Source organism: Taibaiella soli (assembly GCF_003236175.1).
GTDB lineage: Bacteria > Bacteroidota > Bacteroidia > Chitinophagales > Chitinophagaceae > QKTW01.
The window spans coordinates 124,153-239,495 of sequence record NZ_QKTW01000016.1; the positions used below are offsets into that span (position 1 = coordinate 124,153).

87 protein-coding genes (1 of these 87 running past the window's edge) are annotated in these 115,343 nt (G+C 43.4%); 29 read left to right on the top strand and 58 right to left on the bottom strand.

Features of this window, described 5'->3' with window-relative positions; genetic code table 11:
• Nucleotides 1-57: 57 nt before the first annotated feature.
• On the top strand, nucleotides 58-915 hold the full coding sequence (locus DN068_RS10630) for a lysophospholipid acyltransferase family protein (protein WP_110998893.1): 858 nt from the start codon (nucleotides 58-60) through the stop codon (nucleotides 913-915).
• 477 nt (nucleotides 916-1,392) lie between these two features.
• Here DN068_RS10630 and DN068_RS10635 read toward each other — a convergent pair whose 3' ends face one another.
• The 8 genes from DN068_RS10635 to DN068_RS10670 all read right to left on the bottom strand — a co-directional run bounded on the left by DN068_RS10635 (nucleotide 1,393) and on the right by DN068_RS10670 (nucleotide 13,993).
• Nucleotides 1,393-3,795 (bottom strand): hypothetical protein, encoded by a 2,403-nt coding sequence (locus tag DN068_RS10635; protein WP_110998894.1) that lies wholly within the window; start codon nucleotides 3,793-3,795, stop codon nucleotides 1,393-1,395.
• Nucleotides 3,752-4,810 (bottom strand): hypothetical protein, encoded by a 1,059-nt coding sequence (locus DN068_RS10640; RefSeq protein WP_123985310.1) that lies wholly within the window; start codon nucleotides 4,808-4,810, stop codon nucleotides 3,752-3,754. The genes DN068_RS10635 and DN068_RS10640 overlap by 44 nt, the downstream gene beginning before the upstream one ends.
• Before the next feature lie 12 nt (nucleotides 4,811-4,822).
• A complete protein-coding gene (locus DN068_RS10645) occupies nucleotides 4,823-5,701 on the bottom strand; it encodes a diacylglycerol/lipid kinase family protein (RefSeq protein ID WP_110998896.1) in 879 nt (292 codons plus the stop codon).
• Nucleotides 5,698-6,537: a carboxylating nicotinate-nucleotide diphosphorylase gene (gene nadC / locus DN068_RS10650; RefSeq protein ID WP_110998897.1), complete on the bottom strand. Its 840-nt coding sequence runs from the start codon at nucleotides 6,535-6,537 to the stop codon at nucleotides 5,698-5,700. The genes DN068_RS10645 and nadC overlap by 4 nt, the downstream gene beginning before the upstream one ends.
• 82 nt (nucleotides 6,538-6,619) lie before the next feature.
• Entirely contained in the window at nucleotides 6,620-7,804 is a 1,185-nt protein-coding gene (locus DN068_RS10655) for an efflux RND transporter periplasmic adaptor subunit (protein ID WP_123985311.1), read from the bottom strand.
• Between the two features lie 10 nt (nucleotides 7,805-7,814).
• Complete coding sequence (locus DN068_RS10660; protein ID WP_110999067.1) at nucleotides 7,815-12,194, bottom strand: CusA/CzcA family heavy metal efflux RND transporter; 4,380 nt, start codon at nucleotides 12,192-12,194, stop codon at nucleotides 7,815-7,817.
• 145 nt (nucleotides 12,195-12,339) lie between these two features.
• Nucleotides 12,340-12,699 carry a hypothetical protein gene (locus DN068_RS10665; RefSeq protein WP_123985312.1) on the bottom strand — a complete coding sequence of 120 codons (360 nt, stop codon included), beginning with the start codon at nucleotides 12,697-12,699 and terminating at the stop codon, nucleotides 12,340-12,342.
• Between the two features lie 67 nt (nucleotides 12,700-12,766).
• Nucleotides 12,767-13,993: an S-adenosylmethionine:tRNA ribosyltransferase-isomerase gene (locus DN068_RS10670; protein WP_110998900.1), complete on the bottom strand. Its 1,227-nt coding sequence runs from the start codon at nucleotides 13,991-13,993 to the stop codon at nucleotides 12,767-12,769.
• Between the two features lie 323 nt (nucleotides 13,994-14,316).
• On the opposite strand from DN068_RS10670, the gene DN068_RS10675 reads away from it, so the two are divergent.
• Nucleotides 14,317-15,915 (top strand): T9SS type A sorting domain-containing protein, encoded by a 1,599-nt coding sequence (locus DN068_RS10675; protein ID WP_110998901.1) that lies wholly within the window; start codon nucleotides 14,317-14,319, stop codon nucleotides 15,913-15,915.
• A gap of 86 nt (nucleotides 15,916-16,001) precedes the next feature.
• On the opposite strand, the gene dgt is transcribed toward DN068_RS10675, so the two are convergent.
• The 6 genes from dgt to DN068_RS10705 all read right to left on the bottom strand — a co-directional run bounded on the left by dgt (nucleotide 16,002) and on the right by DN068_RS10705 (nucleotide 21,988).
• The gene (dgt, locus tag DN068_RS10680; RefSeq protein WP_110998902.1) at nucleotides 16,002-17,387 is read right to left on the bottom strand and encodes a dGTP triphosphohydrolase; all 1,386 of its coding nucleotides are present in this window, start codon (nucleotides 17,385-17,387) and stop codon (nucleotides 16,002-16,004) included.
• A gap of 86 nt (nucleotides 17,388-17,473) precedes the next feature.
• Nucleotides 17,474-17,935, bottom strand: a complete 462-nt coding sequence (locus DN068_RS10685) for a hypothetical protein (protein WP_110998903.1) — start codon at nucleotides 17,933-17,935, stop codon at nucleotides 17,474-17,476.
• Between the two features lies 1 nt (nucleotide 17,936).
• Complete coding sequence (locus DN068_RS10690) at nucleotides 17,937-18,527, bottom strand: Panacea domain-containing protein (protein ID WP_165836357.1); 591 nt, start codon at nucleotides 18,525-18,527, stop codon at nucleotides 17,937-17,939.
• Between the two features lie 156 nt (nucleotides 18,528-18,683).
• Nucleotides 18,684-19,337, bottom strand: coding sequence for a hypothetical protein (locus tag DN068_RS10695; protein WP_110998905.1), 654 nt, complete (start codon nucleotides 19,335-19,337; stop codon nucleotides 18,684-18,686).
• A 41-nt stretch (nucleotides 19,338-19,378) separates the two neighbouring features.
• Entirely contained in the window at nucleotides 19,379-21,580 is a 2,202-nt protein-coding gene (locus DN068_RS10700) for a TonB-dependent receptor (protein ID WP_110998906.1), read from the bottom strand.
• A gap of 210 nt (nucleotides 21,581-21,790) precedes the next feature.
• Nucleotides 21,791-21,988: a hypothetical protein gene (locus tag DN068_RS10705; RefSeq protein ID WP_110998907.1), complete on the bottom strand. Its 198-nt coding sequence runs from the start codon at nucleotides 21,986-21,988 to the stop codon at nucleotides 21,791-21,793.
• 281 nt (nucleotides 21,989-22,269) lie between these two features.
• Here DN068_RS10705 and DN068_RS21965 point away from each other — a divergent pair, with 281 nt between their 5' ends.
• A complete protein-coding gene (locus tag DN068_RS21965; RefSeq protein ID WP_123985313.1) occupies nucleotides 22,270-22,458 on the top strand; it encodes a hypothetical protein in 189 nt (62 codons plus the stop codon).
• A 71-nt stretch (nucleotides 22,459-22,529) separates the two neighbouring features.
• Here the strand turns inward: DN068_RS21965 and DN068_RS10715 are convergent, their stop codons facing one another.
• Entirely contained in the window at nucleotides 22,530-25,598 is a 3,069-nt protein-coding gene (locus DN068_RS10715) for a glycosyltransferase family 117 protein (RefSeq protein ID WP_110998909.1), read from the bottom strand.
• A gap of 146 nt (nucleotides 25,599-25,744) precedes the next feature.
• Here DN068_RS10715 and DN068_RS10720 point away from each other — a divergent pair, with 146 nt between their 5' ends.
• Together DN068_RS10720 and DN068_RS10725 are read left to right on the top strand one after the other, a co-directional pair.
• Complete coding sequence (locus DN068_RS10720) at nucleotides 25,745-27,064, top strand: sensor histidine kinase (protein ID WP_110998910.1); 1,320 nt, start codon at nucleotides 25,745-25,747, stop codon at nucleotides 27,062-27,064.
• Between the two features lie 9 nt (nucleotides 27,065-27,073).
• Nucleotides 27,074-27,766, top strand: coding sequence for a response regulator transcription factor (locus DN068_RS10725; protein ID WP_110998911.1), 693 nt, complete (start codon nucleotides 27,074-27,076; stop codon nucleotides 27,764-27,766).
• Nucleotides 27,767-28,002: 236 nt separating this feature from the next.
• Here the strand turns inward: DN068_RS10725 and tamL are convergent, their stop codons facing one another.
• The 9 genes from tamL to DN068_RS10770 all read right to left on the bottom strand — a co-directional run bounded on the left by tamL (nucleotide 28,003) and on the right by DN068_RS10770 (nucleotide 40,701).
• A complete protein-coding gene (gene tamL, locus DN068_RS10730) occupies nucleotides 28,003-30,321 on the bottom strand; it encodes a translocation and assembly module lipoprotein TamL (protein WP_110998912.1) in 2,319 nt (772 codons plus the stop codon).
• Nucleotides 30,302-35,377, bottom strand: coding sequence for a translocation/assembly module TamB domain-containing protein (locus DN068_RS10735; protein ID WP_110998913.1), 5,076 nt, complete (start codon nucleotides 35,375-35,377; stop codon nucleotides 30,302-30,304). Before DN068_RS10735 ends, tamL begins: the two co-directional genes overlap by 20 nt.
• Before the next feature lie 391 nt (nucleotides 35,378-35,768).
• Nucleotides 35,769-36,818: a cytochrome-c peroxidase gene (locus DN068_RS10740; protein WP_110998914.1), complete on the bottom strand. Its 1,050-nt coding sequence runs from the start codon at nucleotides 36,816-36,818 to the stop codon at nucleotides 35,769-35,771.
• A gap of 13 nt (nucleotides 36,819-36,831) precedes the next feature.
• A complete protein-coding gene (locus DN068_RS10745; RefSeq protein ID WP_110998915.1) occupies nucleotides 36,832-37,590 on the bottom strand; it encodes an MbnP family protein in 759 nt (252 codons plus the stop codon).
• A gap of 37 nt (nucleotides 37,591-37,627) precedes the next feature.
• Nucleotides 37,628-38,008 carry a hypothetical protein gene (locus DN068_RS10750; protein ID WP_110998916.1) on the bottom strand — a complete coding sequence of 127 codons (381 nt, stop codon included), beginning with the start codon at nucleotides 38,006-38,008 and terminating at the stop codon, nucleotides 37,628-37,630.
• Nucleotides 38,009-38,030: 22 nt separating this feature from the next.
• Nucleotides 38,031-38,822, bottom strand: coding sequence for an MbnP family protein (locus tag DN068_RS10755; protein WP_110998917.1), 792 nt, complete (start codon nucleotides 38,820-38,822; stop codon nucleotides 38,031-38,033).
• 20 nt (nucleotides 38,823-38,842) lie between these two features.
• On the bottom strand, nucleotides 38,843-39,247 hold the full coding sequence (locus DN068_RS10760; RefSeq protein ID WP_110998918.1) for a hypothetical protein: 405 nt from the start codon (nucleotides 39,245-39,247) through the stop codon (nucleotides 38,843-38,845).
• Between the two features lie 27 nt (nucleotides 39,248-39,274).
• Entirely contained in the window at nucleotides 39,275-40,198 is a 924-nt protein-coding gene (locus DN068_RS10765; RefSeq protein ID WP_110998919.1) for a transporter family protein, read from the bottom strand.
• 113 nt (nucleotides 40,199-40,311) lie between these two features.
• On the bottom strand, nucleotides 40,312-40,701 hold the full coding sequence (locus tag DN068_RS10770) for a hypothetical protein (protein ID WP_110998920.1): 390 nt from the start codon (nucleotides 40,699-40,701) through the stop codon (nucleotides 40,312-40,314).
• Between the two features lie 134 nt (nucleotides 40,702-40,835).
• Between DN068_RS10770 and DN068_RS10775 the strand changes: the two genes are divergently transcribed.
• Nucleotides 40,836-41,744, top strand: coding sequence for a polyphosphate kinase 2 family protein (locus DN068_RS10775; protein WP_110998921.1), 909 nt, complete (start codon nucleotides 40,836-40,838; stop codon nucleotides 41,742-41,744).
• A gap of 123 nt (nucleotides 41,745-41,867) precedes the next feature.
• Here DN068_RS10775 and DN068_RS10780 read toward each other — a convergent pair whose 3' ends face one another.
• Complete coding sequence (locus DN068_RS10780; protein ID WP_110998922.1) at nucleotides 41,868-45,149, bottom strand: ATP-dependent helicase; 3,282 nt, start codon at nucleotides 45,147-45,149, stop codon at nucleotides 41,868-41,870.
• Between the two features lie 44 nt (nucleotides 45,150-45,193).
• Here DN068_RS10780 and DN068_RS10785 point away from each other — a divergent pair, with 44 nt between their 5' ends.
• Together DN068_RS10785 and DN068_RS10790 are read left to right on the top strand one after the other, a co-directional pair.
• Nucleotides 45,194-45,970 carry a class I SAM-dependent methyltransferase gene (locus DN068_RS10785; protein ID WP_110998923.1) on the top strand — a complete coding sequence of 259 codons (777 nt, stop codon included), beginning with the start codon at nucleotides 45,194-45,196 and terminating at the stop codon, nucleotides 45,968-45,970.
• Nucleotides 45,971-46,002: 32 nt separating this feature from the next.
• Nucleotides 46,003-46,551: a TlpA family protein disulfide reductase gene (locus DN068_RS10790; RefSeq protein WP_110998924.1), complete on the top strand. Its 549-nt coding sequence runs from the start codon at nucleotides 46,003-46,005 to the stop codon at nucleotides 46,549-46,551.
• 466 nt (nucleotides 46,552-47,017) lie between these two features.
• Here DN068_RS10790 and DN068_RS10795 read toward each other — a convergent pair whose 3' ends face one another.
• From DN068_RS10795 to DN068_RS10825, 7 genes are all read right to left on the bottom strand, one after another.
• Complete coding sequence (locus DN068_RS10795; RefSeq protein ID WP_110998925.1) at nucleotides 47,018-48,703, bottom strand: DUF349 domain-containing protein; 1,686 nt, start codon at nucleotides 48,701-48,703, stop codon at nucleotides 47,018-47,020.
• Between the two features lie 39 nt (nucleotides 48,704-48,742).
• Entirely contained in the window at nucleotides 48,743-49,534 is a 792-nt protein-coding gene (locus tag DN068_RS10800) for a DUF4197 domain-containing protein (protein WP_110998926.1), read from the bottom strand.
• A gap of 41 nt (nucleotides 49,535-49,575) precedes the next feature.
• A complete protein-coding gene (locus tag DN068_RS10805) occupies nucleotides 49,576-52,083 on the bottom strand; it encodes a TonB-dependent receptor (protein WP_110998927.1) in 2,508 nt (835 codons plus the stop codon).
• Nucleotides 52,084-52,280: 197 nt separating this feature from the next.
• Nucleotides 52,281-53,252, bottom strand: a complete 972-nt coding sequence (locus DN068_RS10810; RefSeq protein WP_110998928.1) for a glycosyltransferase family 2 protein — start codon at nucleotides 53,250-53,252, stop codon at nucleotides 52,281-52,283.
• 27 nt (nucleotides 53,253-53,279) lie between these two features.
• Nucleotides 53,280-53,792, bottom strand: a complete 513-nt coding sequence (locus tag DN068_RS10815) for a DUF4199 domain-containing protein (RefSeq protein ID WP_110998929.1) — start codon at nucleotides 53,790-53,792, stop codon at nucleotides 53,280-53,282.
• Nucleotides 53,779-55,056 carry a dihydroorotase gene (locus tag DN068_RS10820; protein WP_110998930.1) on the bottom strand — a complete coding sequence of 426 codons (1,278 nt, stop codon included), beginning with the start codon at nucleotides 55,054-55,056 and terminating at the stop codon, nucleotides 53,779-53,781. Before DN068_RS10820 ends, DN068_RS10815 begins: the two co-directional genes overlap by 14 nt.
• Nucleotides 55,057-55,065: 9 nt before the next feature.
• Nucleotides 55,066-57,108, bottom strand: coding sequence for a BatA domain-containing protein (locus DN068_RS10825; RefSeq protein ID WP_110998931.1), 2,043 nt, complete (start codon nucleotides 57,106-57,108; stop codon nucleotides 55,066-55,068).
• Between the two features lie 148 nt (nucleotides 57,109-57,256).
• On the opposite strand from DN068_RS10825, the gene DN068_RS22370 reads away from it, so the two are divergent.
• Nucleotides 57,257-58,120 carry a helix-turn-helix transcriptional regulator gene (locus DN068_RS22370; protein WP_243630213.1) on the top strand — a complete coding sequence of 288 codons (864 nt, stop codon included), beginning with the start codon at nucleotides 57,257-57,259 and terminating at the stop codon, nucleotides 58,118-58,120.
• A gap of 189 nt (nucleotides 58,121-58,309) precedes the next feature.
• Here DN068_RS22370 and DN068_RS10835 read toward each other — a convergent pair whose 3' ends face one another.
• The 3 genes from DN068_RS10835 to DN068_RS10845 form a co-directional block, all read right to left on the bottom strand.
• On the bottom strand, nucleotides 58,310-58,732 hold the full coding sequence (locus DN068_RS10835) for an SRPBCC family protein (protein WP_110998932.1): 423 nt from the start codon (nucleotides 58,730-58,732) through the stop codon (nucleotides 58,310-58,312).
• Nucleotides 58,733-58,768: 36 nt separating this feature from the next.
• A complete protein-coding gene (locus tag DN068_RS10840) occupies nucleotides 58,769-60,277 on the bottom strand; it encodes a lipopolysaccharide biosynthesis protein (RefSeq protein ID WP_243630214.1) in 1,509 nt (502 codons plus the stop codon).
• A gap of 107 nt (nucleotides 60,278-60,384) precedes the next feature.
• Nucleotides 60,385-61,422, bottom strand: coding sequence for a 2-oxoacid:ferredoxin oxidoreductase subunit beta (locus DN068_RS10845; protein WP_110998933.1), 1,038 nt, complete (start codon nucleotides 61,420-61,422; stop codon nucleotides 60,385-60,387).
• A 205-nt stretch (nucleotides 61,423-61,627) separates the two neighbouring features.
• Between DN068_RS10845 and murI the strand changes: the two genes are divergently transcribed.
• From murI to DN068_RS10870, 5 genes are all read left to right on the top strand, one after another.
• Nucleotides 61,628-62,452, top strand: a complete 825-nt coding sequence (gene murI, locus DN068_RS10850; RefSeq protein ID WP_110998934.1) for a glutamate racemase — start codon at nucleotides 61,628-61,630, stop codon at nucleotides 62,450-62,452.
• Nucleotides 62,453-62,603: 151 nt separating this feature from the next.
• Nucleotides 62,604-63,044: a carboxymuconolactone decarboxylase family protein gene (locus tag DN068_RS10855; protein ID WP_110998935.1), complete on the top strand. Its 441-nt coding sequence runs from the start codon at nucleotides 62,604-62,606 to the stop codon at nucleotides 63,042-63,044.
• A gap of 78 nt (nucleotides 63,045-63,122) precedes the next feature.
• A complete protein-coding gene (locus DN068_RS10860; RefSeq protein WP_110998936.1) occupies nucleotides 63,123-64,667 on the top strand; it encodes a YifB family Mg chelatase-like AAA ATPase in 1,545 nt (514 codons plus the stop codon).
• Nucleotides 64,668-64,791: 124 nt separating this feature from the next.
• Nucleotides 64,792-65,757 (top strand): glycosyltransferase family 2 protein, encoded by a 966-nt coding sequence (locus tag DN068_RS10865; protein ID WP_110998937.1) that lies wholly within the window; start codon nucleotides 64,792-64,794, stop codon nucleotides 65,755-65,757.
• A 3-nt stretch (nucleotides 65,758-65,760) separates the two neighbouring features.
• Nucleotides 65,761-67,248 carry an ArnT family glycosyltransferase gene (locus DN068_RS10870; protein WP_110998938.1) on the top strand — a complete coding sequence of 496 codons (1,488 nt, stop codon included), beginning with the start codon at nucleotides 65,761-65,763 and terminating at the stop codon, nucleotides 67,246-67,248.
• Nucleotides 67,249-67,436: 188 nt separating this feature from the next.
• Here the strand turns inward: DN068_RS10870 and DN068_RS10875 are convergent, their stop codons facing one another.
• Nucleotides 67,437-69,281 (bottom strand): 2-oxoacid:acceptor oxidoreductase subunit alpha, encoded by a 1,845-nt coding sequence (locus DN068_RS10875; RefSeq protein WP_110998939.1) that lies wholly within the window; start codon nucleotides 69,279-69,281, stop codon nucleotides 67,437-67,439.
• A 286-nt stretch (nucleotides 69,282-69,567) separates the two neighbouring features.
• Here DN068_RS10875 and DN068_RS22260 point away from each other — a divergent pair, with 286 nt between their 5' ends.
• Genes DN068_RS22260 through DN068_RS10890 form a run of 3 tightly spaced genes read left to right on the top strand, consistent with a single transcriptional unit; the run spans nucleotide 69,568 to nucleotide 73,088 of the window.
• On the top strand, nucleotides 69,568-71,490 hold the full coding sequence (locus DN068_RS22260; RefSeq protein WP_110998940.1) for a vWA domain-containing protein: 1,923 nt from the start codon (nucleotides 69,568-69,570) through the stop codon (nucleotides 71,488-71,490).
• The gene (locus tag DN068_RS10885; protein ID WP_110998941.1) at nucleotides 71,490-71,924 is read left to right on the top strand and encodes a GNAT family N-acetyltransferase; all 435 of its coding nucleotides are present in this window, start codon (nucleotides 71,490-71,492) and stop codon (nucleotides 71,922-71,924) included. The genes DN068_RS22260 and DN068_RS10885 overlap by 1 nt, the downstream gene beginning before the upstream one ends.
• Before the next feature lie 3 nt (nucleotides 71,925-71,927).
• On the top strand, nucleotides 71,928-73,088 hold the full coding sequence (locus DN068_RS10890) for a hypothetical protein (protein ID WP_123985314.1): 1,161 nt from the start codon (nucleotides 71,928-71,930) through the stop codon (nucleotides 73,086-73,088).
• Nucleotides 73,089-73,456: 368 nt separating this feature from the next.
• On the opposite strand, the gene polA is transcribed toward DN068_RS10890, so the two are convergent.
• The gene (gene polA, locus DN068_RS10895; RefSeq protein WP_110998943.1) at nucleotides 73,457-76,297 is read right to left on the bottom strand and encodes a DNA polymerase I; all 2,841 of its coding nucleotides are present in this window, start codon (nucleotides 76,295-76,297) and stop codon (nucleotides 73,457-73,459) included.
• Between the two features lie 127 nt (nucleotides 76,298-76,424).
• The gene (locus tag DN068_RS10900) at nucleotides 76,425-76,901 is read right to left on the bottom strand and encodes a YkgJ family cysteine cluster protein (RefSeq protein ID WP_165836358.1); all 477 of its coding nucleotides are present in this window, start codon (nucleotides 76,899-76,901) and stop codon (nucleotides 76,425-76,427) included.
• Nucleotides 76,902-77,115: 214 nt separating this feature from the next.
• Between DN068_RS10900 and DN068_RS10905 the strand changes: the two genes are divergently transcribed.
• Nucleotides 77,116-79,788, top strand: coding sequence for a DUF5686 and carboxypeptidase-like regulatory domain-containing protein (locus tag DN068_RS10905; RefSeq protein ID WP_110998945.1), 2,673 nt, complete (start codon nucleotides 77,116-77,118; stop codon nucleotides 79,786-79,788).
• Nucleotides 79,789-80,231: 443 nt separating this feature from the next.
• On the opposite strand, the gene DN068_RS10910 is transcribed toward DN068_RS10905, so the two are convergent.
• The gene (locus DN068_RS10910; protein ID WP_110998946.1) at nucleotides 80,232-81,161 is read right to left on the bottom strand and encodes a CPBP family intramembrane glutamic endopeptidase; all 930 of its coding nucleotides are present in this window, start codon (nucleotides 81,159-81,161) and stop codon (nucleotides 80,232-80,234) included.
• A gap of 396 nt (nucleotides 81,162-81,557) precedes the next feature.
• On the opposite strand from DN068_RS10910, the gene DN068_RS10920 reads away from it, so the two are divergent.
• Nucleotides 81,558-82,547, top strand: coding sequence for a tetratricopeptide repeat protein (locus DN068_RS10920; protein WP_110998948.1), 990 nt, complete (start codon nucleotides 81,558-81,560; stop codon nucleotides 82,545-82,547).
• Nucleotides 82,548-82,661: 114 nt separating this feature from the next.
• On the opposite strand, the gene bcp is transcribed toward DN068_RS10920, so the two are convergent.
• The 7 genes from bcp to priA form a co-directional block, all read right to left on the bottom strand.
• A complete protein-coding gene (gene bcp / locus DN068_RS10925) occupies nucleotides 82,662-83,126 on the bottom strand; it encodes a thioredoxin-dependent thiol peroxidase (protein ID WP_110998949.1) in 465 nt (154 codons plus the stop codon).
• Between the two features lie 33 nt (nucleotides 83,127-83,159).
• Nucleotides 83,160-84,857 (bottom strand): M23 family metallopeptidase, encoded by a 1,698-nt coding sequence (locus DN068_RS10930; RefSeq protein ID WP_110998950.1) that lies wholly within the window; start codon nucleotides 84,855-84,857, stop codon nucleotides 83,160-83,162.
• 252 nt (nucleotides 84,858-85,109) lie between these two features.
• Nucleotides 85,110-85,844 carry a DNA repair protein RecO gene (recO, locus tag DN068_RS10935; protein ID WP_110998951.1) on the bottom strand — a complete coding sequence of 245 codons (735 nt, stop codon included), beginning with the start codon at nucleotides 85,842-85,844 and terminating at the stop codon, nucleotides 85,110-85,112.
• Nucleotides 85,845-85,850: 6 nt separating this feature from the next.
• Nucleotides 85,851-88,127 carry a type IX secretion system anionic LPS delivery protein PorZ gene (porZ, locus tag DN068_RS10940; protein ID WP_165836359.1) on the bottom strand — a complete coding sequence of 759 codons (2,277 nt, stop codon included), beginning with the start codon at nucleotides 88,125-88,127 and terminating at the stop codon, nucleotides 85,851-85,853.
• 230 nt (nucleotides 88,128-88,357) lie between these two features.
• Entirely contained in the window at nucleotides 88,358-88,900 is a 543-nt protein-coding gene (locus tag DN068_RS10945) for a Dps family protein (protein ID WP_110999070.1), read from the bottom strand.
• A 10-nt stretch (nucleotides 88,901-88,910) separates the two neighbouring features.
• Nucleotides 88,911-89,486 carry a phosphoribosylglycinamide formyltransferase gene (gene purN / locus DN068_RS10950; protein WP_110998953.1) on the bottom strand — a complete coding sequence of 192 codons (576 nt, stop codon included), beginning with the start codon at nucleotides 89,484-89,486 and terminating at the stop codon, nucleotides 88,911-88,913.
• Nucleotides 89,487-89,597: 111 nt separating this feature from the next.
• Entirely contained in the window at nucleotides 89,598-92,084 is a 2,487-nt protein-coding gene (gene priA, locus DN068_RS10955; protein WP_110998954.1) for a replication restart helicase PriA, read from the bottom strand.
• A gap of 218 nt (nucleotides 92,085-92,302) precedes the next feature.
• Between priA and clpX the strand changes: the two genes are divergently transcribed.
• Together clpX and DN068_RS22125 are read left to right on the top strand one after the other, a co-directional pair.
• Nucleotides 92,303-93,556, top strand: a complete 1,254-nt coding sequence (clpX, locus tag DN068_RS10960; RefSeq protein WP_110998955.1) for an ATP-dependent Clp protease ATP-binding subunit ClpX — start codon at nucleotides 92,303-92,305, stop codon at nucleotides 93,554-93,556.
• Nucleotides 93,557-93,585: 29 nt separating this feature from the next.
• Nucleotides 93,586-93,744, top strand: a complete 159-nt coding sequence (locus DN068_RS22125; protein WP_165836360.1) for an HU family DNA-binding protein — start codon at nucleotides 93,586-93,588, stop codon at nucleotides 93,742-93,744.
• A gap of 163 nt (nucleotides 93,745-93,907) precedes the next feature.
• On the opposite strand, the gene DN068_RS10965 is transcribed toward DN068_RS22125, so the two are convergent.
• From DN068_RS10965 to DN068_RS10980, 4 genes are all read right to left on the bottom strand, one after another.
• Nucleotides 93,908-94,735: an outer membrane beta-barrel protein gene (locus tag DN068_RS10965; protein ID WP_110998956.1), complete on the bottom strand. Its 828-nt coding sequence runs from the start codon at nucleotides 94,733-94,735 to the stop codon at nucleotides 93,908-93,910.
• A gap of 350 nt (nucleotides 94,736-95,085) precedes the next feature.
• Complete coding sequence (locus DN068_RS10970; protein WP_110998957.1) at nucleotides 95,086-95,481, bottom strand: hypothetical protein; 396 nt, start codon at nucleotides 95,479-95,481, stop codon at nucleotides 95,086-95,088.
• Nucleotides 95,478-95,975, bottom strand: a complete 498-nt coding sequence (locus tag DN068_RS10975) for a dihydrofolate reductase (RefSeq protein ID WP_110998958.1) — start codon at nucleotides 95,973-95,975, stop codon at nucleotides 95,478-95,480. The genes DN068_RS10970 and DN068_RS10975 overlap by 4 nt, the downstream gene beginning before the upstream one ends.
• Nucleotides 95,976-96,150: 175 nt before the next feature.
• On the bottom strand, nucleotides 96,151-96,945 hold the full coding sequence (locus DN068_RS10980) for a thymidylate synthase (RefSeq protein ID WP_110998959.1): 795 nt from the start codon (nucleotides 96,943-96,945) through the stop codon (nucleotides 96,151-96,153).
• A 125-nt stretch (nucleotides 96,946-97,070) separates the two neighbouring features.
• Between DN068_RS10980 and DN068_RS10985 the strand changes: the two genes are divergently transcribed.
• The 5 genes from DN068_RS10985 to DN068_RS11005 all read left to right on the top strand — a co-directional run bounded on the left by DN068_RS10985 (nucleotide 97,071) and on the right by DN068_RS11005 (nucleotide 104,559).
• Nucleotides 97,071-98,540, top strand: coding sequence for a hypothetical protein (locus DN068_RS10985; protein ID WP_110998960.1), 1,470 nt, complete (start codon nucleotides 97,071-97,073; stop codon nucleotides 98,538-98,540).
• 34 nt (nucleotides 98,541-98,574) lie between these two features.
• Entirely contained in the window at nucleotides 98,575-99,297 is a 723-nt protein-coding gene (locus tag DN068_RS10990) for a glycosyltransferase family 2 protein (RefSeq protein WP_110998961.1), read from the top strand.
• A gap of 33 nt (nucleotides 99,298-99,330) precedes the next feature.
• On the top strand, nucleotides 99,331-99,843 hold the full coding sequence (locus tag DN068_RS10995) for a gamma carbonic anhydrase family protein (protein WP_110998962.1): 513 nt from the start codon (nucleotides 99,331-99,333) through the stop codon (nucleotides 99,841-99,843).
• Between the two features lie 175 nt (nucleotides 99,844-100,018).
• The gene (locus DN068_RS11000) at nucleotides 100,019-100,711 is read left to right on the top strand and encodes an outer membrane beta-barrel protein (RefSeq protein ID WP_110998963.1); all 693 of its coding nucleotides are present in this window, start codon (nucleotides 100,019-100,021) and stop codon (nucleotides 100,709-100,711) included.
• A 425-nt stretch (nucleotides 100,712-101,136) separates the two neighbouring features.
• Complete coding sequence (locus tag DN068_RS11005; RefSeq protein WP_110998964.1) at nucleotides 101,137-104,559, top strand: methylmalonyl-CoA mutase family protein; 3,423 nt, start codon at nucleotides 101,137-101,139, stop codon at nucleotides 104,557-104,559.
• Nucleotides 104,560-104,773: 214 nt separating this feature from the next.
• On the opposite strand, the gene DN068_RS11010 is transcribed toward DN068_RS11005, so the two are convergent.
• Nucleotides 104,774-105,913, bottom strand: a complete 1,140-nt coding sequence (locus DN068_RS11010; protein WP_123985315.1) for a glycosyltransferase family 4 protein — start codon at nucleotides 105,911-105,913, stop codon at nucleotides 104,774-104,776.
• A gap of 113 nt (nucleotides 105,914-106,026) precedes the next feature.
• On the opposite strand from DN068_RS11010, the gene DN068_RS11015 reads away from it, so the two are divergent.
• Nucleotides 106,027-107,469: an oligosaccharide flippase family protein gene (locus DN068_RS11015; protein WP_110998966.1), complete on the top strand. Its 1,443-nt coding sequence runs from the start codon at nucleotides 106,027-106,029 to the stop codon at nucleotides 107,467-107,469.
• Here the strand turns inward: DN068_RS11015 and DN068_RS11020 are convergent.
• Entirely contained in the window at nucleotides 107,466-108,389 is a 924-nt protein-coding gene (locus DN068_RS11020; protein WP_110998967.1) for a YihY/virulence factor BrkB family protein, read from the bottom strand. The genes DN068_RS11015 and DN068_RS11020 overlap by 4 nt on opposite strands.
• 109 nt (nucleotides 108,390-108,498) lie before the next feature.
• Between DN068_RS11020 and DN068_RS11025 the strand changes: the two genes are divergently transcribed.
• Nucleotides 108,499-108,828 (top strand): DUF6496 domain-containing protein, encoded by a 330-nt coding sequence (locus tag DN068_RS11025; RefSeq protein ID WP_110998968.1) that lies wholly within the window; start codon nucleotides 108,499-108,501, stop codon nucleotides 108,826-108,828.
• Nucleotides 108,829-108,960: 132 nt separating this feature from the next.
• Here the strand turns inward: DN068_RS11025 and DN068_RS11030 are convergent, their stop codons facing one another.
• The 6 genes from DN068_RS11030 to DN068_RS11055 all read right to left on the bottom strand — a co-directional run bounded on the left by DN068_RS11030 (nucleotide 108,961) and on the right by DN068_RS11055 (nucleotide 114,325).
• Nucleotides 108,961-109,929 (bottom strand): potassium channel beta subunit family protein, encoded by a 969-nt coding sequence (locus tag DN068_RS11030; RefSeq protein WP_243630218.1) that lies wholly within the window; start codon nucleotides 109,927-109,929, stop codon nucleotides 108,961-108,963.
• Between the two features lie 29 nt (nucleotides 109,930-109,958).
• Nucleotides 109,959-110,339, bottom strand: a complete 381-nt coding sequence (locus DN068_RS11035) for an endonuclease domain-containing protein (protein ID WP_110998970.1) — start codon at nucleotides 110,337-110,339, stop codon at nucleotides 109,959-109,961.
• A 106-nt stretch (nucleotides 110,340-110,445) separates the two neighbouring features.
• The gene (locus DN068_RS11040; RefSeq protein WP_110998971.1) at nucleotides 110,446-111,690 is read right to left on the bottom strand and encodes a DUF1015 domain-containing protein; all 1,245 of its coding nucleotides are present in this window, start codon (nucleotides 111,688-111,690) and stop codon (nucleotides 110,446-110,448) included.
• A 106-nt stretch (nucleotides 111,691-111,796) separates the two neighbouring features.
• Nucleotides 111,797-112,861, bottom strand: coding sequence for a 3-phosphoserine/phosphohydroxythreonine transaminase (serC, locus tag DN068_RS11045; RefSeq protein WP_110998972.1), 1,065 nt, complete (start codon nucleotides 112,859-112,861; stop codon nucleotides 111,797-111,799).
• A complete protein-coding gene (locus DN068_RS11050) occupies nucleotides 112,858-113,445 on the bottom strand; it encodes a DUF502 domain-containing protein (RefSeq protein WP_110998973.1) in 588 nt (195 codons plus the stop codon). Before DN068_RS11050 ends, serC begins: the two co-directional genes overlap by 4 nt.
• Nucleotides 113,446-113,575: 130 nt before the next feature.
• Nucleotides 113,576-114,325, bottom strand: a complete 750-nt coding sequence (locus DN068_RS11055) for a TIGR02117 family protein (protein WP_243630221.1) — start codon at nucleotides 114,323-114,325, stop codon at nucleotides 113,576-113,578.
• Nucleotides 114,326-114,431: 106 nt separating this feature from the next.
• On the opposite strand from DN068_RS11055, the gene DN068_RS11060 reads away from it, so the two are divergent.
• On the top strand, nucleotides 114,432-115,343 hold the 5' portion of the coding sequence (locus DN068_RS11060; RefSeq protein ID WP_165836361.1) for an acyloxyacyl hydrolase. It continues 174 nt past the right edge of the window; the window shows 912 of its 1,086 coding nt (coding positions 1-912); it begins with the start codon at nucleotides 114,432-114,434; its stop codon lies beyond the right edge, outside the window.

Sequence of the window (115,343 nt, forward strand, 5' to 3'; positions counted from 1 at the left end):
TCGAAAGTTGCCCGTCAGCTTTCGACTGTTTGCTAACTGGACTTTAATTTTGCGTTGATGTATTACCTGTTACTCATCTTTTTGTTTCCACTTTCACTGCTGCCACTCAGTGTACTGTATCTATTGTCAGATGCATTGTATTGGCTGTTGTTCCACGTAATTGGCTACCGAAGAGAAATTGTAAAGGACAATCTGAAACATGCATTTGCCGATAAAACAGACGAGGAACGGGAAGTAATAATGAAACGGTTTTACAAAAGCTTCTGCGACCAATGGATTGAAACGCTTAAGCTACTTTCCATTTCCAAGTCTGCGCTAAATAAACGCGTAAAAGGCAACTGGGATGTGTTTAAAATGCTTGACCAAGAAGGAAAAAATACTTACGCGTTATTGGGGCATACGTTCAACTGGGAATGGGCGAATGTAATTTGTCAGCTGAATAGTCCGCAGCAATTTGCCGGCGTTTATCTCCCGCTTGAAAATAAAGCGTTTGACCGCCTGATGCGTTACGTGCGCACTCGCAGCGGTGGCGTACTGATTTCTATGAAGGCCTTAAAAAGTGGCCTGCAGCAGATCGCAGCCAAACGTCATATCATAGGCATGATTGCAGATCAAAATCCTTCTGTTACCGAAGTAGCATTATGGCTACCATTCATGCACCGTGAAGCACCGTTTTTTCGCGGGCCGGAACAAATGGCGCGACGAGCAAGAGGCGCTGTTGTTTTTGCGGGTATTAAAAAAGTGAGGCGCGGTTATTACGAAGTAAAACTGGAACTGATGTGCCGCGATGCTTCAGAAACAAATTCAGAAGATATCACAAGACAATATGTAGCCTTTATGGAACGCCAGCTCCGCGACCAGCCGGAGAACTGGCTTTGGAGTCATAGGAGATGGAAGCACATACGGAAAGTGTGAGTGGTGAGTGGTCAGTTGTGAGTCACGCACTACGTCCTTCCACCACGAGTTTATCCTTTTGTGGTTAATGCGGGAGAAACTCGCGCTGGAAAGTTCTCTTCCTTCGGATCTAACGTTTATACACATCTTTTGTTCATGGCTCGATGGTATGGGGCTTTACTTCAGTTTAAACAAGAGTTTACGTAGCACCTCCGGCCTAAGGAAACGCAGGCGTTAAGAAATGAAATGCAGACAGCGTAAAGCAATTATGATGGCGAATGATGGAAATTCTGGCGGGTTATAGATTTGCCGGGAATAGGGCCATAGCCAAATAGTAAGCTTTAATAATTGTAGCTGTATGCCTTTTCATTTTAGCCGGCGCTTCCTTAGGCCTTGAATTTTTGGTTACTTTTTGTTCAAGCAAAAAGTGACAGACAACGGTATGGTAATATCAAGAGTTGTGTATAAACGGTAGCCTTCGGAGGAGTTAGAGTAGGCTTAATGTTTAATATAATCCTTCAGATAATTACAGGTACTTGCGGCTTCTTTATAAAATTTCGTTTTGCTGTAACTATCCTTCAGCCGTTTGAAATATGGGCTGGATAAGGAGTAGACATAGTATGGATCAGGCGCATTGGAGCCATAATCTTTTGCACCAGGATCCGGACAACGTTTTTGCCAGCATTTTGCAGCCATCCACAAGCACTTCGCTTTAAACTCTGCATTTTCAGAATTGGCATATGCTTCCATAAAATATTGCTCCGCGGTGTACACTCCGTAAAACTCACGTTCTGCACCAGTAAAGGCTTTACGCTCCTTAGTTTCATAATAGGCATTCCCATCAGAAGTACCGCGATAATAAACGTAGAGATTATGTGCCTTTCCGTAGTACGACATATTGTACAACCCTGATGCGTATTCGAATGCTGCTTTCGCGTCTTTTGGATTTGTTTTTAGCTGCTGCTGCAATGCGGCCATTTTTGTAGCGAAAGAAAACTTATTATACAATTTCGAAGAATCGTTTGCTTCCGTCTCCAGCTGATCTGTAATGTATGCCACGAAGGTATTTGGGACATCAAACAATTTTGACGAAGGCACTTTCTTCAAAACACTCGCAGCCTGATCAAACTGATACCGACGAATATATTTTGTTCCTTCCAGCTCTTGAAAAACACCCATATTATACGGCGTGTTTTTCACCAGCCATGCTTCGTAAGGAGTCTTGTCTTTCTTCTGATAAAAGGCTTCAATTTGTTGCAAACCTTCTACCGACATATTATCCATCACGGTGCCAGGCATGTCTAAATAAAATTCATCCGAGCTATTATCCTTAGCAGGCCGTGAACGACGAGACAAACAGAAAACAGCTTTAGCGGTGTCTTTCTGTTTGAGATAAGGCGTTACCAAAACATTGGTGAGCAGATTCTGGTAAGGCCCTTCGAATGCCCGGTTATTTGCAGCGCGGTCACTCAGCCATTGTAGCTCCGGCAATAGTTTTGCTTCTGTTTTAGCATTGATTACCGGACTATTTTTAATCACAAACAGAATGTGCAAAATATCGTGCAGGTCGTGTTCACGAGTGTTCATACCAACTTTCTTTGCGCTCGTCAGATTTTTTTCACAGCCTTTTACATCATCTTTCATAAAACAGATATAGGCCGAAGAAAGATACCAGAACGCACGGCTTTTCACTTTCTTATCTTTTGCCAGTTGTTGTGAAAAATCACTGAGCTGATCTAAATACAAACGCGCACGCTGCCGCTTTTCCTGAAAGTCTTTAGCGTGCGTATCTTCATAATAATAAAAGTCCGTTGTCCACCAATAAGAGTCGCGAAGATTCCTTTCTCTAAGTAAACGATCCATCTGATAACGCTGTTCCATTTTATTGATCTCACGCGTCATAATTACATCTAGGCCGCGTACTTGCGGATCTTCGGCGTAAGCCGATTTCATATAATTTATTCCATCGTCGTAAGCGTTTAAGCCTTCCATTACATGAATCACCGCACGTTCGTGGCTATTTTTGCAAAGCGCCAGCACATCACCATTTGAACTATCAACGCTCCATTCATAACTGATGTAAGAAGTTTTCTTTACATCGTCGTTCATATCAAAAGTGCGGGAGAAAAGATAAGCGGCTTCCGTTCGTCTACCCAGTTTATAGAGCGCGCCCGCCTTTAGCGACAGCAATTTCGCAAACATCAGATTGTCTGCTTTTTTATCACCGACCAACTGATCGAACAATCTCAGTGTGTTATTAAAATCATCATTGTAAAACGTCAGACGAACTATCTGAAAGGCGTATCGCCATTTTATAAAATCATTTTTTGCTGCGGCATACAACTGAATCCCGTTTCTGATCAGGCTTTCAGCACCTTTAAGGTCTTTACGTGGCGTATCCCACGACGACGCAAGATTGGTCACATGCGGTTCACACCGTTTCGCATACATCAGATAACCCAATGCTTCCAGATCCTTACTATTCTGAAACCATTTTGTAAAACTGTTGTTCTGCACTGCAACAGGAATGGTAAGCGGTTTTGCCTTATCTATGTTGTAGTAAATATTGCTTAATTGATCGTAGGAATAGCGGTATACAAAGCTATCTATATCTTGCAATGCCGGCGCGTTATTCGCGTAAACCTTCCACTCCTGAATGTTGCCATCAGGGAGGCTTCCTGTGGTATCCACATCATACCATTCATCATAGTACTTAAGATATTCTGTGTAGAAAAACGGCTTGTATGCAGGTTCATTTACGACTGTGTTGGCAAAGAATGAAGGATAATAATCGTATGGATCGATGTCTCCCCCACAAGCCTGCACCAATTCCCTGATTAAAAAAATTGAAAGGCCGCTAATCAAAAGCAGCGTATATGTTTTCCAGTTCCTGAGTTTCATATTTTGATATAGTTGCGCTATCTAAGTGAAAAAGACAAACATTATCCGGCGTGTGTTTCAGATTAGATGCAAGGTACTCCGCCATTTTTAGCAGCTCATTGTAGGCTACCGTTTCAACACGGACTTCATCACCTGCCTGAAACAAATAATCATGCCATTTTTGTTCTCTATCACATCGATAAAAATTTTCCGATATGCTGATAAATCCTGATTTTTTCTGAAGATCGTCCGGTTCCACTCCGCGAAGAATCCCCGCAAATTGCCGGTTATGAAACAATACACTCCAATGAAACAAAGGTAATGCAACATCAAGTTTTAAAGGATAACCGGAGAGGTGTTTCAAATAATCTTTCGCGAGATCTACATCCAGAATAGAATTTTGCTTGCCATATTTTCGTAGATCTCCGAGGTTATAACACATCAGCAAACCCTTGTCCACAGGTGGTATGCCGCTTTTCAAAAAATATTTTATCTGATGCAATCGTATCGTGCAGGAGACATCTTTATGTTTGAAAACAGATTGTTCTTTCAATTTTTTCAGCAACGAAAAATAAATGTCTTTAGTACCGGCCGTCCAGTCGCAGTCCACCTGAATTTCTTTTGGCGTCCATTTTGATTCTGCACATAAAGAGGTCAGCAGCTTATTGATATTCTGCGCCAGCGAATCTGCATTATTTTCTGTGAGGTGCTGTAAAACAGGTTGCGTAATAAAGAACACCGGCACATATTCCATTGATGTATCCAGTTGCGCGGGAAGCCGTACAATGCTTACTGGCAAGGGCTTCTGCTGTTCGTCATTCCAATCTACATCAAAGCAACGCACATACATTCGTTTACAGTGCAATTGCTGTATTGTCGTTTTTTCCTTTGCCGAAAGATTATAAATGGTTTTCCAGTAGTAGAATCCCCTGACTGGTGGCTGATGCCGCTTGTGGCAGGCGGAAAGCAACATTACCAGCAGACAGCAAAGCCAGACGCAATACTGCCTGCGTGATATGTAAGGAAGAATATTCATGTTTTTGCGAAGCTAGGGTACAATCACCTTTTGCGCCGCAGCTTGTATTTTAAATTCCAGGCGATTGGTGCAAGGATGCGCATCTCCATCTGTTTGCATCAATTTCAAATCAGGATGCACGATCGTTATTTCTTTTCCTCTATAATGCTCTACAAATGGACTTTTGGTCAATGTGCCATTCATTGCGCGAATAACCAATGAAGAACCCAATATTTTTGGAAATTTCTTGATCACAATTACATCAAGCAAACCATCCTGCCAATCGGCATCAGGCGCAATCTGAAAATTGTAGCCAAACTGCCTTCCGTTAGCAATATTGATAAGGAATGCCCGCGTTTTTATTTCTTTTCCATCTACGATAATGCGCCAATCCCATTCATTGTACAACCAAAGATATTTTGTCACCAGCCAGCTATAAACCATCAGTCCCCGGCGCGCACTCTTCGCAAACTTCTTCGCGATTAATGCATCGAAACCCACACCTGCATTGCTGATAAACATCTGACCATTTACAAAACCTACGTCCATCTTTACCACTTTATTGCGGTTAATGGTTTCAATTGCTTCGCGATCTTTCAGTGGGATTTCCATGGTGCGAGCCATGCCATTTCCCGAACCTTTCGGAAAGATAGCAAGCACAGTATCGGTACCGAGCAAGCCAGCGGCAATATCATTAGCAGAGCCATCCCCACCAACGGCCACAACTCCGTATGCACCTGCTTTAGCAGCTTCACGCGCTAGTTCTGTTCCATGCTTTGCATATTGTGTGTGCTGTATTTCGTAGGAAAATTGCTCCTTATCGAGATACTGTTCAATAGCGTGTTCTACAACTTTTTGGCGTTCTACGCCAGATTTAGGATTGACTACAAAAACGAGATGTTTTTTGCTCATACCAGTTGGGCTTTAAGGCTCAGATCCATGCTTACCGCATGATGGATGATCGCACCTACCGATACAAAGTCCACACCTGCCTTAGCATAATCTGCGACGTTCTCCAGCGAAATACCACCGGAAGCTTCTGTCTGGAATTTACCGCCAATCAGCTTTACCGCTTCTTCTATTTCCGCAGGGGTAAAATTATCGAGCAGGATGCGGTGTACACCACCGACAGCAATAATGCGTTTTACGTCGTCAATACTGCGCGCTTCAATTACAATTTCTAAAGGCAGGCTGTGCGACAAAAGGTACTCGTTTGTTTTAGCGATTGCCTTTTCAATACCACCGCAAAAATCGATGTGGTTATCTTTCAGCATTACCATGTCATACAAACCCATTCTGTGATTGGTGCCACCGCCGATCTGTACTGCTTCTTTTTCGTAAGCACGGAACAGTGGTGTGGTTTTGCGTGTATCCAGCACTTTGGTATTGTAATCTTTTATCTTCTCTACATATACATTCGTCAGCGTAGCGATGCCGCTCATACGCTGCATGCAGTTGAGCGAAAGACGTTCTGCTTTCAGAATGGTATGAATGCGCGCCGACACTTCGAAAGCCACATCACCGTTCTTCACATGGTCGCCGTCATTCTTATAGATTGTAAACTCCGCCTCTGGTTCCAGAAAATGGAAAATTTCCTGCGCCAGTGTCACACCAGCCAATACGCCATCTTCCTTGATTTTCAGCACTGCTTTGCCGCGGGCCTCTTCCGCAATGCTCGCCAATGTTGAATAATCACCGTTTCCTACGTCTTCCTGCAGCGCAGCTGCTATAAATGCTTGTGTCGTCACTTTCTAAAGTTTGTGGCGCAAAACTACTAAATACCAGCCTTTTGGCGCATCGACATATTGTTATTTTTATATTTATCTCTGTTTATTCTTCGTCTTCAGCCTCTGTATTCATTTTGCTAAACAAAATATAGGCGCCTTTGGTCACAAAACTGGCGTTTGTCGGCGTATTTTCTGGTAGAAAAACCTGCGTAAATCCTTCTGAACTCATACCTGTACGAACCGGAATCTGACGAAAATGATAGTTGGTATCCGTTTTTCCAGCGCTTTTCTTCTCAATATTTTGAGCTTCCAGCAGATAAACGAATTCCCGTCCACTCTGCTGTATAATGGCTTCAGATGGCAGCGCCGTTCCTTTTATTTGTTGCACGTGAATCTCAGCTGTTATATAAGAGCCTGGCAATAAACCTTCATCTTCTTTAGTCATGTGGCAATGCACCTGAACAGTACGGTCTTCCCGGATTTCTTTGCCGATCAGATGAACCTCAGCCTCGCGGTCCTGGGTTTCATTTGCCAGGCGAAAAGTTACTTTGTCACCAATATGCAGCTGTGGGATATTTTTTTCGAAAATGGAAAGTTCACAATGGGTATGCGTAGGGTCTACCAGTTCAAACAATACATCGTTGGCCTGCACATATTTTCCGCGATTGATCAATACTTTGGTTACATAACCATTAATAGGTGCAGGGATATCGACGGTCCGAGAAATGGTTCCTTTCATGACCGCAGCCGGACTGATGCCCAATAATAACAACTTTTGTTTCAAAGCTTCAGCACGGACTTTCATGGTTTCATAATCAGCAACTGCTTTCTGATAAGTTTTACCGGCATTTATATTGTCCACCTGTAATTCTTTCTGCCGCTGGTATTCCGATTTCAGAAAGTCTAATTGATGCATCGCTTCCGCGTAGTCTTGTTGCAATTGTATATACTCTGCATTCTCCAATGTGGCCAATGTTTCACCCTTGTGTACATGCGTTCCCTGCAAAAGATCGGTATACTTCACGAGTCCGCCGTAAGGCACGCTGATGCTCACAAGATTCTGCGGTGGCACATCCAGTTTTCCATTTACTTTAATGGTGCCGGAAAGCATTTTATCGATTGCTTCCCCAAGCATAATATTGTTTACAGACATCTGTTCCTGCGTAATCACAATAGCAGTGCTGTCTGTTTCTTTTACTGTTTTTGTAGCAGTTTCCTGCGGTTTACCTTTACACTGTATCAGCAATAATGCTACTACAGGCAACCAGAATATTTTCTTATAGTGCATGACTTTCTTTTTATTTGTTGACACCAGGAATTGCGCCAGCGTTATAATACGCAGCTCCCAATACAGCTTTGTTATAGTTCAATAATGTTTGCAAATAATCCGCTTTAATGCCTGAAGCAGTTTCAATAGATTGCAGATAGGTGGTATAATCTACCTCGCCAGCCATATAGGTTTTCTGTCCCTGAATCAGCAATTTTTCTGCTTCGGGCAACGCAGATCTGGAGTAATAATCCAGCATCGTTTTTTGTCGTTCCAGTTCTTCGAATGCAATCTTTCGATTTTGCTGCAATTCGGTCATAGCTTGTCCCTCAGCCGATTTCGCTGATTCGTAACCCCATCTGGCGGATTTGATCCTTGCAGATTGCGCGCCGAAAATTAAAGGCACATTTACGCCGACCTGCACTCCTTGAAAACGATTACCTGCGGTTGCGAGATCTCCGTTACTACTCATCGGATTGCCAATCAATGATTGATTAAAATAGCCAACAGAAAAATCAGGCATCATTTTCTGCTGCTCCAAATTCATCTGACGTTTGGCTATTTGCATTTTTGCTGCATTAAGCATTGCGAATGGATGTGAAGAATTGGAAAATGTATCGATTTCGTTTAGCGCCACAAGACTGTCCTCTACTGGCATTACCAAAGCTTCTGTCTGTAACAGCATTTGCAATCTCAATATTGATTGGCGCAGCATTGCTTCGTATCCAGATTGACGCGCTTTCATCATTTCATACTTCGACTGTGCCAATGTTTGTTCTATAGGTGGCGCCTCGCCAACTTTCACCCGTTTTGTTGCGGCCTTCAGCATATTGATGTAAATGCTGTCCTGCCGGATATACCACCGATGTAGCGACTGAAGATAAACCAGCTCCTGGTAAGCATTTGCCACCGCGAAAGAAAGATCGTATTTAGTTAATTGCAAACGCGCATTTGCGCTGTGTGTTTCTGATTCATACAATTTTTTTTGCGCGACCATTTGCGTTGGGAAGGGAATATTTTGTGTCACTGAAAAGTGATTGTCACCTTTTTCAAAACTGTTGTATTGCCCAAACATCCCTGCGACATTTGTCTTTCCAGGATCCCATGCAGAAGACTGCAAGGCAGTGCTCGCTTTTACTTCATATTGATTCGTTGCAATCTGTTTATTGTTTTTTAATGCAGTATCAATGCAATTCGACAGCGTCCATTTTTGAAAAGTTTGCGCCTTCGATGTATTAGAGATTCCAAATAAAACAAACAATAAAACCACAAAAGCACCACCAGTTTTAGGTTTGATGCGATGTTCTGCAACCGTATACAAAATCGGAAGTAAGAAAAGAGTAAGCAATGTAGAAGTAATCAATCCACCGATTACAACCGTTGCCAAAGGTTTTTGCACCTCCGCACCAGCAGTGTTGGAAAGCGCCATAGGCAAGAAACCAAGTGAGGCTACGCTCGCCGTCATCAACACTGGACGAATGCGTGATTTAGCACCGGTTAGTACACGTTCTGCGACATCGGTCATTTGCAATTTTTTAAGTCGGTTGAATTCTGAGATAAGCACAATGCCATTAAGAACTGCAACACCGAATAATGCGATGAAGCCAATTCCGGCAGATATGCTAAACGGCATACCACGGAGCAACAACGCAAAAACGCCGCCCACAGCCGCAAACGGAATAGCAGAGAAAATAAGCAATGCTTCTTTGACCGAAGCAAATGCAGCGTACAACAACAATAAAATAAGCAGCAACGCAACCGGCACTGCAATAGACAATCGTGATTTGGCCTCGATCAGATTCTGGAACTGGCCGCCATATTTCACATTATAACCCGCTGGTAGTTTGATTTCCGCACTCATCTTTTTTTCCAATTCTTCCACAATACTTTCAACGTCCCTTCCCCGAACATTAAAACCTACAACGATTCTGCGACGTGCATTCTCCCGTTGTATCTGATTTGGTCCGAGTTCGGTTTTTACCTCGGCTAATTGATTGATCGGAATCTGTAGTCCTGCTGCATTTGCGACATAAAGGTTTTGTACGTCTTCGATTGAATGCCGTCCCGATGTATCCAGGCGCACCACCATATCATAGCGCTCTTCGCCCTCATATACGGTGCCGGCACGACTTCCTGCAAAACCCGCTTCCAGCGTTTTATTTACATCTGCAATGCTCAGACCATAACGGGCAATTGCATCTCGATTGTAACGGACCACAATTTGTGGTAACCCTGTCACTTGTTCGATATACACATCTTTAGCCCCTTTGATACCGGACACAACGCGACCAGTTTGGTCTGCAAGTGCTTTGAGCCTTTCAAGATCATCGCCAAAAATCTTCACAACGACATCTTGTCTGGCCCCTGCAATTAGTTCATTAAATCGCATCTGTATCGGCTGCTGAAATCCAAAGCTGGCTTGTGGTAATACTTTCAGGGCATCAGACATTTTACCAGCCAGCTCCTGCCAGTTCTTAGCACTCGTCCATTCTTTTTTCTCTTTGAGTACAATGATGAGATCGCAAGCTTCAAAAGGCATCGGATCTGTTGGAATTTCGCTCGTGCCAATTTTACCCACCACTTTCTTTACTTCCGGAAATTCTTTCTTCAGTATTTCGGCGGCTTTCTGCGCGGTTTCTATGGTCTGTGAAAGCGAAGTCCCCGTTACCAAACGGGTCTCCACCGCAAAATCGCCTTCTTCTAACGTGGGCAAAAATTCACCGCCCATATTCATAAAAATGATGACGACGGTTACCAATGCAGCGATTGCGAAACCAATGATCGGAACCTTTAGATCTAAAGCCTTCTGCAACGCTTTACCGTACCAGGCTTCTATTTGCTCCATCATCTTATCAGCAAAAGATTTTTTATTCTTCACCTTCGGAGAAAGCACCCAGGCGCTCATCATCGGCACATATGTCACGGAGAAAATCAGTGCGCCCACAATCGCAAAACTCACCGTTTCCGCCATCGGACGAAACATTTTCCCTTCAATACCAGACAATGAAAGGATCGGCAGATAAACAATGAGAATGATGATCTGCCCGAAAATCGCAGCACTCACCATTCTGGAAGAAGCAGTAAAAACAGTGCCCCGCATTTCGTCCTTTTGCAAGGTAATAGAGTCACCACCCGCTTGTTTCAATTTATCATGCAATAAATGCATGACAGCTTCTACAATAATTACGGCTCCATCTACAATCAGCCCAAAGTCAATAGCACCGAGGCTCATCAGATTTCCGGAAACACCAAATACCTGCATCATACCAAGCGCAAAAAGCATAGACAATGGAATGACAGAAGACACAAGCAAGCCAGCACGCAGGTTTCCAAGAAAAATGACCAGCACAAAAATCACAATGAGCGCACCTTCAATCAGATTCTTTTCAACGGTATGAATCGCGCGATTTACCAGTTGTGTTCTATCGAGATAAGGCTCAATAACTATACCCTGTGGCAGCGTTTTCTGTATCTCTGCCATCTTCGCCTTTACGCGTGTGATGACTTCATTTGAATTCGCACCTTTCAGCATCATTACAATGCCACCAACCGTTTCGCCTTTATTATTAAAGGTCATCGCACCATAACGCACTGCGTGCCCCTCCTGCACTTTACCAATATCCCGCACATAAACAGGAATGCCATTTTCATTGCGCACCACAATGTTTTCGATGTCGGGGATACTCCCTACCAACCCTTCACTCCTGATAAAATAAGCACCGGACCCTTTTTCAATATAAGCGCCGCCGGTATTTTGATTATTGCGTTCGAGTGCGGTAAAAACATCGCCCATACTCAGTTTCATGCTATTGAGCTTATCTGTGGAAACGGCGATTTCGTATTCTTTCAGATACCCTCCAAAATTGCTTACATCGGCAATGCCCGGTGTTCCTAGTAACTGACGGCGAATGATCCAATCCTGGATTGTACGCAAACGGGAAAGGCTGTATTCTCCTTCAAATCCCTTTTTTAGGCGTAAGGTGTATTGATAAATTTCACCCAAACCAGTAGTAACCGGGGCCATTTCAGGATTACCCAAATCGCCTGGGATACTGGATTTTGCCTGCTGCAGACGCTCATTGATCTGCTGCCGCGCCCAGTAAATATCTACATTATCCTTGAGTACAATGGTCACAACCGACAAGCCAAAACGGCTCATCGAGCGCACTTCTACAATGCCGGGAATGGTCGCCATCGTCTGCTCCACCGGAAAGGTTATAAAACGCTCTACTTCCTGTGCAGCCAACGAAGGGCTGGTGGTAATGATCTGGACCTGATTATTGGTGATATCCGGTACAGCATCTATTGGGATGGTGGTAATGGCATAAGCCCCCCATATAATAACAGCCAGCGTGCCCAATAAAACGGCCAGCCTGTTTTTGATGGAAAATTGAATGACAGAAGCTAACATGATGGAGCTTTTGCCTATGACAACGCGCATGCAGCCTATATCAACGGATATACGCAGTCACAAAACATCATCACAGTAAATAAACAAATAGAGATACTGCATGCAAGTCCGGCGGGGGATTGCAATGCATCAGAAAAGAAATAGACTAGCAAGCGCGCGGAGGCTGCCAGATATCGTTAAGCGTAGTAAAATGAAGAAAAGGCGTTTGATACGCGCAGTATTGCCGTTCATGATAAACTGGCGGCTTTACGGAAAATAAAATAGGTGTAGGCTGTGGCGCTACTACAACGTGAAACACAGAACAAACATCTGTCTTAAACGGCAGCTGCATATCACGGTCATAATCTTTGTCCTTGGGCTGCGGTAATATATAATGCAGATAAAGGAAAGCTACCAATGTGATATCTGGGTTTTCAGAACGGTGCTCCATAAAATGACTGGCCAGCACCGGAAGCTTGAGCAACTGATGTAGTTCTGTGTTGGCAAATGCATACACAGCAATCATTAATATCGCAAACCATTTTCTGAACATGCGCTATGCGCAAAGGTAGGGGAAAGGATTTACACGAGTTCTATTTCTGATTTTTCCATATAAGATTACCATCGCCATAGCTCAGAAAACGAAAATCATGTTGCATGGCGTAATCGTACAAACGTTTCCATTCATCGCCGATCAGCGCAGAAACGAGCAGCAGTAGTGTTGATTGTGGTTGGTGAAAATTCGTGACAAGCCCTTTGATGATCTTAGTATCGTATCCTGGCGCAATGAGAATTTGCGTGCGTGTCATGATGCGATCTTTTTCATTTTCCTGCATCCAGCGAATTATTGCATTCAGGCATTCATCAGCGCTGTAGTTAATGTTCATTTCGTAAGGATCCCATTGGGAAATGGCAATGCCCTCGAAATCAATTTCGATTCCGGAAAGCAGTTTTGCACCAATCCAATACAGACTTTCCAATGTACGCATGGATGTGGTACCAACAGCTACAATACCTTTATCTAAATGCGCGAGCAATTTCTCAATGCAATGACGATCTACGTCGATCCATTCTGCATGCATTTCATGGCCCGCCATAGTTTCGCTTTTCACAGGCTTGAATGTGCCCGCACCAACATGCAAAGTCACAAAAGCGGTATCAATTTTCTTTGCAGCAAGATCATTCATCACGGCATCGGTAAAATGCAAACCCGCTGTTGGAGCGGCAACGCTGCCTTCATTTTTTGCATAGATGGTTTGGTATCGGGAATCGTCGCTTAGTTCTGCTTCGCGATGCAAATACGGTGGCAACGGCACTTTACCTGCATAATGTAATACCTCCGCAAACGTCAGATCTTTATCGTCCCAGAAAAGCTCTAATGTAAAGTAACCAGGTTGTCGATCCGTAATACTGGCAGATAAAATAAAGTCCGGGTGCTCATGTTTAATCGACAATACCATTCCATGTTTCCATTTGCTGGCGCCACCAATCATGCAATGCCAATACACTTTTCCTTTCTGCAGCATGGCATTTTGTATACCGTGGTATTGCGCATCAGGCTCCAGACAAAAAACCTCAATCACGCCACCAGTCTCTTTCTGAAACAACAACCGGGCATGCACTACTTTCGTCTGGTTAAAGACAAGCAAGGTTTCCTCTGGAATATGCATCGCAATGTTCCGGTAAGTATCTTCTGTGACACCGCCGTTTTCATACACCAAAAGCTTAGACGCATCACGCTGCGCTAACGGATATTTGGCGATACGATCATTTGGCAGATCGTAAGTAAAAGATTCTATACGGATATCCTGTGGGTGCATTTCTATTTTTAGATTTTAATTTTTGTGCTTGGCGGTTTCAAATTTCTTAATTTTTCCTTTGCTTCGCAAAATTTTACAACACATCAGAAATGCCTGGTAGCGCGAAACCTGTGCGAATATGGATTTGTGTCCGGACCTGATTAAAAAAAAAGGCGTCAATAGAATTAAATTTCAACGTACTTTCCGTCTTCCCCCCGCTACATTATAAACAGTTTTTTGTTGTCTGTTCAACGTTAAGTCTTGACAAGCCACTGTGCCCAGTGACTTTGTGGACCTATCTGACTGTCGAGCATTAAAAAACACCGGCCATAAACAGCTTATTGATGAAAATAAATTTTAATAGCCACCTGTCTAAAAACATGGTGTTGAGTATTTCTTTTCTGTTGTGCGCTACTGGCGTCCTTGCGCAGCCAACCAATTCCCCGCCAGATTCAAAAACGGACATATTTACCTATTTCATGCCTGGAGCTGCTACTATGCCCTATGGCTCTGATCTGGCGAGTAAAGGAATCATTCATATCAACAGTGGTTCCCGCACTATTGGTTTTAGTGGCACCTCGTTCCTGATTCGTACGTTTCTGGAAGACACACCCGATAGCGATAAAGTTTGTATGTGCCTAACCGGCCATCAGATAGCCAAAGCGATTATTCCACAAACCCCCGTCGTAGGTAGTCTGATTCCATTTAACTCAGCAATCTATATGGATTACTTAGGTGATGAGCAGGTTGCCGCATCTGGACAAAAACTGAATAGGGTGACACGTTTCTCCAAAGGCTACTTGAGTACTGCCAAACTACTAGCATATACCAATAGTGACGCAGATTCTACCGTAGGAGAAGATATTGCATTGGTACTTATGAATAAAAATGAACTTCCTTCATTGTCATTTGCCGAGCTGGGTTATGACTTTGATAACGTTAATATTTGGAGAAATAATGGCTTTTATGATGTCGGGCATCCCTGGTGTTATCCGCAACGTATCAGTGACAATATTCAGGTTACAAAAATTTATACAACAACAGTGAATATGAATGTAGCGCTGCCTTATGCGCTGGCCCCAGGCAGCTCAGGATCGCCTGTTCTGGTGAAACCAGGTGCAGCCGGAGATCCTATTGTAGCTACAGGTGTGGCATGTGCCCTTTTTCTTCCAAAAGATTCGTTTGTAGACCTGTCTGGTAAAAACCGCGAATATGGCTTGAGTTTTCAGGTAACCAAAATAAATTTCATAGAGCAAGCTATTCGCAAACATTGCTGGAATAAACATGACAGTACAGATATCGCTACAAGTGGCAGCTATAAGCGGTCTGTTTCTATTGGCAATACCGATGCAGGAAATGCGTTCAACCAGAACTGGACGCTGAGCACTACTGCCGCCCTAACAAGCGCCGCAACATCTTTATTTTCCACAGATCCCACGCAGAGTATGAAAATCACACGACTGAATGCCAACATTTGTAATATCACAGGATTCAGTCTTCCATCTGCTTATCCCGGATCAAATACACCGTGGCATGCAATTATCGCCGCTAAGGAAATTAACGTGTCATCAGGTTTCAATTACGATGCATCCGGCACCTCAGAACTTGACCTGGCCACCGTAGTCATTGGAGCGACACCAGCTAGTACGTCCAGACAATTAGACAACAATATGACCAACGGCATAGCGCAAGAAAGTAACAACACCCTGTTTAAAGTATACCCCAATCCCAGCGCTGAAGGCATATTTCATATTTTGACCCCTACCAGCGGATATTATAGAATTATGGTTTCGAGCCTAGACGGAAAGGCTATATATCAATCAAACTGTACGGCCAACCCATGGGAATTTCAGTTATCGTCTGCACCACGCGGCATTTATTTGCTCACTATTTATACCCTACCTGACAACGAGCTTGTATATCAAAACAGAATAGTTTATTAAAGTCATCCTCACAGTGCTTACAACGGCACGGTGTAGGATATTACTTTGTGTCTTGCAAGAAACGTGAGCAACTTTCCATTGACATGCTATCGTATCTCCGGAATATTGATCCCGGTCATCTTTCTATACAAGTCAATGGCGTAAAGATCTGTCATACCGGATATAAAATCTACCACCGACTGGATGTTATGATACAACGAGCCATCTTTTAATTTAATCGGGAACTGCGCCGGAATCAATCGAAGGATTTTCACCGAACGGGGATTGTCGTTGTCCAATACTGCATGTATAAATTCTTTCAGCAAACCACCAATTACATTATAACCGGCAATTTCAATTTCCACCACCGATTTATAATTATAAATGTATTTCACAGAAAAACGGTTGATCTCCGCAATCAGCTCCTGATCACGTTCATCGAGGCATTTCATCAGGTCGGATTCCAGTGTGCCGGCCAAAAGTTCTTCTTCTTTTTCCAGAAACACTTTTGCAAGCTTCCCAACCATCAGCCCAATCCACATTGCGCGGATATATTGTACCTTCTGATTATCGTCATTGATCTGCTTCAGTTTTTCCTGAATCTTGTCCACGTGTTTGTAACCGTCTTCTCTTTCGAAGAAAGGAAGAAACAATTTTAAAAATGTTTCGATGCTGATGATATGCAAACGATGTGCATCTTCCAGGTCAATCACACGATAACAGATATCGTCGGCTGCTTCGGTGAGATACACAAACGGATGGCGTGCGTAAACATGTTCAAAACCCGCTTTCTTCGGAATTTCGAACTGATCTACGATTTGTAGATAAGTTTCAATCTCACTATCGAAGAAACCTGATTTTTTAGTGGCGATCAATCCCGTTTTCTTAAACCCTTCGGCGGAGCTGGACGGATATTTCACAATCGCAGCCAACGTTGTCAAAGTCAGTTTACTGGATGGTTCCAGTTCGTTGTACTTATGTGTCAGCAGTCGAACTGCGTTGGAGTTACCTTCAAAAAGTTCAAAATCTTTCCGTTGGTTTTCGGTCAGTTCGCGATGAATGACTTCTTTCGCTTCACCAGTCAGCGTAGTAAAGAAATTACGGATCGCATCCTCGCCGGAGTGCCCAAACGGCGGGTTTCCGATATCATGCGCCAGACAAGCTGCTGCGATCACCGACTGTAACTCGTGTCGGTAAAAATCAGTAAACGCCTCGCCTTCGTTCGGATATTTTAAAGTGAGCTCTTCGCCAACGGCTTTACCTAGAGAGCGGCCTACAGATGCCACTTCAAGACTATGAGTAAGCCGGTTGTGTACAAATACCGCGCCCGGCAAAGGGAATACCTGCGTTTTATTTTGCAGTCTGCGAAAAGCAGAGGAGAATATTATACGGTCATAGTCGCGCAAGAACGAAGTACGAACCTGATCAGGATTAGTATTCTTCTTGACAGGATCGCCGCTACGACGCGCACTATATAAACTGGACCATTTCATGGTGTAAAGATGCGGCAATACTGGGAATTTTTAGAGAAGGGGAAGGAAATGGCCACTAAAAAGTCAAACAAACAAAAAAGGAAGCATCAAGCTTCCCCATTCTTCGATGACATTAGCATCTTTTTAATTTTTCTCTTTGTCGCGGAGCTGTTTTGAATACAGTCTATGATTGCACAAAATTCGTCATCCTTCATCGTTCCATAAATTTCATAGTCGATACCTTCAATACGATATGTGTCCTCCAATATTGAAATTTCATAGTCTTCTACCTGACTCCCGTAAATATAAGTTGGCAGATCAAAAGCAAATCCATTATCACAAATTGATCTTTTTGCCGCAAAAGCATAACAATTAATACACCTTTCCTCAATATCAATACAGCCATGTCCGGAAACGAAATTAGGTGCTTGATTGGTTCGGGTAGGCAATGAGGCAATCACTGTTCTGTTATCGATCTGCCCAAGTACCAGAAAATATTTAGGCTTAGCGGTATTCCCATTTTTGAAAAAGAAATCAAAAAAGTAAATAAGCGTTTTCGGCTGGAACATGCTACCGTTTTAAATTCCTGATAAATTCTTGCGTTTCCGCGATTTCCTCGTACAACTTTCTACTTCCTTCATCGCTAAATAACAGAGAGAAGTCTATTGTATATTCCGTGCTATTCAGCTTCTTTGCCTCCAGCAGATCGTAAACGTTATTAGCCTGGGCACAAATATTCCAAAGCGAGTTAGAGTCATGCGTAATTCTGACCAACTCGTTTGCCGTTTTAGACATTGCGAAGGTGGTTACATGATCCAATACTTCGATATCATTATCGCTAAACTCGTCATCATTAAATTCCCTGACACCTACGAAAACGTCTCCCTTTTTCCCAATAAAATCTGCCAGAAGCGTTGGTTCATCATCCGACAGATCAATGTATATATCCTTTGCAACTGGCCCATGCTGCCATATCTGAAAATCAATTCCGAAAAATGGTGTCTTATTTTTTTTGATGGAGCTTTCTTCCAGCAGAAACAGGATTTTAAGAATCTTAGTCTTGCTAAGATCGCTCATATGCTGCGACAGATAGATAATTGTGTTACCAATCTTATTTATCTGGTCATCCGTAAAATCAATGGTTTTATGGGGAAGTTTCATCTCTTCTATAATTTGCATTTTCCCGCTGAATTATTCAAAGTTATCAAAAATAGCCGTCAACTATATTATCAAAACTAGTGCCAAACCTTGCAACCTATCTGCAAAAAAAATTCCGGCACTAAGCCGGAACTTCTTTTTTCTGAAACCTGGGTTTTGCTATTCTTTGTCTTCGCCTTTGGCCTGTCCCATAAAATAATCATTCGTCTGTTTGCCCCAGTATGGTTTTGTGATGTCAGTATCGGTGCGTTTGGCAAAAAGTCCGTCTGCTTTTTCGAAATACGGCAATGAAGCTTTTTTACCACCACCAAACATTTTCGGTGTGTAAAATTTGCTGATGCCACGAAGCATATAAATCCTCGGATTGTCTGGGTTCAACTCTTTTGCCTTGTCCAGATTTTCGTTGAAAATAGCACCGTATTTCTGCCAGCGCTTTTGCGGTTCTACACCAATACGTGAGTTCGCGATCATTGCGCGCATCACATAAGTTTCGTCATTGTCTTTGCCGAGTAATGAAACAGCAGTTTCAAGATAAGTCTGTGCTTCATCGAGATAGGCGTCTTTTTTAGAGCCATCCTGTTCACTGAATGTCAGTGATACTTTGCCATAAGCTGCGTAATAAGACGCAAGCCATTCCTTGTCAAATTTCTTAGCGATCAGCCCCAGCTTGTTGCTGGCTTCAATTTTTTTGTCTTGTGTCCACGTGGTATCCAGTGCTGTAAATGATTTGGACAATACATCCTGGAAATTCTGCGCGAATGTGCTGACAGCTGTTACGCAAACTGCAGCGGCGAGTAAAATCAGTTTTTTCATTGGGAGCGTTTTGTATTTATTTTTTGATTGATTGTGCGAAATTAAAGTTCATCGCGGTTAAATTCTGTCAGTGAAAAATTCACTCCCACAAAAAAGTTGCGATACAATGCCGGCTTCACCGGATAGCTTTTCGTGCCGTCGGCAGAATAGCGATAACCAAAAATATTTTCGCGGTTAGTCACGTTGTCAACACCAGCATATACGACTGTAAACCATTTTTTGACGTGTGTCAGATAATTGACGGTAAATGCAAGGTTGTGATAATCTGGTGTGCGGTCGCCCAAAAATTCCGGATTGGCCGGATTATAGTAAGGACGGCCAGTCGCGAAGCTATACGTCATATTGATCTGCGTCTGGATTTTCTCGATGTAGTATTTACCTACGATATTCAGATTATGATCGGATATAAATGAAGGTGTTGCTTCAGCCAGGAAATCTTTGTACAAACGACGAGTATCGATATAGGAATAAGAAATCCAGTAGTCAAGATTCTTCACAGATTTTTTATCGCGCCAGAACAGTTCAATACCTTTTGCGTAGCCATATCCTGAATTGTCTACCGGACCAGTTACGAAATTATAATACTGATTCGGATCATAAAAATTAGTATGCTCGCGGATCAATGACTTGTAATCCTTATAGTATCCTTCTATACGCAATGTTCTGTCCGATTTCATCCATTGATAATTGGCGATATAGTGAATCGCTTCCTGATAGTTCGGACGATAGCCATAGAGCAGGTACGCATTGTCTGGATTCTGATAGAAGATACCTGTTGCGATACCGATCTGACCATAGGCTCCTACTTTAACAGCCGCCGACAATCTGGGCGCAATGGCACTTTTGTGCAATAACTCGCTATGTTCAATACGCACACCCGGGCGGATAGCCACGCGATACCAAGGCTGCCATTCCGCCTCCACATACCCCGCCATACTCGTTTCTGTAAAACTTGGCTTCAACGTAAATTCAGCAGAATCGAGCGTACGATGATAGCTATAATGTTGCAGTTCTACACCTGCAAGAACATTAAATCTTGTTGTGAAAAACCGTTTGCCTTCCAGTCTGAATTGCGCACGATCATCAGTGTTTTTGATTTTGTAACCAGGAATATAATCCGGTGCATAATTAATATCATCCTGATTATAGCTGTATGAAGCCGCAGTATAAAGACTCCATTTATTTTTAAACATCTGACGATAGGAAATGCCGCTGTAATAGGTTTGGCTTTTGATACCAAAATTTAAATTCTGTCCTGCAGAATCCGGGTCATCTACAATACTTCTACTGTTGAAAATGGTGCTATTGAACATCACTTTCAGTAATCCGTCTTTATTGGGCTTCCAGGCATATTTTGCAGATGCACCGCCACCTTCCGGTACCTTATCATACTTTACATTGGTATTTGCCAATCCATAAAATGGTGCAAGGTTATTGTAAGAAACCGCTACGTCACCGCCGCTATTTTTCCACAACTTGCTGCCCGAAGCATACACACCAGCCATATTAAGACCAAGATTGACTGTAGTACGATCCGGAAGATCCAATGTATTTAATTCCAGCACTGAGGAGAGCGCTTGTCCGTAACGGGCACTGTAACCGCCGCTGCTAAAGGATACACCTTTGAACTGAAACGGGGAAAAACGGCTACGGGTAGCCACACCGGGTGCACTGTTGAAAAAGGCATTTTGCACCACCATTTCATCAATGAGAATACTGGCTTCACTTGCGTCACCACCACGTACGAACAAACCGGTTTGTGTTCCCTGCTGTTGTGTACCAGGTAAAGTTTGTATCGCTTTCACCACATCAGCATTAGCACCGGCTGTAGTGATAATATCCATTGTGCTGAGTACAGTCTTTCCTTTATCGTTGGATGCGTCAAATGAGCCGGCGGTAATCACCACCTCTTCCAGTTTCTGCATCTTTTTCATTTTCAGCTGAATGTCCTTTACATCACCAGTGATTACCAATGGCATTCCCGCTGCTTCATGGCTGGCTTCTGTAGCAACTAATGTTTGATTTCCTTTTTCATCTGTAGTAAAATGAAAATTACCTGCACTATCTGTAGTGGCACCATCAATCGTATTTTCGAGTGACACACTGGCGCCCTTTACAGGCTTTCCACCATAATCTATTACCTTCCCGCTGATCGTCGACTGCGCCCAGGACGTGGTTCCCAGAAGCAGAAGAGGAAGTGCAAGCAATCTGAATTTAAAGTTTCGTGTAAATTTTTTGTTCATCCGCTAGTTAATTTGTCAAGTGTTCGGGGTCATTTGGTGCCACAAAACTACAATCCTTCTGTTGTGTTGGTATTAGTTTTCGGCTAAAATATCAGGGGTGTCGGTAAACGGCGGTCGCGGGTCGGTAAAAGATGAAAAAAGCCCCCACAATTGCTGTGGAGGCCTGTCGTTTATATGAAACGCCCCTGTGAAAGCGTGTACTTACATTAATTATGCGGTCTGCGAAGCGTAACGAACGGATCCTTTGTCGGATTCAAGCTGCCAGAGTGTTGCCATCATATCCCGTTTTACGATGGCACTGGATGCAATAGCTATACTGGCTTTCAGAAAGCTCCTGATATCTGTAAAGCGGATCATTTCTCGAATTGCTCTCTTTCTGTCGATATATTTTTGGTTGCGGATTTTCATAACGGATGGTTTTGCTAAAAGATTTAAAACATCGTGCCAAGGGGATGACGGTGAATGGTGAGTGGTGAGTGGTCAAAGGTGAAACGTCAAACGTCAATGGTGAGTGGTGAGTTGTGAATCCCGTATGGCCCGATATCGCTGAACGGAGTTGAAGGGTGTGATATCGCGGGCTTCGACTCCGCTCAGCCTGACAAAAGACAAATCAGCGATCGAAAAATTATGTTTTCCGCAATTTTGTCATTATTTTTTAGCCCTAAAACTATTTTCAAACCATACGGCATATGAAAAAAACAATCGCCTTTCTTTGCCTGGCGGCTGTGATCCTTGTCAGCTTTAGTTCTTGTGCGAACAGACATATGGACGAAGGTCACCGACACAACTACTGGAAAAACAGGAAAGACAATCAAAACACGCGGTATCGCTATGCATACCCGGACCATGACCCAGATCATCCTCGCTATTATCACTAATCGGAGATACAAAAATGTCCTCTTAACAGAATCGTTTAAGAGGACATTTTTCCTTTATAGTTAGAGGTTTACTAAGGGGCTGACGCGTTTACAACGGGAGCCAGGCTGGTGTAATGCGCCTGAAACCGTGCAGCGATAAATTTCGCGGTGGCACTGTCACCGGCTTCCGCTGCGGTACTAGCGAGCATATTCATCAAACCAAGATCATTACGCAAATCACGGGTAGTTGACTCCTGCTGTTTTTCACTCAGGGTCTTGGTCCAGGCGATATCGGCTTCTGCATTTCGGGTAATTTTCATCGCCAGCTCTTTTCCTTTATCCTGCGCCCCCGCACGATAGTATGCCTGCGCAATGTAAAAAGCAGTCACATCGTAATAATAAGACGACTCAGTCACCGATGTCATTATTTTATCAAGCAGCTTGACTGCCTCTTCTTTTCGGCCCACTGCTGTTAATTCATCTGCTGTTCTCGCTGCATTAAAACGATAAGACATCAGCATCACGCGGTTCTTTTCATCGAAATAAACGTCATTTTGTTCTGCTCCACCCCAGATATATTTTTTAGTGAAAAGGTCTGATGTTTTGTCTTTATCGATCATTATTTCTCCCGGTGCAATATTTTTTGTGGTGAATGGCAATAAATGATACACCACTCCCTCCATTCGCAGATTGTTCGCAAGGCCCATCGGATTATCATTACCCGGATAACTGCCGTTAAAATAGATCGGACGTTTCCAGCCATCTCTGGCGTTTGCAGCAATGATATTGAGCACTGCTAAATCGTTTTTATATGCAGCATCTTTCTGAAACTCAAACTTCATTTCATTATTAATAGTGGCTGAATCCGCTGGCGAAATCCATTTCCGATCCACCAATTGCTGTACTGGCAACCCTTGTACAAAAAACTTTTTTGAAGGAAGATAATTTTCCATACTGCCGGAATTCGTCGCCAGTTTATTTTGCTGATCGTTGCTGATTACAAATTTGCAGATCTCTTCCAGATTGAAATATTTGTCCTGCGGTATCTGAGGATTGCTGAAATAGCCTACATAATTATGATTGCCGCCGATGTAATCTTCTTTTTTCCAGATCATAGGTACAGCATCCGCATCATTCACCCGATAATTGAGCTGGTCTACATACCAGTCTGTTCCTAATAACTCAATGATTAATACACGTACATCACGGCGGATACCTTCAACCTCCTGCAAATACCAAAGCGGGAAAGTATCATTGTCTCCAGAGGTAAACAAAATGGCATTAGGCGCGCATGACATAAGTGTATTATACGCGGTAGCACGTGCGAGCGACTTCCCGGACCGATCGTGATCATCCCATTCCTCTTTCGCCATAAGTGCTGGTACGGCGAGCAAACAGAGCAACAACGTCAGATATACCGCCTTGGGTGTTTTGGTTAAACGCTGTATCCATTGCTGCACCAGCAATACGCCAAGTCCAATCCAGATAGCGAATGCGTAGGTACTTCCTGCAAATGCATAATCTCTTTCACGCGGTTGCAAAGCGGCCATGTTGAGATAAATCGCGATAGCTATGCCCGTAAAGAAAAACAGTATAAGTACAACCATTGCATCTTTCCGGTGATGATTAAACTGATAGATCATTCCCAGAATACCCAGTATTAAAGGAAGAAAATAAAGTTGATTGCGTGCTTTATTATCGTTGAATCCGGAACTCATTGCATTCATATCTCCGACACGCATTTTATCTAAAGGTTGGATACCCGAGATCCAATTACCATTCTTCACTTCGCCCTGTCCTTCGAAATCATTTTGCCTGCCTGCGTAATTCCACATAAAATAACGCCACCACATCCAGTTGATCTGGTATCCCATAAAAAAAGAAAGATTGTCGGCAGAAGTTGGAATATCGTCCTTATCAAGACCCAGATAGGATTGATAATACTGCACATGCGTCGGGTCTGAATTATCCCAGATACGCGGGAAAAAGCGCATTCTGCTTTCATCATATTTATAGTTGAATTTATGGTCTGTGACTTCGTAATAATCCTTTCCATCTTTCTTCACCTGACTGTAGCTGTTTCCTTTCTGATTGATTCCTGTAACAGGCGTATTATAATCTGGTCCGTATAAAAGTGGCTGTTGTAAAAATTGCTCCCGTTTCAGATAAGAAACCAAACTCATCACGTTATCGGGATTGGTCATGTCCACGCCAACATTAGCGCGGGAACGGATCATAGGAATCAGATAACTGGAAAAACCCAGGATGATAAACAACAAGCTAATGGTCCCAATATGCAGCCAGTAATTGTTTTTCTTTTTTGCGTAAAAAAGCAAACCGACCAATCCTGCCAAAAGTAATACAGCAAAGAATAATGCTCCTGAATCAAATGGCATTCCGAAACTGTTGACGAACAACAGATCAAATTGCGCAGCCATCATCGGCAAATATTGAATTACACCAAACTGCACCGCAGCAAGCATTACACAGCCTACAACAAACGCGATAACTATTCCCATTTTTGTCGCTTTGTATCTGCGGAAGTAAAAAATCACTGCCAAAGCCGGAATCGCCAATAAATTAAGCAAGTGAATACCTATAGAAATACCGATCAGATAGGCGATCAATACCAGCCACCGGTCCGCGTATTTACTATCTGCAGTATCTTCCCATTTAAGCATCGCCCAAAACACTAATGCCGTAAAACAAGAAGAGGTGGCGTAAACTTCGGCCTCCACCGCAGAGAACCAAAAGGTGTCAGAAAAAGTATACGCTAATGCCCCAACTACTCCGCTGCCCATAATCAGCCACAGCTGCTGTTTTGAAATAGTGTCACCGTTTTTTATTAAAAGCTTTCGGGCAAAATGTGTAATAGACCAGAATAAGAACAGGATTGTAAAGCCACTGGCAATAGCGGATTCTGAGTTAATAACCGCCGCCATTGAAGTCTTACTACCACCTGAGAAAATGGCAAACAATCGCTGGATAGTCATAAAGAAAGGTGCACCAGGCGAGTGACCAACCTCCAGCTTGCTGGCACAGGCGAGGAATTCACCACAATCCCAAAAGCTCGCCGTACGCTCCATCGTCAGCAGATAAACCATTGTGGCAAAGGCAAATACCATCCAGCCTGTGAGATTATTTATTTTTCGGTAGTTCATATTTCTGGTTAATTTCTAAAGAAGTGAAATTACCGGAGCGCCGACCGCAGGCAGGTTAAAGCGCGGGGAATTAATGTTAAATAAGGTTAAAAGGCCATCTGTTCTGCGTCGATGATTGTAATTTGCTGTCAACCATTTTACCAAACGTGAAGAAGCTCAACCTCAAATGGATCCGAGTACTGATGACGGCCAGCTATATTTTGCTGATCGCACTTACGGGCTTATGGCTGCATAGCCAGTTGAAAACAGAGAAAGATTCACTGACGAAAGATCTCGTGAAACTGTTTACCAATGTGCAGGAACAGATCACCGATTCACTGATGGTGGTAAAGTATGTCTATCCGGCCATGAACCAGCAAGCCGTTGCGGAAGCGCAACCAGCAGAAGTACCACAGCCTGTTTCTGTGAATTTGCCGAAGCCCGAAATGCTCCGTGCTATGCGTTTTCTGATGAAGAATACGACACCGATTTCCAAAGCAGAAGAAAAGCAATTGTTCCGTATGGATACAATTGTTTTCAACGAAATATTCACGACACGCATGAAAGAAAACGGTTGGCATTTCAAATCTGACTGGATTCCTTTGAATGGAAATGAAGCAACGAAAGAAAAAAATATTTTCATACCGAGTCATTTCTTCACGAATGAAAATGGTGTGATGATTTCTAACTATGACCGCTATTTGTATCGTCGTTTGCTGCCGGAATTCGCATTTGTGTTGGTTCTACTTTCTATCACTGCAACGGCCTTCCTGGTAATGTACCGCGGCTTGAAACAACAAATGCAATTGAGTGTAATGAAGGATGATTTTGTGAGCAACATGTCGCACGAATTAAAGACTCCGATTGCAACTGTAAAAGTAGCACTGGAAGCGCTGCAACATTTCGATGTGATTGAACAACCAGAATTGAGTCGTGAATATTTAGGAATGGCCATGCATGAAATGGAACGGCTGGAACTCCTGGCAGGAAAGGCGCTACATACTTCTTTGTTAGAATCCGGAAAGATGGTTCTGCATCCGGAACTTCATGATCTGGAAAAACTAGTAACACAAGTAGTGCATGCTTATCAGCTGAAACTACAACAATATGGCGCCACTATCTCGATTCATACAATAGGTGAAAATTTCATCACAAAACTTGATCTCTTACATACCCAGGGCATACTCGTAAATCTGCTCGACAATAGCCTGAAATATGGCGTTGCACCAGTCCGTATCCGCATCATTCTCCGTGAACTGGAAAATGGTATTCAACTTTCTGTGAATGACAACGGACCTGGTATTCCGGAAGAATATCGTGCACGCGTTTTTGAAAAATTCTTTCGTGTACCAACCGGCAACCAGCACAACACAAAAGGTCATGGTCTTGGATTGAATTATGCAGCACAAGTGATGGCGCAGCAAAATGGCGGCATCCGCGTGGAGAATGCAACAGAAGGTGGCTGTACTTTTACCCTTACATTTTAACTAGTATTAGTGAAGAAAAAGATTTTCTATATAGAGGATGAGCCTTATCTGGGGCGTATTGTAAAGGACACTCTGGAACGGAAGGGGTATGAAGTTTTACTAAAACGTGATGGTGCGCGTATCATGGAAACGCTCACACAATTTTCGCCTGATATTTGCCTGCTGGATGTCATGCTGCCGCATGTAGATGGCTTTACTTTAGGCAATCATATTCGCAGTTTACATCCGCGCTTACCAATTATCTATCTGACTGCTAAAACTCAAACGGAAGACTTGCTGCAGGGTTTTTCTTCAGGCGGAAATGACTATATCAAAAAGCCTTTCAGCATGGATGAACTTTTTGTACGTATCGAAAATCAGCTGAGATTATCGGCGCCATTTAATGAAAATAGTGACACGCTTCCGGAAGAATTAACGTTGCATAATTTCCGTTTTTACCCAGCGCGTTATGAATTGCATTTCGGAGATAAAGTGATCCGTCTTTCGAATCGCGAATCGCAGATTTTGTCTATTCTCTGCAATCATAAAAACAAACCGGTGGACCGAAAAGTGCTGCTACACCATGTTTGGGGCGATGATTCTTTTTTTAATTCCCGCAATCTGGATGTTTATATCCGCAAGCTCCGCAGTTATTTTGAACCTGATCCATCGATTGAAATTATCACGTTGAAGGGGATTGGATATCATTTTGCGGTGGCGTAGTTGCCCGCAGCGAGTGGGCTTCCCGCAAAACACGCGGAGAGGCAAAGAAGCTAAGGATTTTTAATACAATTTTTTTTCTCTCACAACGCCCGAGGCACCGAGATCCATATTATTTTTCCGGTTCTCGTATAGCAGGTTATGAGCAAACTTTGCGCCGCCGTGTCCGCCGTGGGCCCCTTCGCCTTCGCTCTGGGTGAGAGATTCGCGTCTCTGGGTGAAAAAATTCGCGTGAAAAACTAGAAAGGATAACCGATTCCTATATTCAGCAACATATTGTCTTTACGCCAGTCGGGATCACCGAGATCAATCTGGTTAAATACCCAGCGTTCGCCTTCCGGCATCCAGGGTTTGCGGACAGGCATGCCCCAGTCGAAACGCAGAATGAGTATTTTGAAATCAAATCGCAGACCAAGCCCAACGTCCGCTGCAAGTTGCTTATAGAAATCCTTCGTGAATTCCCCGCCAGGGAAGTTGGGATTTTTATTATACAACCATACGTTACCAGCATCAAAGAAGATAGCGCCTTTCACAAAACTAAAAAGCGTTCGGCGTAGCTCTGTACTAAATTCCAGCTTCAGGTCGCCCACCATTTGTATATAGTCCGTTCCTTCCGAATTAAACGTACCCGGCCCCACCATTCTTGATCTAAAACCACGCAAACTACTGCTACCGCCGGCGAAGAATTGCTTCACATTCGGCAACTGATAAGATTGTCCGTACGGACGGCCAGCGCCAATCAGCAAACGGCTTGCCCACGATGTTTTATTGTCGAGGTTATTGTAGTAACGAAAATCAAGTTGAGCGCGAACATACTCTGCAAATTCGCTGTTCACTATCTTCTTTGGCTCATCACCATATTGCGCTCTGTTCGTAAATCCTCCCAGCGTACCGGAAAAATCGGTAAGCCCGTCAAAATAAAAGTTGTTTTTCCTTACCGTTTGTGCCTGCGAGTTGTAAGTAAATTCATAAGAAGGACCAATCACAAACCCATTGAAATCGATATTGGAATAATTATACGTGTAATCAAAATTACCGCCGTTATCAACCGTATCGGTGCGTACAAAATAAACGTTGATCGGATACAATTGGTGTTGCTTTCGGACATCTTCTTTCCAGTCGTAACCAAATGCAGCTTTTGCCGTATGAACCCGAAGCGGCTGCGACTGTGTTTCCAATGTATATCCTGCTTTGATCACAGTATGCGGCATGTAATAGCTGCTGGAATTTACATTGATAAACGGCACCATAAACCTCGGAAAGCTCACACTCGTTTCTATACCGGCCTGGTAAGTATTGGGCGTAGTATTTTGACCATTACTTGCGTACTGCAATTCAAAACCACCGAATACTTTGAACTGAAAAAGCTCTGCTCCTCTGAAGGCATTTCTGTTTCGCCAGCTCACACTCACCTTCGAACCAACGCGACTATCATTCTGCGTATTTGCTCCAGCCTCCAGCCGCAACGATTTCTTTTGAAACGGTGTGAGATAATAAAACACATTCAACGCCGGAATGGTTGTATCTACTTCTTCAAAACGGTTTTTTACAAACTTAAATGTACCCAGACTCACCAGCCTGCTCAGTGAAGCATCCTGGTCTCCACGGCTGTACAAATCGCCCGGTGAAAATTTCATGGCGTTGGTAAATACAGAAGGTTTAAAATCCTGCGTATGTTCTGCTACATAAAATCCTTTATAAAAGACTGCATCTTTCCGGTTCGTGTCTGCCTTGCGTGCATTTAACTGATAGTTCGGGTAAATATACACATCCTTGATATGGAATATTTTCACAGCTTCGTCCGGCATCTCATCCGTTTTAATGAGTACTTTCAGGTCTACCTGATGATCGCCAACAGTGCTGTCAACACTAATCAGCAAATAATCGGGCTTGAAATAAAAATAGCCGCGTTCTTTCAGCTTTTTGTCAATGCGTTCCCGCTCGCCTTTGATCAGATCGAGATTGTAGGGCTGGCCTTTGGTCAGTAATGTTTCATCTTTAATAGTGTCAATGTCTCGTGCCAGATCTCTTGTCAATGTGAATGTATCTGTTTTAAAAAGCACATTCCGGATTTTGTATTGGTCATTGGTCACAATGTCAAAAAAAGCCTCTGTTTTCTTACCCTTTGTTTTTGTTGTTACGGTTACCTGTGGTTTAAAAAATCCACGATTGTACATGCGGTTTGCCAATACATTTCTATTGTGATTCGGATTGAATGCAGAGAAATAAACAGGCGGCTCCCCTTTTTTATTGAGCCAGCGCAGCAGTTTCTTGCTCTTTCCAGTGGAATCTTTTGTAGATACATAATGTGCCCAGAGTTTAAATCGCACAAGGCCAAGTAGCTTTTTGTTCGGTACAGGACGCACTGCTCCGCCAAGATCGGTCTTCAGGAACTCGCGTTCTTGCTTCGAAGCCATCCGGTCATTAATCCGAATGGTAGAACCAGTGTACAGCGTTTCGCCTTCCGGAATATACTTTGTCACGCTGCAAGAAGCGAACAGCAGTATACACCATAGCCATCCTGAAATAAGCCATCTGCTATTTTTTTTGCTGCGCATTCGTAGTGTCGTTTGTTTTCTGGTCCATCAGTTTTTTTTGCTCTTCCCGCTGGCGTTGACGCTTCTTTCGGTTAAAGAGATTTTTGAACCTGTTATAGTCGAGGTTTACAATAAAATTCACGCCAGTCTCTGTCACATATCCTTCCAATGCCCCGGCATCCTGATCGGTACGATATACGCGAACATTATAGCGGCCATCAGTTGTCAATTTATAATCCGCAGAAAGATTTCCCGGAATCAGGCTGGCTTGCTGATTATTGGAGCTTTGCGGTCCTGAAAGCTCAAAGTTGTTACCGACCGTAACGGTTAAACGATCGTTGAGCAAGCTTTTCGAAGCAGCAATATTCAGATCGGTGCGCTCCGCTCTTTCTCCCGAAGTATAATCTTCTTGCGTGGCCAGATCAACACTCAAGTCTACACCTTTAACGAGCGAGCTGGCATAGCGATTTAACTGATCACTGATGAAACTGCTCACACTTTGTTTCGCTGCGAACTCAACACTGCCGCCCGCTCCTGAAGACAGCGGATCTTCTCCTACAAATGAATTCAGAATCAACAACGCGAATACTTGCTTATTCATTTCTGAAGGTTCTGTACGTAATTGCGTCAACCTGTTGCGCACCAGATCTACACCATCGGAGGACAAACGATAATTTTTTCCTTCGGGCAATTCTATATCAAACGAAATTTCGGGCTGCATGATCTGACCTTTCAAAATAAGATCTACATCAAACGGCAAGCGTTGTTTGTAATAATTTAACTGCGACTGGTCAGGCACCTGTTTCGCTACGAGATCGTACGGTGCAGCCTGCGCTACGTAGACAGCTGTGATATCCAGCCTTGTCCCGTCAATCGGGTCACCAGCAAATGTAATCATGCTTCCCGGCTTGATATTAAACGTGCGGTTGAGCATATTATAATGCAGCTGGTAAGAACCGCTTTTCAATTCGTATTCGCCTGTAAGCCCCACCACACCACCTGCCGTCACTGAGGCGTTGAGTGAAGCTTTACCTTTCACGGTTAAACGGTCGCCCGTTCCCTGATCTACAATCACATTAAACTGCGCATTGTCCTCAATATTTACATTCACATTGATCCCTGATCCCGGCGAGACTTTTGCGCGCTTGATGGTGTCTGTTTTCGGCAGCAAAATCCTGTTTCGCCCTTTATCTCTCGGATTGATAAACACGACTACGCCATTTCCTTTTTCAATTTCCGGATCTTTATCTGGCAGTGCGAGTGTAAAATTGGTTCCGTTTAATATGCCAAGGTCACCATCAACATCTATAGCAGATAACGGTCCTGTAATATGCAGTTTTGATGACAGATAAACGTCGCCGTAAAATAGCTTGTTATCTTTTGCCTGGGAATGAAGGGCTCTCCATTTCTTAGCGGTCAACTGCAAATCGAGATTCATGTTGCTGTAATCTTCCGTCAATACATAACCATTTATGGTAAAGGCATTGCCTGCGCTGTCCAGTATTCTAAACTTGTCAAACTGAATTCCTTTTTCGTCGAAATTGATTTTCTCGCCTGGCATATGAAAATCGGCATTCAACATTGTCACTGTAGTTTCCAGCTTGTCTGTATTCAGCGTACCCGTAATCTTGGGTGCATCTGTCGTTCCTTTGATGGCTAAGTTGCCACGTAAAAAACCGGAGCTATTCTTGATTTGCCCACCAGCCAGTGACTCCATGCTTTTCAGGGCAAGTGCATTCATCTTTAGCTGAAAATCAAAATTATTACCATCAACCGGCTGTATATAATACATACCGTCTAGCTGAATATCATTACCATAACCGGTAATTGCAACAGATGTGTTGATGCTATTCGCATTCTTGCTTTCCGCTTTTGCAGTAAGATCGCCGATAGTGTCATTGAGTACCGTCAGGTTGTGAATTTTTAAATCGGCGGCCATCATCAGATCCGGACTTATCTGATTAAGGTCTACCGTTCCGGAAACAACACCATCAGCCAACAATGTGTCAGGGCTGCTGATAATTCCGGTTACATTCGCTATCCTAAAATTGTTGATGTCAATGGACATAGGCGCATTGTAAGTTGCGGCCTTACTATTGATACTTAACAATTCTTTCTCGTGACTAATATCAATTCCCTGCGCGTAAAAACCTTTGGGGCCGATAACAAATTTATTGCCCTCTTTTACCGACCATTCTTCATAATTGAGCAATAAACGATTGCCCAGTGTAATGGTACGATCGTCTCCGTCCTGCGACATTTTCGCCGATAACGCAAAGCGGTCTTTCTTTGCAGTGTCCTGTACATTCAACGCTGCCGTAATTTCGTCGCTGGTCAGAGAACCCTTTAAAGTTGTATTTACAAGTCTCAGGTTGCCCCTCGAAAAACGGGCTACCACCACATCATAATTTAGTGAAGAATCGGCCTCCTCAATATTTGCTTTTACACCTCTGATGCGATTGCTCGCGTAATTCAATCTCGCCAGTGATGCATTTAATTTCATGGTCTTCGGATCTAAACGTCCGGCGATTTTCAAGGTATCAACGCGCGTCAATCCCGGCGCCAATGTGTGTATCAGCGGACCATCTACCATAAAGGCATTAAGTGTCAGATCATAATTATCCGGCACTTTTACCGGAACTATCTTTACTTGCTTTTTGTTTTTTACATCAACGATTTTCTTAACAGTATAATGCCGGTTCAAATGGTCTTGCACTACATTGCCAATCTGTGACAGTGCCAGATGTCCATCGATATTCGCCTGCAGTACGCGCAGATCGATTTTGATGTGGTTCAGACTATCTTGCGGAGTAGACGCAACGTACAAGCTGTCCTGAAAGAAACGCTGTCCGTCATTTACAATTACTAAATCACGCATGGTAATAACACCTTGCGGATAGTCTACATTAAGTACTGGCACATCGGCGTGCACAATTCCGCGAATGCGGGACTCTGTCGTAGAAAAACCGATCGCTTGCATATCGATGCTATCCACATTAAGATCGGCCACAAACCCGGGATATTTATTGCCGAAATCAGCATTGGCCACCAGCGAAAACTTTGCATTTTTATCGGTAGAAACAAAATGGACATTGCCTTTTTTTGCTGCAACATTTCCGTCCAGTGTAATACCGGTATAAGTATATCCTTTAATCGTCGCAGACTGTATCCCGCCTTTCACATTTGCCGTCATGCTATGTACATCAAAGCTGCTGCCCTTTACAGAAAACGTGGATGTAATCTTGCCCAGGTTTTGTTCTTGTTTTAAAATGCGACCGAGATTGAGTGCATCTGTACGCAGATAAAGATCATAACGCTCCCTGTTTTTGCCCGGCGACATCAACACATATCCGTTCAGGTAAGCCTTACCGTCGGTGCTCATAAACATGAGCTGCATTTTATAATCTTTCGTTGTGCCGGTTACACGCCCTGTAAGCCCAAATGCGTCAGGCAAACGGATCTGATCATTTACGCTTTTCGGAAGAAAAGACTCGAGATCTGTCCGGGATGATTGTAATTTTTGAATGTTGAAATCATACGCAATTCGGTTTGCATCCGGCACACCCAGTAATTTGCCTTTCATGGCTACTTCTGTGCGTCCTAATCCAGAGAGATTAAATTTATCGATGGCCAGATTTCCTAACGTGCCCTGCAACACCGCATCTAGTTTCAGGTGTCCGTTTTTATTCTTCCGGATAAGATCGTAATCGGCCATTGAAGGCATAAAAATCAAAATGTCTTTTACTCCGACCACACTTTTCTGCACATTGATTTTAAGCTGCATCGCCTGCATATTCTTCTGCAACGCCGTAAGCGAAGCATAACCAATCTGGATATAGTTCTGGATAACTGTTTGATCGGTTTGCAGCAGCAGATTCCGCAGGTAAGCCCCTTTACTGTAATATGCAAATTGAGTTTTCAGCTCCCGCAGATCGAAACCTGATTTTTCTTTGACGGAAAGATGTTTGATATTGCCCGAAATAGTATCACTGGTGTATAACAAGTCTTCCGCATCAAGATTTAGATTTTGTGCGTTAAGATGCATATAATCCATTCCGGATTTTTGCTTCGGACTATTTTCATCGTCCATCACATAGCTGACATTGTTCAGTTTTCCCTCGGTTAACTGAACACGCCAATTCGAAGAACTTGCAGTATCCGGTGTTACAGTCGCGGTTTTCTTTGGAGCTGTCTTCCCCATCCATATCTTCACAGCTGTATTGGCAAGCTGTAATGAACTCAGGTCGATGAACTGTTTCTTTAGGCTAAACTCTTTGGGTTTTAGCGCAAGACGTCCAACATTTATGTCGAAGAGAAATTTACTAAGGTTATCTCCATAAGTAAATGTCGTTTTATCGATTTCTATCTCGTCGGCGGCCAGGTGAAAATCAGCGCCCGCAGAAGTATCTGTAGATGGTGGCAAATAAGAAGTGTCCTGATAAAAGCTGGTTTGCAATCCGGAGACTGCCAGTTTCTTTATGCCGAAATCCATTTTTGTCAGATCAATCTTTCGCAGTGTTAATCGGAGCTGATCCAATTTGACGGCTAATTTCATGCCTGCAGTTTCGTCATCAAAACGGATGCGGATATTATCAAAGTTGATTTTGTCTACATCAAATTTCAGACTGCTGGTATCATTTACTTTTTTTGCTTCCGCAGGAGAAGGTGTTTTAGGTTCGCCAACAAAAGCATGAATGATATAAGCAAAATTGTAGTTGGTATCCGGCGCATGACGATAAATATGCGCATTCAATCCTTCCAGTTCCAATTGCTGCACCACTACTTTGCTGGAAATAAGCGCCAGCATGTTGATGTCGACTCTCAGCTTCGCAGCTGCCAGCAATGTATCTTTTGCCTGATCCTTAAACAGCACGCTGTCCAACTCAATCATTTTCGGCAGCCGGTAATTTATCGCACCGATATATACTTCTGTTTTGAGCTTCTTGGTGAGGAATGCTACGGCTTGCTTACGCACGAAATTTTTGCCCGACGGAGTCTGTAACCAGATGACTACTCCGATCAGTAAAAGCAGGATACTACCAATGACATATCCGACAATTTTAAAAAACTTCCGCATCAGTGAGAAAGTTACAAAAATCGTTCCAGATGACCTTCATTACCATATGTGTTACAAAATCGCTGATGTTATATTGAGCATAGTTTAAGGGTGAGTTGTGAATTGTCAATTGTGCGTACCAAACATGACGCGCGTTACCAACGCCGTGACGGTAAATCACCAGCCTTGGATTCGTTGAAACGTCAACCAGAGACTGACCATGTGTCAGACATCCCAACAGTCGTGTTGAGATTAATTTCTGCACTAGTTTCTAAATGCAAAAACGGTCGGGCGACTAAAAGTCGTCCGACCGTTTGATTATGTTATTGCGGGACACCTCGTTCCTCGGCGTGACAAACGCGAGAGGATTAACGCGGTCACTGTCAATTATCAATTGTCAACTGTCCATTGTTTACTTCGGTTCTGCGAAACGTGGATCTTTAACGAACGTCGTATCTGTAAGTGTTTTTAGAAATGCAATGATATCCTGCTTTTCATTGTCTGTCATCTGAATACCATTGCGCAGCGAAGTGTCCAGAGTTGCAGACTGATAAATGCCGGTTCTATAATGTTCCAGCATCGCATCCAGCGTATTAAAACGACCATCGTGTGTATACGGACGCGTGAGGTCTACGTTACGCAATGATGGCACTTTAAATTTACGCATGTCTTCCGCCAGACCAGTAATATGTGCGCGTCCGCTGTCATTGAGCGAGGCGTCCGGTATTAAGCCATTGTTACGAAATGAATAATCGGTAAACATCGGCTCTTTATGACAGCTACCGCACTTGGCACGGAATAACGTCAGACCATTTAGCTCTTGCGCAGACAAGCTACCTGTACCACGCGCATACTGATCGTAACGGGAATTACTGGAAATCATAGCACCCATAAACTGAGCCAGCGCTTTAAAAATCCGTTGTGAATTGACCTCCTGATCACCAAAAACAGCTTTAAACCGTTTGATGTAATCAGCATCAGCACCGACTTTTGCAATTACTTCGGGCATCGTTTCGTCCATCTCTACCGGATTCTCAATCGGGTTGATTGGTTGGTTTTCCATATTAATCACACCACCGTCCCAAAAGAAAGTAGGCAACCATGCTTCATTAAATAAACCAGGTGCATTCCGCTTTCCGAACAAACCATTAATGCCATGACTCAGCGGATGATCCAGATGCGAAAAAGCAGCGAACTGCTGGTGACAACTCGCACAGGAAATCGTATTGTCGCGCGACAAGCGGGTATCGTAAAACAATTTCCTGCCCAGCTGAAAACCATCTTGTGTCAACACATTGTTCTGAAAAGTGTACACAGGTTGCGGCCAGCCCTGCGGCACTTCAAATGCTACAGGCCCACCGTTGTCTTGCTGTGGATCCAGCGACGGATCTGGCTTACAGCCAACAACCGCCACTACTATCCAACAGGCTACAAACAATATTATTCCTAGATTTTTCTTCATCGCAAAAAGGCAATTAAGCGCCAGCGTACGTAATGGTAAACATATTTGCGTAATTATCCGAAATCGATTTTGCATCAGCGCCTGGCATGTGAATAATCATCAGGTTCGAGAAATCAATTTTGTTCGGCGAATTAAACAATTGCAGTACATCGGCCTGCAGGTGCACATGCGGCGTACTTGTATTTACCTGTATCGCCTGTGGGAAATTGAGCGTAATTGTTTTCAGCACGCTGTTCGCGCCCGAAAAACCTCCACAGTGAAACATCAGTTTCCCATCAGGCTGTGTTGACTTAGGAGAATTTCCTTCAAACTTGAGCATGATGTAACCGGTATTCCAGCTCCAGAACATTCCGTTTACCGGGTCTAACGCACCGGTCTGCGCACCAGACACATTGTGCAAACTATCTACTCCAATGGTAAAAGTGATCGAAGAATAACTTCCGTTAGGGACATCGCTCATATCGAAACTCGTAGAAGTAAGATCTTCCTGTTGCACCAGATGATAGCTGTTTGCCTCTGTATAAGTTGCACCATTAGCGGATTTCAAGGAAACATTACTGATATAGTAATTAAAACGGCTTACAGTAAACGAATCACCATTAGCATTTGTATACCATTGGTTATTCAGATTAAGGTTACTACCGCCGGCTACGTTAAAAAACTCCAGCTTTACTTTACCGGTTGGTGTTGTTTCGTCTTTTTTGTGGCAGGCAGAAAGCGCTACCATCGCGGCGAACGACAGCATGCTCCATATTTTTGTTTTAGTTCTCATTGAATTCGTTTTATGTCTTTAAAGACGTTTAAAAATCTTAATTGTTTGGCGCCTGTTGTTGTATCCATTTCAGCACTAGCGAAATGGTGCAATTATCCAGCTTTCCTGTAGGGGGCATTGGATCTGCCGTTGAGGTCAACTGGCTATACAACAGACTTGCCGTTGGTGTTGCAGTGTTGATGTAACCCGTCCCTGGCTTCATCAGTGCAGCATATGCAATTCCTGAATCCAGATTCAGATTACCGGTCGGTGCACTTCCTGTATGACAACCAGATAAGGCGCAATTTTGCCGAAGCACCGGAACAATATCCCGTGCAAATGAAACGGTGTTGACAGTATCTGTGTAACACCCAACTGGCGCTGGTGACGCCGTTTTTGAATCATCATGCTTGCAACTCGCGATGATTGTAGCAATCATTATTACTCCAAAAAAAAGAATTCTATTCTTCATACTTAAACATAGACGGTACATTACTGCTAATGGTATTGCTCACAGCAGAATTATTATCTGCAGCAGTTTTTACAGACAGGTTTGCACTATTATTGAGTGATACACCACTTAGCAATTTGGAGTAATCAATAATGATATGTACAAACTGCGATTGATCTTTTGCAATAGAATAAACCGGTGTGTGATCAGGCATAGTAACGGTGTTCAAGTGTCCATTGGTTCCGATCTTGTACGTAAATGGCTGCATTAAAGCAGTACTTCCGTTGCCGCCTGCAGTCGTATCTACACTTCCTTCCAGATCTACGAATACATAACCATCAGGTTGTGCACTGCTGCCAAACCACATATCGGAATGATTAAGCGCGCTGTCTGTTGCAGTTGGTGTTTTTGCATTTGTCGCAGCATCCAGACCTACATTAAACATGATCGATTTATAAGAACCCGTTGGCACTTTCGCCAGGAAATAAGATTCTGTTTCCAGATCTTTCAGGATAATCACAGCATTCGGCAACGCGTATTGAGTGCCATCTGTTTTAATCATCCGGATGTTCGACAAATACAATTGTGCCTTGCTCAGCGAAATCTGGCGACCGTTGGCATCTGGATAAGCCGTACCGTAATCATCAACTTCATTAGAGTCGATATTTGTGTGCAGGTGAATGTACACAGAACCGCTGTCTACGCTGGTTGTGTTGTTATTGTTGTCGTCATTTTTCTTACAGGAAGTGCCGGCGAGCGTAAATGCTGCTGCAACAGTAAGGATCGTAAGGATTTGTTTCATTTGATTTTGGTTATTGTTTTTTAAGGATGTGTTTGTAAATAAATAGTTTTAGTAGCCACTGTTCCGTCGTGGTCCACAACAGCTATAAGGTCCAATCGCAGACTGGTTGCCTGTGCCACACTATTAAACCAGGTATCGCTGATATCAAAATGATCATCGTGTACGTGTTCGGCATCATCATAAACGATAAAGCCAGTAGATGTATCCGTGATCTTCAGCTCGTAACCGTGCAATTCTGTAACGAAGGTTACTTTGGCATTAATGTGAACACTGTCTCCTTGCTGAAAAATCTGTCCCGGATTTGGTGACATAATAGTCATCTGAACCTGATCTGCAGTGGCTGGTGTATTATCTTTTTTCTGACAGGAAGTTGCACCGATCGCCAATAAAATAATACCCAGAATTCCTGTTTTAAGAAAGCGCATTGTAAAATTTTTTATTACTGTATTGAATTAAAAAAGAAAGAAAAAGCCAGTTTCCAGACGTGTTTTAGTGACTACATTACCTTCCGCATAGTTTTGCGCAATGGGCAATGAATAAGTCAGCTGCAAACCAAACTGTTTGTAATAAGCCTGTGCTCCCGCTGATGCATAGAAAATACTGCCGCCAGTCTGCTCATTAAGCCAGTGACGGGAATAATTATCATAGTCGTGCAGCGTATATTCATAACGGAAACCTGCCTGTGGCAATAGCTTCCATTTGCTTTTCTGCCACCAGTAAAAGCCCATCAATCCGGTACCAAGACGGTTGCCATACTTATAATCGTATTTATTCGCCGTCGTCAGTGTGTAAGTTGCATCAAGGTTAATGCCTGCTTTTTTATAACGGATTGTATAATTGGCATTGGTGATAAAATCCCAGGAGCCAGTTCCTGGCTGCGTATTCGGCAACCCGAGTTTGTCCATTTCGGTAATACCCGTGTATTTACCGGTCGGTGCTTTTACGCCGCCGCCAACCCAGAGCGATTGCTGCCATTTCTTGTCTTTATACTTTTCCGGCGCAATAATAGAAACTGTGGCCAGCGCAGAAGCATCACCGATGCCGCTGGAATAAGTGCGCACACCATCTTTTACCTGCAGATTTGTGGTATACGGAAGAAAAGCAAAAAGCTGTACGCGTTTGCTCAAATGATACCTTCCCCAAACCTGAAATGTGTTATAATATTCCGACGACGGTTCTTTAGGATCACTCGGAAGCAGGCCCGGATGTGTACTGTTGATGCTGCGGTATTGATATTGGAGACCTATAAAATGGTTTTCATACTGGGGTAATATGCCCAGATATTGATTGCTCGCCGAGCATCCGCATACATTGCAAGCCAAAGCATTGCCTGTTGCCAGAACGCCAAGCAGCAAACAACGAAGGAAATATTTCATCCTGAAATGTTTTGCTGATTACAATAAATGAATGGAGCGCAATACTATACGCATATGCATGAGCTTCTGATTGTCAGAAACAGCTACAAAAAGGCGCATAAACGCGTGTAAAATCAGCAGGAGAGCGGCGGATGGAAAACGGATGAGAGCGGGTCGTATCCGGCCGGACAACGGAAATAACTATGGAATGTCTTTTCTTCGGAAGGATTGAAAACGCTGAAGGCAATCTTTTCAGGAATGATGCAAGGCGAAACTTCGATCTTATCCCATTTTACGGAAGGAAGATTCTTACCGGTATTTTGTTCGTTGCCTTCGTCTACTTTGTTGAGCTGTTTGCGGAGGTAACATTTACCGCAACAATGCATCTGTGGTTTGTCTTTGTTTTCACAAAGCTGCTGGGCCACATATTTTTTATTCCATTCGTACCAAGCCACTACGCCCAGCTTTACCGTACACTGGTAGCCGACGCAGAGCAATAATATGAACGCAATAAATTTTTGCATTGATGCAAAGGTAGTGGCTGGAAATTTGATTTAGGAAAAAAGACCCGGATTTTTTTCTGTCCACCAAAAGCGAATCATTTTCGCTAAATTACTGATTGGTAGTTTTCAGAAACAAACATCTAAACATTATTCACATGGGAAAAGAAAAAAGTAAATGGGACGACAAAGACATCAAACGATATCTCGTAAAACCAGACAAGGAGATTTCCCTGAAAGATTATACTACAGACGAAAAAAATAAACCGTTTGATAAAGAAACGGGAGCGAAGCGACTTGAAGAGGGGCTTGAAGAATTAGCCCTTTTACAGGATAAGCTTTATGCTTCAGGCAAATACAGCGTACTCATCGTCTTACAGGCAATGGATGCTGCGGGAAAAGACAGCACGATCAGACATCTGATGTCTGGTTTTAATCCGGCCGGCGTAAAAGTGGTAAGTTTTAAATCGCCTTCAAGCAAAGAACTGGGACATGATTATTTCTGGCGTCATTACAAAGAATTGCCATCGAGAGGAGAAATCGGCATTTTTAATCGTTCCCATTACGAAAACGTACTGGTCACGAAAGTGCATCCGGAGATGATTCTTAACGCCAATCTGCCCGAAATCAATTCTGAAAAAGACATCGATAAAAAATTCTGGGAAACCCGTTATCGTCAGATCCGCAATTTCGAAAGAACACTTTTCGAGAACGGGACGATTATTATGAAATTCTTTTTACACGTATCAAAAGACGAACAGAAAAAGCGCTTTCTGGAGCGCATTGAAAACCCGCATAAAAACTGGAAGTTTTCATTGGCAGATCTTAAAGAACGCGCACGCTGGAATGATTATCAGGAGGCATATGCTGATGCGCTCAGCAATACATCCACTGAATATGCACCATGGTATATCATTCCCGCCGATGACAAATGGTTTATGCGGATATTGATTGGAAAGATTGTCCATTCTGAATTTGAAAAAATGAAACTCTCTTATCCTGAGGTTTCGAAAGAAACTAAAAATGAATTACTCAAAGCTTATGATGTGTTGATGAATGAGAAATAGCTTAGGTAACAGGTTGATACGTTTATAGGTTAAAACGTTGTTGCATACAGCCACAAATCCTGAGGGACAACTTACAAACGTATCAACTTATAAACGTACCGAATGATTTAACTCTTTAACCAATTACCCCTTTAACAGCTCAACATCCTCTGTAATCGTCGGCTTCACCAATTCATAAGTCTTCACAAAATTGCACCAGGTGCAATCTTCCTTACCGCAACCAGTGTCAAACTCTTTGTTCATGATGCGTTCATAAACATCTTTAATTTGCGCTTTCACCACACCCACGCTGTTCTCATCGATTGGCACTGTATAACGGACAAATTCACCTTTCTTATTCTTCTCAATAAAGTCAAATATGCCTGCCGTCATAGTCCAGTCGCGCGCCGGTGGATGGTTTTGCAACAGGATCTTATAAAACACCATCTGGCGCCAGTAGTCTCCGCCATCAGGGTTTGCCTCAGTTGGGCCGATCAGCTGATTGCGCGAAGAATATTCGGGACTGCCGGTTTTGTAATCAATCACCACACAATTCTTTCCTTCAAATTCCAGCTTATCAAGCTTCCCTTTTATCGGCACATTTCCGAGTGATACATTCGAGATATTATACTCGGCAACTACATGCTTGTTGAAACTGTCAATGTATTCATCATAATATTCGCCCAATATCTGTTTTCCTAACTCTATCCTGCGCCCAAACTGCAATTCGGTAAATGCGCCCTCCTCTCGTTTCATCGCGAAATAGAACGTTTTCAGCAATTCATCCTTATCAAAAAACTCCTTGTCTTCGTCTTTGATCATCTTTTTAAACAACTGCTCCAGCGCATAGTGCACCGCTGTACCAAATGCCAGTGAGTCTGATTTAGCAGCAGGCACTCGCAGAATATATTCGTAGTAGAAAGACAACGGACAATCCAGATATTTATTCAATGCGGAAACGCTCACTGCAAATTGTTCGAGACGTTTATCGATCAGTTCTGCTTTTGCGAGCTCTATTTTCACAGGAGGATCCGGCATAAATGAGACCGACAAATGCGTCATCAGATGTTCATTGTCCATGGCACGTTTTACGCGTTCATCGTCTTTACTGATCTCGTCAATAAACATAGAAGGCTCAAGATCTTTGTGCTTATTATCTTTTTCGGAGAATGAAATATGCAGGTGTTTCTTCGCGCGGGTCATCGCAACGTAGAACAACCGTCTTGCCACTTCTTCCGCCCCTCTTCCATCTTCTTCGCTTTGGCTTTCGCGTGTCAATGTATCTGGCAATGAGAAACCTCTGTTGTTGCCCGATTTTTTCTCCCAGAAATTTTTCGTGAGACCAACAACAAACACATGTTCAAACTCGTGTCCCTTGGCGCTGAATGCGGTGTAAAAACGAACGCCGTTTTCTTGCTTCACAACCTTCTGTATCGAAATCGCAATGCCCTCCTTCTCCATTTTCTCAATCATCTCCAGCAGCATCCGAATTGACAAACGCGGTCTTTTATCGCATTCATCTTTGACGAAATCAAAAAATGTATGCACTACCTGCATGTCCCAAACCTGATTGTTGCCTTTCAGCAAATGCCCAATAATGCCGGAGTCATACAAAATGTTTTCCATCAGCATCGGCAAGGTCAGCGAGCTCATCTCGCCAATCCATTTCTCCAGACATTGACCAAGCTTATATAATGGCTTCGGATTGATTAACCCAAACGTTTCCAGCAGCAAGGTATCCTGCAACAGATATCGCCAGTATTTGTGCTTGCGTTCTTTTTCCTGCAGATAAAGACTTAGCGTGGCAATATCTAATGTGCTCACCTGAAAGAACGGTGCATGCAACAACTGAAACAAAAGCTCTTCACCACTGAATGCCTGCTGATGCTCCTGATACAGGTATTCAAAAATGTTAAGTATTTGCCGGATGATTGGAAGGTCTAAAACATTCACGGGTTTCTTTACCCAATATGGAATGCTTTTCTTTTCCAGCATCGCAATGATATTCGCAGCCTGCTTGTGCTGCGCATAAAGAATGGCCACGTGCTGTAACGGCACACCCGTTTGCTGCAGTATTTCTATCTGTGAAACGATATCGGCTTCTTCATGCAAAACATTGAAGTAAGAGGCTACTACTGGCGCAGGAATAATTGATTCCTCACGAAAGCGATCGTTTGCTGCAACGATATTTTTGTCCAGATTTAATGCGTCCAGCTGGTAGATCAACCGTTGCTGATTGCTGGATATTGTAGCCGCAGAACGGTCCAGAATGGCTTGTGATGAACGGTAGTTCTCTTTCAGCACAATCACCTCAATAGTCTTCTGATAACGCTCGTAAAAATCAATGATGTTCTGCAGCCGCGCACCCTGAAATTCAAAGATCGACTGATCATCATCGCCTACAATAAAAATGTTCGGATCTTCCCAATAATCGGAAAGCAATGTCAGCAGTTCATTCTGCGCACCACTTGTATCCTGAAATTCGTCCACCAGCAAAAATTGGAATTTCTCCTGGTTCATCAGCAAAAACTCCGGATGCTCCTTAAATGCTTTGATTACCCAAAGAATCATATCGCTGAAATCATAGCGCCCCATTTCCTGCATACGCGCCTGATACTCGGGTAAGAGCAAAGCCGCAGCGCGTGTACGTTCCATACGTTCCGCCTCCTTACGGATATCTTCCGTTTTGGGATCACCGGCTTTAATATTTTTCTTGCTGTTTGCTTTTTTGTAAATGTATTTTTCGCGCTCTGGAAGCGATTCAAGATAGATGTCAATCGCGCCGCTTACATATGGCGCACTCCAGTCTTCTGATTTCATCAGATCAAAGAGGGCGCGCAAATTTTTGGCGTCATAATAGATATCACCTTTCAGACGACGCAAGGCATGTCCTTCCGGTAATGTTTCGATGATATTGTACAATAGATCCATCCGCTCCAGATCCGATATCGGCATCAGTTCACGTAACCCGAAATACTCCGGATTGTTCTGGATCACATTGTTACAAAAGGCATGGAAGGTATAAATATGCACTCGATGTGCATCTTCACCGATAATCTGCAGCAAACGACGACGCATGGCCACTGTCGCTTCATCTGTAAAGGTGAGACAAAGTATTTCGTAAGGTTTTACTTGTGTTTCACTTCGAAGCAGATTGGCAATACGCATCGCCAATACTTCTGTTTTGCCCGTTCCGGGACCCGCAATCACCATCACTGGACCGTAAATCGTATCTACAGCCCGCTTTTGTTGCGCATTTAGCTTATTATATCTCTTTAAAAATGGTTGCTCCGTCTGACTCATATACTCCTTTAATTTACAGAAAATATCCCTTTTTCCGGCTTTCGTCCGTTTGTATTCACCTGCAAATTGGAGCTGTTTACCGAAAACTCCAAGCTCTTCACCGAAACCCCATCGTGACAGCATTTTATAAATCTCAGATTTGTGCTGTAATCTTAAAATAACACGCCATGTACGCTACTGCTCCTCTTATAGATGTTTACGACCACAGCTATCTGAACCGCCAGATCAACACTGTGGTGAATGATCATACCGGCCGCACTTACCCGCTGCTGAAGGACATTCCGGTATTGCTTCATGACCGTTATATGCGAGGTAACAACGAAAAATATTCCCGTCTGTATAACTGGATCGGTGGCAGTTATGACTTCGCTGAAAAAGTGATCAGCAAAGTTATGTATGGCAATCAGATTGCCGAAACGCGCCGCGAGATTATGTCTCGCACGCAAATCAAAAATGGCGACCGCATCCTGTACGTTTCAATTGGCACTGGCATGGGCTTGAACTACTTGCCTTCTGACGTGGATGTTTCTACCCTGGAAATCACAGGTGTAGATATTTCTATCGGCATGCTGCAAAAATGTAGCAAGAACATGAAAAAATGGGGTATCGATGCAGAACTGATCAACTGTTGCGCAGAGGCTCTTCCTTTTGAAGACAACTATTTTGACGCAGTCTTTCACGTGGGTGGCATTAATTTCTTTACTGATAAACAGGCCGCTATCGATGAAATGGTACGTGTAGCCAAGAAAGGCGCTCACATCATGATCTCCGACGAAACGGAAAGCATAGTAAAGGATACCGATCGCAAAGAAGCGGTAAGACCGCCACTGGCTATGATCCCGTTTGAAATGAAAAATGTGGCACTGGAAACATTCTGGAAAGGACGTTTTTACTGTATTACGTTTCAGAAACCGGAACCCCAACATTTAACAGTTTTTCATTAACGGTTGTGAGGACCTGTACTATCTTTAGGCCTATGAAAAAGCTTGCACTGTTTTTAAGTATTATTTTAATAGGTCTCAGTCAGATGACTGTAGCGCAAAAAAACAAAACGCAGACTCCGCCACAGGAAAAGAAAAGAGATTCGCTGCCATGTGAAAAGTTCCCGAAACTTCCGGCATTTAATCTGCTGGCTATGGACAGCAGCACAATCTTCAATACATACAATATCCCCGAAGGAAAACCGACCGTATTAATGTTTTACAGCCCTGATTGCGACCATTGTCAACATCTGGCGCAACAGATCATGGACCACATGGATTCATTGAAAAATGCGGAATTTTATTTGCTTACGCCGATGACCATCGCAGCTACTAAAGAGTTCGATGCGAAATACCATGTAAGCGATTTCAAAAACATGCATCTCTACAAGGATTATGAATTCTTTTTCCCGCATTTCTATGGCGCCAATTACGTCCCTTATCTCGCGGTGTATGACAAACATAAGATGCTCGTAAAAGTTTACGAAGGTGGCTCCAATATGAGTGTACTGATCAAAGCAGTGAATCAAGCTTCTGAGCGCTGATGCCGATTCGTGAATTGTGAGTTGTCAGCTGTGAGTGGCCCATTTTCCGCGATATCCCTCTTTCATCGGGATGAAAGCGCGAGCATCAAGTTTAATTACTACAACACCTCAGCATAAATAGAAACAGGCTGTCTCAATGAGACAGCCTGTTTTAATTACTCGTGTTTGTCACATCGACGGCAGGAGATGTCCCCCGCAATGTGGACCTAATGTTTTTTCAGTTGAGCGAAGTCTTCCCACTTCGTTCCACCGGACGCCGTCTCATGACCGCTGTGTTTTGCGTCCACCACGACGAAGTCGGGAGACTCCGCTGAACATGCGCAGCATTGACCAATTGCAGATTTGACGTTTGACTTTTCACGTTTGACCTACTCACTACTCGCGCCAAAAATCACCGATCAAAAAATCAGACATCAGCGATAAAAAGAGAAAAGCTGCCACTTGGCAGCTTTTCTCTTTTTATCTTTTAAGCAGTTTCTTCGTCGTTATTCTTTTGTTCTTCTTTTGCGTGGTGATCATCTTTCGGTGCGTTGTGCGCCGCTTTAGTCTCTAATTCGTTTAGCTGTGTCTTTACTTCGTCTATTTTTTCCTGCTTGTGTTTTACCTTATGTTCACCTTGCGCAATCAGCTTTTGCAGATGCTGACGGAGTTCTTCTTCTTTCGGACCTGTGGTGATATTATTCAATCCATCTTTAAAATCCTCCAGTTTACCCAGCTCTTCTTCCAGCTCTTCTTCCAGTTTTACGAGGAAGTTTTTCGTTTGCTGTGTTCGGCTCACCAATTGCTTTTCTGCTTGTGATTTGCGGCGTTCACGATCAGCATCTTTACGGTTGAAGAAATAAGTGCGTGCTGCAATAAATTCCTCCCAGATACGATCACTATGCTCGCGCGGCACCGGACCAATTTTTTTCCACTCTGTCATCAGCTCGTTCAGCTCTTCCGTTGACTCACGCCAATGTGTAGAATTCTTGAGTGATTCAGCACGTTTCAGCAAAGCCATTTTCTGAGCAAGGTTATCTTCAAGCGATACACGGAATGCTTCGAAATGGTGGCGTTTTGCCTGGAAGAAATGTTCTTTGGCAGCGTTCAGACGGTTCCAAAGTTCATCCGCTTTTTCGGCCGGCACACGACCTGTATTTTTCCACTCTTCCATCAGATCAGCATAAGCTTGTGAAGTACCAGTCCAATCAGTACTTTCCTTCATGCCTTCTGCTTTATCGATAAGAGCAAGTTTGATTGAATAGTTTGCTTCCTGTTCTTGCTGAATAGATTCGAAATGCAATTTCTTACGATCGTAGAACGCGTTTTTTGCAGCGATAAAACGATTCCAGAGCTCTTCATTTTTTTCCGGCAACGTGCGACCAATGCTTTTCCATTGTTCCATCAGTTGTTTGAAGAGTTCCGTTGTTTCTTTCCATTCTTCAGAAGCCGCGTTGTTCTCTGCTTTTTCCACCAGTTCCATTTTCAGGTCCAGATTTTGGAGCATTTCCTTTTCCTGTCCTTCCTGATGCTGGCGTTTGCGTTCGAAGAACGTATTTCTTGCAGCTTCCAGACGATTCCACAATTCATCGTTGCGTTGTTTGTCTACAAAACCAATGTGCTTCCATTGATCTGCCAAGTCGCGCAGCGCTTGTGTTGTTTCTTTCCACTGATCATTTTGAACGATTGCCTCTGCCTGCTGTACCAGCGCCAGTTTTGCGGCATGATTCTCCTCAACCAGTTTGTTGACAACCGTTTCAAAGTCATCAAGCGAAACCATCAGACTGTTGAAGTCGCCTAATGCGTGGCTGTGTAAAAGATACTCGCGTGTACGGGCCAGTTTGCCCATCAGCTTCAGCTTTTCTTCGCTGGCATCCCATTCGGCACGCAGTTCTTTTACTTTAGCCTCTACTTCCGAAAATTTCTCGATCAGCGCCTTTGCAGTCGCTTCCGCATTTTCGGGAGTCAACGTTGTAATAATTCGCTCCGGAAGAGTTGTGGTGGCCTTCAATACGAGTTCACCATTTTCGCGGAGCTGGAAAAATTCTTTACCATTAAAAACGACGCCTTCCCACCAGCTTTGCAGTTGGTTGGTAGTTGCATTGGCTTCTTGAGTCATAATCGCTTCCATTTTTGGATAAGTAACAGTGAATGTGTCTTGTTCTTTCTGCAATATAGTCTTAATATCTATATTTTTAACGTTATCCTCTAATTAATGTGCACCGAAAACCTTTTGTAACAAATCTGTAACGCGGGCTGCTGGATTGGTTCGGATTTTGTTCTCCTCATCTGCAATATTCACAAACAAACCATTGAGTGCCCGTTCTGTTACATATGAAGTCAAATCAGGATTAATTTTATTCATAGTTGTCGGAAGCTTATTGTAAACATTAAAAACATTGCTCCAATAAGCAGTTGCTCCGGTTTTACCCAGAGAAGAGGAAATTACAGGCTGAAACGCAGATGTGAGCGACGCAGTTGTCTTGTCTTTCAGATACTTCGTTGCGGCGCCGTTTCCACCCTGTAAAATAGTCATTCCGTCCTGGATCGACATCGTACTTATTGCATTCACAAAAATCGGAACGGCCTTGCCCGCCGCATCCTCTGCAGCGCGGTTCATGGAAAGAATTGCCTTATCAACAATGCTCCCCATACCAATCTGACGCAATGTATTTTCTACTTTCTGCGCTTCTGGTGGCATCAGTACTTTGATCAATGAATTCCCAAAGAAACCATTTACAGCAGACAAACGACCTGATGCGTTTTGTGCCCCGATTTGCAACGCCTGACGCAATGCACCAACGACGTCTGTATTACTGAGGTTATTAAGATTAAGTCCGCCACCGGAATTAGTAGTGCCAGTACTGCTACTGGAACTGCCTTTTGTTGCGGAATTCAGTACCTGATTTGCCTGATTCAGCAGATCATTAAAACTTTGTGCCTTTGCCTGGTTTACCGCTGCAAAAGAGGCCAGTATTGCGGCATTTAAAAATATCTTCTTCATTTAAGGTTGTTTCAAATTATACTATCAAAAAGCCGGCCAAATTAAAATCCACCCTGACTATCACTGTCATCGCTTTTCAGGTTATCGCGTTCTTTCACCTGCGGTTGATTATTCTGTTTACGGCGTGGCGCAGCTTTGGTATCCTTACCAAATCGGTAGGTAAAGGTAAGATTGCCAATACGTGTTTCGCGATCGCGGTAAATGCTTTGGTAATACGTTGCGAGATCGTAAACGGTCGTGTATTTGCGGGTATTGAAGATATCGGAGACGTTAGCTACGATATTCGCTTTACCACCCCAGAGATTTTTGCGAATTGCAACGTCTACCCACCATGCATCTTCGAGATGTCCCTGTCCGGAAACTTTCGGTGACTCATAATTTCCATTCAACTGGATAGAAAAGCCTTTCGGTAAACGGATGTTTGTATTCGCTTTTCCTAACCAGCTAAAACCACTGTTGTCTAACGAAGGATCTACGTTGTCACCCATGATTTTATTCTGGAAGAAATTGAAGTTTAAAGTCGCATCCCAGATCGGCATGATCTGCGCTTTACCAGTCAGCTCCAAACCGTAAGTAACGCCACTGTTCAGATTTTGAGGCTGCACATAAGTGATGTTTGTTGTTTCGTCGTAGTAACGATATTGTGCAATCAGATTCTGTGTATATTGATAATACAAGCTCGCAATGAAATTGTGTCCCTTCTTGAAAAGCTTGTTATAGCTCAGTTCTGTATTGTTGATAAATTCTGGCTTCAGATCAGGATTACCAGAGCTTACTTCCTGCGGGTTAGACAGATCAAGGTATGGCATCAACTGACGAAAATCAGGGCGATTGATACGACGTGTAAAACTCAGATAAACGCTTTGGTCTTGTGGTAATTTATAGGACACAAACGCGGAAGGAAAGAGGTTCGGAAATTTATTGGTATACGTCTTTCCGTTTGCCTGTGTAGTTGTCCCTTCGTATTCCGCATCTTCAAAACGCAGGCCAGCCTGATAATTGAATTTACCAAACTGATCGCTGAAGTTTGCATAAGCAGCATAGTTCTTTTGCGTGTAACGGTACCCGTTCAACAAAACACTGTCAACCGCTACATCTCCGGCCGGATTTGTAATCGTTGGATTATTGCTGCTTTCAAACGAAAATAATTGTGTTTTTACACCAACATCAAACTTGCCATTCTTCGTCAGCAACGGTGTTGTAAAATCAACTTGTCCGCTGAAACTGGCGTTAGAGCCAGAGCTTGGGGAATTCTGATAATACTGTCCTGAAATTGGATTTTCCGCATGATCAAACGTATCGGTAAGATAAGTCTGTTTCATTGTCATCCAGCTTTTGGAATAGGTTGCATTGGCCGTTAATTCGCGCTTTTCTTTGTGGAATTTATGTTTGTAATCCAATGATGAAGAAAGGGAAAACGGTCCACCTTCGCGGTCTGTATAGCGATTCTGCTGCATGTACATATTGCCTGCGTCAAACAGTTGATAATACGCCGGTCCGTCACCACCAAAATGCATCTTGTTGATGTTCTCCGTCAGTGTAAAGGAGTTATTATTATCGAGTGTATAATCTGCGCCTATCGTATTGAAAAAGCCATCAAACTTGCGGTGATTGTTTTCATAACTGTAAGATGAAGTATCATTCATCTTCTGGTCCAATCGGCTTGTAGTGCGGTTATAGTTACTGTTGAGACGGAAACTGCTGTTGGCAAAGAAATTCCACTTTTTGTTTCTCAAGTTCAGGTTCAGGCTACCATTGTACTTGTCACGCGTACCAGCACCAAGGGAAGCCACGCCATTAAAGCCAAATTTGTTGTCTTTCTTCGTAATGATATTGATGATACCAGTCATACCCTGCGCATCATATTTCGCAGAAGGGTTCGTAATAACTTCTACACTTGAAATACTAGAGGCCGGCATACTCTGCAATGCAGAAGCCGCGTCGCCGCCCAGCAAGGTTGCGGGTTTACCATCGATCAGAATCGTTACATCACCTTTACCGCGCAGACTTACATTACCGTCGACGTCTACTGAAACAGAAGGCACGTTCTGCAACACATCAGATGCACTACCGCCGGCAGTTGTAATATTTTTTTCTACGTTGAATGTTTTCTTATCAATGCCCATTTCCATAATTGGCTTTTCGGCAGTGATATTTACCTCTTTCAATTGGGTGGCTGAAGCACCAAGCTGTACTTTACCGAGATCTTTTTCCGGGTTGTCAGGGGTCATTACGACTTCAACAAATTTTTGCTGAAAACCGATGGCGCTGATGCGGAGATGGAATTTACCCACGCCGGTAGGCTCAATTGTGAAGGAACCATTGTCTTTCGTCAGATCGCCATTTACCACCGAAGAATCGGCGCGTAATAATGTAATAGTTGCATAAGCAACTGGCTGCCCCTTTGAATCAACAAGCCGTCCGAATAATTTTCCGGTCTGTTGTGCTGCTGCCGCTCTTCCACCCTGCGAGCCCGGCGTTTGTGCCAATGCTGGAGCAGAAATACAGGCAATTGCGGTAAGGGAAAGGAGCGTAATAAAACGTTTCATCTAAGTTTGTTTGGAGTGCGTCCATAGCGGCAAAACATGCTATTAATTATAATGTTCGTAAAATATTTACGTACGCTAAGGACAGGCAAAATTGACGGAAATAAGCGATAAAGGATTAAAGCTGAATAAATAAAAAATTGTTAAATAAAAAGCCGCAAAATGCGGCTTTTATATATAATCATTGTATTGACAATACGTTATTGATTTTCTTCAATGGGAAGTTTTTCGTCCCAACCAAGCCGTTGTTCGATAAGATAATTATTGCGATCGGCTGCGCTACGAGAAACCAATTCGGCAATAAAACCGGTAAGGAAAAACTGCGTACCGATGATCATTGTGGTCAACGCCAGGTAAAATGCTGGTTTATTACTAAGGTTTCCTTCGAAGAATAATTTTTCAACGACCAGCCAGATGGTAATAAAGAAACCAGCCAGAAAAGCCACTGTTCCCCAAAGACCGAAGAAGTGCATTGGTTTTTTGCCGAAACGGGAAATAAACTGAATAGACAACAGATCCAAAAATCCATTGATAAAACGTTCCCAGCCAAATTTTGAGGTACCGTATTTGCGCGGTCTGTGTACAACTACTTTTTCACCGATCTTCCGGAACCCGGCCCATTGCGCCAGCACTGGAATAAAACGGTGCATTTCGCCATACACTTCTATACTCTTTACAACCTTTCTTTTGTACGATTTCAGACCGCAGTTCATATCGTGCAGCTTAATGCCCGAAACCCAGCGGTTGACGCCGTTATAAAGTTTGGAAGGAAGATTTTTAGTTACTGCATTATCATAACGGACTTTTTTCCAGCCACTTACCAGATCAAAACCATCAACGGTGATCATCCGGTAGAGCTCCGGAATTTCATCCGGGCTATCCTGAAGATCAGCATCCATTGTGATGATGACGTTGCCGACTGCAGCTTTGAAACCTTCATTTAAAGCCGCACTTTTACCATAATTACGCTGAAAACGAATACCGCGTACCTGATCATACTGAGCAGAAAGCTTTTCAACCACGTGCCAGCTATCATCGGTACTGCCGTCATCGACCATGATTACTTCATATGAATAACCATGCTCGTTACATACACGTTCAATCCAGTCCACAAGTTCCGGCAGCGATTCTTCTTCATTAAAAAGCGGTACGACGATAGAAATGTCTAACATTGGATGCAAAATACGGGAAAATAGAAATTACAGATTAGGCATTACCGGCGGAGCGCCTTTCTTTTTAGCAACGGCAGCGCCGATTGCGGAAAATATGGCCCCGGCTATCATCGTCATAAAAACAATCCCTGCCACCATAAATACTTTAAAGTATTTATGCGTCATATCAATTCCCTGCTGGATTTGCTCTTCTGTCATCCCCTTTTCGGTCATTTTTTCACGCGCAATCTCCAGTCCTTTCTCCTGCATTTCCGGGAAAATCATATTCGACAGGAAACCCCAAACTAATAATATAAGCGTAATAATGGCGCTTGCTTTAAGGCAGCTTGCGAACACTTGTCCGAATGTAACGTAGCCATCATTCATTTTTGAAAAAGCCACTGCGTTGAGAATGATGCCAACCAACATCACGCCGTACTGGATATTGCCCATTCCCGGTTTAAACGCCAGCCCTGCAACGTATAAAATTACATTGATAACAATCATGGCAAGCGCGATCACCAGCCCATAGGTCATGTGAAGATTCTTACTGTTTTTCATATTGATTCAGATTGCATTTATTGTGATTAATGATGCCGTAAATATTCCCTGTCAGCTTATCACCAAAAGGATTATTATTAGACAAAGACTTCCAGTTATCTTTCTTCAGGTGGGTTTCTTCTTCCGGGCTAAATATAGTAATTTCTATATTTTTCCCCTTGTTAATTTGAGCGTTATCAAAACCGAAGACTTTTCTCGGTGCTGCGCCAAATGCATCAACAATTCTTTCCAGTGAAACTTCATTTTTGAGCGCTTCCCAAACGATGTTGAACGCTATTTGCTGAATGTTCATACCATCGGAAGCGTATTCAAATTCTTTTGCCTTGGCATCCCATTCCTGTGGCCGGTGATGACTCGCAATAACGTCGATCGTGCCGTCTTTAAGACCTGCGATCAATGCTTGCCTGTCGGCCTCGCTGCGCAATGGCGGATTCACTTTATACAGACTGCTGTAACCACGGAGTGATTCATCGGTCAGGGCCAGATGATAGGGCGTTACCGAACAAGTCACTTGTAAACCTTCCGCTTTCGCTCTGCGAATCATATCAACAGAAGCGGCAGACGAAATACCGGTAATATGCAGTTTTGAATTAGTGTAACGCAACAGTTCAATATCGCGGTGTACCATGATCGTTTCTGCAAGATCAGGCATTCCGGCCATACCAATTTGTGTAGAAACCGGACCTTCATGCATCAGTCCGCCAGCGGAAAGACTCGCGTCAACCGGCACCTGAATTAAGGTTCCGTCAAAAGCTTTTACATATTCGAGTGCTTTCAGGAAAAGACCGGCATTTTGAACTGGCTTCCAGCCGTCAGAAAACGCAACTGCGCCATGACGTTGCATATCCATCATTTCAGCCAGCTGTTTACCTTCTGCTTCTTTAGAAACCGCACCGATCGGATGCAGCTGCGCCGCATGACCATTGGCTTTACTAACCAGATATTGTACGGTTGACTTATCGCTGATAGCAGGATTGGTGTTTGGTGTCACGAGCACATGCGTAAAACCGCCCGCTGCCGCGCTATCCAAACCACTGATGATCGTCTCCTTATGCTCATATCCTGGCTCGCGGTAATCTGCAAAAATATCTACCCAACCCGGACTTACGCAAATACCTTTTCCTTCCACGACCTTCTCCGCTTCTACATCAAGCGAAGCAGCGATTTCAGTAATAACACCATCTTCTATGAGGATATCTACGATTTGATTATTATAATCGGACTGAGCATCGAGTACTCTTGCCTGACGGATGATTATGCGCATATAAAAAAACTATTGAGCAGCAATGTCTGATTTTCGGAAACTGCCGGCCAGAACCAAGGTTTCAGCCACCAGCACAAACAGGGCCAAAATTACACAAACTTTCCAAAGCGGAAAGCTGCGCCATCCGTTATCTGCTGTAAAACTGCCCGTGTCTCCAACTTCCTGCCATTTTATGTTATCACCCTTCCATTGATTTTTTAATGCGGCCAACGTCCAGACTTCCAGGTTTGATTCTTCACGATCGCCATTTAGCGCGATCCATACCGGATCGGTTCCTTGTGCTACCAGCTTGTAGAACCCGGGCTGAGACAATACCTGGTCAACAAAAACATCCAGTCCTGCACCATTTGGGCGCTGCGGCGGAATTAAATCAAGCCCGTCGCCCTGAATATGCACCATATTACGTTCGTCAGCATTATTGAGCGGCAACCAGGCCGGTTGTTGTGCGCCAACAGAGATTGCATAAATATCACTTCCTTTCGATTGTGCAGCCATCTGATAAAGGAATGGCACAAAGAAATAGCTCCCCTGAAAATTGCCGGAAACCTGATCTATCGCGCTAGCGCAGATGTATAATGCACCCTTGTATGGATGATAACCTGCCAGAAAAGGATCACCATTACGGAAACTCAAAACAGATTGCTGATTGGCGTTGAGCCCCGCGTGAACGATGTAATGCCAGTTGGCTACCGGCAATTGTACGTTCTCCGGAATTCTTTCAAAAAGATCCTTTACAAGATCATTGCCCTGCTGCAAACCTGCTACAGTTTGTGTTGCAGTATCAACGCCAGCGATACGGATATCACCGAGTATTTGCAAACCTTCATTCAATGCATCGAAATTGCCTGTTTTCGCTGGAAAAATGCAAATGCTCTGGCCTTTTTGTAAAGCAGCAGAAAGATTTTTCGCCAGACCTGCATCCAAACGCGTAATGCCATTCAGGATAACCAGATTGTAATCTTTGAAATCCGTTGGCGCCGCAGAAATATCGGATTGCGTCAAACGAAAACCGTTGTAGGCGCGGAACGCGGCTTGTATATAAGGATTGACCTGTGATTCATTCAGTACCAAAACCGAAAGACCGGGTGCGCTTCTCGCGGTAATGCGGAATGTATCATCAAAACGAACGGAAGCGTCGTTGATCGTGAGCGCAATCTTTTGCCAGCTCGCATCATTTGGTTGAAAAGAAACCGTATCTATTGATTCTTTTTGCTCATCGAAACCTAGCGAAGCAGCGCTTTTTACCTGCCCGTTTACTGTCAATTGCAGAATCGGCGATTCTTTCGGAAGTGTTCCTATCGCTTTGGTCCGAACCACAATCTGATTATTCTGACCTGCTAATAAAACCGGTGACAGCAAATAAGCCGTGTCGATATAAATATTTTGTGCCGCATCGACCTGAACCGGGATACCATGAAATTGAATATTGCGCAGCAATGACTGATCTGGCGTTGCCGAAAATGCTGTTTGCTGAAAATCGGAATAATAATACAGATCTGCAGCAGATTGGCTTTCGCTCTGCATCAGGCTCTGTACAGAAGTCAGAATTTTAGCAGATGGCATCGATGCTGATGTACCGCTCATATCCCTGATTGCCATAAGTGTTTTATCCGCCTGCATTGGCTGATAACTGGCAGGTTTGTCGTTAGAAAGCAGCAGAAACTTACTTCCCGGGCGCGCATTTCTGATTTGGCGTTGCGCGGCCTCCTTGGCGATATCCAACAAGCTTCTGGCTCCTTTTTTAAGCGCCATACTGTTGGAGTTATCAATGTAAATAACCTGTAGTCTATCCGTTTTTTCTACAGCGGTATTTTTATTGAGAAACGGCTGCGCGAATGCCAATATTAAACTGGCGAGAAATAAAAGTCGCAAAGCAAGTAGCCATTTGTAACGTATCTGACTCTGTTTGCGCGAATTGAGCTGAATATCTTTTAAAAAGCGGGTATGCGGAAAAAGTACCGTTTTATAGCGCCGGAGGTTAAACAGGTGTATGATCACCGGTATCGCCAGCGACAAACCCGCAACAAGAAATAAAGGATACAGAAAGCTCACCTAACAAATATAAGTGAATACTTGATTGGTTTATAAGCAACTGGAATTTGAACGACAGACAACAGAATTTTCGATGATATCACAACTATTTACACCCCTATAACAATGCAAATGACCGTTGAATGGCCCAAACCCGTAAATTTGCGTCGTGCGTTTAGTAAAAGATATCATTTCCATTCATACCAATACCCCGCTCGACCGGTTTCTCGGCCAGCAGGCGCAGGTTTTGAACCGCGAAGAGATTCGCGTGAGCCATTCGGTACATGTGGATTATCTGGATATCGCTTTTACGGAAACTACGCTACCGGAAGAACATGCCTGTCTTTATCTTTTCCCGATAGACGACAATCAATTCTGCCTTCAACTGCTTTATCTGCAGCATGATGAAAGCAAAGCATATACTGCGCACGTTTCCTGGATTCAGTTTTTACCTGCATTTTTCGATCAGTATCCGGCTGAAAGCCTGATGGCAAATTCACCGTTCCGTTTCGATCAAACGACGGAGCAGCAGTTTACTATTTGTGCACAGACACGCTCTTTACTGACGCAACTGCAACAAGCCACTGGCCTTACTGATTTCCTGCAATCACTGCAACAGACAGAACTGTCGCTGCATTTGCTGCGTCGTTCGCTGGAAAGCATTGCCGTTCCATTTACAGTTTGTCAGGTTCCGGCTTGTCGTTTCCTCGCTTATGAAACAGAACGTGACAAAATCGGCGAAGCGAAAATGATTCTCGATACACGTTTTGATCAGCCGATCACGATTAAGGAACTTTCCCGCAAAGTGGCCATGAATGAATGTTATCTGAAGAAAGGCTTTAAAGCGTTAACGGGTAAAACGATTCATGAATACCAGCAAGAGCTACGTATTTCAAAAGCTAAAGAATTGCTGAAAGGCCAGGAGCATTCTGTTTCCGACGTAGCAAACTTATTAGGCTTTAGCAGTATCTCCCACTTCAGTACTGCATTTAAGAAAGCAACGGGGTTGAAGCCTTGTGAATTGCTGGCGTAAACGTCTAATGCCGGCACATTTTCACCTGAACTTATTTTATTAAAAACGCGAAATCGGATTGCGACGTCCTCGTACCTCGTCCTCGCAACAACCCCTAGGGGGTTTCAAACGCGAGCGAGTACTCACAGCTGACAACTCACTTATCATACTGAGCGGAGTTGAAGTCCGCAAAAATTAACCTTCAGAGATTCAATGCGTTTCCGCGATGGTTTTCAGTGTTTGTAAAATCGGATTTTCCTCGCCTTGATCAGCTTCCTGTACCGCATTCGGACGATTGTCTTCCTGAATAATCTCAAGCTTGGTCTGATTATTTTCAGGCGTTAAAACATAATGCATCACGAAGTAATTTTCCGGCTTGTCTTCGAGATCAGGACGTGGGGCAAACAAAGAATATTTGATTAGTTCATGGTTGCGTACTTCCAGAATTTTGCCCCATTGTTCGTACACGTTTCCCTCCCATTCCGTACGAAAGCGAATCTCACTTCCGGCATTCCAATCGGTGATTACATCGCTACCATACTGCCACTGCTTTACAAGCTCAGGTTGCGTGAGTGTGTTCCAGACTTTATCTGCGGGTGCATTAATTGTGATGCGGGAAATATTGCGTGCCACAGTGATTAAGATTTTGGTGTTTCAAGTTAAAGAAAGCTACTTAATATATTTACCGATGAAAGGCATTTTCTTCATTTCTTCTTTCTCAACACGGAGCACCAGCAGCAGGAATAAGCCCATTAAAACAATACCTGAGGTCAGGCGCAATGCAAATGAATGTGTGAAATGACTAACGCCTCTCTGTACTGCAAACAACAATAGCATCACTACCATATAACTGAGTATTTTCTTAGTAGCATACGGCACAAAAAAGTATTTCTGTCCCCAGAAATAAGACATAATCATCATTGCGAAATAACAGATACACGTGGCCCATGCGCAGGCATACATGCCATAAGTCGGTACAAAGGCAAAGTTGATGGCAAACGTAATTGCCGCGCCAATCAGCGTAATGTACATGCCCTTGCGCATGTTGTCTGTGATCTTATACCAAACGGAAAGATTGTAGTAAATACCAAGGCAGACATTCGCAAACAACAGGATGGGCACTACACCTAATCCACTGCGGTAAGCCGGGCCAACCATATATTTCCAGACATCGAGGAAAAGACCGGTAAATAAGAACGCGAGACAAACGGTTATTGCAAACCATTTCATCACACGGGCATATGTCTTTGGTGCGTTTTTATCAGCAGCCTGATTAAAGAAAAATGGCTCTGCACCCATTCTGAATGCCTGAATGAACAGCGTAATAAAGATGGCTATTTTATAGTTGGCATTGTAAATACCTACTTCTGACTTTGCAATATCAACTGTATGCGAATTAAGCTTCAGCAGCATAATCCTATCCACCGTTTCGTTAACCATGCCACCGAGTCCAACAATGATCATCGGTGATGCGTAATTCCAGAGTTTTAACCAGAGCTCTTTGTCTATCGGGAAGCGGAAATCTTTCCATTCATTAAACAGCAAAATAAACGTGACAGCCGACTGGGCTACGTTTGCAAGGACCAAAAGCCCGGCAGCACTATGGCTATTATACCAAATGGAATATGCCGCTTCGGGATGTGCTGCCGCATATTTCTGACTGAAATAGATAAAGAAAATAACGAAAGCCAGATTGACGAAAATGCTGACGAAACGGATTGCAGCATATTTTTTCGGTCGGCCTTGTTGTCGCAATCTTGCAAAAGGTATAGTAGAAAGTGCATCAAGCGCAATTACAATCACACACCAGGTGATATATTCCGGGTGAGCGTCCATGTCCACAAAATGAGCCATTGGCTTGCGCAATAAGACGCAAATAATACTCAATACAATTGTGCTCAACAATAAAGAACCAAAGGAAGTACGGAACAATTTTTCTTTGTCCTCGCCAGAAGATGCAAAGCGAAAAAACGCCGTTTCCATTCCATAAGTAAACAGGATATTAGCGAGTGAAATGCAGGAATACAACACCCCAAAATCACCGTAGGCTTCGCGCCCTGCCTGATTGCTGAGGAGATATGTAACGATAGGTGTTTGCAAATAGCCCAAAAATCTGGCCGCGATAGAACTTAATCCGTACCAGAGTGTTTGTCCTGCCAGGCTCTTTAATGATCCCAATGCTGTAGTTTATTATTGTTCGTTAAAAAAATGGTTAATCCAAAAATCAGACCATTACCCAATTATTGAATTAACCATTTGTACCAAGTCGAAGACCTGATTATATTTTACTCAATTATCCAAGTTTCTTTACCTTCCAGCAGTTTGTCGAGATTACCGAAACCTCTTACAGCCTGCGCTTCTTCTAACTGCAACGCCATTTCATCTTCGTACGTAGGACGCTCTGTTGCATAGAACACACCAAACGGACGCGGCAGGTGATTTTCTTCGCGCGGATCATCAAAGAAACGAACCAGCATTTGCGCTTTATAAAAATCATCTTCATCGTGGATCCAAAGGTCATCAGCGCTGAAACCATCAGCCAGATTTACCATTTGCGGTTTATAACCATCCAGACGAATACCTTTTTCTTTATTTGCGCCAAACAACAGTGGCTGACCTTGTTCCAGGAAAAGACCCTGATCCAGTTTTGTTCCTTTTTCGGTAAAAATCTCAAATGCACCATCGTTAAAGATGTTACAGTTTTGATAGATCTCCAGGAATGAAGCGCCATGATGTTTGTGTGCACGGGTCAGCATGTATTGCAGATGTTTTGGATCACGATCCATACTGCGACCAATAAAGGTTGCATCTGCCCCCATCGCCAATGCCAGCGGATTGAACGGATGATCCAGACTGCCCATTGGCGTACTCTTCGTTACCTTATTTGCTTCGGAAGTAGGAGAGTATTGACCTTTGGTCAGACCATAAATCTGATTGTTGAACAACAGCACATTCACGTCAAAATTGCGGCGCAACAGATGAATGGTATGGTTACCGCCGATACTCAGACTATCGCCGTCACCGGTTACAATCCAAACGCTCAGATCCGGGCGGGAAGCCTTGAGACCAGAAGCGATGGCAGTAGCACGTCCGTGAATGGAGTGCATACCAAAAGTATTCATATAGTACGGGAAGCGCGAGCTACAACCGATACCGGAAATGATTACAAAGTTTTCTTTAGGAATTCCCAGGGTAGGCATTACTTTCTGCACTTGCGCCAGGATAGAATAATCGCCACAACCCGGACACCAACGCACTTCCTGATCTGTTGCAAAATCTTTTGCTGTCAGCGCGGGTGTTTGTGGTACTGCTATGTCACTCATTTGTATCGTAAAATCAAAATAATTCAAAAATCAAGAAACCTTAATGTGTTTTCTAGACACCTAGGTTTCTATAGCGCAGCAAATTTACAGCATATTATGCTGGTTTCTGTATGTTTTAACAATACTTATATAATATTATCCATTAGCGAATAGAAGCGGTTTATGTACCGGGCGTTCTTAACTTTGTGCCTTCTCAATCAAACGCATGCAAGCTCATCCCATTGGTATTTTCGACTCAGGTTACGGCGGATTAACCGTTTTTCGGTCTATAAAGCAAAAATTACCTCAATATGATTACCTGTATTTGGGTGATAACGGCCGCGCCCCGTACGGAAATCGTTCGTTTGAAACGGTGTACCAATACACGTTGGAGTGCGTGAAATGGTTTTTCGAAAATGGATGCCCTTTAGTGATTATTGCCTGCAATACAGCATCGGCAAAAGCACTTCGTACCATTCAGCAAAATGACTTGCCAAAGCTTGCGCCAGACAATCGTGTTTTGGGAGTAATTCGCCCGACGGCAGAAGTGATTGGTCAATATACTGAAAACCGAAAAGTGGCTGTTTTGGGAACAAAAGGGACTGTTGCTTCTGATTCTTATCCGATTGAGATCCATAAATTTTTCCCGGACATTGAAATTTTCCAACAGGCCTGCCCGCTTTGGGTACCATTGATTGAGAACAATGAACACAATACGCCGGGCGCCGATTATTTCGTAGAGAAATACATGCAGCAATTGCTCGCACAAAATAATGAAGTGGATGCTGTTCTGCTTGCCTGCACACATTATCCGCTGATCGCCGATAAAATCAAAAAACATTTACCGGAAAATGTGTCTGTAATAGGCCAGGGTAGCATTGTAGCAGATAGTCTTACGGATTATCTGCATCGTCATCCGGAAATGGAACAACGGATCACCCGAAATGGCTCGATGCGTTTTTTCACTACAGATGACACGAATGATTTTGATAACCACGGTTCACTATTTTTTGGACAACCAGTACAATCGGAGCACCTGCATTTGCAATAATTTTGAGAATGGTCGATGCAATCGAAGGTTGCTCGCGGTGACACAACGGTGCAGATTACAAGCATTTGTCCCCATGAACAGAGTCGGAGTGTAAATACGCGATCGTGCGCATCTTTCATTTTCCTACCTTCAGCTTCCAAACATTCTTACCATGCAAAAAAGAATCAATATCTACAATGTGCTGCCGGAAGCATACAAACCAATGCTGGCACTCAGCAAACTGGTGCACGATTCTTCACTCGATAAAAAACTGCTCGAGCTCATTAAAATTCGTGCTTCGCAAATCAATGGCTGTGCTTATTGCCTGAATATGCATACACGCGATGCCCGTAAAATTGGTGAAACAGAACAACGCATTTTTCTGTTGAATGCATGGCGAGAAACCACGCTTTTCACAGATCAGGAACGTGCCGTACTTGCCTTTACAGAAGCAGTAACCAGTATTAGCAACCATCATGTACCAGACGATGTCTATGCAGAAATGGAAAAACATTTTACCGAACAGGAAATCGGCTATGTGCTTACAGCCATCGTCGTTATCAACGGATGGAATCGTTTTGCTATAGCGACCAACTTACCTCCTGAGCTATAGAATTTCGCAGTGCCGGTTTACGTTTTATCAGAATGCGATACCTTCACCGCGTTTTTTTAATAACTATCGGGAGAAAGCATGTTGGTAAAAGTTTTCGGAAGTGCGGTGTATGGCGTAGAGGCGATGACCATCACAATTGAAGTTGACGCGCAGAGCGGCAGTCAGACAGGTTATTTTATTGTAGGATTGCCAGACAATGCCGTTAAGGAAAGTCTGGAACGCATTATTGCTGCTATCAAAAATATCGGCTACGAACGGCCGCGCACCAAAGTATTGGTAAATATGGCTCCGGCGGATGTGCGCAAAGCTGGCTCTGCTTACGATCTTCCGATTGCGCTGGGTATGCTGGCGGTTTCTAAACAGATGAATGCAGATGCGCTGCAGGATTATATTATTATGGGCGAGTTGTCTTTGGATGGCTCTTTACAACCAATCAAAGGCGCTTTGCCCATTGCTATTCAGGCACGTGCAGAAAAATACAAAGGACTTATCCTGCCGGCACAAAATGCCCGCGAAGGCGCGCTGGTCAATAATCTTGACGTCTATGGCATTAATCATATCAGCGAAGTAGTTGATTTCTTCAATGGTAAAACAGAACTAAAACCTGTAATCGTAAATACAAGAGAAGAATTTTACGATGCACAACAACATTTTGATGTCGATTTTAATGATGTAAAAGGACAGGAGAACGTAAAACGAGCGCTGGAAATCGCAGCAGCTGGCGGTCACAATGCCATTTTGATCGGCCCTCCAGGTGCGGGGAAAACGATGCTGGCAAAGCGTTTGCCAACTGTTCTGCCGCCGATTACATTACAAGAGGCGCTGGAAACTACGAAGATTCACAGCGTAGCCGGAAAGCTTTCCAGCAATTCTTCACTCGTCGCTCATCGCCCGTTTCGTTCACCACATCACACAGTATCTGATGCCGCCCTTGTAGGCGGCGGCGGCATTCCGCAACCGGGAGAAATTTCTCTGGCACATAACGGGGTTTTGTTTTTGGATGAATTGCCGGAATTTAAACGTACTGCGTTAGAAGTGATGCGCCAGCCTATGGAAGAACGCCGCGTGACGATTTCGCGGGCTAAGGTAACCTTAGATTTTCCTGCAAGCTTCATGTTGATCGCATCCATGAATCCTTGCCCTTGCGGTTATTTCAACCATCCGGAAAAAGAGTGCACCTGTGCGCCTGTAATGGTGCAACGGTATCTAAATAAAATATCCGGGCCTTTATTGGATCGTATCGACTTACATGTAGAAGTGACACCGGTTTCCTTCAACGAACTTTCTTCACAGGCAACCAGCGAACCGAGCGAGAAAATCCGCGAACGCGTGATTGCTGCAAGGGATATTCAGGCAAAACGATTTGAAAATACACCAGGCATCTATTGTAATGCACAAATGAGCAGCCGTCAGCTGAAAGAGGTCTGTGTGATTAATCCGATCGGACAGAAACTTCTGAAAACTGCCATGGACCGTCTCAATCTTTCGGCCCGCGCTTATGACCGCATTCTGAAAGTATCCAGAACGATCGCCGATCTCACAGCGAGTGAAGAAATCCGCCCCGAACATCTGGCGGAAGCTATTCAATACCGAAGCCTCGATCGGGAAGGCTGGGCCGGGTAAATTAGCCAGAAAATTATCTTTCCGGGAAGGAGGCGCCGAAAATAAAAGGTTAATGTTATTTTTATGCCCTCTAAAACCGTTGCACGGTCCCTGAATCCCCGTGTAAATTCCTGTTTTTCAAAAAATGGACACAAAGAATAACGAGATAGCGCTTTCCATTGTAGTGCCGGTCTTCAATGAAGAACAAATCATTGAAGTGCTGGTAGATCGAATGGTGTCGGCCGCGGAAAGCATTACACCTGATTATGAGATCATTTTTGTCAACGACGGTAGTCGCGATACTTCGCTTCTGAAACTGAAAGAAGCCTGTGCGAAAAATCCGTCCAGACTTCATTACATCAGCTTCTCCAGAAACTTTGGACACCAGGTGGCCATCACCGCGGGCATGGATTTCGCTAAAGGTGATGCGGTCGTAACGATTGATGGCGATCTGCAAGATCCTCCGGAATTGATTAAAGACATGTATCAGGAATATCTCAACGGATATAAAGTGGTATATGCAAAACGGGAGAAAAGAAAAGGGGAAACCTTTTTCAAACTCCTTACGGCTAAAATGTTTTATCGTTTGCTGGCGAATATGGTTTCTTTTGAAATCCCGCTGGATGTAGGTGACTTCCGCCTTATCAGCCGCGATGTACTGGAATATCTGAAAAAGATGAAGGAGCCGGATAAATATCTGCGCGGACAGATTGCCTGGATGGGTTTCAAGAGCACTTATGTGATGTTTGAACGTGATGAACGCAAATTCGGAAAAACGAACTATCCGTTTAAAAAAATGTTGCGTCTTGCATTTAATGGCATTACTGCATTCTCCGATTCCCCGCTAAAACTTGCAACATCTATGGGGTTTGCGGTATGCTCCATTTCTTTTCTGATTGGCATGTACGCACTCTATGGTTATTTCTTCGGACACGATACCGTACCGGGATGGGCTTCTACGATTATCAGTATAACATTCCTGGGCGGCGTACAGTTGTTGTCGTTAGGCGTCATTGGTGAATACATCAGCAGAATCATCAACAACGTGCGTGACCGGCCGCTTTATATTATCGATCAATCGACCATTGATTCAGCAATAGAAAGACCTTAACCGATGTTGAAAGACTTATTCGAAAAAATACCAAAGCCCTTATTGGGCTTTCTTGCATTTTGTGCGATTGTAATAGTGCCCATATTCGCATACCTGGGAAAGTTGCCGCTACAACTCTGGGATGAATCCCGGCTTGCGGTCAGCGCTTACGAAATGGCTAAAACGGGCAACCTGCTCATTCCTACATGGAATAATGTTCCAGATATGTGGAGTACCAAACCTCCATTCTTGATCTGGCAACAAGCGCTGATGATAAAAATGCTGGGGCCGAGTGAGCTTGCTGTGCGACTGCCTTCGGCCATTGCTGCTTTTCTTACATGCTTTGTGCTTTATCGCATTTCTGTAAAAAAATTCAATAGTTATCTGCTCGGACTTATTATTGCTGCAGTGCTTGTGACCTCACATGGATATGTATCACTGCATGGCATTCGTACAGCCGATTATGATTCAATGCTGACGCTATTTACCACACTTTATTGCTTTTCTTTTTTCTTTTTTCTCGAAGAGGAAAAACCAAAACATCTGATGTTTTCATTTGTATTTATGACGCTGGCCGTATTGACCAAAGGCGTTGCAGGTATGATGGCGACACCAGCACTAGTACTCTATACGTTGCTTCGGAACAAGGTTTTATTCACGCTGAAGAAAAAGCATTTTTATTTCGGGCTGGGCATATTTCTTCTTTTCATTGGTGGTTATTATTTGCTGCGCGAACATTATAATCCCGGCTATCTGGCGGCTGTGCAAGAGAATGAACTAGGCGGACGCTTCATGAATACATTGGAACAACATTCCGGAGACGCCTGGTACTATTATGACCGGCTGTCGGGCTTTAAATTCAGCTACTGGATGGTTTTGATTCCTTGTGGTCTGGTTACTGCATACTTTCTGGAAGACAAACGGTTGAAAAGAATTGTGTTCTTCTCTGCCTTGGTGGCGCTTGGCTATTTTACCATCATCTCCACGGCCAAAACAAAACTCAATTGGTATGACCTTCCTTTGTACCCGTTTCTGGCGGTGATTGCAGGTGTATTCTTGTTTTCTATAGCAGCCACGCTACGCAAATTGCCGGCAGAAAAAATGATTACGGCGGTAAATGTCCTGCCATTTGCATTTGTGTTACTTGTTTTTTACAAGCCGTATAATGAAACCTATGTAACGGTTGCTTATCCGCCAAAAGGAATTGAGAAAGATGGTTACAGCATCAATCTCTATCTGAAAAAAATCATCAATCAAAATTCGCAGGAAGCTGCTCCTACAGACGGACAACTCGCGGTTTCCACGAATGTTTTCGGCAGCAATATCTTCTGGTATTTTAAACTGCTCAATAGAAAAACGGGCCAGAAACCTGAAAGTGTTGATATCCGCACCTTAAAACCAGGTCTGAAATTTATCACCAATGTGGAATCAGAAAAGAAATTTATCGCGGCTAATTATCCCAACAAAATCGTAGATCAGTGGGGTGATGTGAGCGTGTATCAGATTCAATAAATCGTGGCCTGGCCAATATCTGATGTCTGATTTTTTGTACGATCACATTTATGGATTTATCATAATAAAAATGCGTCCCGACAATATTGTCGGGACGCATTTTATTGGACGGTTACGATATCTAAGCACTCACAGCCGACTATTCACAACTCACAAAATCAGTACTCAGAAGATCCGCGGTCAGCGATTTAGAGCAGCTCTTTAATCGCTGTTACCAACTCTGTTCTGGTGATTGGTACACCCTTAATTTTATTATAGCCAACCGCGTCAATCAGGAATTGATCACGAATAATTTTGATCAATTGACCGTTGTTGATTTCCGGAATCAATACCTTTTTATAGCTTTTCAACATATCGCCGAGATTGCGCGGGAAAGGACGCATGTGGCGCAAATGCGCGTGTGCAACAGATTTACCTTCTGCCTGCAATTCTGCAACAGCGCTTTTAATAGCACCGTATGTAGAACCCCAGCCCAGCACCAGTACATCGCCTGTTTCAGGACCTGCATCAAGTGTTTGTAATGGAATATAATCAGCAATACGCGCTACCTTTTCTTCACGGGTTTTCACCATATGCTGGTGATTTTCCGGATCATAAGAAACATTACCTGTAATGTCTTCTTTTTCCAGACCACCGATGCGATGTTCTAAACCCGCTGTTCCCGGAACAGCCCAAGGGCGAACCAGTTTTTCATCACGTTTATACGGCATGAATTTCGGTTCGTCTTCGCCCAGTGCACGCTTAAAGGTTACATCAATCGGTGCAAGATCCGCGCTTTGCGGATAAGCCCAAGGTTCCGCACCATTTGCGATATAACCGTCACTCAGCAGGATAACCGGCGTCATGTGCTGCACCGCAATGCGTACCGCTTCATAAGCAGCATCAAAACAGTCGCTCGGCGTGCTCGCAGAAATTACTGGCATCGGACATTCGCCGTTGCGACCATAATATGCCTGCAGCAAATCGCTTTGCTCTGTTTTCGTTGGCAAACCAGTTGAAGGACCACCGCGTTGGATGTTTACAATCAACAAAGGAATTTCCAGCATTGCCGCCAGACCCATTGCTTCTGTTTTCAGTGCCATACCCGGACCAGAAGTGGTAGTAACACCAAGACTGCCGCCATAAGCAGCACCAATTGCAGCCGTAATACCGGCAATTTCATCTTCAGCCTGGAACGTACGGATACCAAAGTTTTTATAACGCGCCAGTTCATGCAGGATATCAGAAGCAGGCGTAATCGGATAAGTACCGAGGAACATCGGTAAACCAGATTTTTGTGCCGCAGCGATCAAACCATAAGACAATGCAGTGTTACCCGTGATACTCCGGTATTTGCCCGCAGGCAGTTTTGCTTTTTCTACTTTATAACGCGTCGTAAATGCTTCTACAGTATCACCATAGTTGAAACCGGCCTGAAGCGTGCGGATATTACTTTCCAGGATCTCCGGTTTCTTGGAGAATTTATCATGCAGGAAAGAGAAAGTGCTGGTCATGTCGCGATTGTAGAGCCAGTAAAGGAACCCTAACACAAACATGTTTTTTGCACGGTCTTTCTCTTTGGTACCAAGCGTAATATCTTTCAGCGCCTCGCGAGTGAGCTTGGTCACATCGATTTTGTGCAGCTCATAACCTTCGAGCGAACCATCTTCCAACGGATTGATACCATCCGGATAATTTGCCAGACGCAGATTTTTAGCATCAAAACCATCTGTATTGGCGATAATCATACCGCCCGGCTTCAATGATTTCAGATTTACTTTGAGCGCGGCCGCATTCATTGCGACTAATACGTCACAGTTATCACCAGGAGTGTAAATACGATTGCTCGAAAAATGCAGCTGATACCCACTTACGCCAGGCACAGTACCCTGTGGGGCGCGGATTTCGGCAGGGAAATCAGGGAAAGTAGAAAGGTCATTTCCAATCAGTGCAGTATTGTTGGTAAACTGGCTACCGGTAAGTTGCATACCATCACCACTATCTCCGGCAAATTTTATAACGACGTCTTCGACAACCTGTACAGGAACAGACATAGATTCAAAAAATTCAATAATAAAAAAATAACCCCAGGCGTTTTACCCTTCGGGCAGCGCAAAGTTAGTCATTTTGGGGCTGGCATAATCGATAAAAGTATATTAAAGTTGTAGGTTTTAGGTTATACGTTATTAGTTGTAGATTTTAGAATATATGTTTAAAGTTGTACGTAATAAATTATACGTAATAAGTTGTTTTTGGGGTCGCCGCAACTTAAAACGTAGAACGTACAACTTAGAACTTAATAGAACTTTTAATGTAGGTTTGCTGTTGAAGATTATTTGCATGCGTTTTTTCCGTTTTTTAATCATATTATTTTTTATAGCACTTCATCAGGTATCCATTGCACAAACCCTGCCTGATGGCGTAAAACAACCAAGAATATTAATCTTGCTTGATGGCTCATCAAGCATGGTACAACCGTGGAGCAAAGATGCTACCCGCTTTAAAACAGCAGGCCGCATTATCACTTCACTGATGGATAGCATTTATAGACTAAATGATCAGGTGGAATTTGCGTTGCGTGTATATGGTCATCAGTATCCCGTACAGGAAAATAACTGTTATGACACGAAGCAGGAGGTTATGTTTAGCAAAAACAACCTGACCCAAATGACCTTACGCCTTGCTGCCCTGCATCCTATGGGTGTCTCTCCGATTGCCTTCTCGCTGAAAGAAGCTGCAGAAATGGACCTTACCGATGAATTACACAACGCTTATAGTATTGTATTGATCACCGATGGCGGAGAAAGCTGTAATGGAAATATCTGTGATGTGGTAAAAACGCTTCTTGATAAAAAGATAGACTTTAAGCCTTACATCCTCAGCCTGGTAGATTATAAACCGCTGCAGAAAGAATATGAATGTCTGGGTAGTTATTTAACGGCCTCAAACGAACCACAAATCGGCACAGCCATTGAAACCATTATGGAATCGTACAGGAAAGTGCTGACTTTGCCGAATATCGTTTCTAAACCAGTACCAGCTGCCTTATCGCCAACTCCGAAACCCGGATTGATAACACCACCTAAAGTAATTATTGCGCCGCCGCCGCCAATACAAAAAGATACTTTTTCATCTGTAACGAGCCAACCGACTACGACATTCAAACAAGAGCCAATTGTAGCCCATGCGCCAACAACAGTGCCGCTGCTGGCTAAGGAAATCATTTTCCCGGTGCCGCTGTTTCCGTCGTTGAGATATTTCCCGGTTTATTTTGCCACGCCATCATATAAAAAAGTACCGGTCCCTCGCTTTACGCCCATTCAGCCAGAACCGATACCGGTAGTACCAACAGCACCAGCGCCTGTTGTCGCGGCTCCAAAACCGACCCCGCCACCAGCGCCTAAGCCAACGCCACCTCCGGCTCCAAAACCAACGCCAAAGCCAACCAAGCCGCCAGTAGTAATAGCACCACCGCCGCAAAAACCAAAAGAAGCACCGTTTACTATTGAAACGGAAGACGCGCAGGAGACTACAGTTGAAGTATACTTTACAGATGGGCATGGAAAATTCTTCTCTTCTACGCCACAGCTCATATTTAGTGATGCACACAGCGGCGCTACGATCCAGAAATTTTACCGCACGGTTGATGCTTCCGGCAATCCGGATCCACAGAACATTAAAGCAGGCACCTTCAACATAACTACGCTGGGCAAAAGTCTGACGTTGATGAAAAATGTGACGATCACAGAGAAAAAGAAAAATAAGGTGATTGTAAAAGTGAGCAACGGCTCGCTGAAATTTGTATACGCCGGCAATCCGAAACGTGCAGTAGAGGAATACGAAGCCGTCATCACCAAGCGTTTTGATGGCCGCGTACCAGCAATCAGACAACATTGTAACGTAGAACTGGAATACACCCCTGGCAACTACTATGGCGAAATCAACACTTTGCCTGTGACTCGTTTCAATACAGATATTGATTTTGGCGGTGAAACTGTCATCGAAGTACCGGAGGCCGGATTCTTACAGCTCGATAATCCAAATAACTACAAAAGGGTAGTGCTTTACTATCCACTGGGCGATAAATATCTCAGTTTCTACACTGCAGATATCGCCAATAATCCCAAACCGGAAAAGCTGGATCTATTGCCGGGTGTATATGAAGCGCATTACATCAAAACGCCAAACATTCCGTATTCGAAAGAAACGATTGTTCCGTTCCGGGTTACTAGCAATAAGCTTACTAACGTAACTTTAGAATAATGGCAGTAACATTTAAACAAATAACGACATCGGATCCGCTGTTTACGCAGGTATGGCAACTCAGAGAAGACGTGCTGCGTCGTCCGCTGGGCCTGTCACTGCAAGATGAAGATCTGAGCAACGAAGCCGACGAAACAATTTTTGTTGGTGTGGAAGACGATCGAGTGATCGGTTGTGTGATGGTGAAAAAACTGGATGATGTGGCCAAAGTGCGCCAGATGGCTATTGCGGCCGAAATGCAAGGTGGGGGCATCGGCCGGTTATTAATGACTGAAGCAGAAGATTGGATCTGGGAAAATGGCTTCAAAAAAATCTCGCTACACGCACGGGTTTCCGCTGCTACTTTCTACGAGAAACTGGGCTACGAAGTAGTGGGCGATGTCTTTACAGAGGTAAACATTCCGCATGTAAAAATGGAGAAACTCCGTCCTTAAACAATGGCCCGCATTTGCGTAACGGAAAGTGAGAACGTCCAGTTGTTTGAATCAACTGACGATTTGCCGGCAGCCTGGAATGCAATGCTTCCCACTGGTCATTTCCTACGCAAAGAACAACTTGTAGTCAATGAAGCGGCACAACTGCCCGATGTACAATTTCTCTATGGCATTATTTTACGCCAAAAGAAACCGGTAGCGCTCGTTTATTTTCAGGTGTTGTGTCTGCAAGATTATCACGTCAATAAAGAAGGAATAAAAGCCTGGCAGTTTTCACTCTGGAATAGTTTCACCACAGTTACTCGCCCGAAGCTATTGGTTGCCGGACATCTTTTCCGCCATGATATTGCTTCGTTTTACGCCATTCCTTTGCTTTCATCATACGAAGCTTTTCTCTGCTACAACGAAGCTATTAATGCGGCTTTATATCGCAGTAAAGCATGTGCTGTTCTGGTAAAGGATATGCCAGAAAAACTCGTTACTTATTTCCAGCATTTTGCTCCGCAATATTTGTTGCTGCGCAATGATATTTCTATGGAAATGATCCTGGACGAAAGCTGGCAAACATTCAAAGATTATGAAGCTTCGCTAAAACACAAGTATGCGCAGCGTGTGCGGAAACTGCGCCAGAATTGGGATTCGTTAAAAGTGCGCGAATTGAATTTTCTGGAAACAGAAAACTGCAAAACGGAGCTGTACGCGTTGTACCGGCAGGTAAGCAATAAACAACAAATAAGACTAGGGTTACTCAACGAAGATTTTCTCCCATTACTTAAAAAACATAATGGCGATGCGCTAAAAATCTGGGCAGTCTATGAAGAAGAGAAAATGATTGCATTCCTAAGCGCATGGATTAAAGGAGATGACTTCGATATGTTTTATATCGGTTTTGATTACGACCGGAATACCGCACTGAATCTGTATTTCAACATACTTTATTTCAGTGTGGAGCAGGCAATACTGCATCGTAAAAAACAACTGATTCTAGGCAGAACAGCGTTAGATGCAAAAGCTCGTTTAGGTTGCCAGCCGAGATATCTTTCCACTTTTATTTTTATCAAAAACAGTTTGCTGCGCAACTATATTATTCGCGCACAACAACGCCTTACAGCAGACGAGGGTAGTACCTGGGAAAACAAACATCCATTTAAGAAAGATTCGTAGCGAGGCTTTTTTCTCGCTACGGTCGCGGAGGCACGACGTTTTTTCCTAACGCAAACGAACTGGCGCGAGTGTTCCGGAGGGTCACTCGTGTCTAAAATTCATGTCAGTCTCTGACTGACGCCTAATAAACAGTGCTAACCGCCCGGCTGGCATCAGCAGCATGTCGTCAGTCAGAGACTGACATGAGCACTCGTCACGAGAGCGCTACGCTAACTCTCGCGCCAGTCAAATAAAAAACGGTCAGACGACTTAGAGTCGTCCGACCGTATCAATACTGTTAAATAAAAAATCATCATTGCGCGGGACATCTCCTATCGTCGATGTGACAAACACGAGCACTCACCACTGACAACTCACCACTCACAAAACTAGTGCGCTTCCAGCCAGTTTGAACCACTTCCGGTTTCTGCATTTACCGGTACATGATTCGGTAATGCCATTGCACCTTCCATGCCTTTTTTCACAAGATCTCTCACTTCGTCCAATTCTTCATTTGGCACGTCAAATACCAATTCATCGTGCACCTGGAGGATCATGCGCGTGCGCAGATTTTTTTTCTTCAGCTCTTTGTGTACATCAATCATCGCCAGTTTAATCATGTCTGCAGCGGTCCCTTGAATCGGCATATTGATTGCATTTCGTTCCGCATAACCGCGTACTGTCTGATTGGCCGAATGAATATCGCGCAGCCAGCGTTTACGGCCCATCAGCGTTTGTACATAAGTATGTTCTTTCGCAAAATGGATAGAACCATCCATGTACTTTTTAATTGCCGGATATTGGGTGAAATAATTATCGATAATGGATTTCGCTTCACTACGGCTGATGCCCAGATTCTCTGCAAGTCCAAATGCAGACTGACCATAAATAATACCAAAGTTTACCGCTTTGGCATTACGACGCTGTTCAAACGTAACATCAGATTCCGCTACACTGTACACTTTCGCAGCTGTTGCTGTATGAATATCTTTACCATCCACGAATGCCTGTATCATGCTTTCGTCACCGCTGATTGCCGCTACAATACGCAGTTCAATCTGAGAATAATCGGCCGAGATCAGACTCCAGTTTTCAGCACGTGCAATGAATGCTTTACGTATTTCACGGCCACGATCAGTGCGGATCGGTATGTTTTGCAGGTTCGGATTATTACTACTCAAGCGGCCCGTAACAGCTACTGTTTGATTAAAGCTTGTGTGCACACGACCGGTACGCGGATTGATCAATTGTGGCAATGCATCAATGTATGTGCTCTTCAGTTTAGTCAGTTCACGATATACCAGAATATCGTCAATGATCTGATGTTTGTTACGCAGCTTTGCCAGCACATCTTCACCGGTTGCATACTGACCAGTCTTCGTTTTCTTCGCGCCACTGTCTAGTTTCATGAGATCAAACAAGACTTCGCCCAATTGCTTCGGCGAACCGAGATTAAAATTCACACCAGCATGCTTGTACACATTTTGTTCTGCTTCACGAATTTCTACTTCCAGTTGTTTGGAATAATCCTGCAAGAATTTCACATCCACACCAACACCTTCATATTCGATATCTACGAGTACCGGTACCAGTTTATTCTCTACTTTTTCAAACACATCACGCACCGATTCTTTATCGAGCAACGGTTCAAAAGCATGTTTTAGTTGCAAAGTAATATCAGCATCTTCTGCAGCATATTCAGCTACCTGTTCTACAGGCACATCGCGCATATTCAGTTGATTCTTGCCTTTCTTGCCGATAAGTGTTTCAATAGATACTGGCTCATAACCAAGATACTTAACGGCAAGTGCGTCCATACTGCGTTTGCCATCCGGATCAAATACGTAGTTGGCAAGCATTGTATCGTACAACGCACCACGAATCTCAAAACCATACCATTTCAGCATGATGAGATCATACTTAATATTCTGCCCAACCCAAACGATATCTTCTCTATCAAATAAAGGCTTGAAATGATTCAGAATATCGATTACTTCTTCTTTTACCGTTGGCACAGCAACATAATATCCCTTCGCTTTCTCCCAGCAGAAACTAAAGCCTACGAGATCCGCCTGATTCGCGTCGGTGCCGGTTGTTTCGGTATCGAAAGCAATTTCCTTTTGCAACATCAGTTGTTGCACCAAAGCATCAATTTCCGCTTTGCTGTTTACAAGAATATATTCGTGCGGTGTCGTTTCGATGGTCGCCACATTCGTTGGCAGTTCTTCAATTACTTCAGCGACTACCGTTTCTTTTACTACGGCAGCAGCAACGACAGGCTGTTGTTTCTGCGGCAGCGGATTCCCAAACAGATCCATTGAAACCGGCGCTGCAGCCTTATCAAATACGTTGTATTCATCACCCAGTAAGCGTTTGCCAAGCGCTTTAAATTCAAGCTCTGTAAAAATTTCATTGAGTGCTTCGCGATTCCATTCTTTTACGCGGAAATCTTCTTCGTGAAATGAAACCGGAACATTGGTAATAATTGTAGCCAGCTTCTTTGACATGATCGCCAGATCGCGGCCATTGCGCACTTTTTCGCCTAATGCACCTTTAATTTTATCTGCGTGTTCCAATACATTTTCAAGTGTATCATATTCTGCCAGCAATTTCGCAGCGGTTTTTTCACCGACTCCCGGAATACCTGGAATATTATCAACCGCATCACCCATCAACCCCAGAATATCTACAACCTGGTCTACTCGTTTGATATTCCATTTTTCACAGACTTCCTTCGGTCCGAGCACTTCTACACCACCGCCCTGATAAGATGGCTTGTAAATGAAAATATTATCGCGCACCAGCTGACCATAATCCTTATCGGGCGTTACCATGTAAACGGTATAACCCAGATCTGCGGCTTCATGTGCCAATGCACCAATCACGTCATCGGCCTCATAACCGTCTTTTTCCATACACGGCAGACTAAATCCATTGACAATGCGTTTGATGTCTGAAAGGGAACTGATAATATCTTCAGGCGCTTCCTGACGATTGGCTTTGTACTCGGCAAAATCGATATGCCTTTCCGTAGGTGCGTGCGTATCAAAAACCACCGCCAGATGGGATGGTTTTTCTTTATTGATGAGATCAATTAATGTAGTGGTAAATCCAAATTGTGCGTTGGTATTGCGACCTGTACTGGTAACACGCGGAACGCGGATCAAAGCGTAATAAGCTCTGTAAATAAGCGCCATCGCATCCAGCAGGAAAAGTTTCTTTTCAGACATGGCGCGAAGTTACCGTTTTTTGCCTTTGCGTTTTTTCGTTATTTGTGCTTATCGTCCAAAGAAAATGCCAAAATCATTCCCAGAGATTTTCCAATCGCACTCGCAAAAACAAACTATCAAAAACAGCCTACCATTCGTATTCTTCCCGAACTTTTTTCTCCAATTTCGAAACTAGCAAGTAAGTCGCAGGGCAGCGCGTCACATTGCCTACGAATGTATCATTATAGAGATCAAACGGCTTCTTATTATGGTGCGGAAACTCACGACAGTCTTTCGGACGGAATTCGTAAACGCTGCATTTATTGGTGGTAAGATCCAGAAACTGGCAAGGAACGCTTTTGTTTACCCAATCGCCGGTATCTTCTTCTTTAAAGAGATATTTTTCAATAAACTCTTTCGGCTTCATGTCGAGATGCTTAGAGATACGGATCACATCTGTACGGTTCCAGGTTGGCGTCATTGTTTTGCAGCAATTAGCGCACGCAAGGCAATCCACCTCATTCCATACGGCTTTATCTGCTTCGGCTACCAGTTCCGGCATATCCTCCGGCACTATTTCATCAAGTTTTTGAAGGAAAGTAACCAGTTTTGTTTTGTTGCGCATAGCGTTGCGCTTAAAGCGTTTCAGATCCATATCTGGTTGTAAATATAAGCGTTTAAGCCGTCTTCTTTTAGCGCCGGAAAACCTTTTTCAACCCTTTCATAATGACTTCATTTTCCTTATCTTACTAGACCAAAACATAATAAATGCAAGGAAACGGAATGATTTTTGTAGCACTAATCCGGTAATACTTAATATTTTTCCGCGCGGAGACACTATGAACAGCAAGCTAAACATATTCATTTTACTATTCCCCTTCCTGCTGATGACTGTTACAGGCTATGCTCAAACCTCCGACAGCACCTTACATCAGACAGATTCTCTACTACGTGCCGCGGATTCCCTAACTCACATCCTGGATTCCGTTCAAACGAAAGTTCCAAGCAACGATTCCAACGCTATCGACTCTTCAAAGAAAACCGCAATGCCTGCAGCTGCTAATGGCGGATATGAAATAAAGGGTTCGATAAAAGATAAAAATACAGGCGAGGGCATTCCTTTTGCAACAGTCTTTTTCCCGCATTCCGGCATTGGCACACCTGCCGATCTTGAGGGTAATTTTATATTTCAGTTTAGTGTACCGCCAAATGATACCCTAAGAGTACAGGCACTGGGCTATGATGCCTATTACAGGCTTATTGACCGCAGCAAAAAACAACAGACATTCTATATTGAACTGGAACGGGGATCAAATGAACTCAATGAAGTGGTTGTGCATGCCGGCGAAGATCCTGCATTGCTGCTACTGAAAAAGATCATTGCGCATAAACCGATGAACAATCCAGACCGCGTTTCCAATTACAAATACAATGTATACAACAAGCTGGAAGTAGATATTCAACGGCTGTCGAAAAAACAGTTTGAAAGCTTGCCGGTGCCCATGATGAAAAAATTCAGCTTCATCTATGACAATCTGGATACGACTTCTGAAGCAAAACCATTTCTTCCGTTTTACCTGACGGAAACCATTTCTGATTATTATTTCCAGCGTGAACCGAAGAAAACAAAGGAATTTATCAAGGCCAATCAACTGAAAGGCGTCGACAATCAGAGCATCACGCAGTTTTTGGGCAGTATGTACCAGGATGTAAATTCTTACGACAATTTCATTCCCGTATTCAATAAAGAATTCGTGAGTCCCATCAGTAACGCCGGGGCAATGTATTATAAATACAAAATCAAAGACACGCAGACAGCTTACGGTCACCAAATAGTGCTTGTACAGTTCTCTCCGCGCCGCAATGGTGAAAACTGTTTCTATGGTGACTTCTGGGTGGTTGATTCTGTATATGCATTGCAACGCATTTCGATGGAAGTTCCTAAAGATGCAAATGTAAACTGGGTCAACAGAGTAAGCCTGTACCAGGAGTTTGCACCAGTACATGACACACTCTGGTTTTGTGTAAAGAATAAATTTATCGCTGATTTTGTAGGTCCTTATGGCGCCAAGCTACCCGGACTCATTGGGCGGAAAACTACACTCTATCAAAACATCGTTGTAAACGACACAAGTGTTTCAAATGTGGTAAACGACTCCAAACTAAAGCAGGATGTATATGTCGCAGATTCAGCACGACACATGAATGAAGATTTTTGGTCAAATGCCCGCCCGGATTCCCTCAGTAAAAATGAAAAAGCGATCTATCATATGCTGGATACGCTGGACAATATGCCGCTGTTTATGACCTACAAAAACACGCTTAAGTTTTTGACAATCGGTAAAAAAGAATTTGGCCCGATTGAGTACGGTCCGGTTTGGAATATCTACAGTCACAACCCAATTGAAGGCAACCGGTTCCGCATTGACATTGGTACAACACCAGTTTTGTTTAAAGACGTTTATCTGAAGGGGCACCTCGCTTACGGCACGCAGGATCAGCGTTTCAAATACGGGCTGAGTGGCCTCTGGCTATTGCAGCGTGAGCCCAAACCTCGTGTGTATATCTACGCTTCGTACATACACGATGTTGACCGCAGCACCAACTATTATGATGAAGTAAGCACGGATAACATTTTCAGCACCATCGCCCGCAAACATTATATCCCATGGAAGCTGGCATTTGTAAACGAAGCTCGTTTTGAGTTTTTCAAATCATACAACAGCGGCTTTAGTCACATGGTTTATGGCATTCATAAAGACTTTACACCTTATGCACCACTGCCTTCTGCAGGTATTTTCTGGGATGATGATGGCGCACCAACATCAAATGTTGTTGCTACAGAAGTGGGCGTACGCCTGCGCTATGCTTACAAAGAAAAATTTCTTACCGGTAATTATCAGCGCGTAAGTCTGGGCAGTAAATATCCGATCGTAGAGATCCGCTATGGTTTAGGTTTAAAAGATGTGTGGAAGAGCAACTATTCTTACAATCGTGCATCCATCAGCGTCTCCGATAAGGTGAAGATTCCCCCGCTTGGCTCTATTTACTACAATTTCTTTGCGGGAAAATACTGGGGCACATTACCATATCCATTGTTGGAAATCTTACCGGGCAACGAATATTACTACTACAACAAGTATGCATTCTCCATGATGAACCGGTACGAATTTATCGCCGATCAATATGTAGGATTCAATATCGAACACACAATTGGCGGTGGCATTTTCAATTATATTCCGTACCTGAAAAAAGCCAAGCTGCGCCAGTTCTGGACAGCCAAAGGCGTAATTGGTTCACTGAGCGATGCAAACACTGCACTCAATTTTAATAAAGGTTATGAATTCCGAACACTTGCCGGTCACCCATACATTGAGCTCGGCACCGGCGTAGAAAATATCTTCCAGATATTACGCATCGATTTTGTGTGGCGTGTTACACCAAAAGCATTACCCAATGAACCTAAAGAAAAATACTTCGGCATCTTCGGCAGTATCAAATTCAACTTCTAAAAAATTTCTTCGGTCCGGGCGATATACCGCCAATCAGGCTTCGGTGGCGATAGCACCGTTCAGCTTCGTCTCATTGTTCCACTTTGCTTCTACTAATACCAATTGACCATCAAAAAATGGTATAATTGTGTAAAGAAGGATTTACGGAACACCACCGGCCTAAGGAAACGTAGGCGTTAAAAAATGAAATGCATACAGCGGCCGCAATTATGATGGTGAACGGGGCGTACAGATCAATTATAGATTGGCCAGGAACCGGTATAAAGCAGCATAGTAAGCTTTAATAATTGCAGCGAAATGCCTTTTCATTTTAGCCGTAGTTTCCTTCAGCCTTGAACTTTTGGTTACTTTTGCTTCAAGGCAAAAGTGACAGAAAACACCTCTGTAAAATTGATTGATCGGAAATTTTTAATGCCATTTTTGAAGTTCAATTGGTATAACCGCTAATGCGGTTGAAACATAAATCCTACCACTTCCATCAATAACGCAATGCCCAGATGCACAATCACACCTCCATAGATTGACCGTGTTCTATAAGCGAGTATACCTAAAATATATCCACCCAAAAACGAACTGGCGGCTTCTCCCAGCGGTTTATCAAAATGGATGGCCACATAGAAAACACACATTGGCAGGATAGCTTTGTAATCAACAAAACGGGCAAATGCAAGAATCAGAAAACCTCTGAAGAAAAATTCAGTAACAACATAGTCGCTACAATAAACGAGCTCGTAAAAAAAAGTGTACCAGTTTTTATGTGGCAGATTCGGCGGAAAATTGAGAAAAATAGCACGCGGGTAAACTTGCAAAAAATCAGGCTGACGACCAGCTATCAGCAATAGCGGCAGCATAAATAACAGCAGATAAAAATAGGGGCGCAACACCACACCCTTCGCATGAAATCCATATACGGGCTGGTTCTTACGATCTACAAAAAACCAATAAACAGCACAGGGAATAAACAGAAATACAAACCCAACAAGATTGGCCACAATTTTATATGCCCAGGTCTGGTATTCCCAGGAAACATGCGCATCGATCCAATATCGTTGTTGAAAAAACCAAGCACGCACTGAAAATAAAACGACCGCGAGAACGATCATCGCCCACAATTTTCCGCTACGCAATCTTTTATCCTTCTGGTCTACCGCTATCTGCAATAACCACGCGCCACCAAACGCCACAGCATACAGCGCTATATATTTTAACAATCTGGTGGTCGGATTGAAATCGTATTTGATATAGGTATACTCAAAATTGTAGCGGAAGTTGATGAATAAGATCAACACGCTAAAAAGCGTTGCCAGCAACAGATAGCGCTTATTACATTCTTCCTTGAGGTGCGAAGTGAGGTATCCTATTATTTTTTTCATTTCCTAAAACAAATGCGCCCGAAGATAGCTCTATGTAATGTAAACAGATAAGTGAATTTTTTGATTTTTTTAATTGAAACCAAAAACGAAGATCGCTGCTATGCCATTTGCCGCCATAATAGATTCATTCAGGGATTTAACGTGTCCATACGAAATCATATAGCCCCGTATAGATAACCATCGACACAAAAAAACTGGCAGCAAATTTGTATGCTACTTTATTTGGATAGAGTGATAAAAGAGTTGATTTCAGACCAAGAAAAAGAATTTTTCATCGAAGCGATCTGTGGCCGCAGTGAGGGATTTTGTATTCCCCGAAGAAAAAGAATACAGCACAGCATAGTGCAAACAATGCCGTTAATCGGAGAAAAAATTTTTAACACTAAATGACCTGCGATGATTCGAACTAAACGAATACTTCTCTTGGGAAGCATTAGCCTCTTCTTATGTTTTGCGGTGAACGTTTTCGCCGAGAAACCGATCGTAAAATATTACGAATATGCCAGTAAAGCCCGATATTACTATTACCTCGGCAAGTATAAAACAGCAGTTAGATTACTAGACAGCGCATTTAGTATGTCCCAAGTAACTCCATTATACCCCGACTATTACTGCATGTCGCTCTGCTACTTGAAACTCCATAAAAAGAAAAAAGCGGTTGATTATCTGGAGCGCTGCATCAAAGGACAGGTGCGCAGAGGGCTACTCAATGTACAATATAGGGTTGAAGACAGTACTTTTGAAATTAAAACCCAGGTATTCGCGTTTATTCAAAAAGACCCAGAAACGCGACAGAAAATAAGCAGCCTGTTACGATCCTTATATGAATATAAATACATGGATACTGCAATATCCCTACTGAATGATTCTGTAGAGTACTACTTCGCAAACGATTCTTATTGGTATACAGAGCAGAACCGCCAAAATCTCTTGAAGAGTGGATCAAACGCCCTTATTTACATAGATACAGTTCATTTGAGAAATCATGAAGACGTACAAAAAGGATTTGTCGACTTTATTAAACGAAACGGTTATCCAGGACTTCGAAAAGCTGGTGTAGAAATAATGATTGCACCACTTGCCCATCTTTCAAAAGAAAGGAAAGATGAGCTTTTACCCATTCTGGAAAAAGCTTGGGAAGAAGGAAATATGACGCCAGAAGATTATGGATTTTTTCTGGAGCGAAGAAAAATGGACGACGGCGGTAGCTGGTGTGGTGATTACTATGTTATTCATACAGTCTGTAATGCCAACGAATGGCCGAGAATCAGAGCTAACCGCCGCTCTATTGGGCTCAGCGATTACCTGGACTGGGGCGATTACTTTATGACTACATTCAGCAAGCCAAGAAGTGAGCTTCCGTGGGTAAAAAAACATCTTAAATGATCATTCCACAAAATGGAGTTTCAGAATGACTGTGCGCAATTAAACACTACGGTATGTACGACCTTTTATAAAGAAACGTCTGATGAAACATCAGACGTTTCTTATAGCTCATAATTAGTTCATACCCCACAGTTCCAATATCTGCTCTGTGTGATTCTTGGTGTCTACTTTTTCAATGATATGATCAATGACGCCGTCTTCGTTTATAAGAAACGTTACCCGGTGCGTGCCCATGTACGTACGACCCATAAATTTTTTTTCACCCCACACGCCGTAAAGCTCCACTAGCTGCTTTTCAGGATCAGCTAAAAGCGTAAATGGAAGACTGTATTTGTCTTCAAATTTCTTGTGCTTTTTCTCCGTATCAATACTAACACCAAGCACTACGATTTTCTTTTTCTTCAGAAGCGCAATGTTATCACGCAGATTGCAAGCCTGTGCCGTGCAACCCGGCGTATCATCTTTCGGATAGAAATACAATGCTACTTTTTTCCCTTTAAAATCGTGCAAAGACACCGGTTTACCATCCTGGTCATTAATCGTAAAATCTGGCGCTGTTGCGCCTTCTGTCAGTTTCATGTATTATTCGTTTAAAACTTTTCTGTATAAAATTTAGCGATTGAATTTATACTTATAAACCGTTTCATTGCCATTTTCGTCGGCAGCTTTTAGCGTCAATGTATGACTTCCCGCCGGACAGGTTTTATCATCGAAATGATAAATGAAATTACTTCCGCGAGGTTCAAACAAAAGCCAGGTACCATCTTCTAACGTTCCTTCAAATTTTCGAACAGAGGTCAGCGCATCTGTTGCTTTAAAAATAAGTTCGTTTGTTTTTGCCGAAACTGATTTAGTCAGCGGTGTAATGACAGGTGGCACAGTATCAGCTACCAACCGGAAAGAACCCAGATCGCGCTCTTTTGTTTTATACCAGCCTTTGTCATCTTTTTGCGCCGCAGATCCTGCATCTGATTTTCCATCGTTGTAAATGCACGCAATTTTATCACGAAGATCAAACGGTATTGGCTTATTCGGCTTAATGTTCAAATCAAAATAATGGTGTACCGGTATATTCGCAGACAAGATCATGTAACGGTCCGAAAAGCTTGCTGCATCAGGCTTTTTATCCATTTTAAAACAAACATCATCGTAAAGTTGTCTATCATCAAGCACAAACGAAATGTTCGGCTGGTCCACTTTATTATTTGCGGTAGCTTTGAAAACCGGATCGCAAGTAAGCGGATTTAATTTTCCTTCCGAGCGTACATAAAATTGCACCGTGCTCACATTATTTTCGTCATCAGTAATTGTAACGGTTACTTTGTGTGGCATTTTATCGGAGAGGTCGAGAACACCTTTATTGTTGTTAAGCGACTCATAAATATGATCTAAACGATTGCCCGGAAGTTGGAACAGCAACTGTATCCACGGGCCACCGCTGACCATCCTTCTATAGTCTGCATATCCGTGCAGATAACGCGTTTCATCGTAGCCAATGTCATCCAGCCTGATGCGTCCCTGCAATTCGCCATCCAGTGCCCATTCCGCGGTATAAAATGCGATAGTGTTATTGCTGCCTTCCATGAAATCATCGATGTCCAGGCCAATGCCCATCAACGCACCTTCCACTTTTACGGTATCAGTTGCCGTTGTGTAAACATCGCCCTTCTTCTTTAATGGCTGTAATGGAGGGTCTTGCTCATAGATCGTTCTTGACCCGTCGTATAATGCCATCCGCGCTGGAATTGGCGGTTTTTTATCTTCTACTGCAAAACCAAATTTCTGTGGATTGAGCGGATGCTCTGTTTTACTGTCGCGAATTTCAAAATGTAAATGCGGCGCTGTTGAAGCACCAGTATTTCCGGACCATGCAATCTGATCTCCTTTTTTCACTGGAAACTGATCTGGCGATAACGCAAGATCTACGCCCCATTGTTTTTTCTGATACTGCTGTTTTCTTAAGTATTGCTGAATCTTCGGAACGAAATTATTTAGATGCGCATACAACGTTGTATAACCATTGGGATGCGTGATGTACAATGCATGTCCAAAGCCGCCTTTCTCCATTTTAATACGAGAGATATAACCGTCAGCTGCTGCATGCACCACCTGATTTTCTATGCCCTTGGTTTTAATGTCCATGCCGCTGTGAAAATGTCCCAGTCTGCATTCACCGAAATTACCCGCCAGGATAATCGGAAATTCTAAAGGATTCCTGAAATAATCCTGCGGATACGATCTTCCCTGAGCTGCACTTTTCAATGCAGCGAATGAAAACATAACGACAACGAGTATTTTTATCTGTTTCATAAATAGAATTTAGTACAAAGACTCTGCCAGACTTTTCGTTTCTGGCCGCAGCCCATAACCACAACTAATGCGCGCATAAAAGTACTATTTTTAGAAAGGCTTAATTTCGCAGATATCTAAAGATGACGAAAATGAAAAGTTGTTGTAAGGACGTGACGCCAGAACCCAAAAGGAATCCGTTAAAAAAATGGTCGAACCGATTCTTGCTGGCACTTATCTGCGTGATTGCCGTAGCGCTTGTTTATTCCGCACTTAGTGCAAAATAGCGCGTAGTACTGCCAGTGATTTTATTTGTCCTAAATGCTGGGTATGACGATGCAAAAATTCAAGATACCAATCCAGTACATTCACACGCATCGCCGCATTCATTTCTATTTCGCTAAGCCCGTTTATATTTTCGACTAAAAGAATCTTATCTAGTGCTGCCGCTTCCTGCGCCGACAACAATGGTCTTGTTTCGGGCGGAATGGCTGTAAATGCACCGTCTTCAAAACTCAGGTAGGGTGTGTCTTCCGAAAACCGACCCCTCACGTTGTAGCCCAGAAAACGGCCACATTGTATCACAAAAAACAATGGAAAATTAGCCAGCTGCTTTAGGGGTAATTGATCCAGCCATTCAAAATACGCTCTGGAAAAATCATATAATTCGGGTGCAGGCGCAGCCTCTGGCAACAAACGCAATAGCATCTCTACAGAAAATAATGCGATGCTGTTTTTTACAACTTCTTCCTGCAAAGTTTTATAAATATAATCCGGCTGAATTTCCTTGATGCGTTGCAGATTGCCGGTCGGCTTTTGATACACAACGAGATCCAGCAACGACGCGGGTTGCAAGAAGGCAGTTTTATATTGTCTTGATTTTGCCGATCGTACTCCTTGCAGCAAATAAGACTGCACACCATAGGTACGGGTAAAAATATTACAGATCAGGCTGGTTTCCCCATACTTGATCGACCGTAACACAATACCTTTTGTTTGTTGGATCATTGAACTTTATTCCATGAAAACCATCTTGCTCACGTTCGTTTGTGAACCGTCTTTATTGCTGATGAAAATGAGATATACTCCCGATTGCGGACGATGTCCTTTATAATCTACACCATTCCACACAGCCTGTCCACCCAGCGCAGTTGTACGATACACCAGCTGACCAGAAATATCAGTAATCCGGACATCTGCGTTCTCAACAAGACCACGAATCGCAATAGTACCTTTGTAGCCGCTCGGCACCGGATTTGGAAACACGAGTACGTTGCTGTTCACCGTGCCGCCGTCTGTTGCTGTACTACGATAGCTCATGATACCGTATTCGGTGCTGATGTAGACATCACCTGTTACTCCGTCTACAGAAATATTCTGGATTGTGTTAGATGGTAGCGGGCTATTATCTATGGTAAACCGGTAAATGACTTTGTCTCCTTCTGGTGAAATCAGCCAGACACCGTTATTAGTGCCAACCCATTTACGATTAGCGCCATCTACAGCTATTGTATTTACCTGCTCGGTCTGAAAAAGATATCCCGCAAACTGATCATACTGTACGATCCTTCTTTCTCCGATACAGGTACCCTGCAATACCTGATCCGCACAGCTGAAAATGCTGATACCATCATCCGTCCCCACCCAGATGTTGCCATTTTTATCCTTAGTCATGCAAAGCACGCGACTACCGGCGATACCGCTTTGCAGGCCAGAGAGGAAAATGTATTTATCATCCGCCGTATTGTCGATCGTATAATTGTCGTTATAAACAATGATCGCGTTCTGATTCGGTGCATAAAACCATTTCTGGTTAGAATTATCAATGACAAGACCTGCAGCGCCATGCGGATAAACCCGAAGGTATGGTGTGCTGAAATGATACCAGGTACCATCTTGTGCTATTGCAGCCAATTCATGTTTAGAACCATGCTGTGTAAACCACATATTGCCATATTCATCGGCCGCAATGCTGTTAACTGCAATAGTTGTTGTATCGCCTTCTTTAGGTTCCAGCTGACTGCCGTGATTATAAAACACATAAGAACCGTCAGGCTTTAAAATAAAAAGGCCTGAACGTAAGGAGCCATACCAGATGGACCCATCGACAGGATTTTTTGTAGTGACTATGAAATCCGAAACATCATTATAGAATGGTGGGAAATTGTACGCAGTATAGTTTTTCCAGGTTTCATCCTTAAAAGAGGCAATTCCAAGCGTATTACCAACCGGCTGATAAAGATCATTGTAACTACCAAGCGCAATCCAGAAATTCTTGTTTTCTGCATACAGACCTGGTGCTGTCGCGGCAATCGGCCCTGGAGGAGCATAAGCCGAATAGGTAGATTCTGAAGTGAGTTTGCTTAAGCCACTATATTCATCCGCAACCCATACATTATCGGGTGTTATTTCAAGCACCTGATGAAGCAATCCAAATGAAATTGAATCCAGCGCATTGTAGTTCAGATCCATCTTTACAACCTTAGCACCATTTTCCAGCGAAAAATACAAAGCGTTGGTGCCTGTATCCAGATGACGCGTTCTGTTGTTTGTGCGCAATACATATTTCAACGAATCGCTGTCGAGAATGTAAAGGCTGTCGGTTCCCGTTGCATAAACTCTGTTTTGAATAAACGCCAGACAGGTCAGCGATTTTCCGCTGCCAATCAGTTGCCATGAATTCACGTTTTGTAAGTTGGAATTATTTTTATCTGCCCGAAACAAACCTCCCGGTGTCGCAGCGTAAAAATAATTACCCTGTGCGCCGAAATTGGTTACAGGAACTTGCTGTCCGTTCTGGTTGAACGTATAGGTTTCCTTAATCTCTCCTTCTTCCTTATTAAGATTAATCACCACAACACCGAGATCCGTACTGAGATAAGCATAGCCAGCTTCCGTATACACGGCATTTATATTTTTTGATCCGGTTACCGCCTTCAGCTTCAGATCAGGCAGGCCGTAAAAACTATGATTTCTAAACAGATCAATATTACTGTTCTGGTAACAGAGCACAGCTGTTTGCGTCGTAGCGTCGTATCCGATGCAAGACATCTGGATATCGGCCATTCCGTCGATCTTACTGTATGGAGTCATTTCTCCGGAAACAAGATCATACGTAAAAAACGAAAAATTGGTTGCCGTATATATTGTTCTTCCGTCGGTGGCAATGCCCACGGCAGAGCCATAAGGCAAATGCTCCCGCCAGTATCCTATAGGTCGATCCTGGGCATTAGAAATGAAAGCGGAGAACAATAACAGGGTGGCAACTATAAACAGGCGTTTCTGATTCATATTCATTTATAACCGAACGTTCAAATGTACTGAAATAAACGCGCAAGGAGCCAGAATATTGCCTTTGGAATCGTCGATGGCGGATTTCCTGATTGCAGATTTGCTGATAGTAAGTTGTCTAGCTATAAGTACCGAACATGGAAAGCATAACTCATACTTTATAACTCAAATTAAAACAGGATGTCATTATCTGACATCCTGTTTATATAAATATTTTACGAAAAATAAATTTATGCGAGGTGCGCTCTCAGCATCCAGGCCATTGTCTCGTGCTGTTCCATCAGGCCAGTGAGGAAATCGGCAGTACCAGCGTCTTTGTAAGTATCATCTGCTCTATCGATCGTATTTCTCATTTCGCGGATGATGGTTTCATGATCGTCCAGCAATGCCTGAATCATATCACGGTCTGTACCGTCGCCTTCGCCGTTGTGTTCCAGCAAACGGGCCAGGTTGAGAAAACCGGACAAAGTACCAACTGCATAGTGGCCAACTTTACGGATACGTTCTGCGATAGAATCAATCACTTCAGCCAGCTCGGTATACTGGGCTTCAAATAATTTATGCAATGGACCGAAATGCGGACCTTCTACATTCCAGTGGAAATTGCGTGTTTTAGCATACAGCAGTGATTCGTCCGCGAGCAAAATCTGCAGATCATTCGCCACAGCTGCGCGGTTTTTATCACTGATGCCAATATTTACTGATGCTGATTTTTTACTTACGGATTTGCTTGCCGGAGCAGGCGCACTTTCTGTTTTTGATTTTTTAGCCATGGGAATGTTTTTAGTGTAGTAAATCTCGTAATAAATATTCAATTGTGCGCGGGTAATAAAAATGTTCCAGTGCATGTACCCGGTCAGCTAACGCAGCTGCATCATCAGCTTCATGATTTACCGGACAACGCGCCTGCAATATTATATTTCCACTATCATATACTTCATTTACATAATGGATGGTAATCCCTGATTCTTTTTCTTTCGCCGCAATTACCGCAACGTGCACATTATGTCCGTACATTCCTTTTCCACCATAAGCAGGAAGGAGGGCAGGGTGTATATTAATGATCCTGTCTTTGAATGCATCCGTCATTGTCTTCGGAATCTTCCTAAGGAAGCCTGCAAGTATAATCAGCGACGGATTATAACTCATAAGCTGCTCGATAAGCAAAGGTTCACTAATAGTATTATTGTCTATTATTAAATAAGGAATCTGATTATTCTGAGCAATATCCAATACGCCAGCATCCGATTTATTAGTCACAATAAGAGATACTTTTGCCAGGTCGTTAGCTTGAAAATGTTCAACGATTGCAGCGGCATTTGAACCTTTCCCTGACGCAAAAATGATAATTGAGTGCATGTAGATGTATTGAATTTCCGGGGTCAAAAGTACAGCTTATGAAATTTATCCTCAATGGAGGTTACTCAGCTGACCAAACCCAGACTTTTCCCCTAAAAAAATAATGCCAATTTAACCCACCGGATCTATATCAAAAACTACCTGAAGGGAAGAAAATCCTCTTTCGCCAGTCATACGCAGCCTTTCTTCTTTGATAAATGATTTTACATGCTCGAGTACACGAACCGACTGCGGACATTTAATCCAAACTTCCTGAATGTATAAATTCCTGACTCTGGCGACTAATGCCGGCGCCGGACCTTGTATACCGATCCCTTCAATACTTGCCAGCTTGTTTGCCATTTCGGCAGCAGCCTGTATTGCCTTTGGTTCTTCTTTATGCCGGAAAATGATTTTAATAATCCGGGAAAACGGCGGATAGCCGAATTGTTCACGATATTTAATTTCCTGATGATACAACCCGTGCACATCGTGGTCTTTTACCCATTTCAGTACCGGATGCTGTAAATTGTATACCTGTATCAACACTTTTCCCGCGCCATCTGCACGACCTGCACGACCGCTTACCTGTTCCATCAGTTGAAAAGCACGTTCGTTCACCCGGAAATCTGGATAACTCAGCAATGAATCTGCGCTGAGAATGCCTACCAACCCAACGGTCGCAAAGTCCAGGCCTTTCACGACCATTTGGGTGCCAACAAGAATATCTATTTTCTGTTTCCCAAGCTGATCAAGCAGCTGCGGCAGACTTTGCTTATTCCGCATACTATCGATATCCATTCTGGCAACGCGGGCCTTAGGAAATACCTGCTGTACCTCTTCCTCAATTTTTTCGGTACCAAATGTTTTACTTACAAGACTGTTGCTGCCACAGTATGCACAGGTATGCACCACCGGCGATTTTAATCCGCAATAATGACAATGCAACTTGTCCGTTATCTTATGGTAAGTAAGTGAAACTGCACAATTTTTGCACTGCGGCACCCAGCCACAGGAAGTACACATTTGAAACGGCGCATACCCTCTTCTGTTTTGAAAAAGAATTACTTGCTTCTTTTCTTTCAAAGCGATAGCAATGGCTTGTTGTAGCTCGGGGGTTAACAATCTTACACCTTGTTGGCGCACCATATTCAGCGACGTCGCATTAACGATCTCAATCTGCGGCATTTGTACGCCGAGATAACGTTCATTCAAACGCACGTAACCGTATTTCTTATTCTGCGCATTAAACAAGCTTTCTATAGATGGCGTAGCAGAACCTAATATCACTTTTGCACCGTGCAATGCCCCCAGATAAATAGCTGCATCACGCGCATGAAAACGCGGAGCCGGATCTTTTTGTTTATAAGAACCGTCATGCTCTTCATCAACAACGATCAGTCCCAGATCATTATAAGGCAACCACAAGGCAGACCGCGGCCCCACCACAACGCGGTATTTTCCACTTTGTACTTTTTCCCAGATTTCTACCCGTTCGTTATTACTGAATCTTGAATGGTAAACACCTAATTCTTCACCAAAATAAGCACGTAAACGGCCCACTAGTTGGGTGGTCAATGCGATTTCCGGCAACAGAAAAATGGCTTGTTTGCCACTCGCCAGATACTCCTTGATTTTATGAATGTATAAAAGCGTCTTCCCACTTCCCGTTACGCCTTCCAACAGTACAACCTCTTTTTCTGAGAGACCAGCATTTAGCTCGTTATATGCTTTTTGCTGAGCAGGTGTAAATTCTATTTCTTTTTGTTCATCAACGCCCTCATACAGCAACCGATCCACTTCCTTCTCGGCAATTATGAAAACGCCTTTATCTGCGAGCGATTTTATTTGCGCAGCACTTGCCTGCGTACGCTCCAACAAGTCTGCCTGTCGCACAAAACCTTTTTGCTTTGATAACTGAACATAGCCCATCAGTAACTCCAGCTGTTTCGGCGCACGCTGCAATTCGTCAAACAGCTTGATCAGCTCCGGCTCTTCGTTATATTTTGCCGCAAGGCTTATTATTTTTTCTTTTTTGGGCTTGTAAGATGATTCCAGAGAATCGTCTATTACTACCGTTTCATTTTCCAGCAATTCATGCAATACCGCCATAAATTTCCGCCCCCCCACAATGCTGCGCAGATCCGTGATGGAAAGTTCTTTTCGTACTGCTAAAATCTCAACAGCGCGCAGCGCATCATAACTCCAGTCATACACCACATCTTCGTGTTCCGGTGCCCAGAGCAGGCGTGTCTCGCCCATCATTTTGAGATGCGCCGGCAATGCAGCCTGCATGACCTCGCCGGGTGCGGCAATGTAGTAATGCGCAATCCATTTCCAAAACTGTAACTGCTTTATGTTGACAATCGGCTCCTCATCAATAATACCTTTAATTGGCTTTACCTGATAGGCTTCCGGCTGCTCATTATGAACCCTTTCTACAACACCTGCGTATTGTTTGTTTTTTCCTAACGAAACCTCAACGCGCATACCCGGTTGCAAAAATCCCTGCATTTCGTGTGGAATGCCATACGTAAGCGTCTGCGGCAAATTGAGCGGCAGTATAATATCAACAAAACGATGCTCGGAGGATGGATTGGCAAACAAGGGTGAATGCATATAAACTGCAAGTTAATAGATTGCGTAAAAATCGCTGAAATCAGATTTCTCAATCGTTGATTTTGCCTTATTTATCGGATAGTCATTTCGGGGTGTCGAAGAGGGACTTGTAATTATCCACAGGCAAAACAATTCAGAAAATAGGGCATCCGGAAATCAGACATCATGTATAGTTTACATTGGTTACCTTTGCAGGAAATTCGATTTAAAATTTTTTCATGGCAAAACAAAGTGAACGGAAATGTTCTTTTTGCGATAGAGCTGAAAGTGAGGTGAATATTCTCTTTACGGGGATGAAGGGAAACATTTGCGATCAGTGTATAGAGAATGCGCATTACCTGCTACAAGAGGCAATGGGCGATGATAACAACACTAAAAAGAAGAAAACGGAAAAAACCGATCTGAAACAACACAAGGTTTATAAGCCACGTGAAATAAAACAGTTTCTAGATCAGTATGTAATTGGCCAGGACGATGCTAAAAAAGTATTGTCTGTAGCGATTTACAACCACTATAAAAGATTGATGGCCCCGCCACAGGATGATGTAGAAATTGAAAAATCAAACATCATTATGGTAGGCGAAACCGGCACCGGTAAAACATTGCTGGCCAAAACGGTAGCTCGCTTGCTGCAGGTTCCATTTGCAATTGTAGATGCCACGGTGTTTACGCAAGCCGGTTATGTAGGTGAAGACGTGGAAAGTATTCTTTCCCGCCTGCTGCAAAACTGCGACTTTGATGTTGCTGCTGCGGAACGCGGTATCATTTTCATTGATGAGATCGACAAAATCGGTCGTAAAGGCGATAATCCATCCATTACACGTGATGTAAGCGGCGAAGGCGTACAACAAGCATTGCTGAAACTGCTGGAAGGTTCTGAAGTGCTGGTTCCCCCTCAGGGTGGCCGTAAACACCCGGAACAGAAAATGGTGAAAGTAAATACGCAGAACATTCTGTTTATCTGCGGTGGTGCATTTGAAGGTGTAGATAAAATGATTGCACGCCGTGTACAAACGGCGGCACTTGGCTTTAATGCAATCAAAGCAACTAAAGAAATGGACCGTGCCAATCTGCTGCAATATATCAATGCACAAGATCTCCGCACCTTCGGTCTGATTCCGGAATTGTTGGGCCGTTTACCGATTGTAACGTACCTGAATCCACTCGATCCGCCAGCACTGAAACGCATTCTCACAGAACCAAAAAATGCACTCGTAAAACAGTATACTAAACTGTTTGAATACGAAGGCATCAAGCTGGAAATTGAAGATGGCGCGTTGGATTATATGGTTGAAAAAGCTGTAGAATACAAACTCGGTGGTCGCGGCCTTCGTGCTATCTGCGAAATGATCCTTACAGATGCCATGTTTGACATGCCTTCAGAACAACATGACGGTACTTTCCAGCTCACACTGGAATATGCGCGCCAAATGCTGGAACATTCCAAGCTGGATTATATGAAAGCGGCTTAAATTCTTAACCCAATATAAATTACTTGACAATGAACGAACTGATTCAACAGCTGGTAGATAAAGCGGGATTGACTGCAGAACAAGCAGAAAAATCTGTAGATGTGATCAAAGAATATATCATGTCTAAACTGCCGCCAATGATGCAACCAATGGTTGAAAATTTCCTCGGTCAAAGCCAGGAAGACTAAACCACCAGTTGTAAAAACACAAATAAAAAAGCTCGTCCCGGCGATATCGTTGGGACGAGCTTTTTTTTTTACAAACATCTGATGTTTCACACGCCAGAAAAATTGAAAGTTCTGCTTTTCAGCCTTCAAACATCTGATGTTTAACATTTAAAACATCGACCATTTACTTCTGGCACATTGCCGGAGCGCTTCTCAGCATTTGTTTCCAGCTTTTACCTATTGTATAGTCTACAGAGAGCATCAGGTTAAAAAATTGTGGATTGCTTTGCAATACATAATCGCTGCGCAATTTTTTGGTATCGTTAGAAAAATAGCCGGTACTGCTGAATTGGCCAGACTTCGTAAGATCAAAAGAAGCCATTACACCAAAAGAAAAATTAGGACGGTTGAACGGAGCAATTCTAAAACCTAAATCGGCAGAAGAATAGAATTTGCTTCCTTTAAAATCGGGAGTAGACGACCCACTTGAAACCTCTTCTCCGTCGGGACTAGACGGCACCAGACTACCGTACGTCGACACTGATTCCAGCATGCTTATTCCGAAAGAACCTCCGGCAAATACATTGAAATGCGCATCGCTTTTTTTCGAAAATTTAAACGTCTTTCCAACGCGAACCGGGATAGAATAGTGTCCATAAGTAAGGTCATAGCTGTTATAGGTCTGCTGCGGGTCTAGGCCAGGAACATTAGTTCCCACCTGCACCTGACAAGAAGCATCGGCCAATCTGATGCCTGTCGTGAGGTACATGTTGTGCGGCAGCACATAAAAATCTAACGTAACCTCTACGCCGAAGTTTACTGTACTTGTCTTTGTAGTTGTCAGATCTGGTTTCGTGGCAAAATCAAACTTAGCGGAATTGAAATTACCGAAAAGCGAAACCGTTGAGCTTATCGGAACTCGTTTAGTTTTGCTTTTTTTTATCTCTTTCCCGAAAGAAGCAAAGGGCAATGTAGTGATGGCTGCAAAAAGAAGAAAAAGTGTTTTACGCATGCTAGTTATTTTTGGGATTAATAGAAACAGAAGTTAAAATAAAAGGATATTTAAAACGGTATCGTTGCCGCATTATTGTGTGGTAGCTTCACTTAGATAAGGGGTATAGATGTTGAATTGTAAACGCATTTTTTATGTTTACTTCCGCACAGCAGGCAGATGCCTAAACTGGCAATCGGCATAACTGCAACTTTTACCAAATGGCTTTTAGCAGGAAAAGAACAGCCCAGACGTGTTATATGGGTCGTTTTTATTCGCATATAGCATTTAAGGTTAGACGCGAATAAACATTTATATTCGTCTGCGTTGTTCAGGCTAGGTCGCAAAAAAGTTGTGAGAATTCTTAAAGACTATCCCGGATATTTCAATACAAAATGTTGCTTCTCTTTAAAAGATGTTCTGAAGAAAAGTAAACCATAATTGTAAATATCAATGCTCAATTTTACAGCAGGGTCGTTTGCTAATGCGGCCCAGTGCTGGGTTGCTGCTTCATCACGATGGATGTTGCGTATGATGATAATTTCGTCGGCAGGCACATCTGCCAGGTGGAGATTTATCTCAGAAATATCGCGCCAGGTGATCGGGTATTCGTTGAAATAATTGATCAGTTTTCGTTCAAAAGAACCCCGCGTTTTATCGCGCAATACTTTTTCTACGAAATCAAATACAAATGGCGAATGCACGCCATGGCGTGTTTTCGCAATCCATTTATATTTCAGCAGTTGTTTGAAAGCGTGAAACGTCACAGTGCAATTCTTTCGTAACGTTGAAAGGTAAACGCATAAGCGTGTTTTTCGTCAACAGGATGTGCTTCTTCCCATTCCAGTTTCCACTGACTATGATCTATGTGCGGAAAAAAAGTATCTGCTTCTGGAAACTGGCCATGTACGCGGGTTATATACATGCGATCCGCAACATGCATCGTTTCTTCAAAGATTTTACCGCCACCTATGATAAAAACCTCTTCCTGGTCGCTCAGATGATTGATCGCTTCATCAATATTATTAAATACCAAAACACCCTCCGGGACTGCGAGATCCGCCTGGCGGCTCAATACAATATTCAAACGGTTCGGCAATGGCTTACCGAGCGAATCAAGCGTTTTTCTTCCCATCAGCACAGGCTTGCCTAAAGTAGTGCTTTTAAAAAACTTCAGGTCTTTAGGCAAATGCCAAGGCAGTTTGTTGTGCACGCCCATTGCATTGTCTTCTCCTATGGCTACTATGAAAGAAAGAGTCATCGTATTGAATATTGTAGATTGTTCTATTGAAAATTGTACGTATTAAAGTACGCTTTTAACGTAGGTTGCTAATGCACTAGTGTCTCTATCCCAAATTGTAAAATGTTCCATTGAAAATTTACAATTGTAAATCTCACCAGAAATTGTGAAATATTCAATCAGAAATTTACAATCCCTAAATGGCCACTGGCGCTTTGATCGCTGGATGATGCTGATAATTTTCCAGCGTGAAGTCCTCGTATTTAAAATCAAAAAGATCCTTTACTTCGGGATTTAATTTCATCACCGGCAATGTATACGGCGTTCTGCTCAATTGCAGTTTGGCCTGCTCTACATGGTTATTGTACAGGTGCACATCGCCGAATGTATGAATGAATTCTCCTGCTTCCAGACCTGTCACCTGCGCCATCATCATCGTCAGCAAAGCATAAGAAGCAATATTAAACGGCACCCCTAAAAATACATCAGCACTTCGTTGGTACAATTGGCAACTCAGCTTTCCGTCAGCAACATAAAACTGAAACAATGCGTGGCAAGGACTCAATGCCATTTTGGGCAGATCTGCCACATTCCATGCATTCACAATCATACGGCGACTGTCAGGATTTGTCTTCAATTGATGCAGCACATCTTTGATCTGATCATAGGTTTGTCCATCTGCGCCAGTCCAGCTACGCCATTGATGGCCATAAACAGGGCCGAGCTCACCTTTTTCATTTGCCCATTCATCCCAGATGGACACACCGTGATCTTTCAGATACTTAATATTAGTATCACCATTCAAAAACCACAACAGTTCATAAATAATGGACTTCAGGTGCACCTTTTTAGTGGTTACCAGCGGAAATCCGTCGTGCAGATTAAAACGCATCTGATAGCCAAAACAACTGATGGTACCAGTTCCGGTACGGTCCATTTTTTCAGCACCGTTATCTATTATGTGTTGTAATAACTGAAGGTATTGTTGCATAACGTCTGGCAAAGATAACCCGAAATAGTGCAAATCGACCTTTCGGGAAAAGGGTTTAATAACATTACACTCAAAAGCAATTAAATATATTTTTCTACATTTGCTCACTTCTAACATATATAACTATGTCATCATTTACAGCTGCTAATTGGGCTCGTAAAAATTACCCTTACCTGATCGCTATTGCTCTGTTTATTTTCTTCAAATTCCTTTTTCCATACCCGGATGTTTTTCTTGATTCTGTAAACTATCTGCAATGGGGACTTACCGACGCGCAAATCGCTTACAGGCCATTAGGATATTCGCATTTTCTGATGCTGTTTTCCGGCTACGGCAATAATTATATAAATGTTGTCGCTTTCCAGTACCTCGTATTTGTGATTGCCACCAAATTCTTTTTAGATACCATTTTCTCTATTTTCAATCCGAACAATAAAATAAAATGGCTTTGCTGGATACTCATTCTGCTTAATCCGATCAATCTTTTCATCAATAATCTTATTTCTACGGATGGCCTTTTTATCAGCTTTAGTGCTGTTTGGCTGGCTTCTTTACTGCAATTTCTCTATGCCGGAAAACGGAAATACGTTTATTTAGCGATCCACCTCATTTCATTTATTTTCCTTTTCGGACTCCGGTACAATGCACTGTACTATCCGGCGATTTCTGTATTGGCTTTCTTATTCCTGAAAAAAGAAAACTTCCTTACCAAACTGATCCCAGTTGTGCTTACCAGCGCTGTTTTCCTGACGCTGTATATAAATACATGTGACAATTCAGATAAACAAGTAGGCGTGCCCATTCTCTCTGGTTTCGGCGGCTGGGCAATGGCAAATAATGCCCTTCATGTGTACCGGGTGACGAATGTCGATAGCAGTATCTGGGATGACTCTGACGATAAAGAACTACATCAATTTGTTTTAAGATTTAAAGATTCCATTTCTGGTACAAAAACAGGTGTTACAGATCGTTTTCTGTGGGACAAGAAAAGCCCGCTGAAACAGTATCTGGCCAAGGATCTCAAGCTCAAGAAATATACCAATTACCTTGCCGGATGGTGGGGAGAATCTATTCAGTACAACACTTTTGGAAAAAAGCTCATCATGAGTTATCCCGGCGCCTTTTTTAAAGGTTTTTACGGACCCAACCTCGGTTATGTTTTTTATCCGCCCACGGAGGTACTCGGTATGTATAACCAATATAACCAGCATTTGGAGCCTTCCTGGCAGGAATATTTCGGCGTTCATCAGGATCAATTCACCACCAAGGCGCCAGCCATACAGGAATGTTTTGTGAAAGCATTTGATCTTTTCTGCATTCCGCTAAGCATTATAACAACACTCTGTTCCTTATTCCTTGCGTTCCTTTTTGTAAAAACTGTCGCCAAACGTAAATCAGTGACACCCGCATTCGCAACCCTTGTTATATTGGCAGCCTTTTATATTATCAGCACACTGCTGCTGGCATTTGCACACCCGGTTCTATTGCGCTACATCCTCTTGCTGCATGTTTACTTTGTAGTGGTTCCGATTTTTTTCTTCGCGAACAAAATCTTCAAAAATCTACCCGCTGAGGAAAAAACCGCCGCGGCTTAACCTTATTATGTAATTTCGCAGTCGATTTTTAAATATGTCCACGCAAACTTTAAGTATTGTAATACCTGCTTATAATGAAGGCCCGACCATTCATCACATCCTGAATAAGGTTAAAGCTGTTGTTCTCAAAGGCGATATCCGGAAAGAAGTGATTATTGTCAACGATTGTTCCAAAGACAATACAGAAGAGGCTATTCTGACCTACAAAGCCGCAAACCCGGACCTTCCCATCAGTTATTACAAACATGAGGTAAACCAGGGAAAAGGTGCCGCACTGCACACTGGCATCAAAAAAGCAACCGGTGATTATGTAATCATTCAGGATGCCGATCTGGAGTACGACCCTAATGAATACAACATTCTGCTCCAGCCAATCCTGGACGGTTTCGCAGACGTAGTTTTCGGTACACGCTTTATGGGCGGAAATCCGCACCGCATTCTGTTTTTCTGGCATTCCATAGGCAACCGCTGGCTCACCACACTTTCCAATATGCTCACCAATCTGAATCTTACAGATATGGAGACATGTTACAAGCTGTTTAAACGGGAGTTCATCCAATCGCTCGAATTGAATGAAAAACGCTTCGGTTTTGAACCAGAAGTAACTGCAAAAATTTCCCGCGTACCAAAAATCCGTATTTACGAAGTGGGCATTTCTTACTACGGCCGTACTTACGAAGAAGGCAAAAAAATCGGCTGGAAAGACGGTTTCCGCGCTATCTGGTGCATCCTTAAATACAATCTCTGGAAGAAATAATTGTTCTTTTTCTACCATTTCAAAACACAAACTATGCCTGTTATATTACCAGTAAAGGGAGTTCATCCGCAAATTCCTGAAGATTGCTTTGTGGCGCCAAATGCCACCATTGTCGGCGATGTAAAGATGGGCAAGGAATGCAGCGTTTGGTTTAATGCTGTGGTACGCGGCGACGTGAACAGCATTGAAATGGGCGATAAAGTAAATATACAAGACGGTGCCTGCATCCACTGTACTTATCAAAAAACCAAAGTGGTGCTCGGCAACAACGTATCTATCGGCCATAATGCTATTGTACATGGCTGTACGGTAGAAGATAATGTGCTGATCGGGATGGGCGCTATTGTAATGGACAATGTGAAAATCGGCACTGGCAGCATTATTGCCGCCGGCGCTGTGGTGCTGGAAAATACAGACGTGCCACCAGGAAGCATCTTTGCCGGTGTACCTGCGAAGAAAGTAAAAGACATCAGCCCAGAGCTTTTGCAGGGCGAGGTGGAGCGAATTGCGAATAATTATGTGATGTACAGTTCCTGGTTTAAATAGGGATAACCCGCGAAAAGGCTCTGCTCTGGCGGATGCGCGGAATATTCTTTTTTCTTTCGACTTTGCATAATTTTAAACAATCGTTTAATAAAACCTTAAAATCGATTTTTACTATTGCATGACACATGAATACCTTTTACATTTGCTTCACTAAATCAAACGCACATATTACTTTATGAAAAAATTTATTCTCACTATCCTCGCTGCAGCTGGTACAATCCTCGCTGCTGAAGCGCAACCAGGAAGTATCCTCGTTTTTGGTAACGTAGGCGTACAGTCCGTTAAAAATGATGACAAATCAAACACCATGAACTGGAACGTTACTCCAGGTGTTGGTTACCAATTCACGAATCACTGGACAGTTGGTCTGTCTGGCGGTTACGGTTCTAAGGCTAATAAACCTGATGGTGGCAAATGGTCTGGTACTAAAGATTGGCAAATCGGCGCTTTCGGTCGTTACACGCAATCTTTGGGTTCAATCTTCTCTGTGTATGGTCAACTGGACGCTGGGTACCAAAACGAACACGCAAGTGCTGATGGCAAAACTGTTGAAAACTCAAACCTTAATGGTTTTTACGCTCAACTGACTCCAGCTATCGCTATCAACGTGTACAAAACACTTGCACTGAACTTCAACGTTGGTGGTCTGGGTTATAATTCTATGAAATCTGAAGTATCTGGTTCAAACCCAACTAACACATTCAAACTGAACTTTGGTCAATCTCTGAGCATCGGTCTGTCTAAAAACTTTGGCGGTCACCACGCACATGGTCACCACGAGCCAATGGACGAAACTCGTAAAATGGACACGAGCGACGACGATTCTTCTTCTAAAAAGAAAAAACACAGCAGCGACGACGACGAATAGTCTGGTTTGTCTGATAAAATTTTTAAACGCCGGCCTCCATGCCGGCGTTTTTCGTTCTGGCTTTTCTCGGAGATACAGAGATCCGGCCCAACTCCAAAACGCGAAATCAGATTACCACGTTCCTCACGATGAACCTCGGGAGTATCTAGCCCGTTGTACACTTCTCCACCAATAGGCAACGCTCCATCCATTTTCGGTTGACCATTCACCATTGACGTTTGACATTTGACGTTTCACAGTGATCGACCATTCACAGGCCTTCTTCTCTCCGCCGCATTTTTGTACCTTTACACGCCATAATTTCTGAGAAACAGGCTGATTCATAGTGTGAAACACGAGCACATTATCAGACGATACCCAATCGTGTGATTTTTGTGAACGTAAAACACTATAAATCAAGGCTCAGAACTCATAAATATTCTTATATGTCATATTCTCCGAAGCATAAAATTCGTATCGTTACGGCAGCTTCTCTTTTTGACGGCCATGATGCCGCTATCAATATCATGCGTCGCATCATGCAGGCCAACGGGGCAGAAGTGATTCACCTCGCCCATGATCGTAGTGTACAAGAAGTGGTAGACTGCGCCATTCAGGAAGATGCCAATGCCATTGCCATGACGTCTTACCAGGGTGGTCACGTTGAATACCTGAAATACATGTACGACCTGCTGAAAGAGCGCGGTTGCGGACATATCCGAATTTTTGCCGGAGGCGGTGGCGTTATTTTGCCAGACGAGATTGACGAATTGCATGCTTACGGCATTACACGCATTTATTCTCCGGATGATGGCCGTGCCATGGGTTTAGAGGGTATGATCATTGATCTGCTGCAGAAAAGCGATTTCCCTACCGGTAATCAGCTAAACGGCGAAGTTGGCCATCTGAAAGAACACGATGCAAAATCTGTTGCCCGTCTGATCTCTGCGGCTGAGAACTTCGGTGATCTGGAGGAGACGCAGGCAATGCTGAAAAAAGTGCGCCAGATGGCAGAAGTTTCTACCGTTCCGGTACTGGGTATTACAGGTACCGGTGGTGCAGGTAAAAGCTCGCTGGTAGATGAAATTGTACGCCGTTATTTGCTGGACTATGGCGGTAAAGACAAAACAATCGGTATCATTTCCGTTGACCCGTCCAAACGCAAAACAGGTGGTGCATTGCTCGGTGACCGCATCCGTATGAATGCGATCCGCAATGACCGCGTTTATATGCGCTCTATGGCGACACGTCAGAGCAATCTGGCGGTAAGCCGTCATATCAAAGATGCAGTAGACATTCTGAAAGCTGCAAGCTATGATCTCATCATCCTCGAAACTTCCGGTATCGGTCAGAGTGACACGCAAATCACCGATTACTGTGATCTCAGCATGTACGTAATGACGCCGGAATACGGTGCCGCTACACAGCTCGAGAAGATCGACATGCTGGATTTCGCAGACATCGTAGTCATCAACAAATTTGATAAACGAGGTGCTTTGGATGCATTGCGTGATGTGAAAAAACAATATCAGCGCAACCATAAATTGTTTGATAAAAATGCAGATGATATGCCTGTTTTCGGCAGCATCGCATCGCAATTTAATGACCCGGGAACAAACACGATGTACCGTGCATTAATGGACATCGTTGTTGAAAAAACCGGCAATAAAAATCTGCAATCTTCTTTCGCTTCCAGCGAAGAAATGAGCGAGAAAATATACATTATTCCGCCAAGCCGCACGCGCTACCTGAGTGAAATCTCTGAAAATAACCGCAAGTACGACAAATGGGCGAAAGACCAGTCTGCTGTGGCTCAGAAGCTTTTCGGCCTGCGCAAAACGATTGATACCCTCAACGAAACAACGATCGAAGACAAAGATCGTTTGATTAAAGAACTGGAAGCGGTTTACGGTAAAGTGGTGATGGATCTCGATCCGAAAAACCTGCATTTACTGCAAAACTGGGAATCGAAAAAACGCCATTTCCAGGATGAATTTTATGTCTTTAAAGTGCGTGATAAGGAAATCAAGATTAAAACGCATTCCGAGTCACTATCACATACACAGGTACCGAAAGTAGCCGTTCCGAAATTTGAAGCCTGGGGTGAAATCCTCCACTGGGCGCTGTCTGAAAACTTCCCGGGAGAATTCCCTTATGCGGCTGGTATCTATCCGTTCAAACGCGAAGGTGAAGACCCAACGCGTATGTTTGCGGGTGAGGGCGGACCAGAACGTACCAACAAACGGTTCCACTATGTATCGCTGGGCATGCCTGCAAAACGCCTTTCTACCGCGTTTGACTCGGTAACACTTTATGGTCAGGACCCTGATCATCGTCCGGATATCTATGGTAAAATCGGCAACTCAGGCGTAAGCGTTCCAACGCTGGATGACGCGAAAAAGCTCTACAGCGGCTTTAATCTCGCAGATCCTAAGACTTCGGTTTCCATGACCATCAACGGTCCGGCGCCGACAATCACAGCGTTCTTTATGAATGCGGCGATCGATCAGCAGTGCGAGCTTTATATCAAAGCCAACGGACTGGAAGAAGAAGTGAACAAAAAAATCGACGCGCTGTATGCTGAGAAAGGCTTGCCTCGCCCATATTACAGTTCTTCAGTAGGTGCAGGTCATGACGCCGAAAGCGGTAAGGATGTATTGCCAGAAGGTAACGACGGCCTTGGTCTGATGCTGCTCGGTGTAACCGGCGATCAGGTGCTTCCTGCTGATGTGTACGAAAAAATTAAAACGGAAACGCTGAAACAAGTGCGTGGCACGGTTCAGGCAGATATTCTGAAAGAAGATCAGGCACAAAATACTTGTATCTTCTCTACAGAATTTTCACTGCGTGTAATGGGTGACGTACAGCAGTTCTTCATCGATAAAGGTGTACGTAACTTCTATTCAGTTTCTATCTCTGGTTACCATATCGCAGAAGCTGGTGCTAATCCGATTTCACAGCTGGCATTCACGCTCAGCAACGGTTTCACGTTTGTAGAATACTACCTCAGCCGAGGCATGAATATCGATGATTTCGCTCCGAATTTATCGTTCTTCTTCAGCAATGGTGTAGATCCTGAATACAGCGTTATTGGCCGCGTAGCGCGCCGTATCTGGTCAAAAGCCATGAAGCATAAATATGGCGGTAACGAGCGTTCTCAAATGCTGAAATACCACATCCAGACTTCAGGCCGTTCACTGCATGCACAGGAAATCGACTTCAACGATATCCGCACTACGCTGCAGGCGCTTTACGCCATCTATGACAACTGTAACTCACTGCATACAAATGCTTATGACGAGGCTATTACAACGCCTACAGAAGAAAGTGTACGTCGTGCAATGGCGATTCAGCTGATCATCAATAAAGAACTTGGTCTTGCGAAAAATGAGAATCCGCTGCAAGGCTCATTTATCATTGAAGAATTGACGGACCTCGTAGAAGAAGCTGTACTGGCGGAATTTGACCGCATCACAGAACGTGGCGGCGTATTGGGAGCAATGGAAACAATGTATCAGCGCAGCAAGATTCAAGAAGAAAGCCTGTACTACGAAACACTGAAACATACTGGCGAATTCCCGATCATTGGTGTAAATACATTCCTGAGCTCTAAAGGGTCTCCGACGGTGATTCCTAAAGAAGTAATCCGTTCTACTTCCGAAGAAAAAGAATTCCAGATCCAGAACGTTCAAAACCTCTGGAAACAGGCGGGCGACAAAGGCGAAGAAGCATTAAAGCGCCTCCAGCACGTGGCTATTCACAATGGTAATATTTTCGGTGAACTGATTGAAACAGTGAAATACTGTTCACTCGGTCAGATCACACAAGCATTGTTTGAAGTGGGTGGTCAGTATAGAAGAAACATGTAGCTTTTTAGGCTTAAAGGCGAAAGCTCAAAGCTGAACAAAAAAACGCGGCGGTCTTACAGGGTCCGCCGCTTTTTTTGTGCTATTCATTTGTGTTAGTAAAACGCGAAATCAGATTCCATAGTCGTTCTTCCTCGGACCCCGCAGGTAGGATCCTTCGACTCCGCTCAGGATGACAAACGCGAGTAACTGTCAATTGTCAACTGTCCCTTGTCAATTATTGAATTGTTTTCATCACGCTTTCCCACAATTTCTCGGCAGCTACATCCCAGTTAAATTTAGCGGCTTGTGCAGGTGCCGCAGCAGCCAAACGGGCGCGGAGTGCTTCGTCTTTATACATAATCGCCATTTTATTGGCAATGTCTTCCACATCTTTCGGATCAACCAGCAATGCCGCATCTCCGGCCACTTCTGGCATAGAAGATGTATTGCTTACGATGGCAGGCACACCGCATTGCAGCGCCTCTACAATTGGAATACCAAAGCCTTCAAACAAAGAAGGATAAGCCAGCGCGTAAGCTCCACCTACCACTTTTGAAAGCTCCTGTACATCCATATAACCAGACCATTTTACGTCCTTTTTGAATGGCATTTCTTCCTTCATTTCTTCCAACTCTTCAAAATTCCAGGCCATTCTGCCCACAATTACGAGCTTCATATTAGTGCGGTGATGCTTTTTGAACGCCACAAAAGCTTTCAGCAGGTTCACCACATTTTTTCGCGGATGCAATGCGCCGACAAACACAAAGTATTCGCAGCCATCGGCATATTTATTTTTCGCTTCTTCACGCTCTTCCCAGGTGAGCGGACGATAGGCATCATGCACCCCATTATGCACCACATCAATCTTCTCGACAGGAATATGGTATTTCTGCGAAATATCCTGTTTGGAGAACTCCGTGACGGTAACGATACGTTTCGCCTTACGCGCAAACTTCGGCGAAAAATGACGCCAATAATAACGCTGCATTCTGATCAGATGTTCCGGATAATGCTCAAATGCGATATCGTGCATTACCAGGCAGGTCGGCACCTTTGTATTAATAGAGGATTGACCATCCGTCGAAAGAAAAATATCAGCTTTATACTTGCGCAGCATAAACGGAACGCTCCAGTCAAACCAGAGATAGAAAAGCACAGGATGGCGCGCCGGCGGAGGAACCACCACTGGCGTTACATTTTTCGCAAATACGAAAGAGGGGTCGTATGGCCTGTCGAAGAAGAAGATGAACTCATGTTCCGGGTGATTTTTTACCATCCGCTCCAGCGTTTGGTAGGTAAACCAGCCTATTCCTTCCAGCTTTCCTTTTAATAATAATCTTGTATTTACAGCAATCCGCATAGCTATTGGGCGCAAAAATATAATTTTACCGCCGTATCCCGTTTTATGTATCAAAATAGTATTGCAAGAGTAACAATAAAAGTGTCTCTTGCTATTGGTTACCAGAGCGGCCAGACTGACTATCCCGAATGCGCAAATTTTTTGTAAAAAATATACTTTTCGTCCTCGCGGTCAATATTCTGATCAAACCAGCCTGGATCTTTCTTATAGACCGTACGGTTCAAAACCGGGTAGGACACGCTGCCTATGGTACTTATCAGGCATTGTTCAATCTGGCGCTGATATTCCAGATCATCCTTGATTTCGGGCTTAATAACTACAACAGCCGTATTATTTCGCAGAAACCGGACAGTTTGAAGGAAATGTTTCCGGTTATGCTTTCGGCGCGGATTGTACTTATTCTATTTTATGCTTCGCTGGTTTTTATCACAGGATTCGCCCTGGGCTACCGTGGCTGGGAACTGGGCCTGCTCAGCGGCGTATTGCTGATACAGGGCATTACCGTGATGGTGCAGTATTTCCGAAGCAATATTGCAGCTTTGCACCACTTCCGTACCGATGGTATTTTATCCGTCACCGATCGTTTCTTGATGATCCTAATCTGTGGCTTTTTGCTATTCTTTCCAGCCACGGCCAAACATTTCCGTATCGAATGGTTTGTATTCTGCCAGGTGGGGTGCTATAGCGCCGCTGCAATTATTTCATTCTGGGTGCTGCGCAAAATAGCGCCGGTACGATTGCATTTCAAATTCCATACCGGAGGTGTGCTGCAAATTATTAAAGAAAGCCTGCCTTATGCTTTGCTGATCTTCCTGATGTCTATTTATACACGGGCTGATACGATGCTGATAGAACGTATGGCGGGCAAAGAACAGGCCGGTATTTATTCTGCCGCTTATCGCTTACTTGATGTCGGAAATATTTTCGGGCTAATGTTTGCCAACATGCTATTACCCCTTTTTGGCCGCATGTTGGCTCAAAAAGACGATATCGTTCCCATCATCAGGGTGTGTGTCAATATGCTGCTGCCGGTGGCATTTATGGCCGCCGTAGGCGCCTTTTTCTATGGTACCGATATCATGCATATGCTTTATCCGGCCTCAGGCGTTTATGATGGCGCTGTTTTCTCCTGGCTGATTGCATCGCTGCCTGCTTTTTGCATGATGTATGTTTACTCTACTTTACTTACCGCAAGTGGCGATCTTAAAATCTTAAACAGATTGGCATTGTTGGGCGTAGCGATCAGCTTAGGTGTCAACTTTGTAATGATTCCCCGCCACGGAGCATGGGGCGCTGCAGTTACTGCATTCATAACACAATCAACCTTAGCCCTGGGCTTTATTATTTTCGCAAGTAAGAAAAATCATCTGCCGGTAAATCTGAAATGGACTTTTGCACACCTCGGCTTTTTCGGACTTGTGATTGCTATTGGTTACGGTGCCCATTTACTGCCAATAAAATGGCTGTTACAGCTGGGAATTTTTGCAGTTATCTGTCTGGGCTGTATGTTTCTCTTCCGTTTTATTTCGGTGAAAGCGTTGCTGGGTTTATTTAAAAAAGAAACAGCCTAGTCGTTTAAATACGCATTCGGATCGGTAATTTCTTTTTCTTCTTTTTTCATGATAAAAACCGCCGTCTTGTATGGCCGGATGCCTTTGCCTACGCGCAATGCGTACACTTTGGTAAACTCAGCCCCCATGTATAAAATGATGGCGGAATAATAGATCCAGGAGAGGATCAGAATCAAGGCTGCTGCTGCACCATAAGTGTTGCCAAACTTTGAATTGCCAAGATAAAAACCGATCAGAAATTTACCCAGCAAGAAAAGAATACCGGTAAATGATGCACCAACAAACGCGTCTTTCCATGCAATTTTAGCATCGGGCAAAACCTTGTAAATAACGGCAAATAAAAGGGTAATGATACCAAACAGAATAATCAGGTTGAGCGCTTTAAATAGCAGCACATTTTCAATGCTGAACAACCGTTGTAACTGCTGCGAAAGCAGGTCCATCAGCGTATTGACAAACAAGGACACAATTAATAGGAATCCGATGCCGGCAATCAGCGAAAAAGACAACAAACGGTCCTGAAGAAATTTCAGCCAGCCTCTTGTCGGTTTGGCTTTCAGCGACCAGATATAATTAATTGAAGTTTGTATCTCCACAAATACTCCGCTGGCACCAAAAAACAGGATTACTATACTGATGATCCCATATTTCGCGGCCGAATTTTGCTGCTGCATGTTGCGTATTATACTCAATAATTCCTGTGCACCATCTTGCCCAATGAGACTCCTGATCTGACTGTACACATCTTGTGTGATATCTCTTTTCTCAAAAAATAAACCCGTAAGAGAGATAATAAGCAATAGCATCGGGCCAATGGAAAAGATCGTGTAGTACGCCAATGACGCGCTCAATTTCATTCCATTATCCCGGCCAAATTCATTTACGGTACTCTTGAGAATGCCAAACCATTTTTTTATCATGGATGAAAAGGTTTTACTTAAAGTTACCAGATTGTCTATTAGAATCGGGCCATTGGCACGGCTTTTTAACCTATAAATAAAAATATTTTCCTATTCAAAATTCACAGTCATGGAACGCAAATACGGTAAAAAAGCCTCGCAAAAAGTAGGCCGCGCCTTGCACGAAATGGAAAAAGGCGAATTGACGTCCGGCAATTCAGGAAAAAAAGTAACAAGCCGCAAACAGGCGATTGCTATTGGCCTCTCTGAGGCTAGGGCAGAAGGTGCTAAAGTACCAAACAAGAAATCTCCAACTAAGAAATCTGCAACAAAAAAAGCAGCGACCAAGAAAACGGCCACGAAGAAAAGTGCTACTAAAAAAACGGCGTCTAAGAAAAGTACAATGACTAAAGCAGCCGCACCAAAGAAAAAAGCTGCAGCAAAAAAATCAATGAAATAGGTAGACTGGAATTAGGAACCTTAGCGAAAGAAAAAAGCCCTCACAATATGTGAGGGCTATATTTTTGTTCCAATACCATTTTCAGGATCGCTGATTTTATATTTTATCTAAAGGAAAATCAGACATCAACAATTAGATATCTGCCGGCTTCGTCTGCATGATATCATCAATGCGTTTCTTTATTTCTTCTGTAAGCTTCGGATATACTTCAAGCGCTTTGAGATTCTCTTTCAGCTGCTCTTCTTTTGTAGCACCCAATATCGCGGTAGTCACATGCGGATTACTAATACACCACGCAATAGAAAGCGTTGCCAGCGACGTATTCAAGTCCTTTGCCACGGATTCCAGTTCTTTTACACGAGCCAGACGCTCATTGCTAATGGTGCTGTCCTTAAGCCATTCAAAACCTTCCAGTGCCAGTCTCGATCCTTCAGGAATACCGTTGTTGTATTTGCCTGTAAGCAAACCGCTCGCCAATGGACTCCAGATGGTGGTTCCCAATCCTACATTTTTGAAAATCGGCAGGAAATCTGATTCCATTTTATGACGCACAAACAGATTATACTGCGGCTGCTCCATCGCCGGACCTTCCAGACCCAGTTCTTTCGCAACCATATTGGCTTCCATGATTTCTGAACCGGTCCATTCGCTGGTGCCCCAGTACAGAATTTTGCCTTGCTGAATCAGTGTGTTCATTGTACGAACCACTTCTTCTATTGGCGCGTTTCTATCCGGGCGATGGCAGAAAAACAGATCCAGATAATCAAGTTGAAAACGCTGCAAGGCTTCATGGCAAGCTTCCGTAATATGCTTGCGACTCAAACCTGTCTGATTAGGCTTGTTTTTATCCCCGCGCCAGCCAAAATATACTTTGCTGGAAACGGTATAGGATGAGCGCTCCCAGTCTTTCGACTTTAGTACACGACCCATCATTTTTTCCGATTCGCCACGGCTGTACACCTCCGCATTATCAAAAAAGTTGACGCCATTTTCATACGCCAGGCTCATCAGCCTGTCCGAAATGCCATCATCAATTTGTTTGGCAAAGGTTACCCAGGAGCCGTAAGACAGGACGCTTAACTGCAGTCCCGTTTTTCCCATTCTTCTGTATTCCATAATACCCCAAACCCCTAAAGGGGCTTTTTCATGTTTTCGTGAATAATTTTTTCTAGCTCCGATATTACTTGCTCAAATCTCTGGATCACTACTTCATCCGTAAACCGAATTATTTTTAGTTCCTTACTCTTGAAAAAAAGATCTTTTTCTGCGTCCTTTTGTTTTATGTCTTCACGGTTGTGAATAGAATCATCCACTTCAATAACCAGCTTCAGTTTATGACAATAAAAATCAGCGATACAATCTCCTAAAGGATGCTGCCGCCTGAATCTTAAACCATGCGGTTTCTGCCGCAAATAATTCCACAAAACCGATTCTGCAAATGTCTGATTTTCCCGCAACCTCCGCGCATGCTCAAATATCAACGGTCCCGCCTTCAAAAACATATTTCCCATAACCCCTCCAATCGCAAATTCCTTGCCAAATTGTGGTAAGTCATATTAAGTTGTTCGACAACAAGAGCGCTGCAACCACGCGGAATCCCCCTTCAGGGGCTAGGGGTCAAATGAGGTAAACTACCAGGCCATCTCTCAGCTTCGGCTCAAACCAGGTACTTTTCGGCGGCATTACATTGCCACTGTCCGCGATGCTGAACAACTGCTGAATAGACACTGGATAGCAGGCAAATGCTGCGGCCATTTCGCCTGAGTTTACGCGTTTTTCCAATTCCTGCAAGCCTCTGATACCGCCCACAAAATCTACACGCTTATCAGTACGGGGATCATGGATCGCCAATATTTCGGACAAAATATTATTCTGCAGAATAGACACATCCAGCACACCAATAGGATCTTCTGTAAACGTGCCCGGTTTCGCCACCAGCTTATACCAGTTTCCATCCAGATAAAGGCCAAATTCATGAGGCTCTTGCGGTTTGTATGGCTCAGTAGCGCCAATCGCTGTTATGCTGAATTTTTCATTCAGCGCCTGCAGAAATTTCTCAGGATTCAAGCCGTTCAGGTCTTTTACCACACGGTTATAATCCATAATCTGCAACTGGCTCGCCGGAAAAATACAAGTCACGAAGTAGTTAAATGATTCCTCACCCGTGATCGACATGCCGGCTTCGCGCAATTCCATGCACACCTTACCAGCGCTTGCTGCGCGGTGGTGTCCATCTGCGATGTAAGTACATGGCACTTCTTCAGCAAATAGACGTGTGATTGTTGCCACTTTTCCGTAGTCGTCCATCACCCAAAATGTATGACGAATACCATCTTCTGCTGTAAAATCGTACGTTGGTTTATTGTTCGCTTTCCAATCGGCAATCATCGCTTCTACGTCTTCCTGATCATTATAGGCCAGAAAAACGATACCCGTTTCGGCACGCGTTGTCTTGATATGATTAATGCGGTCCAGTTCTTTTTCCGGACGGGTAAATTCATGTTTTTTAACGATTCCGTTAAAATAATCATCACACGAAGAACCGCAGATAAGGCCTGTTTGCGAGCGGCCATCCATCACCAGTTCATAGATATAATAACAAGGTTCCTTATCCTGTATCATAATCCCGTCGGCAATCATCTGATCCAGATTTTCCTTTGCACGGTCATACACAACCTGACTGTGTACATCAATGCCCTCCACCAGGTCAATTTCGGAGCGGGTAACATGATAAAAATTGTATGGTTTTTTCTTAAACGCTCTTGCTTCCGCCACACTCACCACATCATAAGGCAGTGTAGCTACTTCCGCAGCATACTTTTCTTTGGGTCTTAATCCTTTAAAAGGAGTGATTCTAGCCATAGTACTTTAGTTCATTTTTATAGTCCGGGCGCCAGTACGCACATGAAAGTTTTGCGGCGTTGGCACCGTTCAAGGTCCGGAATTCTATCCGGCTTTTAAGATCAATTTATTGATAATTTTTTTCAAAATCCTGCATCAAAGAAATCAGCGTCTGCACATTCGCTACCGAAATCGCATTATAAAGCGACACCCGGAATGCGCCAACGCTCCGGTGACCAGCTATGCCTGTGACATCATTTTCTTCACAGAATTCCAGGAATTGTTGTTCCATTTTTTTATCCTTGCCAAGGAACACAACGTTCATTTTACTGCGATCTTCTTTCTTCACAATCCCTGTAAATAAAGTATTTCTGTCTATCTCGTTGTACAATAATGAAGCTTTAGTGTTTGTGTCCTGCGCTATCGCATCAATGCCTTTATCTATAATCCAGCGAAGCATTAGTAAAGAAACATAGATAGGAAAAACCGGCGCAGTATTCAGTACCGATTTTTTCGCAACCTGCTCTTTAAAGCTCAGCATCGGCGGAACGGAGCGCACGATCCTTTCGGTCATATCCTTCCGGATTGCAACAAGCGTATTACCCACTGCACCCAGATTTTTTTGGGCAACTGCATAAAAAAGCGCGCAGTTTGTATAGTCTCTCCGGCAGCTAAAAATATCGCTGCTCATGTCAGAGATAAGTGGAATTTCTGATTTAGGAATCTCCGGCCACTGGCTCCCATAAATGGTATTGTTGCTCGTGAAATGAACATAGCTCAAATCTTCTCCTTTCAAAGAAGGCCAGTTTGGAAGTTGCGTATAATTATACTCTTTGGAGGTTGAAAGTGTTTTCACCTTTCCATAATATGCTGCATATTCCATCGCTTCCGTCGACCAATGTCCGCTATCTACATAACCAGCGGTTGCGTTTTCTGCCAGAAAATTCATCGGAATCATAGCAAATTGAAGTCTGCCACCACCCTGAAGCCAAAGCACATCATAGTCGTCACCCAGGCCACAAAGCTCTTTGACCAATACTTTACTTTCTTCTAGTATGTCATCAAACAGTTTTCCGCGGTGCGGAATTTCAAGAATAGAAAGACCAGAACGATTGTAATCAATGACCGCTTCAGATGCCTGCTGCAATACTTCAAGCGGCAGCGCTGCCGGTCCCGCATTAAAATTGATCATCCCTTATGCGTTTTATGGAGTTCATCGAGATTGGCGATTCCGCCACTCACGGCAAATTTCATTGCCTCAGCTGCGTTCATTTTCGTAATCGGCTTTATGCTTTTGGCATCTGCAATTATTACATAGCCCGAAATGGCATAAGCATGCGGTAAATAAACCGCCACACGTCCCTGTAGGCCCAGATGTGCCATATCCGTCTGCGTTAAGAAGCCAATACGCCAGGTTTCCGGATTATGATTAATACATACCCAAACTGGCTTATTGAAGCGCTTTTTATCGCCCACAAATGAATCCATCACGTCTTTCACAGAGGTGTACAGATATTTGATGCCGGGGGTGTGCTCCAGTAAATGGTCAAATGCTTCGATCATCATACGGCCAAGGAAAAAACGGGTTCCCAGCCAGCCGATCATAGTCACACAAAACACCACGATCACAAAACCAAGACCACGCGGTACGGAGGGTATTATGCTGTCTACTCTGTCAAAAACAAGATAAATGATATATGCAGTGATAGCTATCGGGCAAAGAATCAGCAGGCCCTGTAGAAACGATCGGATCAGTATTGCGGCAAGACGACGCATGTAACGACAAAAAAGATTGGTTCTTAGTAAAGGTACATGTCTTTTTTATCGCTGATGGCTGATTTTTTGACCGCTGATTTATGTTGCCACCTGGGATAAATCAGACATTCGCGATCAGCCATCAGTGAGACTAAGGATATTTCAGGAAAATGCCAGTATCAAATGGCGTCCAGAGACAGGCGCGTTGTCCGCAAGCTTTCAGCCCGTTATTCGCCCAGGTATTGCAGGTGTAAAACATGCTGTAGCTGCCTTTCGCCTCGTAAAAAGCATCGGCATTTCCATAGTTTGCGTCCGTTACAATATGGATAACATGTCCATCGGCATCATGTTGCAGGCTGTTATTTATATAGGTTATTAACCGTTGGTACTGAGGGTTGCTGATATTGATTTTACGACAGCTTTTTGTTTCCGTCATCTGATTATAAAATGTAGCATGAATAGCAGTTGTACTCAGCGCAAAGGCGGCTTTGAACGCGGTGCTAAACTTGAGATCTGACCATTCCGGTGTTTCCAGATAAAAGCCTTTGTCGCCCCAGCCAAACGCCAGCCAGTTGACAGAATTCGTATCTGTGAGATGTGTATTTCCAAAACGAAATTCTCTACTCCAGTCCTCAGAAGCATTGCGCAGGGGCAGCACTAAATCAGTATGTACGCCGTTGGTTTTGATATATATTGTTACGTCCTCCGAAACGCCAGCCTCTCTTTCAGTAGCAATACGAGACAAACCCCAGGCACATCCCAGATAAACCAGCACAAAAGCAATAAAACAGAGCGCAAACCAGCCTGTATATTTCAATCCTTTTTTGACGTACTTCCTCATTTTTCTTTTGTCGGCCTTACCCGGCAGACGAATTTTTCCCAAATGTATCAATCTGTCCATGGACTATTTCTTCACTAATCGATAAAAATTATATTTGCCTGCTTTTTTGTCGGCAATGCAACAACCCCTGAAATATTTTTTTCTTTTTTGTGCTCTTTTGTGGCAAGTGTGCGCATATGGGCAGGAGGAATCGGCTCCTGCGGGCGCCGGCATGGGTATGGAAAGCAATTTTATCGTCGGTAAGGTGCTCAAACATTCCGAGAAATTTATCGCACCCATTCCGGATCATTCTACCGCTTACGAATTCAATTTTGTACAGCAAACTTATGGCACAAAAGACTGGCAGCAACGCCGGAAATTTCCTTTGGTCGGTTTTGGATTTACTTACACACACTACGGAAGTGATTCCATTTTGGGAAATGTATTTGGCATCTATCCAATCCTACAATTGCCAATAATTCGAGGTAAAAGAGTGGAATGGACAGTGCGTTTAGGCTTCGGACTGGGATATGCAACGAAACATTTTGAGCGTGTACCTGACTGGGATACCTTAAACAACGCGATCAGCAGTCACATTAATAATTTCAGCACCATCAGCACCGATATTCGCTATCATATCAACGATCATTTTGATGTGCAGGCCGGACTAAATTTTTCGCATGTTTCCAATGCAGCTTTAATGCAGCCAAATCTTGGTATCAATATGTATGGCGCGCATATCGGCATCCGTTATTTTCCTGTTTCAGCGCATCCTAAAAAAATCTATAAAGATTTGCCTAAGCTAAGCAATCGTTGGTTGTTTCAAGGTCGTATTGGCTTATCGTTTAACCAGGCAGGTTTTACCGATGGACCGATGTATCCAATCTACATTGCGTCAGCTTATGTAAGTCGTCGCTGGCTAAGTAAAAACAAGGTGTTTGCAGGTATTGATTATTCTTACCACAGCAATATTTATGCCTTTCTCCGGAACAATTATATAGCTATCGGAGACGAAAAAGCGCATTCCTGGAAAAGTGCCATTTTCGTAGGCAATGAGTTTCTTTTTGGCCGTGTAGGCATAATGCTGCAAGTTGGTTAT

What these genes read in the sequence shown, in the direction of transcription:
- DN068_RS10630 (WP_110998893.1), top strand. Translation starts at nt 58, where the DNA reads ATGTATTACCTGTTACTCATCTTTTTGTTTCCACTTTCACTGCTGCCA.
- DN068_RS10635 (WP_110998894.1), bottom strand. Translation starts at nt 3,795, where the DNA reads ATGAAACTCAGGAACTGGAAAACATATACGCTGCTTTTGATTAGCGGC.
- DN068_RS10640 (WP_123985310.1), bottom strand. Translation starts at nt 4,810, where the DNA reads ATGAATATTCTTCCTTACATATCACGCAGGCAGTATTGCGTCTGGCTT.
- DN068_RS10645 (WP_110998896.1), bottom strand. Translation starts at nt 5,701, where the DNA reads ATGAGCAAAAAACATCTCGTTTTTGTAGTCAATCCTAAATCTGGCGTA.
- DN068_RS10655 (WP_123985311.1), bottom strand. Translation starts at nt 7,804, where the DNA reads ATGCACTATAAGAAAATATTCTGGTTGCCTGTAGTAGCATTATTGCTG.
- DN068_RS10660 (WP_110999067.1), bottom strand. Translation starts at nt 12,194, where the DNA reads ATGTTAGCTTCTGTCATTCAATTTTCCATCAAAAACAGGCTGGCCGTT.
- DN068_RS10665 (WP_123985312.1), bottom strand. Translation starts at nt 12,699, where the DNA reads ATGATTGCTGTGTATGCATTTGCCAACACAGAACTACATCAGTTGCTC.
- DN068_RS10670 (WP_110998900.1), bottom strand. Translation starts at nt 13,993, where the DNA reads ATGCACCCACAGGATATCCGTATAGAATCTTTTACTTACGATCTGCCA.
- DN068_RS10675 (WP_110998901.1), top strand. Translation starts at nt 14,317, where the DNA reads ATGAAAATAAATTTTAATAGCCACCTGTCTAAAAACATGGTGTTGAGT.
- dgt (WP_110998902.1), bottom strand. Translation starts at nt 17,387, where the DNA reads ATGAAATGGTCCAGTTTATATAGTGCGCGTCGTAGCGGCGATCCTGTC.
- DN068_RS10685 (WP_110998903.1), bottom strand. Translation starts at nt 17,935, where the DNA reads ATGTTCCAGCCGAAAACGCTTATTTACTTTTTTGATTTCTTTTTCAAA.
- DN068_RS10690 (WP_165836357.1), bottom strand. Translation starts at nt 18,527, where the DNA reads ATGAAACTTCCCCATAAAACCATTGATTTTACGGATGACCAGATAAAT.
- DN068_RS10695 (WP_110998905.1), bottom strand. Translation starts at nt 19,337, where the DNA reads ATGAAAAAACTGATTTTACTCGCCGCTGCAGTTTGCGTAACAGCTGTC.
- DN068_RS10700 (WP_110998906.1), bottom strand. Translation starts at nt 21,580, where the DNA reads ATGAACAAAAAATTTACACGAAACTTTAAATTCAGATTGCTTGCACTT.
- DN068_RS10705 (WP_110998907.1), bottom strand. Translation starts at nt 21,988, where the DNA reads ATGAAAATCCGCAACCAAAAATATATCGACAGAAAGAGAGCAATTCGA.
- DN068_RS21965 (WP_123985313.1), top strand. Translation starts at nt 22,270, where the DNA reads ATGAAAAAAACAATCGCCTTTCTTTGCCTGGCGGCTGTGATCCTTGTC.
- DN068_RS10715 (WP_110998909.1), bottom strand. Translation starts at nt 25,598, where the DNA reads ATGAACTACCGAAAAATAAATAATCTCACAGGCTGGATGGTATTTGCC.
- tamL (WP_110998912.1), bottom strand. Translation starts at nt 30,321, where the DNA reads ATGCGCAGCAAAAAAAATAGCAGATGGCTTATTTCAGGATGGCTATGG.
- DN068_RS10735 (WP_110998913.1), bottom strand. Translation starts at nt 35,377, where the DNA reads ATGCGGAAGTTTTTTAAAATTGTCGGATATGTCATTGGTAGTATCCTG.
- DN068_RS10740 (WP_110998914.1), bottom strand. Translation starts at nt 36,818, where the DNA reads ATGAAGAAAAATCTAGGAATAATATTGTTTGTAGCCTGTTGGATAGTA.
- DN068_RS10745 (WP_110998915.1), bottom strand. Translation starts at nt 37,590, where the DNA reads ATGAGAACTAAAACAAAAATATGGAGCATGCTGTCGTTCGCCGCGATG.
- DN068_RS10750 (WP_110998916.1), bottom strand. Translation starts at nt 38,008, where the DNA reads ATGATTGCTACAATCATCGCGAGTTGCAAGCATGATGATTCAAAAACG.
- DN068_RS10755 (WP_110998917.1), bottom strand. Translation starts at nt 38,822, where the DNA reads ATGAAACAAATCCTTACGATCCTTACTGTTGCAGCAGCATTTACGCTC.
- DN068_RS10760 (WP_110998918.1), bottom strand. Translation starts at nt 39,247, where the DNA reads ATGCGCTTTCTTAAAACAGGAATTCTGGGTATTATTTTATTGGCGATC.
- DN068_RS10765 (WP_110998919.1), bottom strand. Translation starts at nt 40,198, where the DNA reads ATGAAATATTTCCTTCGTTGTTTGCTGCTTGGCGTTCTGGCAACAGGC.
- DN068_RS10770 (WP_110998920.1), bottom strand. Translation starts at nt 40,701, where the DNA reads ATGCAAAAATTTATTGCGTTCATATTATTGCTCTGCGTCGGCTACCAG.
- DN068_RS10775 (WP_110998921.1), top strand. Translation starts at nt 40,836, where the DNA reads ATGGGAAAAGAAAAAAGTAAATGGGACGACAAAGACATCAAACGATAT.
- DN068_RS10780 (WP_110998922.1), bottom strand. Translation starts at nt 45,149, where the DNA reads ATGCTGTCACGATGGGGTTTCGGTGAAGAGCTTGGAGTTTTCGGTAAA.
- DN068_RS10785 (WP_110998923.1), top strand. Translation starts at nt 45,194, where the DNA reads ATGTACGCTACTGCTCCTCTTATAGATGTTTACGACCACAGCTATCTG.
- DN068_RS10790 (WP_110998924.1), top strand. Translation starts at nt 46,003, where the DNA reads ATGAAAAAGCTTGCACTGTTTTTAAGTATTATTTTAATAGGTCTCAGT.
- DN068_RS10800 (WP_110998926.1), bottom strand. Translation starts at nt 49,534, where the DNA reads ATGAAGAAGATATTTTTAAATGCCGCAATACTGGCCTCTTTTGCAGCG.
- DN068_RS10805 (WP_110998927.1), bottom strand. Translation starts at nt 52,083, where the DNA reads ATGAAACGTTTTATTACGCTCCTTTCCCTTACCGCAATTGCCTGTATT.
- DN068_RS10810 (WP_110998928.1), bottom strand. Translation starts at nt 53,252, where the DNA reads ATGTTAGACATTTCTATCGTCGTACCGCTTTTTAATGAAGAAGAATCG.
- DN068_RS10815 (WP_110998929.1), bottom strand. Translation starts at nt 53,792, where the DNA reads ATGAAAAACAGTAAGAATCTTCACATGACCTATGGGCTGGTGATCGCG.
- DN068_RS10820 (WP_110998930.1), bottom strand. Translation starts at nt 55,056, where the DNA reads ATGCGCATAATCATCCGTCAGGCAAGAGTACTCGATGCTCAGTCCGAT.
- DN068_RS10845 (WP_110998933.1), bottom strand. Translation starts at nt 61,422, where the DNA reads ATGAGTGACATAGCAGTACCACAAACACCCGCGCTGACAGCAAAAGAT.
- murI (WP_110998934.1), top strand. Translation starts at nt 61,628, where the DNA reads ATGCAAGCTCATCCCATTGGTATTTTCGACTCAGGTTACGGCGGATTA.
- DN068_RS10855 (WP_110998935.1), top strand. Translation starts at nt 62,604, where the DNA reads ATGCAAAAAAGAATCAATATCTACAATGTGCTGCCGGAAGCATACAAA.
- DN068_RS10860 (WP_110998936.1), top strand. Translation starts at nt 63,123, where the DNA reads ATGTTGGTAAAAGTTTTCGGAAGTGCGGTGTATGGCGTAGAGGCGATG.
- DN068_RS10865 (WP_110998937.1), top strand. Translation starts at nt 64,792, where the DNA reads ATGGACACAAAGAATAACGAGATAGCGCTTTCCATTGTAGTGCCGGTC.
- DN068_RS10870 (WP_110998938.1), top strand. Translation starts at nt 65,761, where the DNA reads ATGTTGAAAGACTTATTCGAAAAAATACCAAAGCCCTTATTGGGCTTT.
- DN068_RS10875 (WP_110998939.1), bottom strand. Translation starts at nt 69,281, where the DNA reads ATGTCTGTTCCTGTACAGGTTGTCGAAGACGTCGTTATAAAATTTGCC.
- DN068_RS22260 (WP_110998940.1), top strand. Translation starts at nt 69,568, where the DNA reads ATGCGTTTTTTCCGTTTTTTAATCATATTATTTTTTATAGCACTTCAT.
- DN068_RS10885 (WP_110998941.1), top strand. Translation starts at nt 71,490, where the DNA reads ATGGCAGTAACATTTAAACAAATAACGACATCGGATCCGCTGTTTACG.
- DN068_RS10890 (WP_123985314.1), top strand. Translation starts at nt 71,928, where the DNA reads ATGGCCCGCATTTGCGTAACGGAAAGTGAGAACGTCCAGTTGTTTGAA.
- polA (WP_110998943.1), bottom strand. Translation starts at nt 76,297, where the DNA reads ATGTCTGAAAAGAAACTTTTCCTGCTGGATGCGATGGCGCTTATTTAC.
- DN068_RS10900 (WP_165836358.1), bottom strand. Translation starts at nt 76,901, where the DNA reads ATGCGCAACAAAACAAAACTGGTTACTTTCCTTCAAAAACTTGATGAA.
- DN068_RS10905 (WP_110998945.1), top strand. Translation starts at nt 77,116, where the DNA reads ATGAACAGCAAGCTAAACATATTCATTTTACTATTCCCCTTCCTGCTG.
- DN068_RS10910 (WP_110998946.1), bottom strand. Translation starts at nt 81,161, where the DNA reads ATGAAAAAAATAATAGGATACCTCACTTCGCACCTCAAGGAAGAATGT.
- DN068_RS10920 (WP_110998948.1), top strand. Translation starts at nt 81,558, where the DNA reads ATGATTCGAACTAAACGAATACTTCTCTTGGGAAGCATTAGCCTCTTC.
- bcp (WP_110998949.1), bottom strand. Translation starts at nt 83,126, where the DNA reads ATGAAACTGACAGAAGGCGCAACAGCGCCAGATTTTACGATTAATGAC.
- DN068_RS10930 (WP_110998950.1), bottom strand. Translation starts at nt 84,857, where the DNA reads ATGAAACAGATAAAAATACTCGTTGTCGTTATGTTTTCATTCGCTGCA.
- recO (WP_110998951.1), bottom strand. Translation starts at nt 85,844, where the DNA reads ATGATCCAACAAACAAAAGGTATTGTGTTACGGTCGATCAAGTATGGG.
- porZ (WP_165836359.1), bottom strand. Translation starts at nt 88,127, where the DNA reads ATGAATCAGAAACGCCTGTTTATAGTTGCCACCCTGTTATTGTTCTCC.
- DN068_RS10945 (WP_110999070.1), bottom strand. Translation starts at nt 88,900, where the DNA reads ATGGCTAAAAAATCAAAAACAGAAAGTGCGCCTGCTCCGGCAAGCAAA.
- purN (WP_110998953.1), bottom strand. Translation starts at nt 89,486, where the DNA reads ATGCACTCAATTATCATTTTTGCGTCAGGGAAAGGTTCAAATGCCGCT.
- priA (WP_110998954.1), bottom strand. Translation starts at nt 92,084, where the DNA reads ATGCATTCACCCTTGTTTGCCAATCCATCCTCCGAGCATCGTTTTGTT.
- clpX (WP_110998955.1), top strand. Translation starts at nt 92,303, where the DNA reads ATGGCAAAACAAAGTGAACGGAAATGTTCTTTTTGCGATAGAGCTGAA.
- DN068_RS22125 (WP_165836360.1), top strand. Translation starts at nt 93,586, where the DNA reads ATGAACGAACTGATTCAACAGCTGGTAGATAAAGCGGGATTGACTGCA.
- DN068_RS10965 (WP_110998956.1), bottom strand. Translation starts at nt 94,735, where the DNA reads ATGCGTAAAACACTTTTTCTTCTTTTTGCAGCCATCACTACATTGCCC.
- DN068_RS10975 (WP_110998958.1), bottom strand. Translation starts at nt 95,975, where the DNA reads ATGACTCTTTCTTTCATAGTAGCCATAGGAGAAGACAATGCAATGGGC.
- DN068_RS10980 (WP_110998959.1), bottom strand. Translation starts at nt 96,945, where the DNA reads ATGCAACAATACCTTCAGTTATTACAACACATAATAGATAACGGTGCT.
- DN068_RS10985 (WP_110998960.1), top strand. Translation starts at nt 97,071, where the DNA reads ATGTCATCATTTACAGCTGCTAATTGGGCTCGTAAAAATTACCCTTAC.
- DN068_RS10990 (WP_110998961.1), top strand. Translation starts at nt 98,575, where the DNA reads ATGTCCACGCAAACTTTAAGTATTGTAATACCTGCTTATAATGAAGGC.
- DN068_RS10995 (WP_110998962.1), top strand. Translation starts at nt 99,331, where the DNA reads ATGCCTGTTATATTACCAGTAAAGGGAGTTCATCCGCAAATTCCTGAA.
- DN068_RS11000 (WP_110998963.1), top strand. Translation starts at nt 100,019, where the DNA reads ATGAAAAAATTTATTCTCACTATCCTCGCTGCAGCTGGTACAATCCTC.
- DN068_RS11005 (WP_110998964.1), top strand. Translation starts at nt 101,137, where the DNA reads ATGTCATATTCTCCGAAGCATAAAATTCGTATCGTTACGGCAGCTTCT.
- DN068_RS11015 (WP_110998966.1), top strand. Translation starts at nt 106,027, where the DNA reads ATGCGCAAATTTTTTGTAAAAAATATACTTTTCGTCCTCGCGGTCAAT.
- DN068_RS11020 (WP_110998967.1), bottom strand. Translation starts at nt 108,389, where the DNA reads ATGATAAAAAAATGGTTTGGCATTCTCAAGAGTACCGTAAATGAATTT.
- DN068_RS11025 (WP_110998968.1), top strand. Translation starts at nt 108,499, where the DNA reads ATGGAACGCAAATACGGTAAAAAAGCCTCGCAAAAAGTAGGCCGCGCC.
- DN068_RS11030 (WP_243630218.1), bottom strand. Translation starts at nt 109,929, where the DNA reads ATGGGAAAAACGGGACTGCAGTTAAGCGTCCTGTCTTACGGCTCCTGG.
- DN068_RS11035 (WP_110998970.1), bottom strand. Translation starts at nt 110,339, where the DNA reads ATGGGAAATATGTTTTTGAAGGCGGGACCGTTGATATTTGAGCATGCG.
- DN068_RS11040 (WP_110998971.1), bottom strand. Translation starts at nt 111,690, where the DNA reads ATGGCTAGAATCACTCCTTTTAAAGGATTAAGACCCAAAGAAAAGTAT.
- serC (WP_110998972.1), bottom strand. Translation starts at nt 112,861, where the DNA reads ATGATCAATTTTAATGCGGGACCGGCAGCGCTGCCGCTTGAAGTATTG.
- DN068_RS11050 (WP_110998973.1), bottom strand. Translation starts at nt 113,445, where the DNA reads ATGCGTCGTCTTGCCGCAATACTGATCCGATCGTTTCTACAGGGCCTG.
- DN068_RS11055 (WP_243630221.1), bottom strand. Translation starts at nt 114,325, where the DNA reads ATGGACAGATTGATACATTTGGGAAAAATTCGTCTGCCGGGTAAGGCC.